The organism is Sphingopyxis terrae subsp. terrae NBRC 15098 (genome assembly GCF_001598815.1).
In the GTDB taxonomy this organism is placed as follows: domain Bacteria; phylum Pseudomonadota; class Alphaproteobacteria; order Sphingomonadales; family Sphingomonadaceae; genus Sphingopyxis; species Sphingopyxis terrae.
This window is the reverse complement of record NZ_BCZQ01000020.1, coordinates 1-114,565: the sequence shown is the minus strand read 5'-3', so window position 1 is coordinate 114,565 and position 114,565 is coordinate 1. Positions and strand designations below refer to the sequence as shown.

Annotated in this window: 102 protein-coding genes and 3 tRNA genes (1 of these 105 cut by a window edge); 49 read left to right on the top strand and 56 right to left on the bottom strand. The window is 65.2% G+C overall.

Annotated features, from left to right (window positions below):
* The 3 genes in view from STE01S_RS13635 to STE01S_RS13625 are tightly spaced (each overlapping or abutting the next) and all read right to left on the bottom strand, a layout consistent with a single transcriptional unit that may run on beyond the window.
* A protein-coding gene (locus STE01S_RS13635) for an RNA polymerase sigma factor (protein WP_062768517.1) crosses the window boundary here: on the bottom strand, window positions 1-415 show its 5' portion. 149 nt of this gene lie to the left of the window's left edge; only the first 415 of its 564 coding nucleotides appear in the window; it begins with the start codon at window positions 413-415; its stop codon lies off the left edge, out of view.
* Window positions 412-852, bottom strand: a complete 441-nt coding sequence (locus tag STE01S_RS13630; RefSeq protein ID WP_062768514.1) for a periplasmic heavy metal sensor — start codon at window positions 850-852, stop codon at window positions 412-414. Before STE01S_RS13630 ends, STE01S_RS13635 begins: the two co-directional genes overlap by 4 nt.
* On the bottom strand, window positions 852-1,118 hold the full coding sequence (locus STE01S_RS13625) for a hypothetical protein (protein WP_062768511.1): 267 nt from the start codon (window positions 1,116-1,118) through the stop codon (window positions 852-854). Before STE01S_RS13625 ends, STE01S_RS13630 begins: the two co-directional genes overlap by 1 nt.
* A gap of 148 nt (window positions 1,119-1,266) precedes the next feature.
* Here STE01S_RS13625 and copC point away from each other — a divergent pair, with 148 nt between their 5' ends.
* Window positions 1,267-1,659 carry a copper homeostasis periplasmic binding protein CopC gene (gene copC / locus STE01S_RS13620; protein WP_062768508.1) on the top strand — a complete coding sequence of 131 codons (393 nt, stop codon included), beginning with the start codon at window positions 1,267-1,269 and terminating at the stop codon, window positions 1,657-1,659.
* Between the two features lie 270 nt (window positions 1,660-1,929).
* Here copC and STE01S_RS13615 read toward each other — a convergent pair whose 3' ends face one another.
* From STE01S_RS13615 to STE01S_RS13600, 4 genes are all read right to left on the bottom strand, one after another.
* A complete protein-coding gene (locus STE01S_RS13615; RefSeq protein WP_062768505.1) occupies window positions 1,930-2,454 on the bottom strand; it encodes an ECF-type sigma factor in 525 nt (174 codons plus the stop codon).
* 72 nt (window positions 2,455-2,526) lie between these two features.
* On the bottom strand, window positions 2,527-3,501 hold the full coding sequence (locus STE01S_RS13610; RefSeq protein WP_062768502.1) for a hypothetical protein: 975 nt from the start codon (window positions 3,499-3,501) through the stop codon (window positions 2,527-2,529).
* A 3-nt stretch (window positions 3,502-3,504) separates the two neighbouring features.
* Window positions 3,505-4,074, bottom strand: coding sequence for a hypothetical protein (locus STE01S_RS13605; protein WP_162928284.1), 570 nt, complete (start codon window positions 4,072-4,074; stop codon window positions 3,505-3,507).
* A 114-nt stretch (window positions 4,075-4,188) separates the two neighbouring features.
* On the bottom strand, window positions 4,189-6,561 hold the full coding sequence (locus STE01S_RS13600; protein ID WP_062768497.1) for a serine/threonine-protein kinase: 2,373 nt from the start codon (window positions 6,559-6,561) through the stop codon (window positions 4,189-4,191).
* A gap of 196 nt (window positions 6,562-6,757) precedes the next feature.
* On the opposite strand from STE01S_RS13600, the gene STE01S_RS13595 reads away from it, so the two are divergent.
* The 8 genes from STE01S_RS13595 to STE01S_RS13560 all read left to right on the top strand — a co-directional run bounded on the left by STE01S_RS13595 (window position 6,758) and on the right by STE01S_RS13560 (window position 16,192).
* On the top strand, window positions 6,758-7,456 hold the full coding sequence (locus STE01S_RS13595; RefSeq protein WP_062768494.1) for a hypothetical protein: 699 nt from the start codon (window positions 6,758-6,760) through the stop codon (window positions 7,454-7,456).
* Between the two features lie 39 nt (window positions 7,457-7,495).
* A complete protein-coding gene (locus tag STE01S_RS13590; protein WP_062768491.1) occupies window positions 7,496-7,942 on the top strand; it encodes a hypothetical protein in 447 nt (148 codons plus the stop codon).
* A gap of 77 nt (window positions 7,943-8,019) precedes the next feature.
* A complete protein-coding gene (locus STE01S_RS20425) occupies window positions 8,020-11,382 on the top strand; it encodes a hypothetical protein (protein ID WP_162928283.1) in 3,363 nt (1,120 codons plus the stop codon).
* Window positions 11,383-11,410: 28 nt separating this feature from the next.
* The gene (locus STE01S_RS13580) at window positions 11,411-11,881 is read left to right on the top strand and encodes a hypothetical protein (protein WP_062768486.1); all 471 of its coding nucleotides are present in this window, start codon (window positions 11,411-11,413) and stop codon (window positions 11,879-11,881) included.
* A gap of 17 nt (window positions 11,882-11,898) precedes the next feature.
* Window positions 11,899-12,381 carry a hypothetical protein gene (locus STE01S_RS13575; RefSeq protein WP_162928282.1) on the top strand — a complete coding sequence of 161 codons (483 nt, stop codon included), beginning with the start codon at window positions 11,899-11,901 and terminating at the stop codon, window positions 12,379-12,381.
* Entirely contained in the window at window positions 12,362-12,880 is a 519-nt protein-coding gene (locus STE01S_RS13570; RefSeq protein WP_062768480.1) for a hypothetical protein, read from the top strand. The genes STE01S_RS13575 and STE01S_RS13570 overlap by 20 nt, the downstream gene beginning before the upstream one ends.
* Window positions 12,881-12,929: 49 nt before the next feature.
* Window positions 12,930-15,653, top strand: coding sequence for a hypothetical protein (locus STE01S_RS13565; RefSeq protein WP_162928281.1), 2,724 nt, complete (start codon window positions 12,930-12,932; stop codon window positions 15,651-15,653).
* Window positions 15,650-16,192 carry a hypothetical protein gene (locus STE01S_RS13560; RefSeq protein WP_062768474.1) on the top strand — a complete coding sequence of 181 codons (543 nt, stop codon included), beginning with the start codon at window positions 15,650-15,652 and terminating at the stop codon, window positions 16,190-16,192. Before STE01S_RS13565 ends, STE01S_RS13560 begins: the two co-directional genes overlap by 4 nt.
* A 365-nt stretch (window positions 16,193-16,557) precedes the next feature.
* Here STE01S_RS13560 and STE01S_RS13555 read toward each other — a convergent pair.
* Window positions 16,558-16,644 (bottom strand) — tRNA-Tyr (locus tag STE01S_RS13555).
* A 79-nt stretch (window positions 16,645-16,723) separates the two neighbouring features.
* On the opposite strand from STE01S_RS13555, the gene rlmB reads away from it, so the two are divergent.
* The gene (gene rlmB, locus STE01S_RS13550; protein ID WP_040589946.1) at window positions 16,724-17,491 is read left to right on the top strand and encodes a 23S rRNA (guanosine(2251)-2'-O)-methyltransferase RlmB; all 768 of its coding nucleotides are present in this window, start codon (window positions 16,724-16,726) and stop codon (window positions 17,489-17,491) included.
* 96 nt (window positions 17,492-17,587) lie between these two features.
* Here the strand turns inward: rlmB and STE01S_RS13545 are convergent, their stop codons facing one another.
* Entirely contained in the window at window positions 17,588-17,905 is a 318-nt protein-coding gene (locus tag STE01S_RS13545) for a 2Fe-2S iron-sulfur cluster-binding protein (RefSeq protein ID WP_003043571.1), read from the bottom strand.
* Window positions 17,906-18,004: 99 nt separating this feature from the next.
* Here STE01S_RS13545 and STE01S_RS13540 point away from each other — a divergent pair, with 99 nt between their 5' ends.
* The gene (locus tag STE01S_RS13540; protein ID WP_058811582.1) at window positions 18,005-18,622 is read left to right on the top strand and encodes a DNA-3-methyladenine glycosylase family protein; all 618 of its coding nucleotides are present in this window, start codon (window positions 18,005-18,007) and stop codon (window positions 18,620-18,622) included.
* Between the two features lie 159 nt (window positions 18,623-18,781).
* On the opposite strand, the gene tig is transcribed toward STE01S_RS13540, so the two are convergent.
* Window positions 18,782-20,353 (bottom strand): trigger factor, encoded by a 1,572-nt coding sequence (gene tig / locus STE01S_RS13535; RefSeq protein WP_003043576.1) that lies wholly within the window; start codon window positions 20,351-20,353, stop codon window positions 18,782-18,784.
* An 88-nt stretch (window positions 20,354-20,441) separates the two neighbouring features.
* Window positions 20,442-20,526 (bottom strand) — tRNA-Leu (locus STE01S_RS13530).
* A 169-nt stretch (window positions 20,527-20,695) separates the two neighbouring features.
* Here STE01S_RS13530 and STE01S_RS13525 point away from each other — a divergent pair.
* Together STE01S_RS13525 and STE01S_RS13520 are read left to right on the top strand one after the other, a co-directional pair.
* Window positions 20,696-20,905 carry a hypothetical protein gene (locus STE01S_RS13525; protein ID WP_058811888.1) on the top strand — a complete coding sequence of 70 codons (210 nt, stop codon included), beginning with the start codon at window positions 20,696-20,698 and terminating at the stop codon, window positions 20,903-20,905.
* Window positions 20,906-20,966: 61 nt separating this feature from the next.
* Window positions 20,967-22,661, top strand: coding sequence for an amidohydrolase (locus tag STE01S_RS13520; protein WP_062768472.1), 1,695 nt, complete (start codon window positions 20,967-20,969; stop codon window positions 22,659-22,661).
* A 37-nt stretch (window positions 22,662-22,698) separates the two neighbouring features.
* On the opposite strand, the gene gatB is transcribed toward STE01S_RS13520, so the two are convergent.
* The 4 genes from gatB to STE01S_RS13500 form a co-directional block, all read right to left on the bottom strand.
* The gene (gene gatB, locus STE01S_RS13515; protein WP_062768469.1) at window positions 22,699-24,165 is read right to left on the bottom strand and encodes an Asp-tRNA(Asn)/Glu-tRNA(Gln) amidotransferase subunit GatB; all 1,467 of its coding nucleotides are present in this window, start codon (window positions 24,163-24,165) and stop codon (window positions 22,699-22,701) included.
* Window positions 24,166-24,262: 97 nt separating this feature from the next.
* Window positions 24,263-25,744: an Asp-tRNA(Asn)/Glu-tRNA(Gln) amidotransferase subunit GatA gene (gene gatA, locus STE01S_RS13510; protein ID WP_062768466.1), complete on the bottom strand. Its 1,482-nt coding sequence runs from the start codon at window positions 25,742-25,744 to the stop codon at window positions 24,263-24,265.
* 127 nt (window positions 25,745-25,871) lie between these two features.
* Entirely contained in the window at window positions 25,872-26,174 is a 303-nt protein-coding gene (gatC, locus tag STE01S_RS13505) for an Asp-tRNA(Asn)/Glu-tRNA(Gln) amidotransferase subunit GatC (RefSeq protein WP_003043588.1), read from the bottom strand.
* A gap of 101 nt (window positions 26,175-26,275) precedes the next feature.
* Window positions 26,276-28,054: a DUF4153 domain-containing protein gene (locus STE01S_RS13500; protein WP_062768576.1), complete on the bottom strand. Its 1,779-nt coding sequence runs from the start codon at window positions 28,052-28,054 to the stop codon at window positions 26,276-26,278.
* Window positions 28,055-28,133: 79 nt separating this feature from the next.
* On the opposite strand from STE01S_RS13500, the gene STE01S_RS13495 reads away from it, so the two are divergent.
* The 6 genes from STE01S_RS13495 (at window position 28,134) to STE01S_RS13470 (ending at window position 34,104) form a co-directional block, all read left to right on the top strand.
* Entirely contained in the window at window positions 28,134-29,426 is a 1,293-nt protein-coding gene (locus STE01S_RS13495) for a DUF3089 domain-containing protein (protein WP_062768464.1), read from the top strand.
* A 118-nt stretch (window positions 29,427-29,544) separates the two neighbouring features.
* Window positions 29,545-30,003: a Holliday junction resolvase RuvX gene (gene ruvX, locus STE01S_RS13490; RefSeq protein WP_062768461.1), complete on the top strand. Its 459-nt coding sequence runs from the start codon at window positions 29,545-29,547 to the stop codon at window positions 30,001-30,003.
* A 41-nt stretch (window positions 30,004-30,044) separates the two neighbouring features.
* Entirely contained in the window at window positions 30,045-30,395 is a 351-nt protein-coding gene (locus tag STE01S_RS13485) for a DUF1294 domain-containing protein (RefSeq protein ID WP_003043601.1), read from the top strand.
* Between the two features lie 13 nt (window positions 30,396-30,408).
* Window positions 30,409-31,404: an aspartate carbamoyltransferase catalytic subunit gene (locus tag STE01S_RS13480; RefSeq protein ID WP_003043604.1), complete on the top strand. Its 996-nt coding sequence runs from the start codon at window positions 30,409-30,411 to the stop codon at window positions 31,402-31,404.
* Window positions 31,395-32,609 (top strand): dihydroorotase, encoded by a 1,215-nt coding sequence (locus STE01S_RS13475; protein WP_062768458.1) that lies wholly within the window; start codon window positions 31,395-31,397, stop codon window positions 32,607-32,609. The genes STE01S_RS13480 and STE01S_RS13475 overlap by 10 nt, the downstream gene beginning before the upstream one ends.
* A 115-nt stretch (window positions 32,610-32,724) precedes the next feature.
* Window positions 32,725-34,104, top strand: coding sequence for a peptide MFS transporter (locus STE01S_RS13470; protein ID WP_255265957.1), 1,380 nt, complete (start codon window positions 32,725-32,727; stop codon window positions 34,102-34,104).
* On the opposite strand, the gene STE01S_RS13465 is transcribed toward STE01S_RS13470, so the two are convergent.
* The 8 genes from STE01S_RS13465 to STE01S_RS13430 all read right to left on the bottom strand — a co-directional run bounded on the left by STE01S_RS13465 (window position 34,101) and on the right by STE01S_RS13430 (window position 43,593).
* Window positions 34,101-34,472, bottom strand: a complete 372-nt coding sequence (locus STE01S_RS13465; protein ID WP_062768455.1) for a tRNA-binding protein — start codon at window positions 34,470-34,472, stop codon at window positions 34,101-34,103. The two genes, STE01S_RS13470 and STE01S_RS13465, sit on opposite strands and share 4 nt — an antisense overlap.
* Before the next feature lie 91 nt (window positions 34,473-34,563).
* The gene (locus STE01S_RS13460; RefSeq protein ID WP_062768452.1) at window positions 34,564-36,585 is read right to left on the bottom strand and encodes an acetyl-CoA carboxylase biotin carboxylase subunit; all 2,022 of its coding nucleotides are present in this window, start codon (window positions 36,583-36,585) and stop codon (window positions 34,564-34,566) included.
* The gene (locus STE01S_RS13455; RefSeq protein WP_255265956.1) at window positions 36,585-36,977 is read right to left on the bottom strand and encodes a lysozyme inhibitor LprI family protein; all 393 of its coding nucleotides are present in this window, start codon (window positions 36,975-36,977) and stop codon (window positions 36,585-36,587) included. Before STE01S_RS13455 ends, STE01S_RS13460 begins: the two co-directional genes overlap by 1 nt.
* On the bottom strand, window positions 36,974-37,984 hold the full coding sequence (bioB, locus tag STE01S_RS13450; protein ID WP_174531840.1) for a biotin synthase BioB: 1,011 nt from the start codon (window positions 37,982-37,984) through the stop codon (window positions 36,974-36,976). Before bioB ends, STE01S_RS13455 begins: the two co-directional genes overlap by 4 nt.
* The gene (locus tag STE01S_RS13445) at window positions 37,981-39,261 is read right to left on the bottom strand and encodes an O-acetylhomoserine aminocarboxypropyltransferase (protein ID WP_062768447.1); all 1,281 of its coding nucleotides are present in this window, start codon (window positions 39,259-39,261) and stop codon (window positions 37,981-37,983) included. The genes bioB and STE01S_RS13445 overlap by 4 nt, the downstream gene beginning before the upstream one ends.
* Window positions 39,258-41,405 carry a methylmalonyl-CoA mutase gene (gene scpA / locus STE01S_RS13440; protein ID WP_062768445.1) on the bottom strand — a complete coding sequence of 716 codons (2,148 nt, stop codon included), beginning with the start codon at window positions 41,403-41,405 and terminating at the stop codon, window positions 39,258-39,260. Before scpA ends, STE01S_RS13445 begins: the two co-directional genes overlap by 4 nt.
* Before the next feature lie 111 nt (window positions 41,406-41,516).
* Window positions 41,517-41,957: a methylmalonyl-CoA epimerase gene (gene mce, locus STE01S_RS13435; RefSeq protein WP_062768442.1), complete on the bottom strand. Its 441-nt coding sequence runs from the start codon at window positions 41,955-41,957 to the stop codon at window positions 41,517-41,519.
* Window positions 41,958-42,060: 103 nt separating this feature from the next.
* Window positions 42,061-43,593, bottom strand: a complete 1,533-nt coding sequence (locus tag STE01S_RS13430; protein ID WP_058811566.1) for an acyl-CoA carboxylase subunit beta — start codon at window positions 43,591-43,593, stop codon at window positions 42,061-42,063.
* Window positions 43,594-43,720: 127 nt separating this feature from the next.
* Here STE01S_RS13430 and STE01S_RS13425 point away from each other — a divergent pair, with 127 nt between their 5' ends.
* Window positions 43,721-45,130, top strand: a complete 1,410-nt coding sequence (locus tag STE01S_RS13425; RefSeq protein WP_062768439.1) for a helix-turn-helix domain-containing protein — start codon at window positions 43,721-43,723, stop codon at window positions 45,128-45,130.
* A gap of 42 nt (window positions 45,131-45,172) precedes the next feature.
* Here the strand turns inward: STE01S_RS13425 and STE01S_RS13420 are convergent, their stop codons facing one another.
* The 3 genes from STE01S_RS13420 to pgi all read right to left on the bottom strand — a co-directional run bounded on the left by STE01S_RS13420 (window position 45,173) and on the right by pgi (window position 49,212).
* A complete protein-coding gene (locus STE01S_RS13420; RefSeq protein ID WP_062768436.1) occupies window positions 45,173-46,189 on the bottom strand; it encodes an NAD-dependent epimerase/dehydratase family protein in 1,017 nt (338 codons plus the stop codon).
* Between the two features lie 57 nt (window positions 46,190-46,246).
* The gene (gene gor, locus STE01S_RS13415) at window positions 46,247-47,593 is read right to left on the bottom strand and encodes a glutathione-disulfide reductase (RefSeq protein WP_062768434.1); all 1,347 of its coding nucleotides are present in this window, start codon (window positions 47,591-47,593) and stop codon (window positions 46,247-46,249) included.
* 113 nt (window positions 47,594-47,706) lie between these two features.
* Window positions 47,707-49,212 carry a glucose-6-phosphate isomerase gene (pgi, locus tag STE01S_RS13410; RefSeq protein ID WP_082813336.1) on the bottom strand — a complete coding sequence of 502 codons (1,506 nt, stop codon included), beginning with the start codon at window positions 49,210-49,212 and terminating at the stop codon, window positions 47,707-47,709.
* Window positions 49,213-49,417: 205 nt separating this feature from the next.
* Between pgi and lepB the strand changes: the two genes are divergently transcribed.
* Genes lepB through STE01S_RS13390 form a run of 4 tightly spaced genes read left to right on the top strand, consistent with a single transcriptional unit; the run spans window position 49,418 to window position 52,216 of the window.
* A complete protein-coding gene (gene lepB / locus STE01S_RS13405; protein ID WP_003043651.1) occupies window positions 49,418-50,296 on the top strand; it encodes a signal peptidase I in 879 nt (292 codons plus the stop codon).
* Entirely contained in the window at window positions 50,293-50,976 is a 684-nt protein-coding gene (gene rnc, locus STE01S_RS13400) for a ribonuclease III (protein WP_003043654.1), read from the top strand. The genes lepB and rnc overlap by 4 nt, the downstream gene beginning before the upstream one ends.
* A complete protein-coding gene (gene era, locus STE01S_RS13395) occupies window positions 50,973-51,866 on the top strand; it encodes a GTPase Era (protein ID WP_062768431.1) in 894 nt (297 codons plus the stop codon). The genes rnc and era overlap by 4 nt, the downstream gene beginning before the upstream one ends.
* Window positions 51,867-51,874: 8 nt before the next feature.
* Complete coding sequence (locus STE01S_RS13390; protein ID WP_062768428.1) at window positions 51,875-52,216, top strand: hypothetical protein; 342 nt, start codon at window positions 51,875-51,877, stop codon at window positions 52,214-52,216.
* A 33-nt stretch (window positions 52,217-52,249) separates the two neighbouring features.
* Here STE01S_RS13390 and topA read toward each other — a convergent pair whose 3' ends face one another.
* From topA to plsY, 5 genes are all read right to left on the bottom strand, one after another.
* A complete protein-coding gene (gene topA / locus STE01S_RS13385; protein ID WP_062768425.1) occupies window positions 52,250-54,805 on the bottom strand; it encodes a type I DNA topoisomerase in 2,556 nt (851 codons plus the stop codon).
* A gap of 102 nt (window positions 54,806-54,907) precedes the next feature.
* Window positions 54,908-55,903 carry a hypothetical protein gene (locus tag STE01S_RS13380; protein WP_062768422.1) on the bottom strand — a complete coding sequence of 332 codons (996 nt, stop codon included), beginning with the start codon at window positions 55,901-55,903 and terminating at the stop codon, window positions 54,908-54,910.
* Window positions 55,904-56,023: 120 nt separating this feature from the next.
* Complete coding sequence (locus tag STE01S_RS13375) at window positions 56,024-57,592, bottom strand: VWA domain-containing protein (protein WP_255265955.1); 1,569 nt, start codon at window positions 57,590-57,592, stop codon at window positions 56,024-56,026.
* A gap of 89 nt (window positions 57,593-57,681) precedes the next feature.
* Window positions 57,682-58,767: a DNA-processing protein DprA gene (gene dprA, locus STE01S_RS13370; RefSeq protein ID WP_062768419.1), complete on the bottom strand. Its 1,086-nt coding sequence runs from the start codon at window positions 58,765-58,767 to the stop codon at window positions 57,682-57,684.
* Entirely contained in the window at window positions 58,764-59,366 is a 603-nt protein-coding gene (gene plsY, locus STE01S_RS13365) for a glycerol-3-phosphate 1-O-acyltransferase PlsY (RefSeq protein WP_062768417.1), read from the bottom strand. The genes dprA and plsY overlap by 4 nt, the downstream gene beginning before the upstream one ends.
* A gap of 126 nt (window positions 59,367-59,492) precedes the next feature.
* Between plsY and murI the strand changes: the two genes are divergently transcribed.
* The 4 genes from murI (at window position 59,493) to STE01S_RS13345 (ending at window position 63,079) form a co-directional block, all read left to right on the top strand.
* Complete coding sequence (gene murI, locus STE01S_RS13360) at window positions 59,493-60,299, top strand: glutamate racemase (RefSeq protein WP_062768414.1); 807 nt, start codon at window positions 59,493-59,495, stop codon at window positions 60,297-60,299.
* Window positions 60,300-60,406: 107 nt separating this feature from the next.
* Window positions 60,407-61,627 carry a 5-aminolevulinate synthase gene (gene hemA, locus STE01S_RS13355; RefSeq protein WP_003043669.1) on the top strand — a complete coding sequence of 407 codons (1,221 nt, stop codon included), beginning with the start codon at window positions 60,407-60,409 and terminating at the stop codon, window positions 61,625-61,627.
* Window positions 61,624-62,313: a nitroreductase family protein gene (locus tag STE01S_RS13350; protein ID WP_003043671.1), complete on the top strand. Its 690-nt coding sequence runs from the start codon at window positions 61,624-61,626 to the stop codon at window positions 62,311-62,313. Before hemA ends, STE01S_RS13350 begins: the two co-directional genes overlap by 4 nt.
* Window positions 62,314-62,368: 55 nt before the next feature.
* Complete coding sequence (locus STE01S_RS13345) at window positions 62,369-63,079, top strand: NAD(P)H-dependent oxidoreductase (RefSeq protein ID WP_082813335.1); 711 nt, start codon at window positions 62,369-62,371, stop codon at window positions 63,077-63,079.
* Here STE01S_RS13345 and STE01S_RS13340 read toward each other — a convergent pair.
* The 5 genes from STE01S_RS13340 to STE01S_RS13320 form a co-directional block, all read right to left on the bottom strand.
* Window positions 63,076-63,675, bottom strand: coding sequence for a GNAT family N-acetyltransferase (locus tag STE01S_RS13340; protein ID WP_062768411.1), 600 nt, complete (start codon window positions 63,673-63,675; stop codon window positions 63,076-63,078). The genes STE01S_RS13345 and STE01S_RS13340 overlap by 4 nt on opposite strands.
* Window positions 63,676-63,717: 42 nt before the next feature.
* Window positions 63,718-64,359, bottom strand: coding sequence for a class I SAM-dependent methyltransferase (locus tag STE01S_RS13335; protein ID WP_062768408.1), 642 nt, complete (start codon window positions 64,357-64,359; stop codon window positions 63,718-63,720).
* Window positions 64,356-65,582: a BtaA family protein gene (locus tag STE01S_RS13330; RefSeq protein WP_062768406.1), complete on the bottom strand. Its 1,227-nt coding sequence runs from the start codon at window positions 65,580-65,582 to the stop codon at window positions 64,356-64,358. Before STE01S_RS13330 ends, STE01S_RS13335 begins: the two co-directional genes overlap by 4 nt.
* Window positions 65,583-65,741: 159 nt before the next feature.
* A complete protein-coding gene (locus STE01S_RS13325; protein ID WP_062768403.1) occupies window positions 65,742-66,197 on the bottom strand; it encodes a hypothetical protein in 456 nt (151 codons plus the stop codon).
* 56 nt (window positions 66,198-66,253) lie between these two features.
* Window positions 66,254-67,243 (bottom strand): threonine ammonia-lyase, encoded by a 990-nt coding sequence (locus STE01S_RS13320; RefSeq protein ID WP_062768400.1) that lies wholly within the window; start codon window positions 67,241-67,243, stop codon window positions 66,254-66,256.
* Between the two features lie 67 nt (window positions 67,244-67,310).
* Here STE01S_RS13320 and STE01S_RS13315 point away from each other — a divergent pair, with 67 nt between their 5' ends.
* The 5 genes from STE01S_RS13315 to STE01S_RS13295 all read left to right on the top strand — a co-directional run bounded on the left by STE01S_RS13315 (window position 67,311) and on the right by STE01S_RS13295 (window position 72,580).
* Window positions 67,311-68,519, top strand: a complete 1,209-nt coding sequence (locus tag STE01S_RS13315) for a saccharopine dehydrogenase family protein (protein ID WP_062768397.1) — start codon at window positions 67,311-67,313, stop codon at window positions 68,517-68,519.
* 103 nt (window positions 68,520-68,622) lie between these two features.
* On the top strand, window positions 68,623-69,711 hold the full coding sequence (locus STE01S_RS13310) for an alpha/beta fold hydrolase (protein WP_062768395.1): 1,089 nt from the start codon (window positions 68,623-68,625) through the stop codon (window positions 69,709-69,711).
* On the top strand, window positions 69,708-70,058 hold the full coding sequence (locus tag STE01S_RS13305) for a DMT family protein (protein ID WP_003043688.1): 351 nt from the start codon (window positions 69,708-69,710) through the stop codon (window positions 70,056-70,058). Before STE01S_RS13310 ends, STE01S_RS13305 begins: the two co-directional genes overlap by 4 nt.
* 13 nt (window positions 70,059-70,071) lie before the next feature.
* Window positions 70,072-71,244 carry a carboxynorspermidine decarboxylase gene (locus STE01S_RS13300; protein ID WP_062768392.1) on the top strand — a complete coding sequence of 391 codons (1,173 nt, stop codon included), beginning with the start codon at window positions 70,072-70,074 and terminating at the stop codon, window positions 71,242-71,244.
* Window positions 71,245-71,389: 145 nt separating this feature from the next.
* A complete protein-coding gene (locus STE01S_RS13295) occupies window positions 71,390-72,580 on the top strand; it encodes a type III PLP-dependent enzyme (protein ID WP_062768389.1) in 1,191 nt (396 codons plus the stop codon).
* A 76-nt stretch (window positions 72,581-72,656) separates the two neighbouring features.
* On the opposite strand, the gene STE01S_RS13290 is transcribed toward STE01S_RS13295, so the two are convergent.
* Window positions 72,657-73,088, bottom strand: a complete 432-nt coding sequence (locus STE01S_RS13290; protein WP_062768386.1) for an EF-hand domain-containing protein — start codon at window positions 73,086-73,088, stop codon at window positions 72,657-72,659.
* 91 nt (window positions 73,089-73,179) lie between these two features.
* On the bottom strand, window positions 73,180-73,689 hold the full coding sequence (locus STE01S_RS13285) for a hypothetical protein (protein WP_062768559.1): 510 nt from the start codon (window positions 73,687-73,689) through the stop codon (window positions 73,180-73,182).
* A 172-nt stretch (window positions 73,690-73,861) separates the two neighbouring features.
* On the opposite strand from STE01S_RS13285, the gene STE01S_RS13280 reads away from it, so the two are divergent.
* The 5 genes from STE01S_RS13280 to STE01S_RS13260 all read left to right on the top strand — a co-directional run bounded on the left by STE01S_RS13280 (window position 73,862) and on the right by STE01S_RS13260 (window position 78,118).
* Window positions 73,862-74,572 carry a response regulator gene (locus STE01S_RS13280; RefSeq protein ID WP_062768383.1) on the top strand — a complete coding sequence of 237 codons (711 nt, stop codon included), beginning with the start codon at window positions 73,862-73,864 and terminating at the stop codon, window positions 74,570-74,572.
* Window positions 74,565-75,851, top strand: a complete 1,287-nt coding sequence (locus STE01S_RS13275; protein WP_255265954.1) for an ATP-binding protein — start codon at window positions 74,565-74,567, stop codon at window positions 75,849-75,851. The genes STE01S_RS13280 and STE01S_RS13275 overlap by 8 nt, the downstream gene beginning before the upstream one ends.
* Before the next feature lie 138 nt (window positions 75,852-75,989).
* The gene (locus STE01S_RS13270) at window positions 75,990-77,150 is read left to right on the top strand and encodes a CaiB/BaiF CoA transferase family protein (protein ID WP_062768378.1); all 1,161 of its coding nucleotides are present in this window, start codon (window positions 75,990-75,992) and stop codon (window positions 77,148-77,150) included.
* Window positions 77,151-77,241: 91 nt separating this feature from the next.
* Complete coding sequence (locus tag STE01S_RS13265; RefSeq protein ID WP_062768375.1) at window positions 77,242-77,673, top strand: MAPEG family protein; 432 nt, start codon at window positions 77,242-77,244, stop codon at window positions 77,671-77,673.
* A 10-nt stretch (window positions 77,674-77,683) separates the two neighbouring features.
* On the top strand, window positions 77,684-78,118 hold the full coding sequence (locus STE01S_RS13260; RefSeq protein ID WP_062768372.1) for an MAPEG family protein: 435 nt from the start codon (window positions 77,684-77,686) through the stop codon (window positions 78,116-78,118).
* Between the two features lie 90 nt (window positions 78,119-78,208).
* Here the strand turns inward: STE01S_RS13260 and STE01S_RS13255 are convergent, their stop codons facing one another.
* From STE01S_RS13255 to STE01S_RS13220, 8 genes are read right to left on the bottom strand one after another with little or no spacing between them, the layout of a single operon-like run.
* Window positions 78,209-79,408 carry a class I SAM-dependent RNA methyltransferase gene (locus STE01S_RS13255; RefSeq protein ID WP_062768369.1) on the bottom strand — a complete coding sequence of 400 codons (1,200 nt, stop codon included), beginning with the start codon at window positions 79,406-79,408 and terminating at the stop codon, window positions 78,209-78,211.
* Between the two features lie 14 nt (window positions 79,409-79,422).
* On the bottom strand, window positions 79,423-80,781 hold the full coding sequence (locus STE01S_RS13250) for an NAD(P)H-hydrate epimerase (RefSeq protein WP_062768367.1): 1,359 nt from the start codon (window positions 80,779-80,781) through the stop codon (window positions 79,423-79,425).
* A gap of 34 nt (window positions 80,782-80,815) precedes the next feature.
* Window positions 80,816-81,202 (bottom strand): hypothetical protein, encoded by a 387-nt coding sequence (locus STE01S_RS13245; protein ID WP_058811537.1) that lies wholly within the window; start codon window positions 81,200-81,202, stop codon window positions 80,816-80,818.
* Complete coding sequence (ilvD, locus tag STE01S_RS13240; protein ID WP_062768364.1) at window positions 81,199-83,058, bottom strand: dihydroxy-acid dehydratase; 1,860 nt, start codon at window positions 83,056-83,058, stop codon at window positions 81,199-81,201. Before ilvD ends, STE01S_RS13245 begins: the two co-directional genes overlap by 4 nt.
* Window positions 83,059-83,118: 60 nt before the next feature.
* Window positions 83,119-83,850, bottom strand: a complete 732-nt coding sequence (locus STE01S_RS13235) for an N-formylglutamate amidohydrolase (protein ID WP_062768361.1) — start codon at window positions 83,848-83,850, stop codon at window positions 83,119-83,121.
* Window positions 83,847-84,695 (bottom strand): 4-(cytidine 5'-diphospho)-2-C-methyl-D-erythritol kinase, encoded by an 849-nt coding sequence (locus STE01S_RS13230; protein ID WP_062768359.1) that lies wholly within the window; start codon window positions 84,693-84,695, stop codon window positions 83,847-83,849. Before STE01S_RS13230 ends, STE01S_RS13235 begins: the two co-directional genes overlap by 4 nt.
* Before the next feature lie 7 nt (window positions 84,696-84,702).
* Window positions 84,703-86,334 carry a tetratricopeptide repeat protein gene (locus tag STE01S_RS13225; RefSeq protein ID WP_062768356.1) on the bottom strand — a complete coding sequence of 544 codons (1,632 nt, stop codon included), beginning with the start codon at window positions 86,332-86,334 and terminating at the stop codon, window positions 84,703-84,705.
* Between the two features lie 43 nt (window positions 86,335-86,377).
* Window positions 86,378-88,033: an electron transfer flavoprotein-ubiquinone oxidoreductase gene (locus STE01S_RS13220; protein WP_062768556.1), complete on the bottom strand. Its 1,656-nt coding sequence runs from the start codon at window positions 88,031-88,033 to the stop codon at window positions 86,378-86,380.
* 118 nt (window positions 88,034-88,151) lie between these two features.
* Between STE01S_RS13220 and STE01S_RS13215 the strand changes: the two genes are divergently transcribed.
* The 4 genes from STE01S_RS13215 (at window position 88,152) to STE01S_RS13200 (ending at window position 92,395) form a co-directional block, all read left to right on the top strand.
* On the top strand, window positions 88,152-88,937 hold the full coding sequence (locus STE01S_RS13215) for a uracil-DNA glycosylase family protein (protein WP_062768353.1): 786 nt from the start codon (window positions 88,152-88,154) through the stop codon (window positions 88,935-88,937).
* Between the two features lie 3 nt (window positions 88,938-88,940).
* A complete protein-coding gene (locus STE01S_RS13210; protein WP_062768351.1) occupies window positions 88,941-90,713 on the top strand; it encodes a lytic transglycosylase domain-containing protein in 1,773 nt (590 codons plus the stop codon).
* On the top strand, window positions 90,703-91,227 hold the full coding sequence (gene moaB, locus STE01S_RS13205; protein ID WP_062768348.1) for a molybdenum cofactor biosynthesis protein B: 525 nt from the start codon (window positions 90,703-90,705) through the stop codon (window positions 91,225-91,227). The genes STE01S_RS13210 and moaB overlap by 11 nt, the downstream gene beginning before the upstream one ends.
* A 79-nt stretch (window positions 91,228-91,306) precedes the next feature.
* Entirely contained in the window at window positions 91,307-92,395 is a 1,089-nt protein-coding gene (locus tag STE01S_RS13200; RefSeq protein ID WP_082813332.1) for a PA0069 family radical SAM protein, read from the top strand.
* A 114-nt stretch (window positions 92,396-92,509) separates the two neighbouring features.
* Here the strand turns inward: STE01S_RS13200 and STE01S_RS13195 are convergent, their stop codons facing one another.
* From STE01S_RS13195 to mutL, 6 genes are all read right to left on the bottom strand, one after another.
* On the bottom strand, window positions 92,510-94,114 hold the full coding sequence (locus STE01S_RS13195; RefSeq protein WP_062768345.1) for a long-chain fatty acid--CoA ligase: 1,605 nt from the start codon (window positions 94,112-94,114) through the stop codon (window positions 92,510-92,512).
* A gap of 68 nt (window positions 94,115-94,182) precedes the next feature.
* Window positions 94,183-97,671 carry a DNA polymerase III subunit alpha gene (gene dnaE, locus STE01S_RS13190; protein WP_062768342.1) on the bottom strand — a complete coding sequence of 1,163 codons (3,489 nt, stop codon included), beginning with the start codon at window positions 97,669-97,671 and terminating at the stop codon, window positions 94,183-94,185.
* 155 nt (window positions 97,672-97,826) lie between these two features.
* Window positions 97,827-98,303: a glutathione peroxidase gene (locus STE01S_RS13185; RefSeq protein WP_062768339.1), complete on the bottom strand. Its 477-nt coding sequence runs from the start codon at window positions 98,301-98,303 to the stop codon at window positions 97,827-97,829.
* 184 nt (window positions 98,304-98,487) lie between these two features.
* A complete protein-coding gene (locus STE01S_RS13180; RefSeq protein ID WP_062768337.1) occupies window positions 98,488-99,165 on the bottom strand; it encodes an ABC transporter ATP-binding protein in 678 nt (225 codons plus the stop codon).
* Window positions 99,158-100,408, bottom strand: coding sequence for a lipoprotein-releasing ABC transporter permease subunit (locus tag STE01S_RS13175; RefSeq protein ID WP_058811523.1), 1,251 nt, complete (start codon window positions 100,406-100,408; stop codon window positions 99,158-99,160). Before STE01S_RS13175 ends, STE01S_RS13180 begins: the two co-directional genes overlap by 8 nt.
* 389 nt (window positions 100,409-100,797) lie before the next feature.
* Window positions 100,798-102,612 (bottom strand): DNA mismatch repair endonuclease MutL, encoded by a 1,815-nt coding sequence (gene mutL, locus STE01S_RS13170; protein ID WP_062768334.1) that lies wholly within the window; start codon window positions 102,610-102,612, stop codon window positions 100,798-100,800.
* Between the two features lie 199 nt (window positions 102,613-102,811).
* On the opposite strand from mutL, the gene STE01S_RS13165 reads away from it, so the two are divergent.
* From STE01S_RS13165 to rodA, 5 genes are read left to right on the top strand one after another with little or no spacing between them, the layout of a single operon-like run.
* Window positions 102,812-103,858 carry a rod shape-determining protein gene (locus STE01S_RS13165; RefSeq protein ID WP_003043744.1) on the top strand — a complete coding sequence of 349 codons (1,047 nt, stop codon included), beginning with the start codon at window positions 102,812-102,814 and terminating at the stop codon, window positions 103,856-103,858.
* Between the two features lie 17 nt (window positions 103,859-103,875).
* On the top strand, window positions 103,876-104,775 hold the full coding sequence (gene mreC, locus STE01S_RS13160) for a rod shape-determining protein MreC (protein WP_062768331.1): 900 nt from the start codon (window positions 103,876-103,878) through the stop codon (window positions 104,773-104,775).
* The gene (locus tag STE01S_RS13155) at window positions 104,772-105,293 is read left to right on the top strand and encodes a hypothetical protein (RefSeq protein WP_003043748.1); all 522 of its coding nucleotides are present in this window, start codon (window positions 104,772-104,774) and stop codon (window positions 105,291-105,293) included. Before mreC ends, STE01S_RS13155 begins: the two co-directional genes overlap by 4 nt.
* A 54-nt stretch (window positions 105,294-105,347) precedes the next feature.
* Window positions 105,348-107,255, top strand: a complete 1,908-nt coding sequence (gene mrdA / locus STE01S_RS13150) for a penicillin-binding protein 2 (RefSeq protein ID WP_062768329.1) — start codon at window positions 105,348-105,350, stop codon at window positions 107,253-107,255.
* Window positions 107,252-108,358: a rod shape-determining protein RodA gene (gene rodA / locus STE01S_RS13145; RefSeq protein ID WP_003043754.1), complete on the top strand. Its 1,107-nt coding sequence runs from the start codon at window positions 107,252-107,254 to the stop codon at window positions 108,356-108,358. Before mrdA ends, rodA begins: the two co-directional genes overlap by 4 nt.
* 33 nt (window positions 108,359-108,391) lie before the next feature.
* Here the strand turns inward: rodA and STE01S_RS13140 are convergent, their stop codons facing one another.
* The 4 genes from STE01S_RS13140 to STE01S_RS13125 are packed head-to-tail and all read right to left on the bottom strand — an operon-like array spanning window position 108,392 to window position 113,035.
* Window positions 108,392-109,591, bottom strand: coding sequence for an ABC transporter permease (locus STE01S_RS13140; protein ID WP_062768326.1), 1,200 nt, complete (start codon window positions 109,589-109,591; stop codon window positions 108,392-108,394).
* Window positions 109,591-110,313, bottom strand: a complete 723-nt coding sequence (locus tag STE01S_RS13135) for an ABC transporter ATP-binding protein (protein WP_062768323.1) — start codon at window positions 110,311-110,313, stop codon at window positions 109,591-109,593. Before STE01S_RS13135 ends, STE01S_RS13140 begins: the two co-directional genes overlap by 1 nt.
* The gene (locus tag STE01S_RS13130; RefSeq protein WP_062768320.1) at window positions 110,310-111,614 is read right to left on the bottom strand and encodes an efflux RND transporter periplasmic adaptor subunit; all 1,305 of its coding nucleotides are present in this window, start codon (window positions 111,612-111,614) and stop codon (window positions 110,310-110,312) included. Before STE01S_RS13130 ends, STE01S_RS13135 begins: the two co-directional genes overlap by 4 nt.
* A complete protein-coding gene (locus STE01S_RS13125) occupies window positions 111,611-113,035 on the bottom strand; it encodes an efflux transporter outer membrane subunit (protein ID WP_062768317.1) in 1,425 nt (474 codons plus the stop codon). Before STE01S_RS13125 ends, STE01S_RS13130 begins: the two co-directional genes overlap by 4 nt.
* A gap of 342 nt (window positions 113,036-113,377) precedes the next feature.
* Between STE01S_RS13125 and STE01S_RS13120 the strand changes: the two genes are divergently transcribed.
* Window positions 113,378-113,453: transfer RNA gene (locus tag STE01S_RS13120), tRNA-Lys, on the top strand.
* Window positions 113,454-113,929: 476 nt separating this feature from the next.
* Window positions 113,930-114,271, top strand: coding sequence for a trimeric intracellular cation channel family protein (locus STE01S_RS13115; protein ID WP_246385899.1), 342 nt, complete (start codon window positions 113,930-113,932; stop codon window positions 114,269-114,271).
* The last annotated feature ends 294 nt before the right edge of the window (window positions 114,272-114,565 follow it).

Sequence of the window (114,565 nt, the reverse complement as noted above, 5' to 3'; positions counted from 1 at the left end):
GCAGATCGGCGATCGCCTTCCGGACCCGAGCCAATTCGGCGCGATCGGCGGCCTCGGTTTCGACGGCCGGGCTGTCGCCGGCAACATCGTAAGCCGCCTCAAGCGGCAGCGCGCGCGTAAAGAAGGACCGGACCGCACGGCGGCGCGCCCAGTCGCGGCATTTGTTGAGCGCGATGCGCGATATCCAGAGGCGGAACGGCCGCTCGCCATCATAACGGGCGAGCGCCGCGAAACCCGCAACAAAACTTTCCTGAGTCAGGTCCATCGCCTCATTATCGTCACCCACATTACTGCGGATCAGGCGGAAAACGGCAATTTTATAGCGCGCCAGAAACTCGCGATACGCATCCTGCCGACCGGAAAGCGCGAGCGCCGCGAGATCGCGGTCGCTACATTGCGAAAGATCACCCGTCACCTTGCATCGGCGGTCAGCGCCTTGACCACAACCTTGTCGAACATCGCGGCCTGATCGCGATCGAGAACGCTGCGCATCGCGAAGAGGTGACGGAGCGTCTCCTTCTGCAATTCGCCCATCACCTCATGCGTTTCGTCGATCGCTTTGGTCACGCGCGGACCATAGCCATGCTCAGCCTCGATCGCCTGCGCCAGACGAATGTTCGACGCCCGCATCTCGAGCTCCAGCGCTTCGCGCCGTCCGGAATACTTCGCTTCGATCGCCTGCAGTCGCTTTTCCTGGTCAGCGGAAAGCGTCAGCTCGCGGTGCAACAGCGTGTGCAGTTCGGCCTCGCTCGGCTTCGGCGTATCGACAAGCAATCGGCCAACGAAAACACCGGCGACCGCCGCGAGAAACGCAATGAACCCGATGATTACGGCCCGGCGCGCAGCGGTCATCAGCGCGCATCCAATATCGTAGAAGGCGCCAACGGGCTCGCGGGGATCAGCGGCGTCAGCGGGCTCGCCGCAACCGCGCTCGGTACGAACACGCTGCCTGCGACCATTCCGCCGCCAAGCGAAAAGAGCGCCGCAACCGCCATCAGGCGGCGCGTCGCCGCGGCTTCGGCCTTGCGGACGGAGAGCGCAAGGAGCACGCGATCGTCGAGCGCATCGATCGCCGACGGCAACGCGCCCACATTCAGTTCCCGAATATCTACGTCCATCACCTTTTCACCGGTCCTTTCAATAAGGCGATACGCACGCGAACGCCGCACCCCTCACCCTCTCCCAAAGCCGCCCCGATCCTTTTTCTTCGAGGGCTGCGGTATCACCATGCGTATTAGCAACATGACCATGTGATTGGAGCCTTTTATGATCAAGATTTCGCTCTCCCCCCTCGCCGGTCTCGCCGCCGCCGCGGCACTGGCACTTTCGCCGACGACCGCCATGGCCCATGCAAAGCTCGTGGCATCGACCCCCGCAGCAAATGCCAAGGTCGCCAAGGTGACCTCGATCCTGCTCCAATTCAGCGAAAAGCTGATCGCCTCGACCGTCAAAGCCGAACTGGTGATGACCGGCATGCCGGGCATGGCCGACCATCCGCCGATGAAAATCGCCATCGCTTCCGCGATGGGCAAGGATGGCAAATCGCTGACGCTCACCCCGAAGCGCGCGCTCGTCCCCGGCACCTACACGGTCAAATGGTCGGCCGCAGGCGCCGATACGCACCGCATGGGCAGCGAATTCAGCTTCACCGTGAAATAGGAGGATGGCCGACGCACTCATGATGGCGTCGGTTTGGCGTGGTCTCCCTCTTTGAGGCCGTTCGCAGTCGGCCACGATTGCTCTTCAATGGCCCGCACTATCGAAATAATAGTGCGGCCTTGGCCGTTTGCGAATACGCGGCTTTCAACCAGGGAACAGGAGAGGCGGTCATCGGCTTCCGATCTGCCAAGAGCATTCAGCACCGATCGTTGATGCGCCGGGCACGACAATCGCAGGCCCGTCCCAATTGTCCGACGGTGCTCAGGCCCATCAGCCCATACCATCGCCTTGTTGCATCTCGATCTGCATCAACGCCTTGGCCTTTGCCCAGTCGCGGCGCACCGTGCGTTCGGTAATGTCGAGCAGGTTGCCGATTTCCTGTTCTGAATAGCCGCCGAAGAAGCGATATTCGACAATCTCGGCAAGGCGCGGGGCCGTTTGTGACAGACGGTCGAGCGCATCGTTCAGCGCCAGCAGCCGTTCGTCGCTTTCCCAATAGATATCCGGCAGATCATCTTCGAACGTAGCAACATGCGTTCCGCCCCCGCGTTTTGCGGCAAGACGGGCATGGGCATGATTGATCAGAATCTGGCGCATGGCGCGCGCCGCCGTGCGCAGGAAATGCTTCTCGTCGGCAAAGCCGCCAGCGCTTCTCAGCTTGAGAAAGCTTTCATTGACCAGCGCGGTCGAGCGCAGCGTTTCGCCGGCGCTGTAACGCCAATGCATGTCGCGCGCGAGCCGCTTTAGCTGCGGATAGAGCGTTGCCACGAGCGAATCGGATGAATCGGTAAGCATGGCGCCATTATGCGGATTATTCTTTTCATATCTATGCGTTGGGTCACACCGGCGCCGAGGAACGCATCGGGCTCAGGCGGCGAGCAATGGCTCGCTAGCAGCGCCGATCATCGCCGCGAGCCAGCGCCGGTCGGCGCTGGCTTCGATGGTGGCGACAGCACTCGCCGGTGAGGAACCGCTGGCCAAGGCGGCACGCATAAGCTCGATCTGCTCGGCGATCTGGGCGAACCCCTGTCCGAAGCGCGGAGCGGTCTGGATCAGGCCATCGCCAATACGCAGCAGCGGCGGGCCGCCCGCCGACCGCGTGACCTCTACGCGCCGGGCGAAGGGTGCCCGGTGGCGCACCGGATTGGGGTCGAAGCCGATCTTGCCCATGCGGCGGCTCCAGTCGTGGCCGGCCGCCAGCATCACGCTGTCGAGGAGGCGGAAAGGCGAGACGGGACTTTCGCCGCAATCCGCACATCGGAGGGTCATCATGCAGCGCCCGTCCACGGCGCGCGTCAGCCAGAGACCTGCCGCACCCGCCACATCGCGCGCGGCGATCGTCCAGCGATCGTCGCCGCTGCCAGCCGTCCCGCGCCACGTCCAGCACTCGTCGATCGCGTCGCTTTCGTCGATGGCGACGTCGAGCCCCGCGGTACGACCGGCGAGAACGGCGCTGCCGCTCGCGTCGACCAGCAGGTCGAAGGCTTTGTCTTCCACGGGGATCGCCATGCGCGGTTCGACCAATTTTGCACCGAGCTCGATCGCCCGCCGCGACAGCGCGTGGACCAGCGCCGCGGGATCGACGATCGGGGCTTGCGTCATAACCGGGGGCGCGGCGCCATCGATCCGGAGCAAATCGGCGGCGGACCATCCGGCCAACCCCTGCCCGGCAACCGCCTCGATCTTCGCCATCGTCGCGAAGTCGATCTGATGGACGTGACCGTGATGAGCGCGGGCGCCCCGGCGGCTGGGCGCGATTTCGGTCATCCAACGGGCGCGCCGCAGGCTGATGGCTGCCAGCAACCCCGCCGGGCCGTCGCCCATCACCAGCGCGGTGCGCATCGCTCAGCCGCGCCGGGTCGGTACACCGAGCCCTCGGCTCGACACGGCGCGAGTCTCGGCGAGCACGAAGAAGACGATGCCATTCCCGGCGCCGCCGCGCAGCAACGTGTCCTTCGCGACGCGGCCAAGCAGCCCACGTGCCGCGCGCGGTTCGCCCGGCGGCACCAACATGTCGCCAGGGAAAAGCATGTCACCTGGAAACAGCATATCGCCGGGAAAAAACATATCGCCCGGGAACAGCATATCGCCCGGGAACAGCATATCCCCCGGAAAGGCTTGCGCGCCGGAAGCGAGCTCGAAGCCGTCCGACGCGAACAGGTCGGCGATCTCGCCATCGACGAGGCGCGCGGCGAGAAACTGCATTTTAACGGGCTGCTCGAGCCGCGATTGCAATCGCACAGATTTCACGAGCGCCGCGCGCAATTTTTCACCCGACATGCCGGCAAGGCGGCGCGCGCCGACCACTTCGAGCTCGATCGTCCCGCCGCCCTTGGCAAAGGCCACGGTGGCTTTCGTTGCGCCGGCGACGAGCACGGCGGTCCCGGCGATGAAATTCCTGCGTGTCACTGCCATGATCTGTCCTTCCCTTGGCATCGGCCGCATGGGCGCGGGCCTCAGGAGGAAAAACAGCAATGGAGAGCGAAAGCGGACATCACGGCGCGACTATTCGGTCGCGTTCGCCCGCGGCTACAGGCGGTAGAGCCCCTTGATGTCGGCGATCCCCTGTTTCAGGCGGGCCGCCGGGGCGCCCATCGCTTCGACGATCGGCTCGGCGATGCCAAGTGCGGCCCGGGCGCCCGGCTTGTCTCCGCTGGCAGCCAACGCCCGGCCAAGCGCAATATGGGCGATGGCGCGCGGCGGCGTAGGCGCGCTGCCAGCCGCCGCCACCGATTTCCGGGCGACGGCCAAGGCTTCGTCCTTGCCCGCCAGCGCGATATGGGCTTCGGATACCCCCGCCAGTGCCGACACATGCAGGATCGATCCCGCGCCGGCGAAGCGTTCGGCCATCGGCTCGGCGCGCTCCAGCAGCGAAAGCGCCTTCGGGGCGTCGCCAAGTTGCAAGAGCACCTTGCCATAATTGCTGAGCAAGGCAGCGGTCCCGCCCGACGCGCCGAACAGCTTTTCGCGCAGGCGAACAGCTTCTGCAAAAATGGGCGCGGCCTTGTCGGGATGCCCCAACAAAACCTCGATGGCCGCAAGATTGTTCGCGGTGTTCAAGGCATCGGGCGTATCTGTCAGACCCGTCTGCGCCCAGATGAGCCGCGCTTGTTGCAGCGCCTTCCGTGCGCCCGGCAGGTCACCGCTCGCCTGCAAGGCGACGCCCAGATTGTTCTGGAACACGCCCGCCAGACGATTGCCGGTTCCCAGCATCGCGACATGATCATCCGTAGCTTTCTGGAGAAGCGCCGCCGCCGCCGAGGGATCGGCGCCGCGCATGATTTGCGCCTCGAGCAGCCGGCTGTCGATGAGCCGGTGGCGCCATTTGTCGGGAGCGCTGGACCAATATTGCTGCGCTTGCGCCAACAGGGGCCGCGCCTCTTCGATTTCGCCGGTGCGGACAAGCGACTGCGCCAGATCGTATCGCGAAAGCGCAAGCGTCTCGGGATCGATTCCGTTCGTACCGCCGGCGGTCACCACCGGCCGCAACGCCGTGATCGCCCCGCGGTAATCGCCGAGGTAGAAATAAAGCTCGCCCAGCGCGTGCAGCACCGGCGCCTGATCGGCGGGCGAGCGGGCGAAGCGCTCGACGATCCGGCGGGTCGACTGTTCGAGTATATCGCGGCGGTCTGCATCGTCGCCAGCGACGTCGGCGCTTTCGGACAACATGACATAGAGCGATTCGCGAACCGCCTGCGATCGCTCTTCCTCGGCCAGCGCCGCGTCGCGGGCGGCATAGGCTTCGCGCGCTTGCCACAGGGTCGCCGCCAATCCGCCGACCAGGCTCAGCGCGATGGCGACGCCCGCGGCGATCGGCCAGCGCCACTGCCACAGGCGGCGGCGCACGGCATAGCCGCGCTCGCCGCGCCGCGCGGTCACGGGCGCGCGGTCTATCACGCGCTGAAGATCGGCCGCGAAGGCTTCGAGCGTCGGGTAACGATCCGCCGGTTCCTTGCGCAGCGCTTTCGCCAGCACGGCGTTCAGATCGGCAACCAAAGTGTCCGGGGCAGCCGCAAGGATGTCGACGTCGCGGTGCGCCGTCAGCGCCTTGGGTGCGGTATCGAGGATGCGCCCGACGCCGAGCACGAAGGGCAAGCCATCAAGTTCGATGGGCGGCTTGCGCGTCACCAGTTCATAGAGCAACGCCGCCGCGCCATAGACGTCGCACGGCGGGCCAACCGGGGCGCCGGTCAACAGTTCGGGCGGCGCGTAGGGCGCCGAAACCGGCAGCGGATTTTGTGTCTGAGTTGGCAACGCCATCTGCTTGGCGACCCCGAAATCGATCACGCGGGCGCGCCCGCCGCTGTCGACCAGTACGTTCGAGGGCTTGAGGTCGCGGTGCAGGATCAACGCCTGGTGCGCGCGCGCCACCGCGCCGATCGCATCGATTACGAGCGCGATCCGGCGCGCGAGGTCCGCCTGATTGGTATCGCACCAGATGTTGCAGGGCGGACCATCGATGCGCTCCATCACCATCCAGGGATTGCCCGCATCGTCCAAGCCGCCGTCAAGAATGCGCGCAATATGCGGATGGTCGAGCGACGCAAGCACTTGCCGCTCGGCGGCCAGTCGTTCGGCATCAACCCCGGGGCCGCGCCGGATCAACTTCAACGCCCCGGCCTGCTCGAACCCCCCGTCGGCGCGGCCGACCGCGTAGACCGAGCCCATACCGCCGCTGCCGATCAGCCCCTCGATCCGCCACGCGCCGTAACGGTCGCCGACCTGCGGACCCGGATCGATCGATCCGTTCGCCGCGCAGGATGCGTGCGCTGGCTCCAGAAAATCCGCAGCGGCCTCCATGCGGGCCAGGAATTTCCGGGCTTCGGCCGCGAGTATCGGGTCGGCAGCGGCCAGTTCGGCTTCGCGCTCCTCTTCGTACAAGTCCTGCGTGCGGTCGATCAATGCCGACAGCCTGCTCCATTCAATTGTCACACGATGCCCCCGCCGCCCGATCCTGCATTAGCATCCCAGACTAACCGAGCGACGCAAGCGCATTTTTTCGCATTGCGATGTCCGGTTCGCGGCACCGATCCTGTTTTCACCTCCGAAAGGCACCGGCTCGCAAGGCTTGGCCGGCGCAGGATGAGGAGATTTACGGATGCGACTGGTTACGAAAATCGCGGCGACGGCTTCGATGCTGGTGGTGGGAGCCGGACTCGGCGCTGCCTCCGGCTCTGCCCAGGCGGCCGCGCGCGAGGCGCATGTCTATGCGACCGTCGGCTTCGACAAGATAAAGCCCGAACTGGTGCTGGACACTTTGGAGGGCACCGTCACCGGCACCTACACCGCGACGCAGAGCGAAGAAGAACTCGACGCCATTTACCGCACGGGCACCTACGGGATTACCAGCGGCACTCTGGAGGGGGAATTTTCGGGGAACACGCTGACCGGCTATTGGTATGAAACCGCCTATAACGCGGGGCTTCAGGTTTATTGCGATACCGAACGCAACGGCACCCGCGTCTATGGCCGCTTCGTCCTGACGTTCAGCGCCGATCGCAAATCCTTTACCGGGTTGCGGACCGGGTGCGAGATCGTCCCCGACGCCTATGAGCATAGCTACGACACCTGGACGGGCACGTTCCTTCGCCGCCAGGCGATAGCCGCCGCCCCCAACGCGGCGTCCGCACAGGCGAAGGCCGATGCTGCCCGGCCCGGCTCACCCGCGAAGCCGGGCGCCAACCCGGTCGGCCGCATCATCGACGGTGCCGCCCGCGCAGCAGAAGACGAAGCCGATGCCAAGGCCAAAGAGGCGGCCCGCAAGGCCGCGCGCGGCATTCTCGACCGGCTTTTCTGATCTCGACGCAATCAAGACAATATTCTCGCGGAGACGATCATGAAATTTGCACCGAAACATATTGCGAGCCTGGCGAGCGCTTTGCTGCTCCTGTCCGCCTGTGGCCAAAAGGATGGAGAAACGCCGGGCGACGGCGGTGCCAAAGCGCTGGCGGGTAACGGCAGCGAACTCGACACCGCGCTGCGCTGCTGGGCTTTGACCAGCAGCGCCTATTTCCAGCACATGGCGATGGCTGGCGAGACCGGCAACCTGCCCAAACCCGACGAGGCGATCTACACCGGTTGGGCCAAGAAGCTGGCGATCCTGTCGTTCAACAAGGGCATGGGGTTCAAGGCCTTCAATGAAATGAAGGACAAGGCAAAAGGCGATGTCCGCATCTATTCGCTGACCGTCGATCCCGAGCGCGCAGCCGCCGTGCAGACCTGCATCGACACGGTCCCGCCCCCGACGAGCGAGCCCGACCCTTCGTGGCCGTCGGACAGCTGACAAATCGCGTTTTTTCCCGCCGATTGATCGCCGCAACGCGCCGCCACGTGCGGGAGGCCGTGCGCCAGGAGAATGTTATGACCAAGAGCCTTGCAGTGTTTCCCTGCCCCGCCGGCACGCTTTCCCGCGGGATGGGCGGCAGCAGCCTCCGCGCGGTTGCCGCCGCGCTGCTTTGCGGCTCGCTGTTCGCGGCGCCGCAGATAGCCCATGCGGAAACATGCCTGCTCGACCGGAATGAAAATGGGACCGTCGAGCCAGCGGTCGATAATGACGGCGGCGCCACCGCCGACGACGGCAACGGCGACGACAGGCTGGCCTGCGGCGTTGGCGCCACGGCAACGGCCGGAAACACGACGGCATTGGGAACCCGCTCCAGCGCAACCGGCGTTCAATCGTCGGCAATCGGGCATGTCGCTGCGGCGTCGGGCTTCAATTCGCTCGCGGTCGGTTTTGGCGCGGATGCAGCGAGCGACTATGCCGTCGCAGTCGGTGCGACATCGCGCGCCGCCGGCGTCTCCTCCACCGCCGTGGGTTCGGGCAGCATCGCCGTCCAAGATAAGGCGATCGCCGTCGGCACCTATGCCTATGCAAACGGGGCCCGCAGCATTGCGATGGGGAGCAGCGTCACCGACAATCTGGGCGAGCGCGGCGCAACGACCGCCGGCGACGACGCCATCGCGATCGGTACCGACGCGGACGCCAACGGAAATCGCGCAACCGCGGTCGGCGCCTTCAGTTCGGCGGCGGGCACCTCGGCACTCGCGGTGGGATCGGACAGCTTGGCAGGAGAAGATGCGGTTGCGCTGGGATCCGATGCCGCGGCAACCGGAACTGGCAGCACGGCGGTAGGCAATGCGTCCGAAGCATCGCAGTTCGGCAGTTTCGCAGCGGGTTCGCAGGCTCGCGCCACCGGCACGCGATCGGTCGCAAACGGCTTCTACAGCGATGCCTCCGGCAACCGGTCGATCGCGGTTGGCGACGCGGCTTTCGCATCCGGCGTGGGCAGCATTGCCATTGGCGGCGACGGCCCCGATGCGAATGGCTTTGGACCGCAGCGCGACCTCGACTTCGACGGGCTGATCGATGGCTATGGCGCCTATGTTGCTGGCGAATATGGGGTTGCGATCGGGGCGGATGCGCAGGCGGGCGATTTTGCCACGGCGAATGGCACCGGCGCACTGGCCAGCGGCGACAACAGCAGCGCCATCGGTTCTTATGCGACCGGCTCCGGCATGAACGCGACCAGCATCGGCGTACTCTCCAAGGCGACGAACACGAATGCGACCGCGACCGGCGCCTTCGCGAACGCGAGCGGCGAGCGCGCGGTCGCCAATGGCGCCCAGACACGCGCCGAAGGCGAAAGCAGCGTGGCGATCGGCTTCCAGGCAGGCGCCACCGACTTCGGGGCGATTGCGATCGGCGCCGAGGCGATCGCCGATGGGGAGCTTGCTATCACCCTCGGCGGCACGGCCCGCGGCGACGGAGCGATTGCATTGGGAGGCTATGCCGCGGCAGAGCAGGATGGCGCCACCGCGACCGGTGCCGGCGCCCGCGCCGCCGGCCTTAAAAGCAGTGCTTTCGGCAATATGGCACTGGCCGAAGGCGATTTCGCGACCGCGCTGGGTCAAGCCAGCCGGGCGGTCGCGACGGCAACCGCCGTCGGGAGCGGGGCGCAGGCCGATGGCGAAAGCTCAAGCGCGCTGGGAATCAGCGCGAGCGCGAGCGGCGCCACCAGCGTTGCCGTCGGCGCAAATGCGTCTGCCCAAGGCAGCAATGCCACCGCGACCGGCGGCTATGCACAAGCCTTCGGCGACGATTCCACCGCGACCGGCGCCGGCAGCTATGCGGGCGGCAATTTCTCGACGGCGGCCGGCTCCCAAAGCCTGGCGCTTGGCGATTTCTCGGTAGCATTCGGTGGGCGCAGCAATGCGGCGGGGCTCAATTCCACCGCGCTGGGCGGCAATGCCGTGGCGAGCGGTGCCAATAGCGTCGCCCTCGGCAATGGATCGATCGCGGACCGCGACAATACGGTATCGGTTGGCACTGCAGGCAATATGCGCCAGATCGCTCAAGTCGCCGCCGGCACCGCCGCGACCGACGCCGTCAATCTCGGGCAGCTCGACGCCGTAGGCGCGGTGGCCGATTCGGCGCTGACGGCGGCGAGCGAGGCGGCAAGCGATGCCAGCGCGGCGCTTGCCGCCGCTTCGGGCGCGCAGGGCGATGCCAGTGCCGCACTGACAGCGGCAGCGGCAGCCGATGGCAAGGCCGACGCCGCGCTCGCCGCTTCGGCAACTGCGGTAGCGTCCGTTGCCGCTCAGGGTGAGCGGATCGATGCCGTCGAGGAGGCCAATCTCGTTCAGGACGGCCGCATACAGGCGCTCGAAACGCAAACCGCCTCCGCTGCCGGCGACGCGGCCAGCGCCCTTAATCGCGCCGATCAGGCGATCGCACGCAATGAGGAGCAGGACGGCCGCCTGACCGGCGTGGAGGCCCTCGCGGCGTCGAATGCGACCCGCCTCGACGGGGTCGAGGCCAGCGTAACCCAATTGTTCGGCGCCATTCCATCGCAGGCCCAAGGCGACAATGCCCTCGCGCTCGGGAGCGGCGCCATGGCAACGAGCGATGACGCCGTGGCGATCGGCACCGGTGCGACGGCAAGCGATGGCGCCGCGGTCGCTATCGGCCTTGGCAATCAGGCGAGCGGCGACGGGGCGGTCGCGATCGGCGATCCGAATATCGCGACCGGGCAAGGCGCAATAGCGATCGGCAAGGACAATGTTGCGACGGGCAATGCCGCGATCGCGTTCGGCGACACCAGCACAGCCAATGGCGTGTCGGCAATCGCCGCGGGGCTGCGTGCCAACGCTGCCGCGGACAATGCGATTGCGCTGGGCAATAGCGCGAGTGCGCTGGGCGCCAACGGGGTCGCGATCGGCAACGGTGCGCAATCGGTCCGTGACGATCAGGTGGCGATCGGCTCCGCTGCCAGCAGCTATACGCTCGCCGGGATCAATTCGGACGCCAGCCGCGCGGCGCAGCAGGGCGCGCTGCGCCTCGTGACCGCCGACGGCGCAGGCAATCTGGGCACGACGAGTTTCGACCTTGACCGGCTCAATGCGCTGCCCGGACAGGTCAGCGCTCTCTCCAGCCAGGTCAGCGCTTTCGACGCGCGGCTGGCGCAATTCGGTGCCGGCCTGGAACGGATTGAACGCAGCGCCAACGGCGGGATTGCTGCGGCGATGGCGATGGGCGGCACCGTCATCCCGTCCGACATGACGGTCGCCCTGTCGTTCAACCTGTCCACCTTCCGCGGCGAGCAGGGCTTTTCGGGCGTCGCGGTTGGCCGGATCAGCGAGCGGGTGTGGGTCTCGGGCGGGGTCGCCGGGTCCACCGTCAAGGGATCGACCGGGGGCCGTATCGGCATGACGTTCGGATGGTAGGCCCCAGCGGACTGGCAGGAGACCCGAAATGAGAAAAGACCTTGTGATCCTGATCGCAGCGATCGCCCTCGCGGGGTGCAGCGAAGCGCAAAAGGGGAGCGAGAACGGCTCCGCGGCACCCGCCGATGCGGCGGCCAACAATTCGGTACCGGTCGCCAACGGTCCGGGCGCCCTCGGCATCGCTACCGACGATCTGCCCGATTTCGTCGAGCTGCCAAAGAGCGCGCGAGTGACCACGAATATGCGGATGAACGATGGCGACAAGGCCGGCGGGACGCTGACCCTGGAAACCGCGGAGACGCCGGCTGCCCTGATCGCCTTCTACCGCGCCTCGATGGCCCGGCACGGCCTGAAGATCGGTCTGGAAAACACAGCGGACAAGATGGTGCAGCTGATGGGCGAAAGCGAAGACAAGGCGCGGACGCTTATGGTCACGGTTCTGACCGATGACGCGGGCGCCGCGACGCTGAACCTCGTCCATTCACGCGTGATATCCTGATAGATCGAGAGGACAGAATGATGAAACCTCATCTTGCTATTGCCGCTCTGCCCTTGTTGCTCGGCGGATGCGGCGGCGAAGCGCCGGCAGCGAAGACCGGCGGCGGCCCGACGGAGGTGGCAGCATCGGGCATCACCGAAATCGTCAAATCCGCCGCCAAGGGCAACCCGATCCCGCGAGACAATCTGCCCGATTTCGTCGAAACCTATGAAGGCGGGCGATACGGCACCTCCTTCTTCGGCAGCAACGAGAAGCGCAAGTCGGGAACGCTGCTTTATACAGTGGCGGCTGCGCCCGCAGACGTCGTCGGCTTTCATATGGCGTCGATGAAGAGACTTGGCTTCGAAGTCGCCGGGCCAAAGAAGCGCGTCGTGCGTGACCGTAACGAGACGGTGATTGAAGGGACGGCCGCCGACGGCCGGTCGCTTACGGTCGTGGTGATCGAACAATCCCCTGCGGAAGCAACCGTGCAGATGAATTATGTCGTTCCGCTCACCTGAGGCGGCGATCGTTCCGGGGCGCCGCGCGAAAGGCGCTGTGTCGCTTGCGGCAGGGCTCGCGCTCCTTTTCACGCCGCTGGCCGCCGTCGCGCAGGAAGAGGTCGGCCGCGAAGCGGTCGGCGCGTGGCATGGCACGTTCCAACTCGATCGCAACGACCCGCGCATTCGCACGCGCGGCGGGGCGGACATGCTGCGAATCCAGGTCATTCACTCGCTGGGCGCACCTGTCGCAACGATCAGCTGGGTTGCGGGGCGCGGCATTTGCGAGGATCCGGCGGCCGAGCCGTGCGAATGGATCGGGGCTGGCGGTACGGTATCGGGCCGTGTGCTGCAAAAGGATCTCGTCTTTGCGATTCCGCTGTCGGCTGACGCCGAAGGTCCGCTGATCGTCATCCTCCGTCATGGCTCCGGCCCGCGAGCGCGGCACGGCCAGGCGATGAACAGCAAGGCCGACTTCGGGTTCGATTTTTCCTATTCCGACGCGCCCAATACCCGGTGATTGCGGACTTCGAAATTGCGCTCGGCCTCCCCTTTCCGGTGCGGTCTCCTTGCCGACCAGCCACCCAATCGCGGTTGCCTTGCAGCACAGCAGGAAACGCCTGATGGTTTCGAGCCGATCAACCATACACGCCTTTTGGATCGCCATGGCGGGTTCGACCGCGTTGAGCGGCCTTGCCGCCGCGCAAGGCAGCCAAGCTCCGCCTGCCGAGCTTGAAATCTTCGGCGTCGATCTTACGACCGACAAGGAGATCGCTGTTCCCCCCGAGGTCAAGGCCAAGGCACGCGGAATTTTCGGCCTCCATCGCGATAAGTTCGGAAGCTCCCCGCACATCGACACCCGCCAGAACGGCAAGATCAACGCATTCTATGTCAAGCGCGCCAAGTCCACACCCGCAGCCGCCAGCGCAGGCGACAACCTGCCCTACAAGGGGCCTTTCCAGATTCCCCTGACCGCAAAATATGACCTGTGCGACGGCGGAGCAGCCAAGGGAGCGGAGAATTGGTGCAAGAGCGGGCAGTTCAGCTTCAGAATGTTCGCCGACGCCATATCAGCCTGGAATGCCGAACTGCTGATCTCGCACGAACTTATACATTTGCGGCAATATGAAAAGATACCTGGCACAAAGGCGGACGGGGCGCCGTTCTGGCTGGTCGAAGGGCAGGCCAACGGCATTGGCTACGGCTTGCTGGAACGCGAACCGGGCTTCAGCCGCAAGGCCATCGCGCTGAAGACCAAGGGGCTGAAAAACGCCAATTTCTCCTTTTTTCTTGGACTTCGCCGTTATGATGTCCCGCTGGATATCAATCGCGATACAAGCCTGTATCCGATCGATCATCCCGAATATTTCAGAGAGCTCCTCCGCGATGAGGACGGAAATCTCCATTCGGACGGATATCTCGATTATGCCGGCTATCAGACGGGTTCATTTTGGCGCCATGTCATGCGCGGCCGACCTGCGGGACTTCTTGCTTACAAAAAGATGCTCGATCGGCCTGGACCGTCCGATCCGACAAATTCGCACGCCTGGCTGAAATGGACCGATTCCGGGCTCAAGGCGGCAACTTACTCCAGGCGCGGGACGACGGTTCCCATCTGGCGCGGCGGCTTGCGGCAGGTCTTTTCGGAGATGGTCACAGAATTGGCCGACCTACCCGACATCGTCGTCAAAAACCGCACCGACAAGCTTGCTGCACCCTATTTTGACGCATTGCTCTGGACGCGCTCTTGCAAGAAGATCGACCTCACCCAGGCGACGGCCGCGTCGCTGAGAGTGACGGTCCACCCTTATGCAGCGCAGTGCATGCGCGTCAAAATGCCGATCGAGAGCGCCACCGGCACCGACGCCGCGGCTCCCCCCACACCGTTCAGCGTAGCGGCATCCGGCCAGAGCGTTTGCGATGATCTCGAGCTTGGAACACGCGGACAATTGCTCACCCAGCCGAAATCCTTCAAGGCGAAAGCCGGGGCGAGCGGCACGAATTGCGCGCTGGTTTGGAATGCCGGTTTTGCACCGCTGCGACCCGACGATCCGAATGGTCTGCGCGGTTGGCAAACGGTGCTCCTGATCAATGCGCCGTCGGACCCGGATCGGCAAAAGACCCACGACCTGCTGCTCAATTTTGTCCGGCCCGTCGCCGCCAGCACATTAGCCGGAACCCGTAGCGTCGATGGCGCTGGAGAAAAGAAACGCAAGAAGCCCTTGCCGAAACTCAAGGGGACGCCGGAGATTCAGCAGGCCGATCCGCTCCTTGTCGACCCGACGCCCGATGCGACCTGCGATGCCGATCAAGCGGCGATCTTCGCCTGCGGAGATATCTTGACGCTGCCGATCGTCTCGGGTGACGCAAGCGAGATTGCCCGCGCCGGCGAAATATTGTCAGCCGGCATCGTCATGCAATATCCACAGGGCGGCCTGGGCCCTTACGGCATCAAAACGCTCGGCGAGTTATATCAGGATGGTCAGCAGATCGAGGCAAAGGCCGGTGCGCTTCAGGCGAGGGCTATCGGCGGCAATTTGAACGGCGCGACTATCTCAATTGCCATGAAACGACCTGATGAAGGGGTCGTCGGCCGCTTTCCAGCGCGGGTCGAAGTCGAACCCCTCGATCGGCGTCCCGGTGAGAATTCGGATCCGTTGACATCGCTGACTACCGGTCGGACGCGCCAGATCGGCAATGGCTGCGTCGACGTGCTCACCTATCAGTCCAACGCAACGGTCGAGATAAGCGTGAATCAGCCTGGCTTGTTGATGGGTTCGGTTTCGGCAACGCTCTACGAACCGAATGCCGACGATGAAGCCGCCTGTCGCGAGCCGATCGTCGCCGCCGGGACGGTTCAGGTGTCTTTCTCCACACCTGGCGTCTTCCCCGTCGGCCCGGGAGGACGATATCAGGTTGATCCCGCACGGTCCGAATTTCAACAGCTGATCATCCAGGACATGGCCGCCATGATGGCTATGCCGCTGGAGGAGCGATCAGACACACCTGCCGACGACGAAATCGATCCGGCAGCAGGCAACAGGTTCGTCGGCAGCCGGGCCGGGGGCGGAGCCGGAACCGTAGCCCAGTGTCAAGGAACGACGGTCAGCGAAGCCGATCTTGATGCCTTCATCCGCGCTACCGCTGCCGGAGCGGGTGAAGGAGATCCACAATTATCCGCGCAGATCGCCCAGAGCATGAGGGCACTCGAACCTGCCATGCTCGCCATGGCTGTCTGTCGATGGATTGGAGCCGGTCGCCCTTCCACTTTCGCATTGGAAAATCTGGAATGAAGCGCAAAATCGCCGCAGTATTGTCGCTAGCTGCCGCCAGTATATCGCTGACGGTGGCGGGCGGCTTGGCCGGACAACAGCCGGATTACGACGGCAATGTAACACTGCATCGCTTGCCCGCGCCGCCGCCGTTGCGCGAACTCCCCACCGCCACCGATGACAGCAACGGGATCTCACCTCGTCCGGGCGCGCCTGGACCTCTCCCCGTCCTTGGCCCTCCACCCGCTCGCGCTTGCATCAGCGAAGCCGAATTCGAAGCAGCCTCGGCAGGCACGGGATGCGCCTGTACCTGTGAAGAATATGCCCGCAAGCCGGTAAGCCGGACGTGCGACGTCGCTTGCCAGGGCCATTATGCTTGCTGGGGACCGCCGGTCAGCGACGCCGACCTGGATCGCAAGCTTGGCGAATTGTTCGGCGATGCCGTCGCGGCCGGGGTAACCATCCCTCTGCTCTCCGGGGAAGAGCGCGAGACAATGCGCGGCGTCGTCCGCGCCAACCGGGGTTTGGAATGGAGCAAGGGCCGGATGTGCAATAAGTAGCGGCGACCCGCACGATCCGTCCGCGTCTGCACGGTCCGGAAGAGATAATCGGCCAGCGAGTTGTGCCGACGCAAGACATTGCGACGACGGACGCGGAAGGCAACACTCGTAAGGAAAGCATCCATCCACTGGCTGCCCGTCACGATCACTCGGTGGAGGATGGCCAGGCATCGTAAACTTTTTCATAGGCTTACCGCACCCGCGCCAAACCCGGAAGCTCGATTCCGGGAGGTCGAAAAACTTGCCCTACACTTCTTACTGGGCCGCCGTGATATGGAATGGGACGCAGGGACCCGAGCCAAGCAATGGCACGCCAAGCCTTCTGCCATGTCCAGGACCTTGTTGGATGCCCTCGGACCAGAGGGTGGTGGACAGGGCTGGATTCGAACCAGCGTACGGGAAACCCGGGCAGATTTACAGTCTGCTGCCTTTAACCACTCGGCCACCTGTCCATGGGGTCCGCGTTGGGAAGCGGTCCAATGGCGAAAGGAGTCTTGCCTGTCAATGGCAGTCATGGGAAAGGCCGCCGCTATGAGACAATTTTCCCGTCATCGCCGCCCGCAGGGGCAGACTCCGCGCGGTCAGGGCGTCCGTTTCTGGGGACGCCATGCCGTTCTGGCCGCGCTCGCCAACCCCGAACGTCGCGTCAAGCGAATCTGGGGGACGCGCGAAGCACTCGGCCAGCTCGATTTGCCGCCGGTTGTTCCCATCAGTTTTGCCGACGTTGCCGACTTGGCGCGGCTCGTTGCGCGCGATGCTCCGCATCAGGGCTTGGTGATCGAGGTCGATCCGCTCGACGAAATCTATCTCGGCGATCTTTTGCAGGACGAAGTCGATGCGGAGAGCAAGCGGCCGATCGTCGTCCTCGACCAGGTCACCGATCCGCATAATATCGGCGCCGTGCTGCGCTCCGCTGCGGCCTTCGACGCCGCCGCTATCGTCACGCAGGACCGCCACAGCCCGCCCGAAAGCGGCGTGATCGCCCGCTCGGCATCGGGCGCGCTCGAAACTGTGCCGTGGGTGCGCGTCGTCAATCTGTCGCGGGCGCTCGAGGAAATCGCCGAAGCGCAATATTGGCGAATCGGACTGACCGGCGACACCGAAACGACGCTGGGCGACACGCTTGACGGCAGCAAGGTCGCGCTGGTGCTCGGGTCCGAAGGCGACGGTATGCGGCACAATGTCATGGAACATTGCGACGTGCTGGCAAAGCTCCCCATCTCGCCGCGGATGGAGAGCCTCAACATCTCGAATGCTGCGGCGATCGCGCTCTACGCGGTCGCGACGGCTGGAGCCTGAGCCCATGAGCAGCCACCCCGGCGGAGGCCGGGGTCTCAACTTCGCGTTATAGCTGAACCGTCGAGATCCCGGCCTTCACCGGGATGACGAATGGGATCAATCCTCGGCGGCGATCCGCACCTTCAGCCCGTCGAGCGCGTCGCTGAACGGAATCTGGCACGACAGGCGCGAGGTGTCGTCGCGGTCGCTGGTCGAATCGAGCAGATCATTCTCGTCCTCGCTCATCGCCGGAAGCGCCGCGGCGTCGCCCGCCTCGACATGGACGTGGCAGGTCGCGCACGAGCAGCAGCCGCCGCACAGCGCGAGCAGTTCGTCGAAACCGGCGTCGCGGATATTTTCCATCACGGTCAGGCTGGTATCGCCCTCGATTTCATGTTCGGTTCCGTCGCGCGTCACGACAATCAGCTTGGCCATGCTCGTCCCCATAGTTTCGATTCGGCTGGGCTATGTCGTGCGTTGCGCGGCAAATCAAGCGTTGCTAATGACGGCCTTCAGAACAAAAGGAGAATATCGATGGGGCTGTCGCAGGAGCAATTGAACGCCGGGATCGATGCGCTTGCGGCGCGCGAGCCGAATTTCGCGCGCGCGCTGGGCAATGCCGGCTATCCCGAACCGCGCATCCGTGAGCCCGGCTATACGACGTTGCTCCGTACCATCGTCGGCCAGCAGGTCAGCGTTGCAGCGGCAACCTCGATCTGGAACAAGCTGGAGGCGGGGTTCGGGGCGGGTTGCCCCGCCGAGGTAATGGCGGCCGCGGAGTTCGATGCCCTTCGTGCCTGCGGACTGTCGGCGCAAAAACAGGGCTATGCCAAAAGTCTGGCGCAGCTCGTACTCGATGGCGAACTCGACTTCGCCGCCCTCCCCGCCGACGATGAAGAGGCGATCGCGCTGCTGACCAAGGTCAAGGGCATCGGACGCTGGTCGGCCGAAATCTATCTGCTTTTCGCCGAAGGGCGCGCCGACATCTGGCCCGCCGGCGACCTGGCGGTGCAGGAGGCCGTGGGTCGCATCCTCCGCCTCGATGCACGCCCGAGCGAGAAGCGCGTCCGCGAAATCGGCGAGGCGTGGCGTCCCCACCGCGGCGCCGCCGCCATCTTCAGCTGGCATTGCTACAATATGGATGTGATCTGACCCTGGCGAGCCGGGTGGACCGATGAGCTCGTTCAGGAACGCCGCCACAGAATGATCGCCGCGCACGGCGTCGCCGCCGATATCATTGTGGTCCGCCAGAGACAAAAAAGGCCGGGCAGAGAAACGCCGCCCGGCCTTTTTGTTCACCTGATATAGGGCTTATTTCTTGGCGGCGGCCTTTTTGGCGGGCGCCTTCTTGGCGGCTGCCGGCTTTTCCTCGGCGTCGGCCTTGGCCGCTGCCTTCTTCGCCGGCGCCTTCTTGGCCGGAGCTTCGGCCTTCTCGGCCTTGGCTTCTTCCTTCACCGCGTCCTTCTTGGCAGCGGGCTTTTTCGCGGCCGCCTTCTTGGCGGGCTTGGCGTCATGATCATGGTCGTGGCCACAGCCCGGACCATGGACATGATCGTCGTCAGCCTCGATCGCGGCTTCCAGCTCTTCGCGGGTCACTTCGCGATCGCTGATTTCCGCCTTTTCGAACAGGAAGTCGACGACCTTGTCTTCGTACAGCGGAGCGCGAAGCTGCGCCGCGGCGAGCGCGTCCTGCTGGACATATTCGACGAAGCGCTGACGGTCTTCGGGGCGATACTGCTGCGCCGCCTGCATGACCAGACGCTGCATTTCCTGCGGGCTGACCTGTACGCCATGCGCCTGACCGATTTCCGAGAGGAGCAGGCCAAGGCGGACGCGGCGTACCGCGATGCTGCGATATTCGTCGCGATCCTTTTCGAGTTCAGCCTTCGCCGCCTCGGGATCGGCTTCGTGGCTCGCTTCATGTTCGAGCTGCTGCCAGATCTGGCCGAATTCGGCTTCGACCATCGTCGGCGGCACGTCGAAATCGTGGCTCGCGGCGAGCTGGTCGAGCAGCTTGCGCTTCATATAGGTGCGCGTCAGGCCGTTGAGTTCCTGTTCGACCTGGCCCTGCATCAGCTCCTTGAGCTTCTCAAGGCTCTCGAGGCCGAGCGACTTGGCAAACTCGTCGTCGATCGCGGTTTTGGCCGGAACCTTCACTTCCTTCACCGTCACGGCGAATTCGGCGGGCTTGCCCTTCAGATTTTCGACCGGATACTCGTCGGGGAAGCTGACCTTCACGGTCTTTTCGTCACCGACCTTCACACCGACGAGCTGATCCTCGAAACCGGGGATGAGCTGGCCCGAACCGATTTCGACCGCCATGTCTTCGCCGGTGCCGCCGTCGAAGGCGACGCCATCGACGCTGCCGGCGAAGTCGATGATGACCTGATCGCCGGTCGCGGCCTTCTTCGTCTTGGGCGCATCTTCAAAGCGCTTCATCTGCGCCGCGAATTCCTCGATCTTGGCCATTACGGCGGCATCGTCGGCCGCGACGGTCAAGCGTTCGAGCTTCAGCCCGTCGATCGACGGCGCTTCGATTTCGGGCAGCACTTCGAGCGCAACCGTCAGTTCGGCATCCTTGCCGCGCTCATAGCCGTCTTCCAGGCTCACAGCGGGCTGGAGCGCCGGACGAAGCTTTTCCTTCGTCATCAGATCGCGCACGCCGGCGTCGATCGCCTTGTTCAGCGCGTCGGCCGACAGCGCTTCGCCGTGCATCTTGCGGATCAGGTTCGGCGGCACCTTGCCGGGGCGGAAGCCGGGCATGCGCACGGTCGGCGCGATCGCCTTGACTTCGTCATCGACGCGCGCGTCGATGTCCTTCGCGGTGATGGTCAGGCGATATTCGCGCTTCAGGCCTTCGTTCAGCGTTTCGACGGTCTTCATTGCCTTGGTCTTATCCTTGCTCAAAATCTCTTATCGCAAACCCGGCCCGAAAGCTGGGTTCTTCTATCCGACCTCGCTCTTGCGGACATGGTGCGGGCGAAGGGACTCGAACCCCCACATCTTGCGATACTGGTACCTAAAACCAGCGCGTCTACCAATTCCGCCACGCCCGCATGAGCTGTCGGCCGGGTGCACGAATCCATGCGCTGTGCCGCGCACGCCCGTGCGGGCCGGGCGGGGCTATAGCAGACGCGTGGCCGAGGGCAAGGGCGGAAGGCCGCGATATTCCGTGAGCGGAACGATGAAGACGGCTATAGGTTGATCGAGTCTGAGGAGACGATCATGACCAGCGGCACCAATAGCCTGCCCGACCCCCTTCCCAAGCCCAAGCCCGATGTCATCGAGCCGCAGTCGCCGCCCGAACGACCGGTGCAGCCGACGCCGCACGAGGACCCCGCGGGGCAGCCGCAGGAAATACCCGGAAGCCCCGGCGGCGGCGATATCGATGAGCCTGGCCGCGGCCCCGACGAAGCACCGCCGCAGCACATTTAGCTTGCTAAGCGCTTGACCGTTCCCCTTCCCCGCCGCCAAGAAGGCGGCGGGAGAGAGGGATATGAAAAAGATCATCGGGGCGTTAGCCCTTTTTACCGCGCTGGCCACACAGTCGGCCGGCGCACAGGATCGCCCGACCATCTATCGCGGCGGACCGATCGTCACGATGGACGGCGACACGCCACATCTGGCCAAGGCCGTCGTCGCCAAGGACGGAAAGATCCTTTTCGTTGGCGACGAAAAGGGCGCGCGTCGGGCCGCGGGCAAGGATGCCCTGATCCACGATCTTGTCGGCTCGACAATGCTGCCGGGCTTCGTCGATGCCCATTCGCATTTCGCCGTCGCGCTCCAGATGGCGGGCGGGCTCGACCTGTGGGACAAGTCGCTACCGCTCGTCACCGACATCGCCAGCCTGCAAGGCGTGGTCCGCGATTTCATCGCGCGGCGCGCCATTCCGAAGGGCGGCTGGGTCGTCGTCTGGCAATATAATGACGAAGCGCTGAAAGAGCGGCGTCATATCACCCGCGCCGAGCTCGACGCGGTATCGCCCGATCACAAGATCGTCCTGCTGCACATCTCGCTCCACGGGCTCGTCGCGAACAGCGCGGCACTCGCCGCGGCGGGGCTGTCGGATGCAAGCCAGCCGCCGCCGGGCGGACTGATGCTGCGCGACGACGCCGGACGGCTGAACGGCGTGCTGCTCGAAAAGGCGATGTACCAGATGCTGCCCGCGATGCCGCAGCCGACGGCGGAGCAAAAGCTCGCGATGCTCGATGCGGCGCAAGCGCGCTATTTCGCCGAAGGCTATACCCATGCGCAGGACGGCGCGACCTCGCCCGCCGACTTGGGCTTTTTCACCAGCGATGCGGCCCGCGCGCGGCTCAAGATCGATCTTGCGCTGCTGCCGATCTACACCAGTCTCGACGCGCTGCTGGCGAAACCCGACATTCAATTTCGCACCTATCAGGACCATGTGAAGATCGAAGGGGTGAAATTCATCCTCGACGGCAGCCCGCAGGCGCGGACCGCCTATTTCACGCGCGATTACGAACGCGGCAGCCCGAGCGGCGACCACCCATGGCACGGGCAGTCGATCGTCAGCCAGGAAGAGTTCGACACGCTGGCTCGCAAGGTCAACGACCGCGGCTGGCAGATATTCGTCCACGCCAATGGCGACGCCGCGATCGATATGGCGATCAAGGGCTTCGATGCGCTGGGGATCAAGGCGGCCGACGATCGCCGCCCGATCGTCATCCACTCGCAGTTCCAGCGCCCCGACCAATTGCCCGCCTACGCCCGCATCGGAGTCGGCCCCGCCTATTTTTCAAATCACACATGGTATTGGGGCGACGTCCACCGTAGCAATTTCCCGAAGGAAGTGGTCGATTTCATCAGCCCCTTCCGCGCCGCGCGCGAGGCGGGCCTCATCGCGTCGAACCACAGCGATTTCAGCGTAACCCCGCTCGACACGCGCTTCATGCTCTGGACGTCGATGGCGCGCGTCTCGCCCACCGGCGTCGTCAGCGGCGCCGACCAGCGACTTGACGCCTATGCAGGATTGCAGGCGCTTACAACCGGCCCCGCTTGGCAGGTGTTCGAGGAGAATCGCAAGGGCCGTATAAAGGCCGGGCTGCTCGCCGACTTCGTGATCCTCGACAAGAACCCACTGACTACGCCGGTCGATGCCATCAAGGACATCAGGGTGCTGGAAACGGTGAAGGAAGGCCGGACGGTGTGGAAGGCGTCCGCCGACTAAGGGTGGCCGCCCTCCCCTAACAACATCGCCAGCGCCTTCAGGAAAGCGCCTTTTTCAGCAGCTCGTTCACGACCTGCGGGTTCGCCTTGCCCTGCATCGCCTTCATCGTCTGACCGACGAAGAAGCCGAACAGCGCTTCCTTGCCACCCTTATACTGCTCGACCTTGTCGGCATTGGCGGCAAGAACCTTGGCGATTTCCGCCTCGATCGCGCCCGTGTCGCTCGTCTGCTTGAGGCCCTCGCGATCGACAATCGCGGCGGCGCCGTCGCCGGTTTCGAGCATCTTTTCGAAGACCTGTTTCGCAATCGTGCCCGAGATCGTGCCGTCGGCAACCAGGCCGAGCAGTTCGCCCGCCTGCGCCGGGGTCACGGGGCAATCGCCGATGTCCTTGCCGAGCCGGTTGAGCGCTCCGAACAGCTCGCTGGTCACCCAGTTCGCCGCCGCCTTGGGCTCGGCGCCGGTTTCGAGCAGCGCGTCGAACCAACGGGCATTTTCGACCTCGGCAGTCAGCACGTCGGCGTTATAGGCCGAAATGCCCAGCCCCAGGTAGCGCGCGCGCTTGGCGTCAGGCAGTTCGGGCAGGCTGTCGCGGCACTCGGCGAGGAACGCATCGTCGAGTTCGAGCGGCAACAGGTCGGGGTCGGGGAAATAGCGATAGTCGTGCGCGTCTTCCTTCGACCGCATCGTCCGCGTGGTGCCGGTGTCGGGGTTGAAGAGGCGCGTTTCCTGATCGACCGTGCCGCCGGCCTCCAGCACCTCGACCTGGCGCTTTGCTTCATATTCGATCGTCTGCATGACGAAGCGCACCGAGTTCACATTCTTTGTCTCGGTGCGCGTGCCGAATTCGTCGCCGGGCTTGCGGACGCTGACGTTCACGTCCGCGCGCATCGAGCCTTCTTCCATATTGCCGTCGCACGATCCGACATAGCGCAGGATCGCGCGCAGCTTGCGGACATAGGCCCCGGCCTCGGCGGGCGAGCGCATGTCGGGCTTCGACACGATTTCCATCAGCGCGACGCCCGAACGGTTCAAATCGACGAACGACATCGTCGGATGCTGGTCGTGCATCAGCTTGCCGGCGTCCTGTTCGACATGGATACGCTCGATTCCGATCACCTTGTCGGCGGCGATTCCGGCCTTCTCATCGGCCTCGATCGTCAGCGAACCTTCGCCGACAAGCGGATGATAGAGCTGCGAAATCTGATAGCCCTGCGGCAGGTCGGCGTAGAAATAATTCTTGCGGTCGAAGCGCGACCATTTGTTGATCTGCGCGTCGATCGCCATGCCCGTGCGCACCGCCTGGCGGATGCACTCGCGGTTCGGCACCGGCAGCATGCCGGGCATCGCGGCGTCGACAAGGCTGACCTGCGTATTCGGCTCGGCCCCGAACGCCGTCGCGGCGCCCGAGAACAGCTTGGCGTTGGAGGTGACCTGCGCATGGACCTCGAGGCCGATCACGACCTCCCACTCGCCGGTTTCGCCCTTGATGCGATAATCAGACATCTTCGTTCCTTCTTGTATCCCCGCGAAGGCGGGGATCCAGTGCGGGGCAGCGCTAGGCCGCTCTGGGCTCCCGCCTTCGCGGGAGCACACCGCTAAATCACCACCACTTCTCCGCCCGCGCGGTGAAGCCCGCCCGCTCCTCGATCGCCAGCCCGGCGTTGAGTACGCCCTGCTCGTCGAACGCCTTGCCGATGATCTGCAAGCCGAGCGGCAGCCCTTCGCGGTTCAGCGCCGCGGGGACCGACATCGCGGGCAGCCCCGCGAGGCTCGCGGGCACCGCGAACACGTCGTTCAAATACATCGACAGTGGATCGGCGGTCTTTTCGCCCAAACCGAACGCCGCCGACGGCGCGGTCGGCGCGAGGATCACGTCGCACGTCTCGAACGCCGCGGTAAAGTCACGCGAGATCAGCGCCCGCACCTTTTGCGCCTGCGTGTAATAGGCGTCGTAGAAGCCCGCCGACAGCACATAGGTGCCGATCATGATGCGACGCTTGACCTCGGGACCGAAGCCGTCGGCACGCGTCGCGGCATACATGTCCTGCAAGCCCGCTCCCTGCGGCAGATCGCGCAAACCATAGCGCACGCCGTCATAGCGCGCGAGGTTCGACGAGGCTTCGGCCGGCGCGATGATATAATAGGTCGGCAGCGCATATTTGGTGTGCGGCAGGCTGATCTCGACGACCTCGGCCCCCGCATCCTTCAGCATCGCAATCCCGGCGTCCCACATCGCATCGATCTCGGGATCGATACCCTCGAGGCGATATTCCTTGGGAATGCCAACCTTCTTGCCTTTGAGATCACTCGATAAGGCCGCTTCCCAATTGGGTACGGGCAGGTCGAGGCTGGTCGCATCCTTCGGATCGAAGCCCGCCATATTTTCGAGCATGATCGCGCAGTCGCGAACGTCGCGCGCCATCGGTCCCGCCTGGTCGAGCGAGCTGGCGAAGGCGACGATGCCCCAGCGCGAGCAGCGGCCATAGGTCGGCTTGATCCCCGAGATACCGGTGAAGGCCGCGGGCTGGCGGATCGAGCCGCCGGTGTCGGTGCCGGTGGCCGCGGGGCAAAGCCGCGCCGCGATCGCCGACGAACTGCCACCCGAAGAACCGCCGGGCGCGAGCGCAGCGTTACCGCCGTCGTTGCGCTTCCACGGCGAGATGACGTTGCCGAAATAGCTCGTCTCGTTCGACGAGCCCATCGCGAACTGGTCGAGGTTGAGCTTGCCGAGCATGCCGCAACCTGCGTCCCACAATTTTTGGCTGACGGTCGATTCGTACCGCGGCACAAAACCTTCGAGCATATGGCTCGCGGCGGTCGTCTGGACACCGTTCGTCGCGAACAGATCCTTCATGCCGATAGGAACGCCCGACAGCGGCTTCAGCGTCCCGGCGGCGCGGTCAGCATCCGCCACTTTGGCGGCCTCGATCGCGCGGTCGGGCGTCTCGACGATGAAGGCGTTGAGCGCCTTGGCGCCCGCGACATTAGCGTTGAACGCCTCGGCCACTTCGACGGCGCTAAAATCGCCCGCGCGGTGGCCGTCGCGAATTTCTGCAACGGTGAGATTCGTAAGATCAGTCATTTCCCAAACCCGCTCGTGCTGAGCTTGTCGAAGCACCGTTCTTCATTTTTCGAACGGTGAAGAGAAGAACGGCCCTTCCCCCGGACTTGATCCGGGGTCAGGGCAAACGGAAAAAGAGCAAGGCGTATCATTCGATCACCTTCGGCACGCCAAAGAAGCCGTGCTGTGGTTCGGGCGCATTGGCAAGAATATCGTCGCGGCGGTTGCCGCCGGTCAGCGGGTCGGCGTCAACCACATCGTCGCGCAGGCGCAGCGTGTTCGGGATGACGGCGGTCATCGGCTCGACGCCGGTCACATCGACCTCGCCCAATTGCTCGACCCAGCCGAGGATACCGTTGAGTTCGCCTTCCATCGCTGCGGCTTCGTCATCGGTGATGGCGATGCGCGCGAGCGACGCAATTTTCCGGACTGTTGCTTGATCGATTGCCATGTCTGTCGCCTTATCGGGAGAAGCAGCGCCGCTAGCACCCTCGCCGCACCGCATCAACTATGATCCTGACCGCCGCGGCGCGGCTATATCCGTTGATGCCCTTATTCGAAATTGCCGCCCACGGCCTTGCCGCCAACGAAAAGCTGTCGGCGCTGGACCGTGCGCAGTTCGACCGGCGCCTTGACCAGATCGTCGATCGTCAGCCCCGTGTCGCCGCGCGACGGGCTGTCGCCCAGCGCATAGTTCGGGCTCCAGCGGCCCTTGGCGTCGCGTTCGAGCATCATCACCCGCGCCTGCCCCCGTCCGATCACCGCGACGCGCTGATCCGACAGCCAGTATAGAATACAGGGTGCATCGCGGCACCATTGCTGATCCTCGATCGCCTTCTCGACCTCCGGAATCAGGGTCCGCGCGGCCGGCAGGACGCGAACCTTGTCGGCGAGCGGCGTCACGCGATAGGCGACTTTCGCCGCATCGCCGTCATCGCCGGGGCCCAAGTCCCAGCGGTTCTTCGCGCTCATGGCGATTTTCGCGCGGTTCGCGCGCGCCTTGTCGGGCGACTTGGCGAGACGCGCCAACGCCTGCCGCCCGCTCGGCCCGAAATCGAACGCCAGCGCCGCCCAGTCGAACTTGTCCGCACCGACCTTGCCGTTTTCCAGCCGCGCAAGCTGATCCCGCGTTGCGATCGCGCCGAAATCGACGATGGGCAGCGCCAGGAAACCTGCAAGCAGGACCAGCCCGATCGCCAATTTCTGTTGCAGGGGCCGCAACAGATCGTCGAAATCATGCCGTCCGCGGATGACCGACCACAGCCCCGACAGGCCATAAGCGACGGCGATTACCGCCGCGATCACGCCCCACAGCCGCTCGGGCGTCCAGCCATATTGGAGCACGCGCAGGTGCATCGAATAAAAGGCAATCACCGCGAGCGGCAGAACCACCGCGACCAGCGCCGCCGCGGCAATATGCAGCAGCCGGTTGCCCGCGCGCTCGTCCCGGCCGTTGCCGATCGCGGCATTGGCGAGCAACACGGCAAAGGCGGCCGCCGCCATCATCAGCGCCGCGGTCGAAAAGCCCGAGCGCCACAAGGGTTGCAGGCCCGTCCCGACAAGCGACAGCAAAAATATCAGCAACGCTGCGGCGAGTACCGGGGCCAGCACCGAAAGCACGATCATCACCAGCCGCTGCAACGTCGCAACGAGCTTGTCGCGCTCCCGCAGCAGGCCGACCGCGCCGCCGAACGCTGCCCCCGCGAGCATCCAGCCGAACCATTCGCCGCGCAGCAGTTCGCGGATCAGGTCGATGCCGATCAGGTGGAACATTTCGCCAATCAGCACGGTGAGCAGGAAGGACAGGCCGACGAACGCCAGCGATGCCGCCCCGATCACCGCGTCGGTCCAGGCGTGGCTGTGCAGCCGGTCGTAGGGCATCTGCCACAGCTTCCAGAACCGTCCGTCGGGCGCGACGTCGCGGCGCGTCTGAAAGAGCGGCGTGGCGACCAGGACCGCCAGCAACCCCGACCAGAAGGGCCATTCGAAGGGCGAGGCATCGAAATTATAGCCTGCCCCGTTCCACACGATCAGCGCCATGATCGCGCCCCACAGAAGCGCGAAGCCTGCGGCCCAATGCACGCGGCGGATTTCCATGCCGAGCGTGAACACCAGCGTTGCGACCGCGACGAAGGTCGCGAGCGCCATCCGCCAACGGTCAAGTGGATCGCCATAGCCATGGTCGACGCAGGCGTGGAAAAGCAGGCCCGCGGTCGCGCAAAGCGCCGCCATGACCCAGGGGCGCTGCGGCCACGGCGGATCGCTATCGTCGAGGCGAGTGGAAAGCACGGGCGAATCGGGCGCGGCGCCGCTTGCGATGCTGTCGGTCATGCCCCACATCTGGGCTTGTTTGATGGCGCGGCGCAAGCCAGATAGCGCACCCATATCTCCCGCCGCATGGAGCCCCGACTTGGCCCGCAAATTCCTTTATTTCATCGCCGCGATCATCCTGATGATACTCGGCGTCGGCATTGCCTATCAGCTCAATCCCGGCTGGTTCGGGCGGGTCGCCTTCGTTCCGAGCAGCGATTTCGTGCCGCAAGCGGCGGTGGCGGCCAACGCCTATGACAATCCCAAAATGTGGATCGCCCGCCCCGGCCTGCCCGACGACCCGTCGGCCTGGCGGCCGCCCGCCGCCGAAGCGGAAGACGGCGAAGCAAGCGCCCCTGAACCGGGCGCACGGCCGCTGATTGCGCCCGCAAAGGCGGCCGAAGCATCGGGAGCGGCACCGATCGCTCCGCTCGGCGATGCGGCGGTCTTTTTCGTCCACCCGACAAGCTATTACAGCAAGGCGAGCTGGAACGCGCCGCTCGGCGATGCCGACGCCGATTACCGCGCCACGCTGTTCGTGCGCGGCATGGCAAGCGCATTCGGCGATGCGGGCGCCATATGGGCGCCGCGCTATCGCCAGGCGACGCTTGGCGCGTTTCTGGCCGAAGACCGCGTCACGGCGGGCAAGGCGATCGACGCCGCCTACCGCGACGTCGAACAGGCGTTCGACGCCTTTCTGGCCGCCATTCCCAAGGACAAGCCGATCATTCTTGCGGGCCATAGCCAGGGCGCGCTGCATCTGACGACGCTGCTCAAGAACCGCATCGCGGGCACGCCGCTCGCGAAGCGCATCGTGGCCGCTTATGTCATCGGCTGGCCGATCAGCCGCGACACCGATATGGCCGCGCTCGGCCTGCCCGCCTGCGATACGCCCGATCAAAAGGGCTGCATCCTGTCTTGGGCAAGCTTTGCCGAGCCCGCCGACACCTCGATGGTCACCGGCGCCTATGACGGCACAATCGGCTTCGATGGACGCCCGCGCGCGGGCACGCGCATGCTCTGCACCAACCCGCTCACCGGCACGCCCGATGCCGCCGCCGGACCGGAGGCGAACATCGGCACGCTCAAACCGTCCGATGGCTTCCGCAAAGGCGAGCTCATCACCGGCAAGGTCGGCGCCAAATGCGACGACGATCGCGGCTTCCTGCTGATCGGCGACGCCGATGCGGCGCAGCATTTTGTCGTCGCGGGCTATGTGCTGCCCGGCAACAATTATCATGTCTATGACATCACCCTCTTCTGGGCGAATGTCCGCGCCGATGCGCTGCGGCGTCTCGCCGCGTTCGAGGGGAAGGCATCGCCGGTTCCGCCACCGGCTGGGGCGCTGCCCCTTCCGACGAAGCCTGCGGCAGCCCCGCCCGCCAGGACCTGATCACGTTATTGCGAGCAAAGCGAAGCAATCTCCAGCAAGCAGTGAAGTCGAAAGTCGATGGCTGGCGATTGCTTCGCTTCGCTCGCAATGACAGGGCTTTGGGATTAGGGGTCGATCGATGATTACCACCGCCGCTTCCGAATTCGCCGCCGCCCTGCCCGGTGGCGGCCGCCTTGTCGGGCTCGATGTCGGGACCAAGACGATCGGTGTTGCGCTGTGCGACGCGGGATGGAGCTTCGCGACGCCTGACAAGACGATCGTCCGCAAGAAATTCACGGTCGATTTCGAGGCTCTCAAGGCGTTGATCGCCGCGCAATCGGTGGTCGGCATCGTCGTCGGCCTGCCGCTCAACATGGACGGCAGCGACAGCCCGCGCACCCAAAGCACCCGCGCCTTCGCCCGCAACCTCACGCCGCTCGCGCTACCCTTGCTGTTGTGGGACGAGCGCTGGTCGACCGCCGCGGTGGAGCGTGCGATGATCGCCGCCGACGTCAGCCGCGCCAAGCGCGCCGAGCGCGTCGACAGCGCGGCCGCCGCCTTCATCCTGCAGGGCGCGATCGACGCGCTGGTGCGCTGACTTTAACATTTCGCGGGTATTTCGCGGTTATACGGCCGAAAATGACCGCCTATATTCTCTATTGGCTTATTGCCGCCAACCTGATCGCTTTTGCGCTGATGGTAATCGACAAGCGGCGCGCCGACAAAGGGCTTTGGCGCATCCGCGAAGCGACGCTACTCGACTGGGCGAGGATCGGCGGCGCAATCGGGACCGTCGCGGCCTCGCGCCTCGTTCGCCACAAAACGCGCAAACAGCCCTTCGCGGACGATATGCATTTTCTGTTCGCGATGGAGGTCGTACTCCTGACCTTGTGGGCGTTCGGCCTCTTCGATCCCGTCCTGTCCGAAGCGGAGAGCAAACTCGGTCCGTTCGTATCCACGGCGCTTGCCTATTTGCGCGCTGCGACCTAAAGGCTCGGCTTTAATGACAAGCGCAACTCCTCGACCCGCCAGCGACTATCCGCCCGGCGGCGATGCCTTTCGCCATCGCCACCTGACCGGTATCGCCCAGCTCACCCCGTGGGAGATTTCCTACATCCTCGACGCCGCCGAAGAGTGGGTCGAACTCAATCGCAGCGGCGCGGCGAAGCATGACGACCGGCTCAAGGGGCTGACGATCATCAACGCCTTTTTCGAAAATTCGACGCGCACGCTCCTGTCGTTCGAGATCGCGGGCAAGCGCCTCGGCGCCGACGTCGTGAACATGCACGCCGCGCAGTCAAGCGTGAAGAAAGGCGAAACGCTGATCGACACGGCGATGACGCTGAATGCCATGCGCGCCGACGCGATGGTGATCCGCCATGCGTCGTCGGGCGCGGTGCAACTGATTGCCGACAAGGTCGATTGCCCGGTGCTCAACGCGGGCGACGGGCGCCACGAACATCCGACGCAGGCGTTGCTCGATGCGCTGACGATCCGCCGCCGGCTCGGACGGGTCGAAGGGCTGACGATCGCGATCTGCGGCGACGTATTGCACAGCCGCGTCGCGCGTTCGAACATCCTGGCGCTCACCCTGCTCGGCAACGAGGTGCGGGTCGTTGCGCCGCCGACGCTGACGCCGCCCGCGATGGAACGGATGCATGTCGCGACCTTCACCGACATGGACGAAGGGCTGAAAGGCGCCGACGTCGTGATGATGCTGCGCCTGCAGAACGAGCGTATGGACGGCGCCTATCTGCCGAGTGCGCGGGAATATCACGCGCTCTACGGCCTGACCCCGCAGCGGCTGGACAAGGCGAAGCCCGATGCGATCGTCATGCACCCCGGCCCGATGAACCGCGGGGTCGAGATCGACAGTAATGTCGCCGACGATCCGGCGCGCTCGACGATTACCGAACAGGTCGAAATGGGGGTCGCCGTCCGTATGGCCTGCCTCGACATATTGACGCGCCGCAAGCGGGGGGTGCCCGGATGGAACTGAAGCCCCTCCTGATCGCCAATGCGCGCCTGCTCGGCGGCGAAGCGGGCAGTCTGCTGGTGGCAGGCGGTCGCATCGCGGCGCTGAACCCATCGGGCACGCCGGAGGGCACCGACACAGTCGATGCCAAGGGCCAATGGCTCGCCCCCGGCATCATCGATTTCGGCGTCTTCGCGACCGACAAGCCGGCCTTTCACTTCGGCGGCATAACGCGCGCGGCGCTTATGCCCGACAGTGGCCCGCTAGACGGCGCGGGTCTGGTCGAACGCGCCGCGAAGGGCGGCAAGCCCGATCTCTGGGTTCACCCGATCGCCGCCGCGACCAAGGGCCTCGCCGGCGCAGAGCTTGCCGAGATCGGCCTGATGCAGCAGGCGGGCGCGCACGCGGTCGCCACCGGACGCGCGCGCATCGCCGATGCCGGCGTCATGCGCCGCGTGCTGTCCTACGCCGCCTCGCTCGGCCTTACCGTTATCGCCCATTCCGAGGACGAAGGGCTGACCGCCGGCGCGGTTGCGACCGATGGCGAGATGGCGACGCGGCTCGGCCTTGCCTCTGCGCCCGCGATCGCAGAGGCGATGGCGATCGCACGCGACATCATGCTTGTCGAGGAAACCGGCGCGCCGATCCACTTCCGCCAGGTCACCACCGCGCGCGGGCTCGACCTTGTCCGCGCCGCCAAGGCGAAGGGCCTGCCCGTCACCTGCGGCATAACCCCCGCCCACTTGTTCCTGTCGGACACGGCGATCGGCGATTTCCGTACCTTTGCCCGCCTGTCGCCGCCGCTGCGCAGCGAAGACGACCGGCACGCCTGCCTCTCCGCCATCGCCGACGGGACGATCGACGTGCTGGCATCCGGGCACGATCCCCGCGGCCCCGAGGACAAGCGCCTGCCCTTCGCCGAAGCGCTGCCCGGCATGGCGGGCGCCGAAACGCTGCTCGCGATGGGACTGCAGCTCGTACGCGATGGTCATGTCACCCCGGCGCGCCTGTTCGACCTGCTCGCCGCGACGCCGGCGAAGCTGCTCGGGCTCGACGCAGGCGCACTGACGGTGGGTGCCGAGGCCGACCTGATCCTGATCAACGAGGGTGCGCCGTGGCAGGTCGATGCGAAGCGGATGGCTGCCTGGGCGGGCAACACCCCGTTCGACGGCATGCCGGTGCAAGGCCGCGTTACCGCGCTGTGGAAGGGCGGCCAGCGGATTCGCTGACGGCCCGAACGTGACAAGCCGCATCGACGCCCGCCGCCGTTCGTCGATTGTGTCTGGAAAGTTTCATTTGCAACATTAGGGTCGCCCGAAATTTCGGGGAGTGACCATATGACGATTGCCGAGGCGACGCCGGATTTCGAAGAGGGCATGGGACCGCGCCGACCGCGCCTTTCTGGGCCATCCCAAGGGCCTGGGCTATCTGGCCTTCGTCGAAGGGTGCGAGCGTTTTTCCTATTATTCGATGCAGACGCTGCTCGTGCTCTACATGGTCAAATATCTGCTGCTGCCCGAACATGCGAGCGGGGTCTTCGGACTGGAGTGGCTGCGCGGCTGGTACGGCGGAATCGACGGCCAGCCCTTCGCGTCGAAGATTTTCGGCGATTATACCTCGCTCGTCTATCTGACCCCGATCGCCGGCGGCTTCATCGCCGACCGTTGGCTCGGGCGGCGCGCGACGTTGATCGCCGGCGGCCTGATCATGGCGATCGGTCATTTCCTGATGGCGTTCGAGGGCGCCTTCCTCTTCGCCCTGCTCGCGCTGATCGTCGGCGTGGGACTGTTCAAGGGCAATATCGCGAGCCAGGTCGGCGAACTTTACAAACCCGGCGATCTGCGCCGCGCGATGGCGTTCCAGATCTTCTATATCGCGATCAACGTCAGCGTCATCGCCGCGCCGCTGATTTCGGGTACGCTGGGCGAAAAGGTCGGCTGGCACTGGGGTTTCGGCACCGCGGGCGTGGTGATGGTCATCGGCCTGATCCTCTATATCATGGCGGGGCCATGGCTGCCCGCCGACAATCGGCCCGCGAAAGGCGCGGCTGCGAAAGCGAGCGAACCGATGTCTCGGCAGGACTGGCTGCGCGTCGTGGCGGTGCTGACGCTGGTGCCGGTGATGGCGGTCGCGCTGCTCACCAATCAGGAAATCTTCAACGCCTATCTGGTCTGGGCCGATCAGCATTTCCAGCTCACCTTCTTTGGGGAGACGCTGCCGACAAGCTGGATGATCACCATCGACGCGACGGCGAGCTTTTCGATGCTCGCAGCGGTCGCCGCCTTCTACGTCTGGTACGGCAAGCGCCACCGCGAACCCGACGAACTGGGCAAGATGATCATCGGCAGCGTCTTCACCATCGCCGGCGGGCTCTGCCTCGTCATGGCGGCGGCGACGCAGGGCGACGGCAAGATCGGGCTGTTCTGGCCCGTGATGTTCCATCTGCTCAACAGCGTCGGCTTTGCGCATATCCTGCCCGTCAGCCTCGCGCTGTTCACCAAGCTGGCACCGAAGGCGCTCAACGCGACGATCGTCGGCATTTATTACCTCGCCTTCTTCGGCGCGAACAAGATCGTCGGTGAGGTCGGCACTTGGTATTCGTCGATACCGACGACCAGTTTCTGGCTGTTCCATGTCGCGACCGCCGCGGTCGGGCTGGTCGCTTTCATCCTGTTCAAGCTGTTCCTCGCGAAACGGCTGATGGGGGAAACGGCAGCGGCCTAGAACAAGCGCGACCCGTTCGGCACCGCGCGGTCAGGGGCAAAGAGGATCACCTCACCCGCCGCGTCGGCAAAGCCCAGCGTCAGCACTTCGGACATGAACTTGCCGATTTGGCGCGGGGGAAAGTTGACGACCGCCGCAACCTGCCGCCCCGGCAAATCCTCAAGGCCATAGCGCGCGACGATCTGCGCGCTGCTCTTCTTGACACCGATCGCGGGGCCGAAATCGATCTTCAGCTTGAACGCCGGCTTGCGCGCTTCGGGAAAAGGCTCTGCCGCGACGATCGTGCCGATGCGGATATCGACGCGCAGGAAATCGTCGAAGGCGATGGGCTCCGCGGCGGGGGCTGCGGCGTCGTGATTCAGATGCATTCCAACTCTCCGTCATTCCCGCGCAGGCGGGAATCCAGCTTCCTCACTGCCTTAGCTGGATTCCCGCCTGCGCGGGAATGACGAAAGTGGATTATTCCATCTCCAAAATCACCGCATCGACCGCCAGGCTATCGCCTTGCGCTGCGTTAACCGTCTTCACGACACCCGATTTTTCGGCGCGCAAGATATTCTCCATCTTCATCGCCTCGACGGTCGCCAGCGGCTGACCCGCCTCGACCTTGTCCCCTTCGCCGACATGCAGCGCGACGAGCAGGCCGGGCATCGGGCAGATGAGGAATTTCGACAGATCAGGCGGGATCTTTTCGATCATGTGGCTCGCGAGCGGCGCGACGTGCCAGGGCAGCACGCGCACATTATGGATCGCGCCGCGCGTCGTCATGCGCCAGCCGGTGCGCGTTTTCGCGACCTTCACCGCCAGTTCGCTGTCGTCGATCTCGGCCACCACCAGCCGGTCGCCCGGCGTATATTCGAGCGCGATGTCGATCTTTTCGCCATCGACCTTGATATGCTTGTGGCCGAGTTTGACCTTGTGGCTCGTGCCGTCGATCGTCACCTGCCACTTCGCGGGCGGGTCGAGCCGGTCGCCGAGCTGACCGTCGGTGCGCCGCGCGCGATCGGCCTCGGCGCTCGCCATGAAGCCCGCGATCGCCGCGAGCGCGCGCGTCACCGCTTCGTCGGTCGGCGCGCCGTGGAAGCCCTCGGGATATTCCTCGGCAATAAAGCCCGTGGTCAGCTCGCCTGAGCGGAAGCGCGGATGCTGCATGATCGCCGAGACGAAATCGATATTGTGCCCCAGCCCTTCGAGTTCGAAGCGGTCGAGCGCCGCCACCTGCAGATCGGCCGCCTCGTCGCGCGTCTGCCCCCAGGTGATCAGCTTGGCGATCATCAGATCGTAGAAGATCGACACCTCGCCGCCATCATAAACGCCGTCATCAACGCGCACGCCATCGACCCCGCGGCGGCCATTTTCCTCGCCATCGTCGGTCCAGCCGGCGACCGGGGGTTTGTAGCGCGTCAGGCGCCCGGTCGAGGGCAGGAAACCGCGATAGGGATCTTCGGCATAGACGCGGTTCTCGATCGCCCAGCCGTCGATCTTGATGTCGTCCTGCGTCATTTCGAGCTTCTCGCCCGCCGCGACGCGGATCATCTGTTCGACCAGATCGATGCCGGTAATCGCTTCGGTCACGGGATGCTCGACCTGAAGCCGGGTGTTCATTTCGAGGAAGTAGAAGCTCTCGCCGGTCGGATCGGCGCCCGACACGATCAGTTCGACCGTGCCCGCGCTGTAATAGCCGACCGCCTTCGACAGCGCGACGCACTGCTCGCCCATCGCCTTGCGCATCTTTTCGGTGACGAAGGGCGACGGCGCTTCCTCGACGACCTTCTGGTGGCGGCGCTGGATGCTGCATTCGCGCTCGTTGAGGTAGAGGATGTTGCCGTGCTGATCGCCGAGAATCTGGATCTCGATATGGCGCGGGTTCAGGATGAATTTCTCGATAAACACGCGGTCGTCGCCGAAGCTGTTCAGCCCCTCACGCTTGACGCTCTCGAAGCCTTCGCGGACGTCCTTCTCGTCATAGGCGAGGCGCATGCCCTTGCCGCCGCCACCGGCGCTGGCCTTCATCATCACCGGATAGCCGATCTCGTTCGAAATCTCGACCGCATGCTCGGTATCGCGAATTTCGCCGACGAAGCCGGGGACGACGTTGACGCCCGCTTCCTTCGCCAGCTTCTTCGACTCGATCTTGTCGCCCATCGCGGCGATCGCGTTCACCGGCGGGCCGATGAAGGCGATATTTTCCTTCGCCAGCGCCTCGGCAAAGGTGGTGCGTTCCGACAGGAAGCCATAGCCCGGATGCACAGCCTCGGCGCCCGTCGCCTTGCACGCGGCGATGATCTTGTCGGCGATCAGATAGGATTCGGACGCCGGCGACGGCCCGATATGCACCGCCTCGTCGGCCATCTGCACGAAAGGCGCGCGCGCGTCGGCGTCCGAATAGACGGCGACCGTCGCGATGCCCATGCGGCGCGCGGTCTTGATGACGCGGCAGGCAATTTCGCCGCGATTGGCGATCAGGATTTTCTTGAACATCAATATTCCTCGACAAGTGCCTTTAGTTCTGCGGTCCGCGCCTTGGTCAATCGTTCCATGCATCCGCTGTGGAGCATCGGTGCCATGCTACCGCCGCGCGCCGCAAAACTCTCGACCAGGCACTGCTGATCGCGATAGGTCAGCCACGCACGCTGCGCGGCGAGCAGCGTGTCATAGTGCGTCGGTTGGCTGTCATAGCGGCGATCGATCACCTTATCGCGTGACCGCATCTCGGCCACGGTCAGCTTCCACTGCGCATTGAGCGCAGCATCCGCGACCTCATAGGCCTTTCCGGCGCAATAGTTCATCTCGACCTGATATCGTTGATTGTCGCAATCAACGGGAGAATCCTCCGCGACTGCTACCGCCAAATAGAAAAGGGCGAGGATCACTCCGCCGCCTCCGTCAGCATCCCTTGGCGCATCGGCTCTTCGCTCTCCATCGGGCGCAGCCCTAGCTTTGCGAACAGCGCCGCGTCGGCATTGTCGCCCGCGTTCGCGGTCGTCAGCAGCTTGTCGCCGGTGAAGATGCTGTTCGCGCCCGCCATGAAGCAGAGCGCCTGCGTCGCCTCCGACATGCTCTCGCGCCCCGCCGACAGGCGGACCATCGATTTGGGCATCGTGATGCGCGCGACCGCGATCGTGCGGACGAATTCGATATCGTCGATCTTCGCGAGCGGGGTGCCCTCGAGCATGTCGCCGAGCACAGTCCCCTTTACCGGCACCAGCGCGTTGACCGGCACGCTTTCGGGATGGCGTTCGAGCGTCGCAAGCGCGTGGATGAAGCCGACGCGGTCGGCGCGCGTCTCGCCCATGCCGACGATCCCGCCCGAACAGACGTTGATCCCCGCATTGCGGACTTCTTCCAGCGTATCGAGCCGGTCCTGAAACGTCCGCGTCGAGATGATGTTCTCGTAATTCTCGGGACTCGTGTCGATATTGTGGTTGTAATAGTCGAGCCCCGCAACCGCGAGCGTCTGCGCCTGTTCCTTGGTCAGCATGCCCAGGGTCATGCAGGTTTCCAAGCCCATCGCCCGCACGCCCTCGACCATCTCGACGATGCTCGCCATGTCGCGGTCCTTGGGGTTGCGCCAGGCGGCGCCCATGCAGAAACGCTTCGACCCGGCATCCTTCGCCTGCGCCGCGGCCTGCAGCACCGCGCGCACGTCCATCAGCTTGGTGGCCTTGAGCCCACTGTCGGCATGTTTCGACTGCGAGCAATAGCCGCAATCCTCGACGCAGCCGCCGGTCTTGATGCTCAGCAGCGTGCAAAGCTGAACCTCGCCGCGCGCGTGATGGCGGCGATGGACGCCCTGCGCCTCCCACATCAGCTCGTCGAACGGCAGGTCGAACAGCGCGGCGATTTCTTCGCGGGTCCAGTCGGTACGGGTTTCGGTCACGCTTCGGTCTCCAATGCCTGCGCCAGGTCGGCGATGATGTCGTCGATATGTTCGATCCCCACCGACACGCGGACGACGTCGGGGCCGGCGCCGGCTTCGACCAGTTCGGCCTCCGAAAGCTGGCTGTGCGTCGTCGATGCCGGGTGGATGATCAGCGAGCGGGTATCGCCAAGATTGGCGAGATGGCTGAACAGCTTGACCGAGGAGACGAGCTTGACGCCGGCGTCGTAGCCGCCCTTGAGGCCGAAGGTGAACACGGCGCCGCCGCGCCCGCCGAGATATTTGTGCGCGAGGTCGTGATAGGGGCTGTCGCGCAGCCCGGCATAGGAGACCCAGCTCACCGCCGGATGATCCTGCAACCATTTCGCGAGCGCGATCGCGTTGCTGCAATGCCGGTCCATGCGCAGCGCAAGCGTCTCCATGCCGGTGAGCGCAAGAAAGGCGTTCATCGGCGCGAGCGCGGGGCCAAGGTCGCGCAGGCCGAGCGTCCGCGCGGCGAGGATGAAGGCGAGCGGTCCGAACGCATCGGTGAAGGTCAGCCCGTGATAGGAGACATTGGGTTCGCTCAGCGCGGGATATTTGCCGCCTTTTGACCAGTCGAACGTCCCGGCATCGACGATCAGGCCGCCGATCGCATTGCCATGACCGTTCAGGAATTTGGTCGCCGAATGAACGACGATGTCGGCGCCATGTTCGATCGGGCGGCAGAGCATCGGGGTCGCCATCGTGTTGTCGACGATCAGCGGCACGCCGGCATCGTGCGCGACCTTCGCGATCGCTGCGATATCCTGCACGACCCCGCCCGGATTGGCGAGGCTTTCGATGAAGACCGCGCGCGTCCTGTCGTTGATCGCGGCTGCGACATTCCCCGGATCGTCGGCATCGACGAAATGCGTCGTCCACGCCATCTTGCGAAAGCTCTGCCCCAGCTGGTTGAGCGAGCCGCCATAGAGCTTTTTCGCCGCGACGATCTCGCACCCGGGTTCCATGATCGTATGGAAGGCCAGAAACTGCGCGGCATGGCCCGAGGCAACCGCTAGCGCCGCCTGCCCGCCCTCCAGCGCCGCGATCTTGCCTTCGAGCGCGCCGTTCGTCGGGTTCATGATCCGGGTGTAGATATTCCCGAATTCCTGCAGGTTGAACAAGCGCGACGCATGGTCGACATCGTCGAACACATAGGATGCAGTCTGGTAGATCGGCGTGATCCGCGCCTTGGTCGTCGGATCGGGCGCGGTGCCGGCGTGAACGCTCAGCGTTTCGGGTTTATGGTCGCTCATGCAGCATCCTCCAGCGGGGGCATATTGTGGCCGAGCAGGCGCAGGACGTCGGCGGCGCATTCCACCACATTGCTGCCCGGGCCATAGATGCCCTGCACGCCCGCGTCGCGCAGATAGTCGTAATCCTGCGGCGGAATGACGCCGCCCGCGATCACCTTGATATCGCCGCGCCCCGCCTCGCGCAGCCCCTTGATGAGTTCGGGGATCAGCGTCTTGTGCCCGGCGGCAAGGCTCGACGCGCCGACCGCATCGACCCCGCTTTCGAGCGCGAGCACGACCGTTTCCTCGGGCGTCTGGAACAAGGGCCCGGACACCACATCGAAGCCCATGTCGCTGAACGCCGAGGCGATGACATTGGCGCCGCGGTCGTGTCCATCCTGCCCCATCTTGGCGACGAGAAGCTTGGGCGCGCGGCCCAGACGGCGTTCGACCGCCTTCACCCCGTCGACGACCTGCGCCCAGCGGCTGTCGCCCTGATAGGGCGCGGCATAAACGCCCTTCACCGGCTTCGGCACCGTGCCGTAGCGACCGAAGCTGACCTCCATCGCGTCCGAAATTTCGCCCAGCGTCGCGCGCGCGCGCGCCGCATCGACCGCGTGCGCGAGCAGATTGGTCTCGATCGACTGCGGAGCCGCCGCCGCGCGGCGCAGCGCGGTGAGCGCGGCCTGGCAGGCGACCTCGTCGCGGCTCGCCTTGACGCGGTTGATCCGCGCGACCTGCGCCTCGCGAACCTTGGTGTTGTCGACCTCCAGCGTTTCGAGCAGATCCTCGTCCTTCAGGCGATATTTGTTCACGCCGACGATGACATCATCGCCGCGGTCCACCCGCGCCTGTCGGGCGGCGGCGGCCTCCTCGATCATCGCCTTGGGCCAACCGGCGGCGACCGCCTTGGCCATGCCGCCTTCGCTTTCGACCCGGTCGATGATCTCCTGCGCCTTGTCGATGAGTTGCTGCGTCAGCGCCTCGATATAATAGCTGCCGCCGAGCGGATCGACGACGTTGCACATGCCCGTTTCTTCCTGGATCACGATCTGCGTATTGCGCGCGATGCGGGCCGAAAAGTCGGTGGGCAGCGCGATCGCCTCGTCGAGCGCGTTGGTGTGCAGCGATTGGGTGCCGCCCAGCATCGCCGCCATCGCCTCGATCGTCGTGCGCATGACATTGTTGTAGGGGTCTTGCTCGGTCAGGCTGACCCCCGACGTCTGGCAATGGGTGCGCAGCATCTTGCTGCGCTCGTCCTTCGCGCCCAGCTTCGTCATCGCGCGGTGCCATAGCACGCGCGCGGCGCGCAGCTTGGCGATCTCCATGAAGAAGTTCATGCCGATCGCGAAGAAGAAGGACAGGCGACCGGCGAACTTGTCGATGTCGAGGCCGCTCGCCACGCCATATTTCACATATTCGATGCCGTCGGCGATGGTGAAGGCAAGCTCCTGCACCTGCGTCGCCCCCGCCTCCTGCATATGATAGCCGGAGATCGAGATGCTGTTGAACTTGGGCATCTCGCGCGACGTGTAGCCGAAGATGTCGCTGATGATCCGCATCGAGGGTTCGGGCGGATAGATATAGGTATTGCGGACCATGAACTCCTTCAAAATGTCGTTCTGGATGGTCCCGTCAAGCAGCTTGCGCTCGACCCCCTGCTCCTCGCCCGCGACGATGAAAAAGGCGAGGATCGGGATCACCGCGCCGTTCATCGTCATGCTGACCGACATCTGGTCGAGCGGGATGCCGTCGAACAGGATCTTCATATCCTCGACGCTGTCGATCGCGACACCCGCCTTGCCGACGTCGCCGACGACGCGCGGATGATCGCTGTCATAGCCGCGGTGGGTGGCAAGGTCGAAAGCGACTGACAGGCCCTTCTGTCCCGCCGCGAGGTTGCGGCGATAGAAGGCATTCGATTCCTCGGCGGTCGAGAAGCCCGCATATTGCCGGATCGTCCACGGCCGCCCCGCATACATCGACGCCCGCACGCCGCGCGTGAAGGGCGCGAAACCGGGCAGACCCGGATCGGTGGTTACGTCCTCCGCCGTATAGAGCGGTTTGACATCGATCCCCTCGGGCGTGTGCCAGGTGAGGTCTTTACCCTTCACTTCCTTGTCGGCGGCGGCCGCCCATTGGTCGAGGGTGGGTTTGTCGGTCATATGCGTATCTCTACTCTCTTTTCGTCATGCCGGACTTGATCCGGCATCCATTCCTCGCAGCGACGGAAAAATGGACCCCGGATCAAGTCCGGGGTGACGAGGAAAAATGGGTCAATGATCGCCCTTCGGCGTCTCCATGATCTCGGTCAGCACGCCGCCCATGTCCTTGGGGTGCAGGAAGAAGATCAACGTCCCGTGTGCGCCGATCCGCGGCTCGCCCAGCACGCGCTTGCCCATCGCCTCGAATTCGGCCTTGGCGGCGTGAATATCCGGCACTTCGTAGCACATGTGATGCTGCCCGCCCGCCGGGTTCTTTTCGAGGAACCCCGCGATCGACGTGTTGCCCGGCAGCGGCTCGATCAGTTCGATCTGGGTGCCATCGAGCGCCCCGCCCGCTCCGGGCGTGTCGACGAAGCACACTTTGACGCCCTGATCGGGCAAGTCGAAAGGCTCATGAATCTTCGTCGCGCCCATCACGTCGCGGTAAAAGACGATGCTGTCGGCGATGGAAGGCGTCGCGATGCCGATATGGTTGAGGCGGCCCAGTTTCATGTCAAATTCTCTCTCACTTCGTCATGCCGGACTTGATCCGGCATCCATTCGATCAGCGCCGGAAGAATGGACCCCGGATCAAGTCCGGGGTGACGACCGGAATTTACAGCGGGATATTGTCATGCTTCTTCCACGGATTCTCCAACTGCTTGTTCCGCAGCTTGCGTAGCCCCAGCGCGATCCGCTTGCGCGTATTATGCGGATGGATGACCTCGTCGATATAACCGCGTGACGCCGCCACGAACGGATTGGCGAAGCGGTCCTCATATTCCTTCGTGCGCTGCGCGATCTTTTCGGGGTCGCCCATGTCGGCGCGGAAGATGATCTCGACCGCGCCCTTCGCGCCCATCACCGCAATCTCGGCGGTCGGCCACGCATAGTTCAAATCGCCGCGCAGATGCTTCGACGCCATCACGTCATAGGCGCCGCCATAGGCCTTGCGCGTGATCACGGTGATCTTGGGCACCGTCGCTTCGGCATAGGCGAAGAGCAGCTTCGCACCATGCTTGATGATGCCATTATATTCCTGCGCGGTGCCGGGGAGGAAGCCGGGAACGTCGACGAAGGTCACGATCGGAATTTCGAACGCGTCGCAGAAACGGACGAAACGCGCCGCCTTCTTCGACGAATTGATGTCGAGCACGCCCGCGAGCACCAGCGGCTGGTTCGCGACGATGCCCACGGTGCGCCCTTCGATGCGCCCGAAGCCGCAGATGATGTTCGCGGCGTGCGCCGGCTGCACTTCAAAGAAATCGCCCTCGTCGACCGTCTTGCGGATCAGCTCGTGCATGTCATAGGGCTGGTTCGCGTTGGGCGGGATCAGCGTGTCGAGGCTCATCTCGGCGCGGTCGTAGGGATCGCTCGTCGGGCGCACCGGCACGCCGCTGCGGTTGTTTTCGGGCAGATAATCGAAGAAGTCGCGCGCCGCGAGCAGCGCCTCGATGTCATTCTCGAACGCCAGATCGGCGACCGAGCTCTTGGTCGTATGGGTGATCGCGCCGCCGAGTTCTTCTTGCGTCACCACCTCGTTGGTCACCGTCTTCACCACATCGGGGCCGGTGACGAACATGTAGCTACTATCCTTCACCATGAAGATGAAGTCTGTCATCGCCGGGCTGTAAACCGCTCCGCCCGCGCACGGCCCCATGATCAGCGAAATCTGCGGCACGACGCCCGATGCCAGCACATTCTTCTGGAACACGTCGGCATAGCCGCCCAGGCTCGCCACACCCTCCTGAATGCGCGCGCCGCCGCTGTCATTGAGGCCGATGACCGGCGCGCCGACCAGCATCGCCTTGTCCATCACCTTGCAGATCTTTTCGGCATGTCGTTTCGACAGCGAGCCACCGAAGACGGTGAAATCCTGGCTGAACACATAGACGAGGCGGCCGTTGATCGTTCCCGACCCGGTGACGACGCCATCGCCCGGAATCTTCTGATCCTGCATGCCGAAATCGACGCAGTCATGCTCGACATAGGTGTCGAGCTCCTCGAACGAGTCTTCATCGAGCAGCACCAGCAATCGCTCACGCGCGGTCAGCTTGCCCTTGGCATGCTGCGCATCGATGCGCTTCTGCCCGCCTCCCAATGCGGCAGCGGCGCGGCGGCGTTCCATTTCGGCAATATTGGCGGACACTCGGCTTCTCCGGTTTTCTGGAGCCTGCCATCTGCGCCCGCGGCGCCCGCTATGCAAATGCGAATTTGCAAAGTTGCAAAGTCGCATTTTGCAAAGTAGTTATTCTTCGCAGAAAAGGAGAAGGCTCGTGAGCCGCCAACGCATCTTTGCCGGCGCCCGTTTGCGCCAGCTTCGCACCGAACGGGGCATTCGGCAGGCCGATTTCGCCGAAAGGATCGGCATTTCGACATCCTATCTCAGCCAGATCGAGCATGACGACCGGCCGTTGACCCCTGCCCTGCTCGACCGGCTGCAAAGGCTGTTCCCGCTTGAATGGGAGGAGGTCGCCGCCGATGCCGGTGACCGCCGCGCCGGGGCGCTGCGCGAGGCGGCGGCCGATCCGCTGTTCGCCGCCGCACCGCTGGCGCCCGAACAGCTTGAGCGCGCCGCGCTCCAGCAACCGCAGCTCGCCGACCAGTTCGTCGCGCTCCACGCCGCCTATCGCCGCGCGGGCCAGCGGCTCCAGATCATCGACGAAGCCATGACCGGCGGCACCGCCGAGGGCAGCCGCCTGCCGTGGGAGGAGGTGCGCGACTGGTTCCACGACGCGGGCAATTATGTCGATCGGCTGGACCGCGCCGCCGAGACGCTGGCGGGCCAGCTGCGCGGCCGCGACCCGTCGCCCGCGATCGAGACGATCGAGCGGCGGCTGCGCGAGGCGCTAGGCATTTCGATCGTCTACCGCCAGCATCAGGTGCTGCGCGATTTCGACGCGACGATGCGCCACCTGATCATCGATCCGTCGCAGCCCGCCGAGACGCGCCGCTTCCAGCTGGCGCACCAGCTGGCCGCGCTGGCGCTCGCGCGCGAGATTGCGGCGGTGATCGAGGCGTCGCCGCTGCGCACCGCGGCGGCGCGCCAACTGCTCCACGTCGGGCTGGCCAATTATGCCGCGGGTGCGGTGCTGATGCCCTATGCCGCCTTTCGCGCCAGCGCCCGCGCGGTGCGGCACGACATCGACCGGCTGCGGCTCGACTATGGCGTCAGCTTCGAACAGGCGTGCCATCGCCTGTCGACGCTCCAGCGCCCCGGCGCGCGCGGCATCCCGATGTTCTTCTGCCGCGTCGACATGGCGGGCAACATTACCAAGCGGCACAGCGCCACCCGCCTGCAATTCGCGCGCTTCGGCGGTGCGTGTCCGTTATGGATTGTCCACGAGGCGGCGGCGATCCCCGACCGCATATTGTTCCAGCTCGCCGAGACACCCGATGGGCTGCGCTATGTGTCGATGGCAAAGGGGCTCGTAAAACCGTCGGGCAGCTATGCGCGCTCGCCGCGCCGCTATGCCGTGGCGCTGGGGTGCGAGGCGCAATATGCCGCCGATTTCGTCTATGCCGACGGGGTCGATGTGACCGCGCCGCACGCCGCGACGCGTATCGGATCGTCGTGCCGCATCTGTCCGCGCGACAACTGCGACCAACGCGCCTTTCCGCCGAGCGACCGGCCGATCCTGGTCGACCCCGACCGGCGCGACGTGGTGCCCTACCGCATCGGCTAGCGCAATGTCATTGCAAGCAGAGCGAAGCAATGACGAAGACGCTCACACCTTCACGATTCCCCGCTCGAGCAGGCTGTGCGCCGTCGCCAGCACCGCCTCCTCGGGCGTCCGCATCGTCCAGCCGAGCGTTTCCATCGCGTGGCGGCTGTCGCCGCCGCGGACATTGCCCAGCTCGGCGACGAGCTGCTTGAGTTCGGGGCGAAAGATCGCGAAGCCTTTGAGCAGCCAGTCGGGCATCCGACGCGTCGGCACCTTGCGCGCCTGCTCGCCCAGGTTCGCGGTCAGGATGTTGGCGACATCGATCATCTTCAGGAACGGCCCCGAACAGACATAGCGCTCGTCCCGGATGCCCGGCGCGCTGAGCGCGCGATAATGAAGGTCGGCAACGTCGCGCACGTCGATGATGCCGAAGCCGACGTCGGGACACATCGGCACCTTGCCCTCGAGCAATTGTTTCACGACCTCGATCGACGTCGAGAGATCGTCGGACAGCAGCGGGCCGAATACCGCCGCAGGGTTAACTGAGGCGAATTCCATGTCGCCGCCCTCCGCCGCCACCCAATCGCGCGCCGCGCGCTCGGCGACGGTTTTCGAGCGCGGATAGGGCATGACCGCCGGATTATCGAGGTTCGTCCAATCGGCTTCGCTGTAGATGCCGCCGCCGTCGCCATGCCCATAGGCGATCGCTGCCATCGACGAGGTCAGAACGAAGCGCCGCACCCCCGCTGCCCTGGCGAAACGCAGCGCGCGCAACGCGCCTTCGCGCGCCGGAACAACCAGTTCATCGGCGTGCTGGGGAACCCCCAACGGAAAGGGCGAAGCGACATGCGCGACATGGCTGCATCCGGCAATCGCCTCCGCCCAGCCGAGATCATGCTCCAGATCGGCCGCGAAGAACCGAAGCCGGTCGTTGTCGACCGCCAGCCAGCCGCGCACCTCGGCCTCGCGCTTCAGGCTGCGCACCGTCGTGTGAACCGTCCAGCCATTGTCGATCAACTGCCGGATCAGGAAGCCGGCGATATAGCCGCTGCCGCCTGTTACCAATATCGTGCCCGTCATCTGCACCTCTCCTCGCCGCATTTGCGAAGAATAGCAGATAGGCCGCGTGGCCGCCGCTTATTTCAGCAGCACCAGTTCCTCGGCCATGCTGGGGTGCAGGGCGATCGTCGCGTCGAAGTCGGCCTTGGTCAGCCCCGCCTTCACGGCGACCGCGGCGGCCTGCAAAATTTCGGGCGCGTCGGGGCCGATCATATGAAGGCCGACGACCTGATCGGTCGCCGCATTGACGACCATCTTGTACAGCGCCCGTTCGTTGCGGCCGGCGAGGACATTCTTCATCGCCCGGAAATCGCTGGTATAGATGCGCACAGCGCCCAGCTTGTTGCGCGCCTCTGCCTCGGTCATCCCGACCGCGCCGATCGGGGGATGGCTGAACACCGCGCTCGGGACATTGGCATAATCGACCGTCGTCGGCTTGCCGCCGAAGACGCTGTCGGCGAACGCCTGTCCCTCGCGGATCGCCACCGGCGTCAGCTGGATACGATTGGTCACGTCGCCGACGGCATAGATGCTCGGCACCGACGACTGATTATTGTCATCGACCTTGACCGCACCATCCTTGTCGAGTTCGACACCCGCCGCTTCCAGACCCAGCCCCTTGGTGTTCGGTACCCGACCGGTCGCGACGAGCAACGCATCGGCGGCGATCGGATCGCAATTTTCGAGATGGACCATCAGCGATCCGTCATCCTGTTTCTCGATCGACTTGAAAGGCGCGTTGAAGCGGAATTCGATCCCCTTGGTCATCGAAATCTGGAGCAGACGGTCGCGGATCTGCTCGTCATAGCCGCGCAGGATCGCGTCGCCGCGGTTGACGATCGTCACCTTGCTGCCGAATTCGTTGAAGATGCCCGCAAATTCATTGGCGATATAGCCGCCGCCGGCAATCACCACGCGCTTCGGCAGACTGTCGAGGTGAAACACCTCGTTCGACGTGATCGCATGTTCGCTGCCCGGAAATTCGGGGACGAAGGGCCAGCCTCCGGTTGCCACCAAGATGCGTTCGGCGGTGAGTTCGGTCCCGTCGGCGAGCCGTACCTTTTGCGGACCGACGACGGTCGCGCGCGTCTTGAGGACCGTAACCTTGTGATTATCGAGCGTCTGACCGTAGAGACCTTCGAGACGCGTCACTTCGCTCAGCACATTGTCGCGCAGCCGCTGCCAGTCGAAATGGCAATCGGGAACGTCCCAGCCGAAATGCCGCGCGTCCTTCAGATCTTCTGCAAAGTGCGCCCCATAGACGAGCAGCTTCTTGGGCACGCAGCCGCGAATGACGCAGGTGCCGCCGACCCGATGCTCCTCGGCGACCGCAACGCGCGCGCCGTGTGACGCCGCGACCCGGCTCGCGCGAACGCCGCCCGACCCGGCGCCGATGACAAACAGGTCATAGTCGAAATCGCTCATGGAATTACCTCTGACACTTGTCGCTGACATTCGCGGCGGACGTCTATGTGGTTACGCCGCGCCGTCTTGCCAATCGAATATTTGGATCGGCGTGATCGCTTCGGGTTCTGACCCTAGTCCCCCAGCGCGGCCTGCATCAGCGCTTCGGTCGCCGGATCGAAATGCACCGTACCTTCGGCCAGCCCCTTCGCCATTTCCTTGCCCAGCTCGACCCCGAACTGATCGAAGGGATTGATGCCGAGCAGCACGGCGTTGGCGAAAACGCGATGCTCGTAGAAGGCGATTAGCGCGCCCAGACTGTGCGGCGTCACCTGTTCGAGCAGGATCGTCGTCGACGGGCGGTTGCCGGGATAGGCGCGCGCGCCGTCCTCGCTCGCACGGCCGGTCATCAGCGCCGCGCCTTGTGCGATGCAGTTGGCAACCAGCGTTTCGTGGTGCGCATCGTCGAGGATATGATCGGGTTCGCGCGCGACGACGAATTCGACCGGGGTCAGATGTGTGCCCTGATGCAGAAGCTGGAACACCGCATGCTGCGCGTCGGTGCCAACGCCGCCCCAAGTAATCGGCGCGCTCTGCTGCGCGAGCGGCGCGCCGTCGAGCGTCACCCGCTTGCCGTTCGATTCCATTTCGAGCTGTTGCAGATAGGCGGGCAGCAGCCGCAGGCGTTCGTCATAGGCAAAGACAGCGCGCGTCTGGCAGCCTAGCCGGTTGGCGTAAATCTGGTCGGCGAAGGCGGCGAGCAGGCAGATATTGTCGGCGCCGTCGGCAAGCCGGAAATGGCGGTCCATCTCCGCCGCGCCTTCGAGCATGTCCTGGAAGGCGTCCCAGCCGAGCGCCAGCGCCGCTGGAAAACCGATCGATGACCAGAGCGAATAGCGCCCGCCGACGGTCTCGCTGAACGGCAGGATGCGCGTTTCGTCGATACCCCATTCGACCGCGCGTTCGGGGTTGGCGGTAAGCGCGATGAAACGCCCGACCGGATCATCGACGCCCGCCTCCTCGAGCCATTGCAGCGCCGAGGCCGCGTTGAGCAGCGTCTCGGTCGTCGTGAAGGTTTTCGACGCAACCGCCACGAGCGTATAGGCCGGGTCGAATTTGGCGAAGACCTCGGCGAGCGCGGCCCCATCGACGTTCGAGACGACGGCCACGTCGTAGCGCGAGCCATGCCGCCCCAGCGCATCGATCAAGAGGTCGGGGCCGAGCGCCGACCCGCCAATGCCGATGTGGAGCAAATGGCGGATTTCGCCGAACGCATCGGCCTCGATCGCGTCGATCAGCATGCGCATCCGCTGGTGCAGCATCTGCGCGCGGTGGACCGATTCCGGCGCGCCGTCGCCGCGCTCGGCGCTATGCTCGGCGGCACGGTCCTCGCTCGGATTGGCGATCCCGCCCGAAAACAGCGTGCGGCGGCGCCCCGCGAAATCCTGCGCCTCGGCCATCCGGTTCAAAATCGCAATCGCCGGAGCATCGAGGTGCGTCTTGGCAAAATCGAACCGGATATCGGCAACGCTGCGCACCAGCGCCTGCAAACGCGCCGCGGGATCGGCAAGCACAAGGTCGGAAAGTGTTTGGGGCTGCCAGTCGGCGAGCGCCTGCCATGCGTTTGCGGCCGTGGTCATCGAATATTCCTTGCTGCCCCTTCGTATCGGACACGGTCGAGCCGTCCATCGGCAAGGTGCCTTACGGATGGGCATCCCGACGACGCTCGACGCGAACGGGGTTGATAGGGTTCGCCAACCTCATAAGCGTGCAGGAGCGCCCATACCAGCGTCATCCGCCGATATTTGCTTGACGCGCAGACCTATTCACCGTCAATGCGCCCCCATGACCGATGCCAGCATACCCGCCGAAAAGCCCGCCCCCGCGACACCCGAACCCGCGCCCGTTTCCGCCAAGGAAGAAGCGGTCGACACGATCCGCTTTCTCGCGCTGCTCGCGATCGCGGTGCTGATCTTTCGCAGCTTCTTTCTGTCGCCCTTCAACATTCCGTCGGAATCGATGCAGCCGCGCCTGCTGATCGGCGACTATCTGCTCGTGAACAAGATGGCTTACGGCTATTCGAAATACAGCCTGCCGTTCAGCGTGCCGCTGATCCCCGGCCGCATTTTCGCGCGTACGCCCGATCGCGGCGACGTTGTCGTGTTCAAGGCGCCGCCGGTCAACGACAACGACTATATCAAGCGCGTGATCGGCCTGCCCGGCGACACGATCCAGGTGAAGGATGGCATCGTCTGGCTGAATGGCAAGCCGCTGAAGCGTGAACCGATGGCCGATTTCGTCATTCCGGTGACGCAGAACATGATCGACGCCTCGCGCGCCAACGGCACCCTCCCCTGCTATTCGCCCGAGTTCGAAGAGATCGGCGCGAACGGCCAGCGTCAGTGCCGCTACAAGCGCTTCAAGGAAACGCTGCCCAGCGGCAAGAGCTACGCGATCCTCGATATCACCTCGATCCCCGAGGATAATACCGCGCCCGTGACCGTGCCCGCCGGCCATCTGTTCCTGATGGGCGATAATCGCGACCGCAGCGCCGACAGCCGCTTCCCCGCCGTCGAGGGTCAAGGCATCGGGCTGGTGCCCGAGGAAAATCTTGTTGGCCATGCGCTGGTGACGATGTTCTCGACCGACGGGTCGGCAAGCTGGATCAACCCGATCAGCTGGTTCACCGCCGCCCGCTGGAACCGCGCCGGGGAAGGCTTTTGAACGAAGGCGTATCCGCGGAAACACTTGCCGCCATCACCGGCGCAACGCCCCGCGACCTTGGCCTCTACCGCGAGGCGCTGACCCACGGCAGCAGCGGTGCGGGCGATTATCAGCGACTGGAATTTCTGGGCGACCGCGTGCTCGGACTCGTCATTGCGTCCGAATTGTTCGCCCGCTTTCCGAAAGCGGCGGAGGGCGAATTGTCGTCGCGGCTGCACGCGCTTGCGTCGGGCGAAACGTGCGCACGGATCGCGCAAGCGCTCGACCTTACCGCGCATGTCCGGTTCGGCGCGCAGGCGATCGGCGACGGCGGGCGGCATAGCGACAATATCGCCGCCGATGTGCTCGAAGCGCTGATCGGCGCGCTGTGGCTCGACCTTGGCCAGGACGCCGCGCGGGCATTCATCGTCCGCAATTGGGGGAGCATGATCGAAGGCCAGGTCGCCGCGCCCAAACATCCCAAGGCGGCGCTCCAGGAATGGGCGCTCGCGCGCAAGCGCAAGCCCCCCGAATATCGCCTCGTCCGCCGCGACGGCCCCGACCACGCGCCGCGCTTCCGCGTCGCCGTCGCGATCGGCAAGCTCGCCGAGGCCGAAGGCGACGGCCCCTCGAAGCAGGCCGCCGAAAAGGCGGCCGCCACCGCCCTGCTCGAAATCTTGACCCAGGAAGACGTAAAATGACCCAGCGCTGCGGTTTCGTGGCGGTCGTCGGCGCACCGAACGCCGGCAAATCGACCCTCGTCAACGCCCTTGTCGGCCAGAAGGTCGCCATCGTCAGCCCCAAGGCGCAGACGACGCGCACCCGCCTGATGGGCGTTGCGATGGACGGCGACACGCAGATCATCCTGATCGACACGCCGGGCATCTTCGCGCCCACCCGCCGGCTCGACCGCGCGATGGTCGCCGCGGCGTGGGGCAGCCTGGAGGAAGCCGAAGCCATCCTTGTCATGGTTGACGCCGCGGCCAAGCTGACGGGCCGTGTCGAACGCGTGCTGGAAGGAGTCGCGAACCGGCCCGAGAAGAAATATCTGGTGCTGAACAAGGTCGATCTGACCAAGAAGGACAAGCTGCTCACCATCGCGACCGAGCTGAATGCCCGGCTCGCCTTCGACGAAACCTTCTTCATCGCGGCGAGCAGCGGCGACGGCGTGCTCGAGCTCAAGGCGCACCTTGCCGCGCTGATGCCCGAAGGACCGTGGCATTTCCCCGAGGATGAAGTCAGCGACGCACCCGAGCGGATGCTCGCGGCCGAAATCACGCGCGAGCAGCTCTATCGCCAGCTCCATGAGGAATTGCCCTATCAGTCGACGGTCGAAACCGAGTTGTTCAAGACCCGTCCCGACGGCAGTGCCGAAATCCACCAGCAGATTTTTGTCGCGCGCGACAACCAGCGCGCGATCGTCCTCGGCAAGGGCGGCGCCCGCATCAAAGAAATTGGCGCAAAAGCCCGCGCCGAGCTCGCCGAACTGATGGGCCGCAAGGTCCACCTTTTCCTGCACGTGAAGGTCAAGGAAAATTGGGACGAGGACCGCGGCGTCTATCGCGACATGGGCCTCGACTGGGTCGATTGAGCGGCGATATGGCGCACGACCCCTTCAACACCCCTGGCGACCGGTTCCGAGCGGTCTTCCGCTATTGGCAGGCCTATCTGCTCATCGCCGTGCTGATCGCGCTCGTCATCGAGCGCGACCGTTTCGCGAGCAGCGGCAAGGACCATCTCGTCGCCGGCGAAGTCATGCGGATCGAAACGCGGCCCGGCAAGCCGGAGCAGGCCGTCGTGCGCGTCAACAGCCTGCAGCAGGCGACGGTCGCGCTGCCCGCCAACGCGCATTGCCATAGCGGATCGAAAATCCGCCTTGTTCGTCACGACGACGTCGCCCAGCACGCCTTCCGCGCCGCCGATCCGCCCTGCGCGGGATAAGCGATGGAGCTTGGGCCGGTCGCCCAAGCAACATCACGCGTCCTTCGCGGCCTTCTTCTTTGCCGGCGCCTTCTTGGCGGCGGGCTTTTTAGCGGCAGCTTTCTTCGCGGGCGCCTTCTTCTTGCCCTTCGCCGGCCCCTTTGCGGCACGCGCGTCGATCAGGGCGACGGCTTCCTCGACGGTCAGCGCCTCGGGCTCGACCGTCTTGGGCAGCGTCGCGTTGGTCGTGCCGTCGGTCACATAAGGCCCGAAGCGTCCGGCCATCAGCTTCATCTCGCCGCCGCTCGTCGGGTGCGGGCCGAAGGTCTTCAATGGCTCGGCCTTGGCGCGCCCGCGACCGCCGCCGTTGGCCGCATCGGCGATACGCGCCACCGCCGCGTTCATGCCGATGTCGAAGATTTCGGCGGTGCCGGTCAGCTTCGCATATTTGCCGTCATGGAGCAGATAGGGACCATAGCGCCCCAGCCCCGCGACGATCGGCTTGCCGCTTTCGGGATGCGTCCCGACGTCGCGCGGCAGGCTCAGGAGCCGCAGCGCATAGTCCAGATCGAAATCCTCTGCCGGAATATCCTTCGGGATCGACGAGCGCTTCGCCTCCTTGCCGTCGCCAAGCTGAATGTACGGTCCGAACCGGCCGCTGCGCTTCGTCACCTCGAGCCCGCTTTCGGGATCGGTGCCGAGCGTTTCGGGGCCGGCGTCGGCGCCGTCGCTGCCGCCCGGCTGCGCAAATTTGCGCGTGAACTTGCACTCGGGATAATTGCTGCACGCAATGAACGGACCGAACTTTCCGCCGCGCAGCGCGAGCCGCCCGGTGCCGCAATTCGGGCAGACGCGCGGATCGCTGCCGTCGCCCTTGTCGGGGAAGAGATAGGGGCCGAGAAATTCGTCGAGCGCCGCGGTGATTTCCGACGGCTTCTGCTCCATCACCTCGCCGGTGCGCGGCTTGAAGTCGCGCCAGAAGCGTTCGAGCACCGCCTGCCACTGGGCGCGGCCGCCCGAGACATCGTCGAGCTCTTCTTCGAGCCCCGCGGTGAAATCATATTCGACATAGCGGCCGAAGAAGCGCTCGAGGAAGGCGGTGAGCAGCCGCCCGCTCTCTTCGGGCAGGAAGCGGTTCTTTTCGACGCGCACATAGGCGCGGTCCTTGAGCACCTGGAGGATCGAGGCATAGGTCGACGGGCGCCCGATGCCGAGTTCCTCCATCTTCTTGACCAGGCTCGCTTCCGAATAGCGCGGCGGCGGCTGCGTCTCGTGGGCTTCGACCTCGACGCCGGTCTTGGCCGGTGCGTCGCCCTTTGCCATCGCGGGAAGCAGGCGCGCGTCCTCATCGTCGGCGCTGTCGTCGCGGCTTTCGTCATAGAGCGCGAGGAAGCCGGGGAATTTCACCACCTGACCGGTCGCGCGGAGCATTGTCTTGCCTGTTCCGTCGCTCAGGTCGACGCTGGTGCGTTCGAGCCGCGCCGAGGCCATCTGGCTCGCCAGCGCACGCTTCCAGATCAGATCGTAGAGGCGCGCATGATCGCCGCCGCCGACCTTGTCCTTGCCGAAATCGGTCGGACGGATCGCCTCGTGCGCTTCCTGCGCGTTCTTCGCCTTGGTCTGATACTGGCGCGGCTGATCGGGAACATAGCCGCCGTCGTAGCGGTCGGCGATCGCCCGCCGCGCGGCGCTGATCGCGCTGCCGTCCATCTGAACGCCATCGGTACGCATGTAGGTGATCGCGCCGTCCTCATAGAGATCCTGCGCAACCCGCATCGTGTGGCTGGCCGAGAACCCCAGCTTGCGCGCGGCTTCCTGTTGCAGGGTCGATGTCGTGAAGGGCGGCGGCGGATTGCGCGTCAGCGGCTTGGTTTCGACGCTGTCGACGGTGAAATGCCCCGCCTTCACGTCGGCTTCGGCGGCGCGCGCATCGGCCTCGTTGGTGATCGTCAAACGCTCGATCTTGTCGCCGCGCCAGCGCGCGAGCCGCGCCTTGAACGGCGTGCCGCCCATTTCGAACTGGCCCGTGATCGACCAATATTGCTGCGCAACAAAGGCTTCGATTTCGCGTTCGCGTTCGACGACGAGGCGCAGCGCCACCGACTGGACGCGGCCCGCCGATTTGGCGCCGGGCAGCTTGCGCCACAGCACTGGCGACAAGGTGAAACCGACCAGATAGTCGAGCGCGCGCCGCGCTCGATACGCGTCGATCAGATCGTCGTCGAGGCCGCGCGGATGCGCCATCGCATCGGTCACCGCCTGCTTGGTGATCGCGTTGAAGGTCACGCGGTCGACCTTTTGCGGCAGCGCCTTTTTCTGGCGTAGCAATTCCTGCACGTGCCAACTGATCGCTTCGCCCTCGCGATCGGGGTCGGTCGCGAGAATCAGACGGTCGGCCTGCTTCGCGGCATCCTGAATATCCTTCAGTCGCTTTGCCTTGTCGGGATAGAGCTGCCACTCCATCGAAAAACCGTCATCCGGATCGACCGAGCCGTCCTTGGGCGGCAGGTCGCGGACGTGGCCATAGCTTGCCAACACCTTGAAATCGCGGCCGAGATATTTCTCGATCGTCTTCGCCTTGGCGGGCGATTCCACAATCACCAATTGCATCGAAAATTCGTTTCCCCGAAAACTCTTACGTACGTACGCGCGAGGGTGGCGGGCGCCGCTCCCCTCCGTCAAGAGGGGAAATAGAGCGCCCGCCGTCGGGGATCAACGCAATGCGCCAAGTCTTCCCAGCAACAATTCGCTTGCCAGGCTCGCTGCTTTCGCCGCGCCCTCCTCGTAATTTCCCGGCTTTGCGGTGAACTGGAACTTGCGCGTTTTGCCGAACATCGGCAGGCCGATGTTCGCTGCCGCTGCAAGGCCGCCTGCCACATTGGCAGCCGATTGCACGGCTTTTTCGGTGCCGGTCGATGCATCGCTCTTGTCGATGAACTCGCCTTCGACGCCGATGGGGGCCTTGACCGTAATGACCGCCTGCTTGCCCGACGGGGCAATAAGCGTCATGCGCGAATAGTCCGCGCTGACAGACAGGCCGCTGTTAACGTTGACCCCGCCGCCGAAGCTGAAAAAGCCCGGGCGCTTCTGATCCGAAAAGTCGATAAGATAGACGACATCGATCACGCCGACGCCCGTTTGCTTGGCGTAATTGGACAGGGCCATATTCGCCTGCCCCGCCGACATATTGATCCCCATGCTGCTCATACCGGATCCCGTAAAGTCGCCCGGGATCATCAACAGCGACGGGAGCGCACTCGGCTTGTAATAGGTCGCCTTGCCTTTGCTGCCCTTCTCGAGCGCAATATTGACGTCGAGCGGCGCTTCCAGCGACTTGGTCTTTGCGAGGGCCGCATGGCCGAACAGGTCGGCGGCAGATTGAACGACATAGCCGCGCGCACCCAACTGCGACACGAAATCGGCATAGGCGGCATCGGTGATGGCCTGCATCATCTCCGGCGTGACACCGACCAGTTCGCTCTTGGCCTTGGTTGTGCCGCCAAAGGCACCCATCAGACCTCCCGTCTTCTTGATCTGGTCGGTCGATTCAAAGATAAAGCCGACGTTGAAGGCGCCGATCGTGACCGTTGTCACGCCCTTTGCATTGGCTGGCCCTGAAATCTTGACGGGTTCCTGATCCTTCGCAGCGACGACGACAGGCTGAAACAGCATCGCCGCAAGGGCGATGGCCGACAGCAATTTTTTCATGAAAATAAACCTCCGACCTCCCGCGGCCGGAATCAGGCCAGCGACGGGAGATTTCCCGACGCAACCCACACCCCTGCATCGGTCAGATGCAGGGGTGTGTCAATGGCTGACGTCAGAGCGTCAGTTGCTGTCCCATTTGAAGTCGGCGGGAAGCACGCATTTGCCGCCGTCATATTGACCCACGCTGCGGATCACCTCGTCCTTGTCGGGTTCGATGCGGCGGCCGCTTATCTGGCTGTCGATCACCCGGCGTACCAGCGCGTCGAGCCGGGTCACGAGATAGCAGTCGATCGCCGGCGGTGCGTGCGGATTGCCCACGCCGCTGTCGTCGGTCAGGAACAGGTAGCGCGACTGCGTTGCTGCGGCCATCGCGCGCATCGCATATTCGGCCTCGTCCGCAACGCCCGAAGCGGCGACCGGGGTGATATGGATACGCTTGGCGCGCGCCGCTTCGGCGGCGGCCCAGGTACGCCCGACCTTGTCGTCGTGCGGCGGCGCATCGGCTACAAGCAGCAGCGATTTGACCGCATCGGGGCGCCAGGATTGTCCGACCGCGCGGATCATCGCCTGATCCATCGCTTCGGGATAGTCCCCGCCTCCGTTCGCCTCCTGCTGTGCCAGCACGCCCTGCGCGCGGCCGATATCGCGGTCGAAGCCGATAGTGCGCGTCACATAATCATCGCCGAGGTCGCGATAGAAGACAAAGCCCACCCGAATGTCGAGGTCGCGGTGCCGCGTCGTGATCGCGTTGATGATCGAACGCAGTTCGGACTGAAGATAGCGGATCTCGTCGCCCATGCTGCCGGTCGTGTCGATCACCAGCATCAGGTCGAGCTTGGTTGCTTTCGTCGCCATCTGGCTCGCGGTCAGACCGACAAGCTGACCCCCCGGCGCATCGGCGACGAGCACCGGACGCGCGTCGGCGATCGTCCGCCCGCCCTGGCGCGCCGACACCGTGATGCGTTCGCTCAACCGGTCCAGCCCCGGAAAGAAGACCGCGCTGCCGTCGGCCTGCGTCGCCATGGTGATGCTGTTGCCGTCGCTGCACGTCACCACGACATCGGCGAAGGGAATGGGCTGCCCGTTACGATCGTTCACCTTTACGGTCACCACGCGCATCGTATCGACGCGCGGCAGGTCGCGGATTTGCTGGCCCAGATTGCTGCGCCCGACATAGGCTGCGTAAAGTTCCGGATTGAGCAGATCGTCATGCTCGCCGGCGGTCAAGATGCCCGACTGCGGCTGCGGCTGCGGATAGGGACGCGGCGGCATCACGGCGCCCGGTGCGCGATCGAAATCGGCCGACGATCCCTTTTCCATGGCGGCGGATTCGGCCGCACCGGCGCTCGCGTCGCTGCGCGAACCGGTAACGACGACGTCGCCCGCCGGCGGCGGCGCCATTTCGGCGACCGGCGCCATAATCGGCGGCGGCGGCGGCGCAGGGGGTGGCGGGGGCGGCGGCGCAGCCATCACCGGCGCCACACTGTCATAGCGACCGCCCTTGCCGCCGGTGGCCGGAACGGGCCGCGGCCGCGTTTCGGGATTGAGCTGCGGCAGCGGCTCGGCATTGCGGCAAAAGCCGCCATTCCAGCCCGGCGCCGCCGCTTGCGCCGCAACAATCGGCAAGGGCGCCGGACCGGAAGCCAGCAGCGCCGTCAATGTCACACCTGTCAGAAACCTGTTCCGCATCACCCAACTCCCCGGCATGTTATACAATATCATCAGCCTGTCGCCGCGCCGCTGAACCGTGGCTGAACCGCGCCGAGCCGTTGAGGACACTAAAGCAGCGACACCCGCGCCCCCGCATGGCGCGCCAGCCGCCCGGCCAGTTCGAGTTCGAGCAGGACCATTTGCACCGACGCGGCAGGATGTCCCGACTGGCGAACGATCTCGTCGATCGCCACCGGCGTCGGGCCGAGCAGGCCGGTCACGACATCGCGGTCCTGCGTGCCCGACGGCTCCGGCACCGGCACGGGGGCATATTGCTGCACAGGTTCGCGCACCATGCGCGTGTCGATCGGGCCAAGAGCTTCCAGCACGTCGTCGACCGACTGGATCAGCGTCGCGCCCTCGCGGATCAGCATATTGCATCCCTGCGCGCGCGGATCGAGCGGCGAGCCGGGCACGGCCATCACCTCGCGCCCATAGTCGCCAGCGCGCCGGGCGGTGATCAGCGATCCCGACTTCGGCGCCGCCTCGATCACCAGCGTTCCGTGCGCCAGTCCCGCGATGATGCGGTTGCGCGCCGGGAAATGCCGCGCGAGCGGCTCGGTACCGGGCGGCTGTTCGGAAATGAGGAGCTGGTCGGCGCCGATCTTGTCCTGCAAGGCGGCATTCTCGGGCGGGAAGGCTATGTCGATGCCGCTGGCAATGACCGCCGCGGTCGAACCGCCGAGCGCGCCGACATGCGCCGCGGTATCGACTCCGCGCGCAAGGCCGCTGACCACGGTCACGTCGCGCGCGGCAAGATCGCTCGCCATCTGCCGCGCAAAGCGGCAGGCGACCGCCGAGGCATTACGCGCGCCGACGATTGCGACGCACGGCCGGCAGAGCATGGCGGCGTCACCGCGCACGATCAGGATCGGCGGCGCCCCTTCCGCCTCGCGCAGCAGCGAAGGATAGTCGGGCTCGTCATGGAACAGATGCCGCGCCCCGAGGTCGGCGACGCGCGCCATCTCGCGCTCGGCAAGCTCCGCAGGCGCGATGCGCGGTCTGCCGCCGCCGCCGCGCAGCGCAAGCTCGGGCAACGCCGCAAGCGCCGCTTCGCCCGATCCGAAGCGCTGGATCAACTGGTGCCAGCTGACCGGACCGACGTGCGGCGTGCGGATCAGCCGGATCCGCGCCAGCCGCTCGGCGTGCGTCACGCAGCGCCCTTCTTTGCGCCGACCCGCGGCTCGGTTCCGGCGCGCAGCCGCGCGATATTCTCACGGTGGCGCCACAGCACGATCACCGCCAGACCGGCGAGGCCGACCGCATAGACCGGATAGCCCAAGGCAAGCGCCGCCACCGGCGCCGCGACCGCTCCCGCCATTCCGCCGAGCGACGAAATGCGCAGCAGCAACACGGTCCCCAGCCACACCGCCGCGAACACCAGCCCGATCGGCCAGGCGAGCGCCAGCGCGAGGCCGAGCAATGTCGCAACCCCCTTGCCGCCGCGAAACTTCAGCCAGACCGGGTAGCAATGGCCGATCATCGCCGCCGCACCCGCGATCATCGCGGCATGATCGCCGAGCTGCGGAACGAAATGGCGCGCGAGAAGCACCGCGACCGCCCCCTTTGCGCCGTCGAGGACCAGCGTCGCCGCGGCGAGCCCCTTGCGCCCGGTGCGCAGCACGTTGGTCGCGCCGATATTGCCCGATCCGATCTGCCGCAGATCACCGGCGCCGAACGCGCGCGTCAGCAGGACGCCGAACGGAATCGAGCCGAGCAGATAGCCTGCGGCGGTCAACAGAAAGATGGTCATGGCGCTCCCGGGCGTTGGTTCGGGAATATTGTGGCGATGTTGCAGTGGGCAATCAATGGATTCGATGAATGTGGGTGCCGGAACGGACCGGATTGACGCCGGGCGGGCGCATGCTAACCGGCTCGCATGCAGACTCCCGCGCCCGACGCGCCCATTCTTTTTTTCGACAGCGGCCTTGGCGGACTGACCGTCCTCGGGCCGACGCGCGCGCTGCTGCCGACGGCGCCGATCGTCTATGCCGCCGACTATGCCGGCCTGCCCTATGGCAAGAAAAGCGATGCCGAACTCGCGGCGCGTGTGCCGGCGCTGCTCGGCCGGCTGGTCGAACGCTACCATCCCCGGCTCGCCGTCATCGCCTGCAACACGGCATCGACCATCGCGCTAGCGCATGTTCGCGCGGCGCTCGACCTGCCGATCGTGGGAACCGTGCCCGCGATCAAGCCCGCATCTGAACTGACGCGCAGCGGCGTGATCGGCGTGCTGGGGACCGAGGCGACGGTGCGGCAGCCCTATGTCGACGACCTCAGCGCCAAATTCGCGCGCGACAAGACCGTGCTTCGCCACGGCAGCCCCGAACTCGTCACCGCCGCCGAGGGCAAGCTACGCGGCGATCCGGTCGATCCCGCCACGATTGCACGCGCGCTCGCCGGGCTGACCGATCAGGCGGGCGGCGATGCCATCGACGTCATCGTCCTGGCCTGTACCCACTTCCCGCTGCTGCAGGACGAATTGCAGGCAGCGGCCGGAGCCGGCGTCACGCTGATCGACGGCGCTACGGGAATTGCGCGGCGGATCGCGCACCTCACCCAAGGGCAGGCGTGGCCCAAGACGGCAGCGCCCGGCATTGCGGTCTTCACGCGCAGCGACGATCGCCCGCCCCCGCCGCTGGCCGCGCTGGCGCCGTATGGCATCGGGCGAATTGAGACAATTTGACCCAATTCTGCGAATCGTTCGCACTGGATTTCACGGAAAATCGCGCGTATTGCCGCCCGGTTATCGCGCCGGCGGGGGCCGCGCACCCGAAACTGCGGGGCATGCAAGTGAACTACGACGATATTTTCGCCCGGGCCATCGACCGCCTTCACGAAGAAGGCCGTTACCGCGTCTTTATCGACATTCTGCGCAACAAGGGGGCCTTCCCCAACGCGCGATGCTTTGCCGGGCACAACGGGCCGAAGCCGATCACCGTCTGGTGTTCGAACGACTATCTCGCCATGGGCCAGCACCCCAAGGTTATCGCCGCGATGGAAGAAGCGCTGCACGACGTCGGCGCCGGATCGGGCGGCACGCGCAACATCGGCGGCAACACGCACTATCACATCGATCTCGAGGCCGAACTCGCCGATTTGCACGGCAAGGAAGGCGCGCTGCTCTTCACCTCGGGCTATATCTCGAACGAAGCGACGCTCGGCACGCTCGGCAAGCTGCTCCCGAACTGCATCATCTATTCGGACGAACTCAATCACGCCTCGATGATAGCGGGTATCCGCAACTCGGGCTGCGAAAAGCGCGTTTGGCGCCATAATGACCTCGCGCATCTCGAGGAGCTTCTGGCCGCCGACGATCCCGACGCGGCGAAGCTGATCGCGTTCGAGGGCGTCTATTCGATGGACGGCGACGTCGCGCCGATCCACGCGATCTGCGACCTCGCCGACAAATATAACGCCCTCACCTATTGCGACGAAGTCCATGCGGTCGGCATGTACGGCCCGCGCGGCGGCGGTATCACCGAACGCGACGAAGCCGCGCACCGCGTGACCATCATCGAAGGCACGCTGGGCAAGGCGTTCGGCGTGATGGGCGGCTATATCGCTGCCGACAAGAATATCGTCGACGTGATCCGCAGCTATGCGCCGGGCTTCATCTTCACGACCAGCCTGTCGCCGGTGCTCGTTGCTGGCGTGCTCGCCAGCGTCCGCCACCTCAAGGGGTCGAGCGAGGAACGCGATGCGCAGCAGGCCGCCGCCGCTTACCTCAAGCAATGTTTCCGCGATGCCGGCCTGCCGGTCATGGATTCGGTGACCCACATCGTCCCGCTGATGGTCGGCGATCCGGTGCGCGCCAAGAAGATCAGCGACATATTGCTCGCCGAATATGGCGTCTATGTGCAGCCGATCAATTTCCCGACCGTGCCGCGCGGCACCGAACGGCTGCGCTTCACGCCCGGCCCGGCGCATGACGAAGCGATGATGCGCGAGCTGACGCAGGCGCTGGTCGAAATCTGGGGCCGGCTCGAACTCGAATTCAAAATCGCCGCGTGACTGAAGCCGAAGCGTATGACGCGGTCGTTCGCGGCCGCCGCTCGATCCGCGGCTTCCTCGACAAGCCCGTTCCGCGCGAACTGATCGCCGAAATCATCGGCGTCGCGATGCGCGCGCCTTCGTCATTCAACAACCAGTGCTGGAATTTCTCGGTCGTCACCGGCGATGCGCTCGCCGCCATCCGCCAGGGCAACACCGACGGCATTCTCGCCGGCAAGCCCGACAGCCGCGAGTTTCGCCGTTTCGACGGCATCGCCGAGGAGCATCGCTTCCGGCAGATCGAAATCGCGAAGCAGCTCTTCGGGGCGATGGGCATTGCGCGCGACGACAAGGATGCGCGGCAGGATTGGGTGCTGCGCGGCTTTCGCCAGTTCGACGCGCCGGTCAGCATCGTCGTAACCTATGACCGGGTGCTGCTCGGCAGCGATATCGCGCCTTTCGATTGCGGGGCGGTGACCAATGCGCTGGTCAACGCCGCCTGGTCGCGCGGGCTGGGGTGCGTCATCAACAGCCAAGGCATCATGCAGAGCCCGGTCGTGCGCGAACATGCGCAAATCCCCGACGATCAGGTCATCATGATCTGCGTCGCCATGGGCTGGCCCGACGAGGCGTTTCCCGCCAACGCCGTGGTATCGAACCGCAAAACCGTTGACGAGGCGGTGCGTTTCGTCGGCTTCGACGACTGATCGCAAGCGTCCCGCCTTTCGAGGGCCCCTGTAACGTCGGAGCCGCAGGCGCCGAATGACGGCCATGCGCATCCTGATCGTCCACGCCCACCCTGAACCCCGCAGCTTCAACGGCGCGCTAACCGATAGCGCCCGCGCATTATTGCCGACGATCGGTCACGAACTGATCGTGTCCGACCTCTATGCCATGGAGTGGGATCCGGTATCGGATCGACGCAATTTCACGATACGCGCCGATCCGGAGCGATACGATCAGCAGGCCGAAGAGCGTTTCGCCGCGTCCGCCGGCAGTTTTTCAAGCGACCTGCGCGCAGAGATGGACAAATTGCTGTGGGCGGACACGGTGATCTTTCAATTCCCCATCTGGTGGCTGGGAATGCCCGCAATCATGAAAGGGTGGATCGACCGCGTGTTCGCCGTGGGCGTCGCCTATGGCGGTGGCAAATGGCTTGACCAAGGGCGCCTGGCGCCGCGGCGAGCGATGCTGTCGGTTACGACCGGCGGCGGGGCGGCACCCTATGCGGATGTCGGGCTCTACGGTCCGATCGATCCCATACTCTATCCGATCCATCACGGAATTTTGCGGTTCACCGGTTTTCAGGTGATCGAACCATTTATCGTTTACGGTCCATCGCGAATGACCGAGCTTCAGCGCGCGGCAACGCTTGCCCAGTATCGGTTGCGACTGATGAACCTCGCGTCGGCGCCGACACTCCCTGTCATACACGCCGCCGACTATGAAAATTTCGTCCGACGCCAAGCCTAGGTCATGACCGGTTGTCGCATCATGCCCCAGAAATGGGGACCGCCGCCCGCAACGTCCCATTCGGCCTCGATCACGAAGCCAAGCCGCTCGTATAGCGGCACATTCTCGGGCGTCGCCGTTTCCAGCCAGCAAGGAAGGCCATCGGCATCGGCCACCGCCGTCTGCGCCCGGATGATCCGTCCGCCGTGCCCCTTTCCCTGATGATCGGGGCGCACGCCGACATAATGGAGATACCAGAAGCGCACTTTGGGCCGGTGCGCGTCGATGCTGCCCTGTACTTTCAGCCCGCGCGGGAGCGCCGTGCCGAAGGTTGCGATGAGTGGCAGCACGGTGCGCAGAAACTCAAGCCCGCCGCTGTGCGCCCGCCCCGGCCCACGCCACAGGGCAGCGGCTTCGCCGGCATGCGATCGCAGCGCTACGCCCGCGCGCATATCTGCGGGGACGAGCGTGCGGAACAGTCCGCGCAAGGCCCGCGCGCGATGGACGGGGTCGGGCAATATCCACGACAAGGCGGGATCGGTCTGGAACGCCTGTGCCAGCGTTTCGCCCACAACCGCTGCATCGCCGGGCCGCGCCGTCACGATCGCCTGTTCCATCACCCACTCTCCCCCTGTTGCGCGCATGGGGATAGCAGCTTTTCAGCGCCGCGCGAGGCCCGCGCGGATCGCATAGCCACGATAGAGCCGATCGCAAGTCACCCGCGCGGCGTCGGCCTCCCCCGCCAGGCTCGCGATCGCGATCGGCAGATCGGCGCGCGGCGCGACATGGAAATGCGACAGCCAGCCGAACAGCAATCGGCGCCACAGGCCGGGCAATTCGTCCTGCTGGCCAAAATCGACAATCTCCAGCCGTCCACCCGGTGCGACGCAGCGCGCCGCTTGCGCTAGCGCCCTCCGCCAATCAGGGATCATCGAAAGCGCATAGCTGATGAAAACGCGGTCGAATGTGGGGCGGCCGAAGAGCACTACCGGGTCGAAATCGCACGCGTCGCCGCGAACGAGCGATGCCGCAATCCCGGCTTTTGCAAGCGATGCCTCGGCCTTTTCCAACATGGCCGCCGATATATCGATCCCGAACAGCTCCGCCCCGGGCCATGCCCGCCCGACGGCGATCAGATTGCGGCCCGTCCCGCAACCGATCTCGAGCACGGTGCCGCCCGCCGGCGGCGCGAGATCGGCGATCAGCGCATCACGGCCGAGCAGATAATATTTGCGCGTAGCATCATAGATGTGGCGCTGACCGCGGTAGACGCGGTCCATCAACGCCCCATGGCTGCTCATATGCCAGCGCCCCGAAGCCCATAGAGATGCACACCGCCATATATCGCCGAGCGGTCGCGGCGCGCGAAGCCGGCCGATTCCTCGGCCCGATAGTCCCAGCGGCGTAGCAGATCGTCGGGCAGGCGGCCCGGCAATAGGTTGGGTTCGGCCGCGGTGCGAAACAGCACGCGCGCGCCCCGCCGCGCGGTGCGTGTAACCTCGGTCCACAACGCCGCAAGCTGCGCGTCGCTCATCCAGTCCTGCGCGTCGAGGAAGATATAGCGGTCGAAGCTCGCGGCGTCCGACGCCGCCAGCATGTCGGTCATATTCGCGTGGAGCATTTGCACGCGGCCGGCGCGCGCCTTGACCGCGTCATAATGATGGCGCTGAAGATAGGGCGGCAGCGGCGCCCTATCATCCTTGGCGTAGCCGCGCCCGAACGCCTGCCAAGCGAAATAATTTTCGGCGAGCGGGAAATCGCAGGCGAGCTTTTCGAGCCGCGCGCGCAGGACATCGGCCATCGGCTTGCCGCCCGCCAATGCGTCATATTGCGCGGGGGGAATGCCGAGTCCGAAAAGTGAAGACCGCTGCGCCGTAACCCAGCGAATGAAGCCGCGGTCGAAAAAGGGCGCGAATTTCGCGTCGAAGATCGCCCGCTGTTCTGCGACACTCTTCGCGGTCAGCAGCACACGCGGATCGACGCCGTTCAGGCGCGCCGCCAGATGCGCAAGGCCGATGAAGCTGCCGAGCAGGCCGCGCCGATAGACCCCGCGTGCGAAGCCCCCGATCCGGCGCCGTCCCGCAAGATCGCGCCCCTCCCAATAAGCCCGGCTGACCGCGTCGAGATGCGGCGCGATATAATGTTGGTAGTCGGCGATATTCGCCTTGCTGTCGGCATCGCCGAAAAAGCGGCGAAGGCTGGCGTGATCGGGCAAGCGCTCGATCGCGGTGCGCTTCAGATGATTGAGCGCGACATGCGCGGTGTTGAGATCGACCGCGACGATCTCGCCGGGGTCGGCGGTGAGATAGGAGAAGACGTTACAGCCGCCGCTTGCGATCGTCGCGATCCGGTTGCCCGGTTCGATCGCAAGCGCCTCCATGTCGACCACCGGGTCTTCCCATATCTGGGCATAGACAAGGCCCTTGAAGGCAAGCGCAAAGGCGCGGTCGAGCAATCGCTGTTTCTGGTCCGCATCCTCGCGGACGACGGCGGTGGCGATCTTGCGATTTGCTTGGCTGGCCATGGGTCATGGTCTCCCGGAAAAGCGATGTATCCGGGGCCGCGCATGACAGCCTATGTTGCGATTCCCGCGTCGTTTCGATGACAAATCGGCGACACGGACGAAAATTATGATCCTATCCCGACATCCCGGCAGGGGCCGGGCTGCCGGGATGGAGGCCAACTAGTCGCGGCAATAACCCTCTCCGCTCTTGACGATCAGGCATTCCTTCTTGCCCGCCAGATATTTGAGGCCGGTATCGTCGCCATTGCCGCGATGCAGGCTCAGTTCCTCGCCGCCGCGCTTGAACTTGATGCCATGCTCGCTGTCCCAGCCGTCATATGTGCCCTTGGTGTCGAGATCGGATTGCATCTCCAGCTTGTAATGCTCGGGTTCGGTCGGGGTGATGGTGACATACATGCCCTCGACCCCGGTCCATTTGCCGGCCCAGCTGGCAAAGCGGTGCGGCGCGGTCGCGGGATCGCTCTCGGCCGCAGTGTCGGCAGTATCCGCCGGCATGGCGGTTTCGACCGGAACCTCGGTCGTTTCGGTCTGTGTCGGGGCGGGCGCTTCGGCCTTCTGACAACCCGCGAGCAGGGCCATCGCCGCGGCGCTGGCCAAAACCATGGTCTTCGTCATCTTGCGTCTCCTTCGCCTTCGTAAACGCGCCAGCGCCGACAAATATCCTTGATGGCTCAGCCGGCAATGATCTCGGCATATTTTTGCGGATCGACATTGCCGCCCGACAGGGTCACCAGCGTCGCCTCGCCCGGCTCGACCTTCCCCGCAAGGACCGCCGCCAGCGCCGCCGCGCCGCCGGGTTCGACGACGAGGTGAAGCTTTTCGAACGCGACGCGCATCGCGTGACGCACTTCATCGCGCGTCACAAACACGCCGCGCACACCGCGCGCCTGCAGCACCGCAAAATTGATCGGCCAGGTCTGCGGCGTCTGCAAAGCGTCACATTCGGTCGGCGCTGCCAGATCCTCTACCGACAAGATTTCGCCCGCGGCCAGACTGCGGGTTACATCGTCCCATCCTTCGGGTTCGACCGCGACGATCTCGGCATCGGGACAGGCAAGCGCCAGTCCCGCCGACAAGCCGCCGCCGCCGCAGCAGGCGACGACCTTGTCGGGCCCCACAATGCCGCGCGCGGCCAGCTGAGCGCGCGCCTCGATCCCCATGCTCCCCTGGCCTTCGATGATCCACGGGTCGCCATAGGCATGGACGAGCGTGCCGCCGCGCTCGTCGAGCAAATTGGCGGCGACCGCATCGCGCGATTCGGTAACGCGGTCATAAAGCACGACGTCCGCGCCGAGCGCGCGCGTTGCCGCGAGCTTCATCTGCGGCGCGTTGCTTGGCATCACAATCGTCGCCTTGATCCCCAGCCGCTTCGCCGCCCAGGCGACACCCTGGGCATGGTTGCCGCTCGATACGCCAACCACGCCCGCCGCCGCCTGATCGGGGGTCAGGTCGGTCAGCCGGTGCCACGCGCCGCGAATCTTGAACGCGCCGACCGGTTGCAGGCATTCGGCCTTGCACCATATCGTGCGCCCGCCAACATCGAGCGGCAGGAGCGGCGTTTGCGGCAGGAGTGCAGCGACTTTCGCCGCCGCGCGTTCCACTCCGGCGAGGGTCGGCGTACGGTCGGGGCTGAGCAAGGGATCGGGGCTTTGCTGTGTCATGGCTTCGTCCTATAGGGCGCGGCATACAAGACAAGCGGCGATGATCGCCGCGACAGGAGATTTTCGAATGACCAAGGTTCTGGTGATCGGCGCCGGTGGCGTCGGATCGGTTGCGGTTCACAAGATGGCGATGAACCCCGACATCTTTCCCGACATCACCCTCGCCAGCCGCCGCAAGTTCAAATGCGATGCGATCGCCGAATCGGTCAAGGAACGCACCGGCGTGACGATCAAGACCGCCGAGGTCGATGCCGACCATATCGACGCGACCGCAGCGCTCATCCGCTCGGTGGGTGCGACGCACGTCGTCAACCTTGCCCTTCCCTATCAGGATCTGACGATCATGGAGGCGTGCCTGTCGACCGGCGCGCATTATCTCGACACCGCCAACTATGAACCGCGCGACGAGGCGAAGTTCGAATATCATTGGCAATGGGCCTATCAGGACCGGTTCAAGGACGCCGGCCTGATGGCGCTGCTTGGCTCGGGCTTCGACCCCGGCGTCACGAGCGTCTTCACGACCTGGCTCCGAAAGCATCATTTCGACCGTATCGACACGCTCGACATCCTCGACTGCAACGGCGGCGACCATGGTCAGCATTTCGCGACCAACTTCAATCCGGAGATCAACATCCGCGAAGTGACCGCGGTCGCGCGCCACTGGGAAAATGGCGACTGGGTCGAAACCCCGCCGATGTCGGTGAAGCAGCAATTCGACTTCGAGGCGGTCGGCCCGAAGAATATGTACCTCATGTATCACGAGGAAATCGAAAGCCTCAAAACGCATCTGCCCGAGATCAAGCGCATCCGTTTCTGGATGACCTTCGGCGATGCCTATATCCAGCACCTGACCGTGCTGCAGAATGTCGGCATGACGCGGATCGACCCGGTGATCTATGAAGGCAAGGAAATCATCCCGCTGCAATTTCTGAAGGCCGTTCTCCCCGAACCGTCGAGCCTCGGCGAGACGACGAAGGGCAAGACCAACATCGGCGTCATCGCAACCGGTCTTGGCAAGGACGGCAAGGAAAAAACGCTCTATCTCTACAATATCTGCGATCATGAAGACGCCTATGCCGAGACGGGCAATCAGGCGGTCAGCTATACGACCGGTGTCCCCGCGATGATCGGCGCGGCGATGATGGTCACCGGCACCTGGTCCGGCAAGGGGGTGTTCAACATGGAACAGATGGACCCCGACCCCTTCATGGACATGCTGATGAAGCACGGCCTGCCCTGGCAGGTGAAGGAACTCGACGCGCCGCTGGATTTCTGACGCCACGTCTTTCAATTTCGTCATTCCCGCGACAGCGGGAACCCGGTAGCAACGGCTGAACTGGGTTCCCGCTTTCGCGGGAACGACGAGGGTTGGATAATCGATGAGACTTCGAATAGCCGCACTTGCTCTGCTCGCGGCCTGCGTCGCCCCCGCTGCCGCCCAAACCGACGACGCCTACGCTCCCGCGCGCGCCATTGTCGCCGACATCGGCAGGATCGTCACCCCGAACGGTGTGCAGGAGACGTTCGAAGCCACGCTGGGCGGCGCGCGGCAGGTTGTGAACGTACGCGGCGCAGACCGCGACAATCCGATTCTCGTCTTCGTTCACGGCGGCCCCGGCGCCGTCGAAATGCCCTTTGCATGGGCGTTCCAGCGGCCGTGGGAGGACGTTTTCACGGTCGTCCAGTACGATCAGCGCGGCGCCGGGCGCAGCTATCCGCTGAACGATCCGGTGGCGCTTGCGCCGACGATGACGCCCGAGCGTTACCGCGACGACGCCATCGAATTGATCGAACTGCTGAAGAAACGCTATGGGAAGCGCAAGGTCGTCCTGATGGGCCACAGTTGGGGCTCAATCGTCGGCCTGTCGGTCGCGGTCAAACGCCCCGATCTGCTCTACGCCTATGTCGGCGTCGGCCAAGGCATCGACTTTCGCGAGGGCGAGAAAGCCGGCATGGCCTGGACACGTGCAAAGGCGCTGGCCGCCGGGAACAAGGAGGCCGTTGCAGCGATCGACGCGCTCGCGCCCTATCCGCAGGGCGACTTCACGATCGCGAAAGCCGATGGCTGGCGCAAATATGCGATCCCCTACGGCTCGCTGATCTACGACAAGCCCGATCTCAAATATTATTTCCAGACCCCGCGGCTCTCACCCGAATATACCGCAGCCGACGTTCAGGCGTGGGGCAAGGGCAGCGAATTTTCGGTGACGACACTGTGGCCGCGCCTTGCCGATGTCAGCTTCCGGGGCGTGCACAAGATGAACGTCCCGATCGTCTTCCTCCTCGGCCGCCACGACTATACTGTTCCCTCGCCCGTTGCCGCCGACTGGTTCGCGCAGGTCAAGGCGCCGTCGAAGACGCTCGTATGGCTCGAACATTCGGCGCATATGCCGATGGTCGAGGAGCCGGGACATTTCTTCGCCGCATTGCTGAACAACGTGCTGCCGCTGACGAAAGAGAAGAAATGATCGCCTATCTTTTACCGATCGGCCTGCTGTTCGTTTCGAACATCTTCATGACCTTCGCTTGGTACGGCCACCTCGGCGACATGTCGCGGCCAATCTGGCTCGCGGTGCTGCTCGCCTGGGGGCTGGCCTTCTTCGAATATTGCCTGGCCGTTCCGGCGAACCGGATCGGCTATAGCGTCTACACCGCCGCCGAACTCAAGACCTTGCAGGAAGTGATCACGCTCATCATCTTTGCGGGCTTCGCGGTCTTCTGGCTCGGCGAAAAGCTGACGGTGAATCATCTCGTCGGCTTTTCGCTGATCGCGGCGGGCGCCTTTTTCATCTTCAAGGGGCCGATCGCGGCCTGACAGGAACGATATCATGGAAACCCGTGCCGGCGACCCCGGAGCCTTTGCCCATTTCGACCTCGATCGCGTCCCCTCGCCGGCCTTCGTCGTCGATGCGGCGAAGATTCGAGCGAACCTGTCCGTCCTTCGCCACATCGGCGACGCATCGGGCGCGCGGGTGCTTGCCGCGCTCAAGGCCTTTTCGATGTGGCCGCTCGGCGCCACGGTCGCGCACTATCTCGACGGGGTGTGCGCCTCGGGGCTTTACGAAGCCAAACTCGGCCGCGAGGAATATGGCGGCGAGGTTGCAACCTATTGCGCAGGCTACAAGGAAGCCGATCTACCCGAAATAGCGGCGCTGTCCGATCATCTGATCTTCAACTCGCCGGGACAGATCGCGCGCTTTCGGCCGCTGCTCGACGTATTGCGCGCCAAGGGCGCGACGTTCGATGTCGGGCTGCGCATCAATCCGCAGCATAGCGAAGGCGATGTCCCCAAATATGACCCCGCGGCACCGTGCAGCCGGCTCGGCTTTCCGATCAGCCAGCTTTTGCCCGAACATATGAACGGCGTCGACGGCGTGCATATGCACACGCTGTGCGAACAGGATTTCCCTCCGCTCGCGCGCACCTGGGCGGCGGTCGAACCGATGCTGCGCCCCTTTTTCCGCCAGCTCAAATGGATCAATTTCGGCGGCGGCCACCATGTGACGCGCGCCGACTATCAAACGGACGACCTTATCGCCTTCCTGAAGCAGGTGCGCGCATCGACCGACTGCGACGTGATGATCGAACCCGGCGAAGCCGTCGCGCTCGACGCAGGTATCCTGGTGGGCGAAATCCTCGACCTGTTCGACAATGGCATGGCGATCGGCATCACCGATATTTCGGCGACGTGCCACATGCCCGATGTCATCGAGGCGCCGTATCGCCCGGCGATGCTGGGTGAGGAAAGCACCGGCAAGCCGGTTCGGATCGGCGGCCCGTCCTGCCTCGCGGGTGATGTGATCGGCGACTACCGCCTGCCGGGCGGCGCGCGCATCGGCCAGCGCTTCGCCTTCCTCGATCAGGCGCATTATTCGATGGTGAAGACCAATAGCTTCAACGGCGTCCCGCTGCCGTCGATCTGGCTGTGGGACAGCGAGAGCGACGAACTGACGGAGATACGGCGCTTTTCCTATGAGGATTTCAAAACGCGGCTCGGTTGAACGCCAGAAGTTAACGCGCGGTCCGATAAGGGTCTTTACAGGGGGGCCCCCCCGCCATATATGCGCACCCCGCTGCCCCAGGGGGACTTCCAATAACCGCAAGGCAGCCTTTGATGTTTAACGTTAATTTTGGGGGTCCCTTGAGTTGCACCAGCATCATAGCGCCCACGGGCTGATTCAGGCACTTTCGCCGGTCGAACCTGTTACGCTTGTCCGCCCGCACGCCGCGCGGCGCGCAGCGCGTTTCTTCATCGAGCGATTTCCCGGCACGACCATGTATGCGGTCAAGGCGAATCCGTCGCCCGATCTGCTGCGCGTGCTGTGGGATTCGGGCGTCATCCATTATGACGTCGCCTCGATCGCGGAAGTGCGTCTGGTCGCCCGCACGCTGCCCGGCGCCACCCTGTGCTTCATGCACCCGGTCAAGGCCGAAGAAGCCGTGCACGAAGCCTATTTCAAACATGGCGTGCGCACCTTCTCGCTCGACACGATGGACGAACTTCAGAAAATCGTCCGCGCGACAGAGGGCGCGCAGGATCTCAACCTGCTCGTCCGCCTGCGCGTCTCGTCCGATCATTCGAAGCTGAGCCTCGCCGCCAAATTCGGTGCCGAGCCCGAAGATGTCGCCGAACTGCTGATGGCGACCCGTCAGGCGGCCGATGCTCTGGGCATCTGCTTCCACGTCGGCAGCCAGGCGATGACGCCGCACGCCTATGCGCAGGCGATGGAGCGTGTGCGCGCGGCAATCGTGGCGGCCGCGGTGACGGTCGATATCATAGATGTCGGCGGCGGCTTTCCGTCGTCCTATCCGGGCATGGAGCCTCCGCCGCTCGACGCCTATTTCGACACGATCCACCGCAGCTTCGAAAGCCTGCCGATCAGCTATTCGGCCGAATTGTGGTGCGAACCGGGCCGCGCGCTGTCGGCCGAATATAGCTCGCTGATCGTGCGCGTCGAAAAGCGCCGCGGCGAAGAGCTTTATATCAACGACGGTGCCTATGGCGCGCTGTTCGATGCCGCGCATGTCGGTTGGCGCTTCCCCGTTTCGCTGATCCGCGAGACGGCGAGCGACGAGATGACGGCGTTCAGCTTCTATGGTCCGACGTGCGACGACCTCGACCATATGGCCGGCCCCTTCTATCTCCCGGCCGATGTGAAGGCCGGCGATTTCATCGAGATCGGCATGCTCGGCGCCTATGGCTGTGCGATGCGGACACGCTTCAACGGCTTCGGTGCCGAGGAAACCCACGTCGTCAGCGACGAACCGATGGTGAGCCTCTACACCGGCGAAGTCGAGCAGGAACGCCGCAGCGCGACGGTGACGAAGCTCTTCTGAACCGGCCGAAAAAGCCAAACAAAAAGGGCTGGCGCAGCGATGCGTCGGCCCTTTTCCGTTGCGTCTGCAGGTCGGGCTACCGCGCTTTCGCCTTTTGCCCCAATGCCTGCAATTCGGCCTTGCTGACCTGATTGTCGCGGTTGCTGTCGGCTGCTTCGAACATCGGCATCGGCCCGCCGACGAATTCGGCGCGCGAGATGCGACCGTCGCGATTCTTATCGAAATCGCGGCGGAGCTGCGTCAGGTGATCACTATCCCAGCGCGACCGCGCCAGCGCGGGCAAGTCGTCCTTGCTGAAATAGCCATCGCCGTTGCGATCCATCTTCGCCCAGCGGCCGACGCGATATTGCTGAAACTCGGCGCGGCTGACGACGCCATCGCCATTGCGGTCGGCGTCGCGCAATTCCTGTGCCGCGCGTTCGAAATCGCCGCCGGGCGCGGCCAGCGCACCTGTGGCCGGGAGAAACGCCGCAAAGGCGGCAAGCGGGAAGACAATCCTGATTCGCATAAATATCCTGATAGCGCTTCGATGCCGTTACGGGAGGGGCGATGGGGACGCCCCTCCCAACCGGGGTGGGTCTGGAGGGGGGAGGCCCCGGTTAACGGCAGGGGATGACGGCGCCCGACGCGTCGGTGCAGGTTCCGCTGTGAACAGGCTTGCCCGTCGCAGGGTCGATCGTCGTCGATCCCGAATAGCTGGTGCCGGTGGTCGAATTGGTGGCGCTCGTCGAACGGCCACCCGACCAGCTCCCGTCGGACGCGCGCGCGACCGCGCCGCTGCTGTCGAAGGTGCCGCGCGCGCCGGTGGCCGAAGCGCTGCCGCTGTGGGTCAGCGAACCGTCGGGGTTGACCGTCGTCGTCGACTGTCGCCTGCCTTTGCTTCCATTGGCGCCGCGGAACGCGCCGCCCGAGCGCGTGGTCACCGATCCATCGCCGTTCTGCACAGCGCCGCGGCCGCGGACCACGCCGCCCTTGGGCCCGGCGCTGCCGGCGACGACGCCGTTCGAACCGCGGGCGCGGAACGAACCCTGTCGGGCCTCGGCGGCGGTAACGGCCGCCAGCGCGGCGGTGGCGACGAAGGCGGTCAAAATGCGGGAGGGGGTGTTCATCGATTTCATCCTTCCTGATGGTGAAGACCAGCGTCCAATGCCGCTGCCCTGTATCGCGGCGATGTCGGCCAAACGCGACTGTGCGGCAAAATGCGACAGGGGTGCCGCTTCGACATGCTTTGTCACATCTTTGGCTCTGGCGACGGTGCCACGGGGCTGGCATGTCGGGTCCATGGACGCCAAGGCACCCCGCATCCTGATTGTCGACGACGATCCCGAACTGCGCGCATTGCTCCAGCGCTTTCTGGGCGAGCATGGCTTCGCCGTGCGCGCGGCCGACGGCGGCAAGGCGATGGATATCAGCCTGACGCGCGATCCGGCCGACCTGATCGTGCTCGATCTGATGATGCCGGGCGAAGACGGGCTGGCGATCGTGCGCCGGCTGCGCGAGCGCGGCGAGACGATCCCGATCATCATGCTGACGGCGCGCGGCGATCCGGTCGACCGTGTGCTCGGCCTGGAAATGGGCGCCGACGACTATCTCGGCAAACCTTTTCTCCCGCGCGAGCTCGTTGCGCGCATCAATGCCTTGCTGCGCCGCCTTTCGACCGACCGGGCGACGCTGCGCGACGAGGTGGTGACCGTCGGTCCCTTCGTCATCAATTTTTCTGCGATGTCGGTGCGCCGCGAAGATCAGGCGCTGGCGCTCTCTTCGCGCGAATTCGCGCTGCTCGCCGCGCTCGCGCGGAGCGCCGGGCGGCCGCTCAGCCGCGCGCAGCTGATCGACCGCGCGCTGGGGCGCGATGCCGAGGTGACCGACCGGGCGATCGACGTGCAGATCGGCCGTCTCCGCAAGGCGATCGGCGACGATGCCGCCAATCCCCGCTTCATTCGGACGATATGGGGCGTCGGCTATGTGCTGGCGCCGGGTACCGATGCTTAGGCGGCTGCTCAGCCGCAACGTCGCGATGCTGATCGGCGTCGTGCTGGCAGGGCAATTGCTCGCCGGGCTGCTGGTACAGATATGGGTAATCGGCCCGCAAACGACCCGCGTCGCCGACGTGACCGCCGACATGATCCATGCGCTGTCGACGACAGTGGGAAATCTCCCTGCCGAGCGCCGAGCAGCAGTCATCGCCGATCTCAGCGACGGATCGCGTTTGTTGATCCGCCCGGTTTCCGATCCCCCGACCGACGGGCAGCGTTTTCCCACCTTCATCGAATACAGGTTCATGCGCGCACTCGCCGCGCGCCTGACGACGCAGCACAAGCTCGACTGGATTACCGACACGCGCGGGCGGCTGTGGATCAGGCTTGCGCTCGGCCCCGACGATTATTGGGTCAGCGTGACGCCGCCGCGTCGGCGCAGCGCGATGACCAGCCTGCTCGCCGCACTCGCGGCGGCCTTCCTCGTCGCGACAATCGCCGGCCTGTTCCTGCAGCGCCGGCTCGATCGCCCGCTGCGCCGGCTCGCCGCTTCGGTCGATGCCTATGACCCCGAACGCCTGTCGCCGCCCGTTGCAACCGACGGCCCCGCCGAGGTCGCGGCGGTCGCGACCGCCTTCAACCGGCTGACCCAGCGCCTGGCCCGCAACGATGCCGACCGCGCGTTGATGCTCGGCGGCGTCAGTCACGACCTGCGCACCCCGCTTACCCGCCTTCGCCTGTCGCTCGAGATGATCCGCGGCGACGACGAGCTAAGGAATGTCGCGGTGCGGCAGGTCGACCGCATCGAAGCGATGCTCGGCCAGTTTCTCGATTTCGCGCGGGGGTTTGAATCCGAAACGATCGCGCGCACCGATCTCGCGCCGCTGCTGCGTCAGGTCGTCGCCGATTGCGGAGCAACCGACAGCGCGACCGTCTCGCTCGGCGACAATATCGTCATCCGTACGCGCCCGCACGCGCTGGCCCGCGCCGTCGCCAACCTGCTCGGCAACGCGCTGCGCCACGGCGCGGCGCCGATATCGCTTACCGCCCGGATCGAGGGCGACCGGCTGGGCATCATGGTCCGCGATGCCGGGCCGGGGCTGTCAACCGAGCAGGCAGACGCAATGCTGCGCCCCTTCGCCCGCGGCGATAGCGCGCGTGGCGGCGACGGTGCGGGCTTGGGGCTGGCGATCGCCGACCGCGCGGTCCGGGCGACTGGCGGACGTTTGCACTTTGCCCGCGACAGCGAGGGCTTCGCCGTGATGATCGATCTTCCGCTCGCGATAGACAATTGATCCGCTGGCGGATTTGCCCTTCCGTTTTGTTCCGCAACCATTCTATCGTGGCGGCGAAAAGCAAATGGGAGGACAAGCTATGCGGACGTCATCGGTACGATCGGGGCGGGGGCGTGCGCAGACAGGGACCGTGCGGGCATGACCATGCTGTCTGGCATCCGCATTATCGACCTGACGACGGTCATCTTCGGCCCCTATGCTACGCAGATGCTCGCCGATCTGGGGGCCGAGGTCATCAAGGTCGAGGCACCGGGGCTCGGTGACGTATCGCGCTATCTGGGGTCCGCGCGCAGCGACCCGACGATGGGATCGATCCATCTGACCGTCAATCGCGGCAAGCGCTCGATCGCGCTCGATCTCAAGCAGCCCGCCGATGCCGCCGTGCTGCGCGATCTGATTGCCGGGGCTGACGTCTTCTTCCACAACGTCCGCGGCAAGGCGATCGAGCGGCTCGGTTTCGACTATGCGAGCTGCAAGGCGCTGAAGGAAGATATCATCTATGTCCATGGCACCGGCTTCGGCCAGAATGGCCCCTATGCCGACCTTCAGGCCTATGACGACGTCATTCAGGCGGCGACAGGGACGACCAGCCTCTTGCCGCGCGTCGATGGCGACCCGCGCCCGCGCTATTTCCCCTCGCTCATCGCCGACAAGATCGCAGGCCAGTTCGGCGCGCAGGCGATTCTCGCTGCGCTGGTTCACAAATTGCGCACCGGTGAAGGCCAGGCCGTCGAAGTTCCGATGTTTGAATGTTTCGCGGCCTTCATGCTCACCGAGCATCTGCGCGATGCCGCGCTCGATCCGCCGATCGGACCTGCCGGCTATCCGTGCCAGCTCGATCCGACGCGTCAGCCCTTCCCCACCGCCGACGGCTATCTAGCGATCGTACCCTATACGCCCGAATCGACCGCGCGGCTGATGACGTTGCTGGGCAGCGAGGCGCTGCTCGCAAGTCCGGCGTTCGAAGCGGCGCGCGCCGCCGGAACCCATATGTCGCTCGTCTACGCCGAAATCGCGCGCAAGACGCCGGCGAAGACCAATGCCGAATGGCTGGAAATCTTTGCTGCCAACGATATTCCGGCGATGGTGGCGCGCGATCTCGACGATGTGATCGACGATCCGCATTTGCGCGCCTCGGGCTTCTTCCACCGGCGTGAACACCCCGATGTCGGGGCCTTTTTCGAGATGCGCTCGCCCGTGCGCTATGGCGCCGCGCCGCATGTCGAACCGCGCTTCGCGCCGCGGATCGACGGCGACGGGGCCGCTATCCGCGACGAATTGGCGCGCGGCGCACCCTGACATCAGTTTCCGTTGCATATTGCGACGCACGCCCTAGCATCGCGCGCAGGCGGCCAGGTCGTGAACGAGCCGCGAGGACAAGGGGGACTTTATGCCAGGAAATCTGCTGGCGGCCGGCGCGGTGCTCGTGCTCTGGACGCTCATCATGCTCGTCTGGGTTGCGGCAACGCGCTTCCCGGCGATGGCGAAGGCCGGAATCGACGTCAAAACGGCGCAGCCCGGCGGGCGCGGCGCCGATCTGGAGCCGGTGTTGCCGCCCGGCGTGAACTGGAAATCACACAATTACACGCATCTGCTCGAACAGCCGACGCTCTTCTACGCGGTGATCGTGTTTCTGCACCTGTCGGGTGGTGACACGGCACTGACGCAGGGTTTTGCCTGGGCCTATGTCGTGCTGCGCATCGTGCACAGCCTGTGGCAGGCGACGGTCAACCGGGTTCCGGTGCGCTTCGCGCTGTTTTCGCTGTCGACATTGTGCCTGCTCGCGCTGTCGGTGCTGGCCGTTATCGCAACCTTGGGCTGAGGGGGAAATCATGGACACGAATGCAATATTGGGGCCGGTCGCGACGCTCGCGCTCTGGTCGATGGTCATGTGGGTGTGGATGTATGCGACGCGCATCCCGGCGATGAACCGCGCCAAGATCGACGCCAAGAATCTGGTCGGCACGACCGGGCGCGGGCTCGACGAGGTGCTTCCGCCCGAGGTGCAGTGGAAGGCGCACAATTATAACCATCTGATGGAACAGCCGACGGTCTTCTATGCCGTCGCGCTGGCGCTCGCGGTCGGCGGCATGGGCGGCGGGCTGAATGCCCAGATCGCCTGGGCCTATGTCGGCCTGCGTATCGTCCACAGCATCGTGCAGGCGACGATCAACCGCGTGATGTGGCGCTTTGCCATCTTCGCGCTCGCCAGCCTCGCGCTGATCGCGCTATGTCTGCACGCCTTCATGGGCTTTGTGCTGCATTGATTTGAAGGACACGTCGCCCCCGCGCAAGCGGGGGTCGCTGTCGAGGTAGCACTGGATAGCAAGCGGCCCCCGCCTGCGCGGGGGCGACGCTTATCTGGAGAACCGCGCGGCCAGTTCCACATGGGTCGACCAGCGGAACTGGCCGACGGGTTGTACCCAGTCGAGCCGATAGCCGCCCACGACGAGCAGCTTCGCGTCGCGGGCGAAGCTCGCCGGATTACAGCTGACATAGGCGATCACGGGCGTCGCCGCGGCGGCAAGCTGCTTCACCTGCTCCTCGGCGCCGGCGCGCGGCGGGTCGAGGATCACGGCGCCGAAGCGGTCGAGTTCCGCAGGCACCAGCGGCCGCCGGAACAGGTCGCGATGCTCGGTCGCGACGAGCGCCCGCGCGCGGTTTGCAGCGCCGGTCAGCGCCGCGACCGCATCGCGCGCGCCCTCGGCGGCATAGACTTTCCGTCCCGCCTGCACTGATAGCGCGAAGGTGCCCACGCCCGCGAACAGATCGGCCACCGCAGGCGCATCGCCGATTGCCTCGCGCACCGCGCCGAGCAGAGCCGCTTCGCCCGCAGTCGTCGCTTGCAGAAAGGCAAAGGGCGGTACTTCCACGGCAATGTCGCCGAAGCACACCGTCGGCGGTTCGGGTTGCCACAGGATTTCGAGCCCATCGCCCTGATCGATGGCGAAGCGCGCGAGCGCATGGGCGCCGGCAAAATCCTGCAGCGCCATCGCGGCATCGAGCCCCTCGGCCTTCACGCCTTCGAGGATGAGTTCGACGCCCTGATCGAGCCGTTGCAGCTTGACCTTCACCGGGCGCCGCTGCGGCGCGATAAGCCCGAGCAGATTGCGGATCGGGGCGATCAGCGCGAACAGTTCGGGCGCGAGCAACGGACATTCGCGCATGTCGACGATCTGATTGCTTTGCGCCGCGTTGAAGCCGATCGCGACCTGCTTGCCCGCCTTGATCGCAGTCAGGACCGCCCGGCGGCGGCTATGCGGCGGCGACAGATGCGCAGGACGGACATCGCCCGCCGTCACCTGCTGACCGGCGAGCGCCCCGGCCACGCGCTCGCGCACGAAATCCGCAAGCGCCGCCTCGCTGACATGCTGGAGCTGGCAGCCGCCGCATTTGCCGAAGTGCCGGCAGACAGGAACCGCGCGGTTCGGCCCGGCGACGAGCGTTCCGTCGGCCGCCACATGATCGCCGGGAACCCCGCCCGCGACATGGCGACCGTCGGCGGTTACGCCATCACCGCGCGCGGCGATGCGGACAATCAGGTCGGTTTCGGTCACGGGTAAAACTTTCGTCAGAACGGCGCGGCGACGAGATCGTCGGCGACAAGGCCGGCGCCTATACGCCGCGCCTGCACAATATGCCAGCCGACGGCCGCGACCGCGGCATCGAAGGGGTCGCCGCCGCGCGCCAGCATCGCCCCGCACGCCCCCGCCAGGACATCGCCGGTCCCCGCGGTCGCGAGCCAGGGGCTGCCGGGCCAGGCCGTGCATATCCGCCCATCGGGCGCAGCGACCACCGTGTCGGCGCCCTTGTAGATCACCACGGAACGCGCCTGCGCCGCCGCGGCGCGCGCTCGGTCGATCTTGCTGCCGGTCGCCTCCGGAAAGGCGCGCGCGAACTCGCCCGCGTGCGGTGTCAGGATCGCGTGCGCGCCTCCGCCTGCGAGATGGGGCAGCGCGGCCGGGATCGCCGCCGCATCGAGCACCAGCGGCGTCCGGCTCGCCAGCGCGGCGGCCAATCGCGCATCGAGCGCATCGCCGGCAGGAAAGCCGGGGCCGATGACGAGCGCGCCGACACGCGGGTCGCCGAGCCGTTTGGCAAAGGCGTCGCCCTCCTCGACGATGATCGCCGACAGCGGCGCCGGGCGATCGCCTTCGAGCACGACATAGCCCGCCCCGGCGCGCAGCGCCGCCGCCGCACTCAGCGCCGCCGCGCCCTGCATCGGCCCGGACGCGATGAGGACCATACCGCGACTATATTTGTGCGCGTCCGCAGAGGGCACCGCGCCCGGCGGCGCAGGCAGGGTCTGCATATGGCGATCCGCCGCTATCCCGATCGGCGCCAGCAGACAGCGCCCACAGGCGGGCGCTGTCGGCAACAGCACATGCGCGGGTTTGAGCGCGCCGAGCGCGAGCGTCACGTCAGCAGCGAACGGCGGCAACCAGTCGGCATCGCCGTCGCTCGCCACCCCGCTCGGCACATCGACCGCCAATATCCGCCGCCCGGAAAAGCGCCGCAGCATCGCCGACAGATCATCGGCCAGCGGCCGCGTCAGCCCGACGCCGAACAGCGCATCGACGATCAATGGCGCCGAAGCGATATTGTCGGTCAGGCTTTCGACGGGCCCGTCCCAGGCATCGCGCGCCGCCTTGGCAAGATCGGTGGCCGGAGGCGCGAGCGCAGCCACGCGCACCGCGACACCGCGGGCCTTAAGCCGGCGCGCCGCGACATAGCCATCGCCGCCATTGTTGCCCGGACCGCACAGGATCAGGATCGGCGCGCCTGCCGCCATGCGCCAAGCGAAATCGGCGACCGCCGCCCCCGCGCGCTCCATCAAATCCCCAAGCGACACGCCCGCGCGCGCCGTCGCGGCCTCGGCCTCGCGCATGGCGGCGGCGGTCAGGATCGGTGCATCGGCGGGAACGGACATGCCCTTTCCTACCATGCGAGCAGGAAAAGTCGCGCTACTTCGCGCCGCCGGTGTTGGCAGGCAGCCGGTAGCGGTCGGGGCCGACCGCAACCTCGATCACCCCGTCGCCGATCACCGTCACCTTCGCCGGGTCGACGCCGTCGGCCGAAACGACCCCGCGGCCATCGGTTGTTACCTGCAGGCGGCGGTAGCCGCTGTCGCTGCGCCCGACGATCAGGATCGTGCCGTCGGCGCTGCTCATTTCGGCAATGGTGCAGGTGCGGTCGAACAGCTTGGCGCCGCCAAGCGCGCAATCGATCCGTCCGCTGATCGCGGCGTCCTTCGATCCCTGCGCTTCGGCCTCTGCCAGCGCGCCATTGTCGGGACCGGCATTGCAGCCCGCCAGAACGAGCAGCAGCCCTGCCCCCGCGATCGATTTCATCCCTTGCCCTTCAACTGCGACAGGTCGCGCACAGCGCCGCGCGCCGCACTCGTCGTCATTGCAGCATAGGCCTGAAGTGCTACCGAAACCTTGCGCGGGCGCGGCTTTTCGGGTTGCCAGGCAGCCTCGCCCTTCGCCTCCATCGCGGCACGGCGCGCCGCCAGTTCGGCATTGGGGACCGCCAGCGTGATCGTGCGGCTCGGGATGTCGATCTCGATCCTGTCGCCATTTTCGACCAGCCCGATCGTGCCGCCTTCGGCCGCCTCGGGCGACACGTGGCCGATCGACAGCCCCGACGTTCCGCCGGAAAAGCGCCCGTCGGTGATCAGTGCGCAGGCGGCGCCCAGCCCCTTCGATTTGAGGTAGCTCGTGGGATAGAGCATTTCCTGCATCCCCGGCCCGCCCTTGGGCCCTTCGTAGCGGATGACGACGACATCGCCCGCCTCGACCTGTCCGGTCAAAATGCCCGCCACCGCCGCATCCTGGCTTTCATAGACCTTCGCCGGGCCGGAAAACTTCAGTATCTTGTCGTCGACCCCGGCGGTCTTCACGATGCAGCCGTCGAGCGCGAGATTGCCCGACAGCACGGCGAGGCCGCCATCCTTGCTGAACGCGTGCGTTGCCGAGCGGATCACGCCATTTTCGCGGTCGAGGTCGAGCGAATCCCAGCGCCGGTCTTGACTGAACGCCGTCTGCGTCGGCACGCCGCCGGGCGCCGCGAGGTAGAAGGTCTGCACCGCCGGATCGTTGGTGCGCGCAATGTCCCATTTGTTGAGCGCGTCTCCCAGCGTCGCGCTGTGCACCGTCGGCAGATGCGCGTGGAGCAGCCCCGCGCGTTCAAGTTCGCCAAGGATCGCCATGATCCCGCCCGCGCGGTGAACATCCTCCATATGGACGTCGCTCTTCGCCGGCGCGACTTTCGACAGGCACGGCACGCGGCGCGACAGCCGGTCAATATCGTTCATCGTGAAATCGACCCCCGCCTCATGCGCGGCGGCAAGCAGGTGGAGCACGGTGTTCGTCGATCCGCCCATCGCGATGTCGAGGCTCATCGCATTTTCGAACGCCTCGAAACTCGCGATGCTGCGCGGCAATACCCGCTCGTCCCCTTCCTCATAATAGCGGCGGCACATGTCGACGATCATCGCGCCGGCGCGCAGGAACAGCGCCTTGCGGTCGGCATGCGTCGCGAGCTGCGATCCATTGCCGGGCAGCGACAGGCCCAGCGCTTCGGTGAGGCAGTTCATCGAATTGGCGGTAAACATGCCCGAACAGCTGCCGCAGGTCGGACAGGCGGACCGTTCTACCGCCGCAACCTCTTCGTCGCTATAGGCTTCGTCGGCTGCGACGACCATCGCATCGACGAGGTCGAGCGCGACCTCCTTGCCCTTCAGCACCACCTTGCCGGCTTCCATCGGCCCGCCCGACACGAACACCACGGGAATATTGATCCGCAGCGCCGCCATCAGCATCCCCGGCGTGATCTTGTCGCAGTTGGAGATGCAGATCATCGCGTCGGCGCAGTGCGCGTTGACCATATATTCGACGCTGTCGGCGATCAGGTCGCGGCTCGGCAGCGAATAGAGCATGCCATCATGCCCCATCGCGATGCCGTCATCGACCGCGATGGTGTTAAATTCCTTGGCAACACCGCCCGCCGCTTCGATCTCGCGCGCGACCATCTGCCCCAGATCCTTGAGGTGGACGTGGCCCGGCACGAACTGGGTGAAGCTGTTGACCACTGCGATGATCGGCTTGCCGAAGTCGCTGTCCTTCATTCCCGTGGCGCGCCACAGGCCGCGCGCGCCCGCCATGTTGCGGCCGTGGGTAGTGGTTCGCGAACGATAAGAAGGCATTTTAGCGTCTTTCTGATAATTTTATTTCATAAAATAGCGACAGAAGGCGCCTCTACACGCCTAGCGCGGTAGAATCAAACCCAGTTTCCGGCACATATTGGACAGCCGCTGCGCCCAGAGCGCATGCCCCGCCGGATCGCCGACCAGGTCCTGCCGCATCTCGATCCCGACATAGGGGATGCCATTCGCCTCGGCGTGGCGGTTCATCGTCGCGTTGAGCAGCTTACCCGAATAGGGAAGCTGGTCGCCGACAATCAGCCCCTCGTCGCCGAGCGCCGCAATCGCCCCCGGCGCCAACCGCGCGTCCTCGTTATAGAGAACGCCGACATGCCACGGCCGCGCCTGCGCCGGATCGCTGGCGAGCGTGGGGGTGAAGCTGTGCAGCGACAGGATCATCGCAGGCCGGTGCGCGGCAATCACCGCCGCGATATGATCGTGATAGGGGCGGAAAAAGCGCGCAATCCGTGCCTCGCGTCCGGCGTGATCGAGCGCGTTGCCGGGGATCGCATGGCCGTCGCTGGCGATCGGCACCGCGCCCGGCGCATCCTCGTCGCGATTGCAGTCGACGACCAGCCGCGACACGCCGCCCAGGATCGCCGCGTCGACCGCGCCGTTCCGGACGAGCAACGCCGCGACCTCCGCAACGCCGATGTCGATCGCGATATGCTGCGACAGCAGCGCGGGGTCGATGCCGAGGTCGATGTCGGGCGGCACGGCCGCCGACGCATGATCGCCGATCAACAGCACCCCGCCGGCGCGCGGCGTGCCCAATTGTTGCCACGCCTCGCTCATCGCAGCGCCCCCGCCATCTGCCACCAGCCGGGATGGCGTACAGCCAGCGCCGTCGCCGCGGCATCACGTTCGGCGGGCGCGTCGAACAGCGCGAAACAGGTCGCCCCCGATCCCGACATGCGCGCGAGCCACGGGCCCAGCCCGCCAAGCTCGGTCAATATGTCGGCTATCGCCGGGCATTGCGCGATCGCCGGGCGCTGCAAATCATTGCGCGCCGCAAACAATTGCGCGCGCAGGTCGGCGCCAGTGAACAGCGGGCCGCGATCGGTGCCGTCCCACGCCGCGAACACCGGCCCGGTCGCGACGGGTGCGCGCGGATTGACCAGCAGCACCGGAGTCCCGCCCAGCGCCAGTTCGGGCACCGGGCTCAATTGGGCGCCGGTCCCGACGCCGAGGCAGGTCGTACTGGCGACGCAGGCGGCGATATCGGCGCCGAGCGTACCGACGAGCCGCGCCAGCGCGGCTTCGCCGACATCGGGCAGGAAATGCGCCCGCACCAACCGCGCCATCGCCGCCGCATCGGCCGATCCGCCACCGATCCCCGCCGCGACCGGCAACGTCTTGGTCAGGCGGATGGCAAGCGGCGGCACGCGAGCCGCACCATAGCGATCGCGCAGCAAGGCGAGCACGCGCAGCACCAGATTGTCGGCGCCGGCGCTCAGCCCGTCGCCGAACGGTCCGTCGATAGTCAGTTCATCGGCGTCCGACACCGCCGCCGCAATTGCATCGCCGCCGTCGATGAACGCGAACAATGTCTCGATCTCGTGATAGCCGTCGGCGCGCCGCGCCCGGACGTGCAGCGCGAGGTTGATCTTTGCCCAGCCGGTTTCGTGGAACAGGGTCATGGCGCGATCAGGGCGCGGTCGTTTGCGGCGTCAGCCCGCCTTCGAGCTTCGCAGCAACGCGCGCCGCCATATCCTCTTCGGCGAGCAGCGCCGCGGCGCGCCACGTATAGCGCGCGCGGAAGCGTTGCCCCGCCTTCCAATAGGCGTCGCCCAGATGCTCGACGATCACGGCATTTTCGGGCTCGCCCTGCTGGGCCTGTTCGAGCAGTTCGACGGCCTTGTCGGTGCGTCCGGTCAGGAAATAAGCCCAGCCGAGCGAATCTGTGATGCTCGCATTCTGCGGCTCGGCCTTCCATGCCGCCTCGATCTGACCCAGCGCGCGATCGACATCGATCCGCCGTTCAAGCGCGGAATAGCCGACGAAATTCAGGATTGTCGGGTCGTTCGGGCGCAGCGCGAGCGCGCGTTGCATCAGCGGCGCCGCACCGTCCCAATCCTTCGCCTGCAGCCGCAGTTCGGCGCGCGCCACAAGCAGCGTTGCGCGTAGCGGTGCGCTGTCGTCGCCATCGCCGAGCGCGGCTTCGAGCCGCGTGTAGGCGCGCTCTGCCGCCGCGGCATCGTCGCTCTGCCGTGCCAGATCGGCGAAACGGACGAGCAGGCTGCGCGGCGCATCGCCCGTGACGGCTTCCTCGGCCATCTTCACCGCCGCGGCACGATCGCCCTCCTCTGCCGTCAGCTCGGCAAGCCGCATCCGCAACACCGGCGGCAACGGTCCGCGCAGTTCGCCAAGAAAGGCCGCGCCGTCGGCGGCGCGGTCGCTGCGCGCCAAGGCGTCGGCAAGCGCGCTGCGCGCGGTCCAGTCCTGATCGTTGAGCCAGGTCGCGGCGCGCGCGAAGGTCAGCGGCAGGCGCGCATTGCTCTTGGGCAACCGCGCAAGCGTATCGGCGACGAGCGCCAGCCAGTGGGCGGCGCCGGCCCGCGGGTTGGTCACCGCCTGTTCGGGCAGCAAGAGCAAAGGATCCTCGCGCTCACCCGCCGCCAAGGCGATACGCGACCGCAGCGTCTGGGCCGCATCCCTCTGCCGGGCGGCATCGAGACTGGCGACAAGGCGCAGCGCGACGAGCTGGCTCAGCCGGTCCGTCGGCGTTGTTTCCAAGGCAGCGGCCACGGCGGCATCGCTTTGTCCGGCCGCAAGCTGAACCAGCGCGGCTTCGAGCGCATAGGCGGGTTCGGGGCGCCCGCGCATCGCGGCGGCCACCAGCGCGCGTTCGGGCTGGCGCGCGCGCTGCCCGACATCGACCCACGCGCCCAGCGCCGGATCGATCAACCGCGATATCGCATCGCCACCCGACTTGTCGTCCTGCGCCGTCCCCAGATAGGCACGCGCGCCCTTCCAGTCGCTGCGCCGCATCGCGTCGACGACGAGCACGAGCCGCGCGTCGAACCGCTGATCGCCGCTCGCCCACAGCGCTGCAGCCGCACTGCGCGCAGCGATGAGGTCGCCGGCGTCGATGGCCCGCTCGAGCATTTCGGCACGCAAGCCCGGCAGATCGGGCGCTTGGCTTGCGAGCGATTGCAGCGCAGCCAGCGCCTCGGCGGGATTGCCCGCTTCCTCGGCAAGCCGTGCCCGGACAAGCGCGTCGAGCGCTGCCTGATCGGGATCGACCGCCGCCATCGCAGCGGGCGCCGCAGCCACCATCAGGGTGGCCGCCAGCGGCGCGAGAATCGATCGGCGAGCGAACTTACATATTGGGATAATTGGGGCCTCCGCCGCCTTCGGGGGTGACCCAGTTGATATTCTGGGTCGGATCCTTGATGTCGCACGTCTTGCAATGCACGCAATTCTGCGCGTTGATGACGAAGCGCGGTTCGCCCTCATCCTGCCCGACAACCTCATAGACGCCGGCCGGACAATAACGCTGCGCCGGTTCGTCATACATCGGCAGATTATATTCGATCGGGATCGTCGGATCCTTGAGCTGCAGGTGGATCGGCTGATCTTCCTCATGGTTGGTGTTCGACAGGAACACCGAGGACAACCGGTCAAAAGTCAGCACCCCGTCGGGCTTCGGATATTCGGGCTTGGGCATCATATCGGCGCGATAGAGCGTCGTATTGTCGGGGTGATGCTTCATCGTGAAGGGCATGCGGATGCCGAAGCTTTCCAGCCACATGGTCATCCCCGACAGGATCGTCCCCGCCAGATCGCCGAACTTTTCGACCAGCGGCAGCACGTTGCGGACGAAACCCAGTTCCTTCTTCACCCAGCTGTCGTCATAGGCGTCCTGATAGGCGGTCAGCGTATCGCCCGACCGACCGGCATTGACCGCAGCGAAAGCCGCTTCGGCCGCCATCATCCCCGACTTCATCGAGGTGTGCGTGCCCTTGATGCGCGGCACGTTGAGGAAGCCGGCGCTGTCGCCGATCAGCGCGCCGCCCGGAAAGGCGAGCTTCGGCACCGACTGGTAGCCGCCGTCGCTGATCGCGCGCGCGCCGTAAGAGATGCGCTTGCCGCCCTTCAAAATCTTCGCGATTTCGGGGTGCGTCTTCCACTTCTGCATCTCCTGAAAGGGGGAGATGTGCGGGTTGCGATAGTTCAGCCAGGTCACGAACCCCAGCGCCACCTGCCCGTTCGCCTGATGATAGAGGAAACCGCCACCATTGGCGTTGGCGTCGAGCGGCCAGCCCTGCGTGTGGATGACGCGGCCGGGGGCATGACTTGCGGGATCGATGTCCCACAATTCCTTGATGCCGATGCCATAGACCTGCGGCTCGCAATCTGCGTCGAGTGCGAATTGCGGCTTCAGCATCTTGGTCAGGTGGCCGCGCACGCCTTCGGCAAAGAAGGTATATTTCGCATGGAGCTCAAGCCCCGGCGCATAGTCGGGCTTGTGGCTGCCGTCGCGCGCGATGCCCATGTCGCCGGTGGCGACGCCCTTCACCGACCCATCGTCGTTATACAAGATTTCCGCGGCGGCAAAGCCGGGGAAGATTTCGACGCCCAGCCCTTCGGCCTGTTCGGCGAGCCAGCGGCAGAGATTGCCGAGGCTGCCCGTATAGGTGCCCTTGTTGTGCATGAAGCCGGGCGCAATCAGATGCGGGACGGAGATTTTCTTCTTCTTCGTCAGCACCCAATGCTGATTGTCGTTCACCGGCACCTCGGCGAGCGGACAGCCCTGGTCGCGCCAGTCGGGAAGCAGCTCGTCGAGCGATTTGGGATCGATCACCGCTCCCGACAGGATATGCGCACCGACTTCGGATCCCTTTTCGAGCACGCAGACCGAGAGCTCGCTGCCCGCTTCGTTCGCGAGTTGCTTCAGGCGGATCGCCGCCGAAAGGCCCGCCGGCCCTGCCCCGACGATCACCACGTCATAAGGCATCGATTCCCGTTCGCTCACCTCAAAGCCCTTTCTGCCGTCCCCGCCGCGATCATTCATCGTAAGCGGCGCTCATTCTGTCACGATTTGCGATGCCTTCCAATTGACGCGCGCGTCAACCTCCTGTTTCAACATTTTCATGGGTGGGCGGAATTCAGCCTTGCTGGCGGAAAGCTATTGCGACTGGTGGTCGCTGGCCGGCGTCGATGCACTGGTCGGCGAGGTGCCGGCCGGCTGGCTCGACGTGCCTGTCGCCAATGACGCTGCGGCACCGCGGCGAAGTCCCCTCCTTGCCGAACCCGAGGTCGCACCGCTGCCCGCCGCGCTCCAGCGCGTCGAAGCCCCCGCAACGGACGAACCCAAAGGGCCGGTCGCCTTGCCGGGCGAATGGGACGAATTCCAGCTTTGGCTCGCCGAGCACCCCGACGTGCCGGGCAGCCAGTGGGACGCGCGCCGCGTGCTGCCGCAGGGAACGCAGGATTCGGCGCTTATGGTCCTCGCCGCCTGGCCCGAGGTCGACGATCAGCGTGACGGGACGCTCTTTACGGGACCGGCGGGTCCGTTACTGGACGCGATGCTGCGCGCGATCGGGCTGACGCGCGGCGACTGTTATATCGCCAGCCTCGCGGTGACGCGCCCGGCGGGCGGCCGCTGCGACGAAAGCGACGCGGCGGAGCTCGGCCGACTGCTGCGGCACCATGTCGCGCTGGCGCGGCCGCAGCGGCTGCTGCTCGTCGGCAGCGACATGCTGCGTCTTGCGACGGGACGCCCGCTTGCCGATGTGCGCGGAAAGTTACTCGATATTAACCATGATGGCGGCAAAGTGGAGGCGGTGGCAATCGCGCATCCCGCGATGCTCCTCGCCCGGCCAGCGCACAAGGCGGCGGCCTGGGATAGCCTGAAACTGCTCAACCGGGGACGTTGACAGATGACGAAAGCGAAATGGGCGCTCGGCGCCTCGATCCTGATTTTCCTAGCGGCCGGAACCGTCCCGGCGATGGCCGCCGACGCGCCCGATCGCGATTTTTCGGCCCCGTCGCAAACGGTGCCCGAAATCCTGTCAGCGAAGCAGAAGCAATTTTACACACAGGTGCTGACTGCTATTCGTGGTCAGCGCTGGGCCGATGCCAAATCGATGCTCGACGGCGCCGAAAACGGCCCGCTCAACGACTTCCTGCGCGCCGAATTGCTGCTCGCGGCGAACAGCCCGCGCGCCGAAGTATCGGACCTGATGCCGGTTCTCGCACGATCGCCCGAACTGCCGCAGGCCGACCGCCTCGCAAGCCTTGCCGCGAAACGCGGCGCCACCGACGTCCCGGTCCTGCCCAACCAGAACCGCCTGAGCTGGTCGGGCAGCGCCCCGCGCCGGCTCGGCGCCGACAGCGTGGGCGGCGATCCCGTCGCCGCCGGCCTTGCGCGTACCATCCCCGATCGTATCAAGAACGACGATCCCGCCGGCGCCGAGGCGCTCTATGCTGCGGTCGCCGACAAGCTGACGCCCGAGGCGCGCGACGAATGGCGGCAGAAAATCGCATGGTCCTATTATATCGAAAATGACGACGCCAATGCGCTGCGCCTCGCGATGGAATGCAGCGCGAGCCAGGGCGCCTGGCCGGTGCAGGGCGCGTGGGTGCAGGGCCTCGCTTCATGGCGCCTGCGCGACTATCGCACCGCGCTCGTCGCTTTCGACCGCGTCGCCAAGGAAGCCCCCGACAGCGAGCAGCGCGCCGCCGCTTATTATTGGGCGTCACGCGCGGCCATCGCATCGGGCGAGCCGCAGCTTGTAGAACCGCGCCTGCGCGCCGCGGCGAGCAATGAGGAAACCTTCTACGGCCTTCTCGCCGCCGAAACGCTGGGTCTGGAAACCAATATCCAGCGCGAGAATGTCCGCGCCGACCGCAGCGCCTTCCGCGCGCTCGAAGAACTGCCCAATGTCCGCGCCGCCGTCGCGATGGCCGAGATCGGCGAGGACGGCTACGCCGACACGCTGCTGCGCCAGCAGGCGCGCATCGGCGATCCGCGCCAGCACGAACAGCTTATTGCCATGGCGCAGGCGCTCAGCCTGCCCGAAACCCAGCTTTATCTGGCCCACAACACGCCGCAGGGCCGCAAGCTCGCCGCCGCGACGCGCTATCCGCAGCCGCGGTGGGAGCCCAATGGCGGTTGGAAGGTCGATCCGGCGCTGGTCTTTGCCCACACGCTGCAGGAATCGCGATTCCAGCGCACGGTGGTCAGCCCCGCCGGCGCCTATGGCTTGATGCAGGTGCGTCCCGGCACCGCCAAGGATCTGGCGCGGTGGCGCGGCGAAAGCGTCAATCCCGCCGACCTGCGCATCCCCGCGGTGAACATGGATTTCGGCCAGAGCTATTTGCAATATCTCAGCAAGGATTCCTCGACCGGCGGCCTGCTGCCCAAGGTGATCGCGGCTTATAATGCCGGCCCCGCGCCGGTCGCACGCTGGTCGACCGAAGTGCGCGACAATGGCGATCCGCTGCTGTTCATGGAATCGATCCCCTATTGGGAAACGCGCGCCTATGTCGGCATCGTGCTGCGCAATTACTGGATGTACGAAGCCGAACAGGGCAAGCCGTCGGTCAGCCGCGCCGCGCTTGCGCAGGGCAAATGGCCGCGCTTTCCGGACAGCAAGGACCGGGTGCGGCTGACCTACGCCGGTCCCGCCGGCCTCGCCAATGCCGATTGAACCCGCGCGCCCGTTCAAGCCCGTTCGCATCGCCATCCTGACGATTTCCGACAGCCGCAGCACCGACGACGATACATCGGGCGACAAGCTCGTCGAACTGCTGACCGGCGCGGGGCACGAGCTTGCGGCGCGCGCGATCATTCGCGACGAAACCGATCTTATCGTATCGCGGCTGCACAACTGGATCGATGACCCCGCGGTCGATGTCGTCATCACCACCGGCGGCACGGGCCTGACCGGCCGCGACGTGACGCCCGAGGCGCTGCACCGGCTCGACGGCAAGGATATTCCCGGCTTCGGCGAACTGTTCCGCTGGATCAGCTTTCAAAAGATCGGCACCTCGACGATCCAGTCGCGCGCCTGCGCCGTCGTCGCGCGCGGCACCTATATCTTTGCGCTGCCGGGGTCGACCGGCGCCGTCACCGACGCTTGGGAGGGCATTTTGGAAAGCCAGCTCGACAGCCGGCACCGCCCCTGCAACTTCATCGACCTGATCCCGCGATTGATGGAATAGCGGAAATGTCGCCGCCGGCTTCCCGCGGGCGACGATATTTGTTCTTTATATGTTCTCAACATTCCACTAGATTACGGCAGTGGAATCGATCCGTCCTCTTGCCCCGATTTCGGGCCGCGGCGCCCCGACCAATCTCCGCCCGACGCGGACCGGATCGCTCGACCGCGCAGCCGACGGCGACTGGCTCGACACGGCCGAAGACATCGACGGCGCCGCGCCGGCGCTGCGCACCACCGTCACCGTCGAACATCCCAGGACGATCATCGCGCGCAACAACTCGCCAGACATCGGTTTCGACCGTTCGATCAATCCGTATCGCGGCTGCGAACATGGCTGCATCTATTGCTTCGCGCGCCCCACCCACGCCTTCCACGACCTGTCGCCGGGGCTCGATTTTGAAAGCCGGCTCTTTGCCAAGCCCGATGCCGCCGCCTTGCTCCGCAAGGAACTGGCCAGGCGCAGCTATGTGCCCGCCCCGCTCGCCATCGGCACCAACACCGACGGCTATCAGCCGATCGAGCGCGAATGGGGCGTGACGCGTGCGGTTATCGAGGTGCTGGCCGAAACGCGGCATCCGCTGATCGTCACGACCAAGTCCGATCGCATCCTTCGCGACATCGATCTGCTCGCCGACATGGCGCGCGACAATCTGGTCGGGGTCGCGATTTCGGTCACGACGCTCGACCCAACAGTCGCCCGAACGTTGGAGCCGCGCGCGCCGCATCCACAGCGGCGGCTCGCGGCGATCCGCAAGCTGATCGACGCGGGCGTCCCGACGCAGGTCAATATCTCTCCGATCATTCCCGCTGTTACCGATCACGAGATAGAGGCGATCATGGATGCAGCGGCAGCGGCCGGCGCGATCCGCGCCTCCTATATCCTGCTCCGCCTGCCGCACGAGGTCGCGCCGCTGTTCCGTGCCTGGCTCGACGCCCATTATCCCGATCGCGCCGCCAAGGTGATGCACATGGTGCAGGACATTCGCGGCGGCCGCGACAATGACCCCGAGTATTTTTCGCGGATGAAGGGACGCGGCGTTTGGGCGCAGCTCATCCGCACCCGCGTCAAGCGTGCCGCGCGCGAACATGGCCTCGACAAAAGCTTTCCGCCAATCCGCAGCGACCTGTTCAGGCCGCCGGAACGGGACGGACAGATGGAGTTATTCTAGGGTGAGTATCGTCATTGCGAGGAGCCGAAGGCGACGCGGCAATCCAGTGTGGTGGAACCAACCTGGATTGCTTCGCTCCGCTCGCAATGACGACGCGTGTTTCTTTGGCGCCCCTTACGCCCCCACCAGCGACTTCAGCTTGTAATCCTTGTAATCGTCGCGGATCTGGCGCTTCAGGATCTTGCCCGTCGCGGTGTGCGGCAGTTCGTCGACGAAGACGATCTCGTCGGGCAGCCACCATTTGGCGACCTTGTCCTTCAGATAATCGAGGATACCCGCTTCGGTCGCCTCTGAACCGGGCTTCCGGACGATCAGCAGGATTGGTCGCTCGTCCCATTTGGGATGAAACACGCCGACCGCAGCCGCCTCCTGAACCCCGGGCGCGCCCACCGCGGCATTTTCGAGTTCGATCGACGAAATCCACTCGCCGCCCGACTTGATGACATCCTTCGCCCGGTCGGTGATTTGCATGACCCCGTCGGGATGGATCACCGACACGTCGCCGGTGTCGAACCAGCCGTCGCCGTCGGCGGCATCGGCGTCGGCCTTGAAATAGCGCTGGATGATCCATGGTCCGCGGCATTGCAGCCGCCCGCTCGTCACCCCGTCGCGCGGCAGGACATTATCCTCCTCGTCGACGATGCGCAGTTCGACGCCAAAGGGCGGGCAGCCCTGACGGCAGACGATATCGACACGCTCGTCGAAGCTCATTTCGTCCCAGTTCCACGGCCGCTTGCCCATCGTTCCGATCGGCGAGGTTTCGGTCATGCCCCATGCGTGGCCCACGTCGATACCGGCCTTCATGAAGCGCTCGATCATCGCACGAGGCGCCGCCGACCCGCCGATGATGACGCGGTAAAGCTTGCCATAGTCGATCCCGGTCGCATCCATATGCGCGAACATCGCGAGCCACACCGTCGGCACGCCGGCGCTGTGCGTCACCCCTTCGGCGTGCATCAGTTCGCAGAGCACCTGCGCATCGTTGGTCGCCGAAAAGACGAGCTTCGCCCCAACCGTCGCGGCGGCGAAGGGGATGCCCCAGCTGTTGGCGTGAAACATCGGCACGATCGGCAGGATGACGCTGCGGTTCGACATGTCGAACACGTCGGGTTGAATCTCGGTGATCGCATGGATGACGTTCGAGCGATGTTCGTAGAGTACGCCCTTCGGATTGCCCGTCGTCCCGCTGGTATAGCAGAGGCCCACCGGATCGCGCTCGTCGAGATCGACCCATTCGAAGCTGCCATCCTCGGCCTCGATCAGATCCTTGTAGGACAGATAGCCGTCGCGTGCAGGCGCATCGAACAGCACGAAATGCTCGACGGTGGGAAGCTGATCGCGCAGCCGTTCGACGATCGGCAGAAAGGCCGCGTCGAAGAAGAGAATGCGGTCCTCGGCGTGGTTGACGATATAGACAAGCTGTTCGTCGAACAGCCGTGGATTCACCGTGTGCAGCACCCCGCCCATGCCGGCGGTCCCGTACCAGCTCACCAGATGATGGCCATGGTTCATCGCGAGCGTCGCGATGCGGTCGCCCTTCGTCATCCCCAGCCGCGTCATGGCGGCAGCGAAGCGGCGGGCATCCTTGCCGACCTCGCCCCAGCTCGACCGCGTCATGCTGCCGTCGGCCCAGCGCGAGACGATTTCGCGTGCGCCATGTTCGCGCGCCGCATGATCGATCAGGCTTGTAACGAGCAGCGGCTGGCCCTGCATTCCCATATGCTTCTCTCCCGTGTCTTTCGTCAGGGATAGGGCCGGAAATGCGCGGCGCGCAAGAGGGGGCGGGCCTAACGGACGCGAAAATCGCGCGGCGGAACCAGCGAAAGCGCCACTTCGGTTACGCCTGCAACCATTTGGAGCCGCGAGACGGTGTCTGGGCCGAGCGCGAAGCCGCGTCCCAGCTCGATCCGGATGTCCTCGCCCGTCAGCGGATCGGTCGTCGCTACGATCACCCGCCCGCGCGCATCCTCGCGCCGTTCGAGATAGCGGAGCATCTCGCCCGGCGCCTCGGTCAGTTCGACGCGGCAGTCGAGTTGCAGCGCCGCACTCGCCGCAATGTCGGCGAGCGACTGCGCCCCGCGCACCGTCACGCGCGGCGTTTCCTCACCCTCCAGCAGATCGAGCTCGACGTTGAGCAGGGCGCAGCCGCCGTCGGCCGCCAAGGCCTCCAATATCTTGCCGGCCTGCTCGTCGAAGCAGCTCGACTGAAATTGTCCGCTGCGATCCGACAGCGTTAGGTTGAGAAAACGGTTGCCACGCTGCGACACGCGCGGGCGCGCGCTTTCGACCATCGCCGCCATCACCATCGGGATGCGCGTTCCGGGCGTCATGTCGACCGTTTCGCAGATATCGCCATAGGTCCGCGCACCGCGCGCCGCGATCACCGCTTCATATTGTTCGACCGGATGCGCCGAGAAATAGAAGCCGAACGCATCCTTCTCCTTCGCCATCCGCTCGGCAAGCGTCCAGGGTTCGGCGGCGGACAGCTGGAGCACCGGCGCGATCGCGACATCGCCGCCGAACAGCCCGCCCTGCCCCGTCGAGCGTTCGTGCGCCGAACTATTGGCGCAGGCCAGAAGCGCCTCGGCCCCGGCGAAGGCGCGCGGGCGGTCGGGCTCAACGCAGTCGAACGCGCCGCCCCCCGCCAGCGCCTCAATCTGGCGGCGGTTGAGCAGCTTGGGGTCGATGCGCGCCGCAAAATCGTCGAGGCTCGCAAAATCACCCTTGGCTTGCCGCTCGGCAACCAGAGCCTCCATCGCTTTTTCGCCCACACCTTTGAGCGCGCCGAGTGCATAGCGAACCGCCAGCCCCTCTTCACTGCGCCCGACCGAAAAATCGGCCTCGCTGTCGTTGATCGAGGGCGGCGCGATCGCGATGTCGAGGCGGCGCATATCGTCGATGAAGATCGACAATTTGTCGGTCTGATGGCTGTCGAACGACATCGACGCGGCGAAGAATTCGTGCGGATAATGCGCCTTCAGCCACGCCGTCTGATAGGAGAGCAGCGCATAGGCCGCAGCATGGCTCTTGTTGAAGCCATAGCCTGCGAATTTGTCGATCAAGTCGAACAGCTCATTCGCGGCCTTGGCGTCGATGCCATTATGCTCGCCGCAGCCTTTAACGAAGGTATCGCGCTGCGCGTCCATCTCCGCCTGCACCTTCTTGCCCATCGCGCGGCGCAACAGGTCCGCGCCGCCGAGGCTGTAGCCGGCGAGGATCTGCGCCGCCTGCATTACCTGTTCCTGATAGACGAAGATGCCGTAGGTTTCGGCGAGGATGCCTTCGAGCAGCGGGTGCGGATAGGCGATCGGCTCGCGCCCGTTCTTGCGCGCGCCGAACAGCGGAATATTGTCCATTGGCCCCGGCCGATACAGCGCGACGAGCGCGATAATATCCCCGAAATTGGTCGGCTTCACCGCCGACAGGGTGCGCCGCATCCCTTCGGATTCCAGCTGGAACACCCCGACGGTGTCGCCGCGCTGGAGCAGCTCATAGACCGCGGGATCGTCCCAGCCGAGCGTGTCGAGATCGACATCGATCCCGCGCAGCGCGAGCAGGCGCCGCGCTTCCTTGAGCACCGACAGCGTCTTGAGGCCAAGAAAGTCGAACTTCACCAGCCCCGCCGTCTCGACATATTTCATGTCGAACTGCGTGACCGGCATATCCGAGCGCGGATCGCGATAGAGCGGGACAAGCTGGTCGAGCGGCCGGTCGCCGATCACGACCCCAGCCGCGTGGGTCGAACTGTGTCGCGGCAGGCCTTCGAGCTGGCGCGCCATATCGAACAGGCGGCGCACCCCATCATCCTGCTTATATTCGGTCATCAGTTCGCTGACGCCATTCAAGGCGCGTTCGAGCGTCCAGGGATCGGTCGGATGGTTCGGTACCAGCTTCGCCAGCCGGTCGACCTGACCATAGCTCATCTGGAGGACGCGGCCGGTGTCCTTCAGCACCGCGCGCGCCTTCAGCTTACCGAAGGTGATGATCTGCGCGACGGTGTCGCGGCCATATTTCTCCTGCACATAGCGGATCACCTCGCCGCGGCGGGTTTCGCAGAAGTCGATGTCGAAGTCGGGCATCGACACGCGCTCGGGGTTGAGGAAGCGTTCGAACAGCAGCCCGAGTTTCAAGGGATCGAGGTCGGTGATCGTCAGCGACCAGGCGACGAGGCTGCCCGCACCCGATCCACGCCCCGGCCCCACCGGAATATCGTGCGCCTTCGCCCATTTGATGAAGTCGGCAACGATCAGGAAGTAGCCGGGAAAGCCCATCTGCGTGATGACGTCGACCTCGAAGTCGAGCCGCTCGACATAAGCCTGCCGCTCTTCCTCGCTAAGGTCCGGATAGAGCGCCAGCCGTTCGGCCAAGCCCGCGTGGGCGTCGGCCTTGAGCTGCGCCGCCTCGCCCTCGCGGTCGCCCGCAAGACTCGGCAGGATCGGTTTGCGCTTGGGCGCCATGAAGGCGCAGCGCTGCGCGATCACCAGCGTGTTGCGGATCGCTTCGGGCAGGTCGGAGAAACTGTCCTCCATCGCCTCGGCCGATTTCAACCAGGCTTCGGGGTTGGAAGCGCGGCGATCCTCGCTTTCGACATAGGCCGACTGCGCAATGCACAGCATGGCATCATGCGCGGGGTGGAACTGCGGATCGACGAAATTGGCGGGATTGGTCGCGACCAGCGGCAGCGCGCGGGCATAGGCCAATTCGATGAGCGCTGCCTCGGCGGCCTTTTCGGTTGCATCGCCCCGCCGCGACAGCTCAACATACAGCCGCCCGGCAAACAGCGCCTCCAACTGCTCGACATACTCGTCGGCGGCCGTCTTCTGCTCGCCGGCCAGCAAGCGCGCGAGAGCGCCCTCGCCGCCCCCGGTCAGGCAGATCAGCCCGTCGGTCTTGCCGGCGAGGTCGGACAGCAGCACATGCGGCTCCTGCTCGACCGGTCGGCCGAGATGCGCCGCCGACACCAGCGCGCACAGATTGTTGTAGCCCGCATCGTCCTGCGCATAGAGCGCGATCCAGTCGATCAGCGGCGCGCCGCTCGCCAGCCGCTGCCCCGGCCGCGCCACGCTCAGCAGCGCACCGACGATCGGCTGGATGCCCGCCGCCTTGCACGCATCGCCAAAGGCCATGACGCCGTACAGCCCGTTGCGATCCGCGACCGCAATCGCCGGAAAGCCCCGCTCCCGCGCCGCCTTCGCGATCGCCTTGGGCTCGATCGCCCCCTCCAGCATGGTGAAACTGGAAAAGACGCGCAGGGGAACAAAGGGGCTATAGGCCATTTGATTACGCTAACGTGACGATGGCGATTCGACCATGACCTCGTTTCACAAAATCGTCATTGCGAGCGCAGCGAAGCAATCCAGACTAGGCGTAAACCGCTCTGGATTGCTTCGCTGCGCTCGCAATGACGGTCGATTGACCGCCAATATTGCTGCTAACCCAGCAATTCCTCGATCTCTTTCCGCAACTGCTCGGGCTTCGTCATCGGCGCGTGGCGCGAGACGACCTTGCCGTCGCGGTCGACCAGGAATTTGGTAAAGTTCCACTTGATGCCGCTGCCGAGCAGCCCGGTCTTTTCCTTCTTCAGATGCTTGAAGATCGGATCGGCGTCGTCGCCGTTGACATCGATCTTCGCCATCAGCGGGAAGCTGACATCATAGGTCAGCGAGCAGAAATTCTTGATTTCTTCCGCATCGCCGGGCTCCTGTGCGCCGAACTGGTTGCAGGGGAAGGCCAGAACCTCGAACCCTCGATCCTTGTAATCGCGGTAGAGCTCCTCCAGCCCTTCATATTGCGGGGTAAAGCCGCATTTGGAGGCGGTGTTGACGATCAGCAGCACCTTGCCCTTGTAATCGGCCATCGCCTGCGATCCGCCGCCCGGCAGTTTCGCTGAGAAATCGTAGAGCCCCATTCGCTTTCTCCTCACTTCGTCCCCACCCGCTTGCGGGAGGGGCAGTGAGAGTTGCGAGCTTGCTCGCTACTCGCAACGGGGTGGGTTGAACCAAATCGTCACCAGCCCACCCCGCTGCGACTAGGTTCGGCTATACCGAACCAAGTCTCGCTGCCCCTCCCGCAAGCGGGCGGGGTAAAAAAACCTACGCCTCGATCTGTCCTTCGTGCAAGCGCCACACGCGATCCATGCGCGCCGCCAGTCGTTCGTTGTGCGTCGCGACCAATGCGGCCGAACCATGATCGCGGACCAGCTTGACGAACTGGTCGAACACGCGGTCCGCCGTCGCTTCGTCGAGATTGCCGGTGGGTTCGTCGGCGAGCACGAGCAGCGGCCGGTTCGCCAGCGCGCGCGCCACCGCGACGCGCTGTTGCTCGCCGCCCGACAGCTTGCTCGGCTTGTGGTGCAGACGCTCGGCGAGCCCGAGGCGGCCGAGCAGGTCGGCGGCGCGCTCTTCGGCTTCTGCCTGGCGCGCGCCGCGAATGAGCTGCGGCAGCACGACATTCTCAACCGCGCTGAAATCGGGGAGCAGATGGTGGAATTGATAGACGAAGCCGATCTTCTCGCGCCGCGTGGTTGTCCGCGCGCCCTGATCGAAGCGCGTCACATCCTCGCCATCGATGCGGATCGTGCCTTCGAAACCGCCTTCAAGCAGGCCGACCGCCTGCAGCATCGTCGACTTGCCCGATCCCGACGGGCCGAGCAGCGCGACGATTTCGCCGCGCTTCAGCGCCGCATCGATGCCGCGCAGCACATGGATGGTAACGTCGCCCTGCGTAAAGCTGCGCTTCAGGTCGACAAGTTCCAGGACGACATCATTCATAGCGCAGCACCTGCACGGGATCGGTATTCGCGGCCTTGAGCGCCGGATAGAGCGTCGCGAGGAAGCTGAAGACGATCGCCATCACCGCAATGCCGACGATTTCGAACGGATCGGGCTTCGACGGCAATTCGGTCAGAAAGCGGATCGACGGATCCCACAGTGGCTGCCCGGTGAGGAACTCCGCCCCGCGCAGCACGCCGGCGCGGAAGTAGAGCAGGCTGAAGCCGATAATCATGCCGACAATGGTTCCCGCGACGCCGATCGACAGGCCGATCGCCATGAAGATGCGCATCACTGCATCGCGCGGCGCGCCCATGGTGCGCAGGATCGCCATGTCGCGCGTCTTGGCGCGGACGAGCATGATGAGCGAAGAGATGATGTTGAAAGCGGCAACGAGCACGATCAGCGACAGGATCACGAACATTGCGACGCGCTCGACCGACAGCGCCTCGAACAGGCTGCTGTTCATCGATCGCCAGTCCGAAATCACCGCTTGCGCGGCGACCTTTTCGGCCAGCGGCTGCAATATCTCGCCGACCTTGTCGGGATCGGTCGTCTTGATCTCGATCATCCCGACCTGATCGCCGGTGAGCAGCAGCAGTTGGGCATTCTCCATCGGCATCACGACATAGGCCTTGTCGAAATCATAGACGCCGATCTCGAAGATCGCCGACACGCGATAGGCAATTTCGCGCGGCACGGTTCCGAACGGCGTCGACCGGCCTGCGGGGTTGATGATCGTGATCATCGACCCGACTGTCGCGCCCAGATTGCGCGCCAATTCGCTGCCGATGGCGACATTGTCCGTCCCCGGCGTCAGCGAATCGAGATTGCCCTGCAACACCTTGCCGTTGAGCACGCCGTTGCCGCGAATGTCGGCGACGGTCATCCCGCGCACCAGCACCCCCTCGACGCGCCCGTTGAAGGTGGTGAGCAAGGGTTGCTCGATCAGCGGGGTCGCCGACACGACGCCCGGCGTCGCCTTCACCTCCTTGAGCAGATCGCGCCAGTCGTCGAGACGGCCGCCAAAGCCCTGCACCACCGCATGCCCGTTCAACCCGACGATCTTGTCGAACAGGTCGGAGCGGACGCCATTCATCACGCTCATCACGATAACCAGCGCCGCGACCCCCAGCATCACCGCGGTAAAGCTGAACGCCGCCGCGACGAAGATGAAGCCTTCGCCGCGTTGCGGAAGCAGATAGCGTTTGAAGATGGCGCGTTCGTAAGGACGCAGGATCATCGGGCGGACGCCCCTTCAGGCGCGGTGCGCGTTGCGGTCATGCCGCCGCTTTAGGGGGCGTCCGGGCCGCTGGCAATGGCCACCGTGGGGCGCAATTCGCTGCGAACGATTCGCAGAATATGTTGCCGAACGGCCACAGGACGGTGCAAAAGCGCCGCAGCCTGTCGACGAATGGGTGACAAAGCCCGGCGCGGCGCATAGCCCAATGGCTTCTGGTTCAACGCGGCGCAAGGCCCGGTTCCAGGGAGTGCAGGCCGGTCGCCTGGCCTGTGCACAAGGGGGATGGCGACGTTCGTCACAGGCGCCCGGGTCTCGGATGAGGCCCGGGCGTTGTGATTCCCGGCCATCGTGACACCGGGCCATCGTGATTCCGGACCCTCGCGCCGCCCTCACTTCCGCCCGAACAGCTTCTCCACATCGTCCATTGCCAGCTTCACCCAGGTCGGACGGCCGTGATTGCACTGGCCCGAATGGGGCGTCACTTCCATCTGGCGGAGCAAGGCGTTCATTTCGGCGACGTTAAGCGGACGCCCGGCGCGCACCGACCCATGGCAGGCCATCGTCGCCGCCACGAGTTCGAGTCGTTCGGACAGACCCAGCGCGGCGTCATAGCCCGCGAGATCGTCGGCGATATCGGTGACGAGCTTGTGGCAGTCGATCGCACCCAGCATCGCGGGTGTCGCGCGCACCATCACCGCCGCGGGACCGAAGCGCTCGATCTCGACTCCCAGCGCGGAAAGCTGCGCCGCCGCCGCTTCGAGGCGGTCGCACGCCGGCTCGTCGATCTCGACGACCTCGGGCAGCAGCAAGCCCTGCGACGGCACCGCCTGCCCCGCCATGCCGCGGCGTAATTGTTCGAGCACCAGACGCTCATGCGCCGCATGCTGGTCGACGATGACCAGACCGTCCTCGGCCTCGGCGACGATATAGGTGTTGGCAATCTGTCCGCGTGCGATTCCGAGCGGATGGTCGGCGGCCACCGGCGGCGGCGCCTCGGCCACTTCGGCGCGGCCCGCGATCGGCGCGGACGCGCCCGCAAAGGGCATCATCCGGTCATAGACGCGCGCCGCATCGGCGGGGGGCGGCGCGACGTCCGCGCCGAACAGATGCACCGCGGGTTCGCTGCGCTGGCCGAACAGAAAGCCGCTCGTCGGCGCTGGCGCTGCCGGCTCCTGCTGCCACGCCGCGAGCGCGGCTTCGGCAGGGCGCTGGACGCTGCGAAACCCCTGTTCGTCGAGCGCGCGGCGCAACCCGCCGACGATCATCCCGCGCACAAGCTGCGGATCGCGGAACCGCACTTCAGTCTTCGCCGGATGGACGTTCACATCGACCTCGCTCGTCGGCAGATCGAGGAAGAGCGCGACGACCGGATGGCGATCACGCGCGAGCAGATCGGCATAGGCGCCGCGCAATGCCCCGACGAGCAGCCGGTCCTTCACCGGACGGCCGTTGACAAACAGATATTGATGGTCGGCGATGCCGCGGTTGTAGGTGGGCAGGCTGATCACGCCGCCGAGCCGGACCTCGCCGCGCTCGACATCGACCCCGATGCTGTTTGCCGCCAGGTCGCGCTGGGTCAGTGCCGCGACACGGCTGAGACGATCCTGGCCGCCCTGCACGTCGAGCACGCGGCGCCCGTCATGCTCGACCGTAAAGCCCACGTCGGCACGCGCCATCGCCAGACGCTTCACGACATCGAGACAGGCGGCATATTCGCTGCGTGCGCTGCGCAGAAACTTGCGCCGGGCAGGCACGCGCGCGAACAGATCCTCGACCATCACCCGCGTGCCCTTGGCGAGCGCCGCCGGCCCTTCGGCGACGAGGCTGCCATTGTCGATCACGCGCCGCCACCCGTCCCCGCCCGCGACGCGGCTTTCAAGCGTCAACCGCGCAACGCTGGCAATCGACGGCAAGGCTTCGCCGCGAAAGCCCATCGTCGTTACATCCTCGATCGCATCGGTCGGCAATTTCGATGTCGCATGGCGCTCGAGCGCGAGCGCCATGTCGGACGCGGTCATCCCGCACCCATCGTCGTCGACTTCCAGCCGCAGGATTCCGCCCTCGGCGATTCGCACCGCAACGCGAGTCGCCCCCGCATCGAGGGCGTTTTCGACCAGTTCCTTGAGCGCTGCGGCGGGTCTTTCGACCACTTCACCGGCTGCGATCCGATTTACTAGCTTTTCCGGCAGGCGGCGTATTGACATGGGGGCTGTCCTAGCGCAGTCGGACGCAAATCGCGACCCATCCGCTCAGCCCTGATCATTTTGTCCAGCCACCCCGTCCGGGAAGAGCCGGAATCTCCCCCTGATTGGTCCTGTGCCGGTAGGCGCGCGGGTTCACATTCGATGGCGGCAGGCCCAGACCGACCCGGCTGGCAGGTGCCGATGACAGGAAGCAGTATCGATGTCCTTCTTTTCCCGTTTTCTGAAGTTCAATTCCCAAGACATGGCAATCGACCTCGGCACCGCGAACACGGTCGTTTACGTTCGCGGCAAGGGCATCGTGCTCAATGAGCCGTCGGTCGTCGCGGTCGAAACGCTGAACGGGATCAAGCGGGTCAAGGCGGTCGGCGACGATGCCAAGCTGATGATGGGCAAGACGCCCGACAGCATCGAGGCGATCCGCCCGCTGCGTGACGGGGTCATCGCCGACATCGATGTCGCCGAACAGATGATCAAGCACTTCATCACCAAGGTGCACGGCGGCAAGGCCAACGCGTTTCGCAGCCCCGAAATCGTGATTTGCGTACCGTCGGGTTCGACCAGCGTTGAACGCCGCGCGATCCGCGACGCCGCATCGAACGCCGGGGCAAGCCAGGTGTGGCTGATCGAAGAACCGATGGCGGCCGCAATCGGCGCCGACATGCCGGTTACCGAACCGATCGGGTCGATGGTCGTCGACATCGGCGGCGGCACGACCGAAGTCGCGGTGCTCTCGCTGCGCGGCCTCGCCTACACTACCTCGGTCCGTGCCGGTGGCGACAAGATGGACGAAGCGATCGTTTCCTATGTTCGCCGACACCATAACCTGCTGATCGGCGAATCGACCGCCGAGCGGATCAAGAAGGATTTCGGCATCGCGCGCGTGCCCGCTGATGGGGTCGGCATGACGATCCACATCAAGGGCCGCGACCTCGTCAACGGCGTGCCGAAGGAAATCTCGATCAATCAGGCGCAGATCGCCGAAGCCCTGTCCGAACCGATCGGCACGATCGTCGAAGGCGTGCGCATCGCGCTCGAAAACACCGCCCCGGAACTCGCGGCCGACATCGTCGACCAGGGCATCGTGCTGACCGGCGGCGGCGCTTTGATCCGCGAACTCGACGAACTGCTGCGCGACGCAACCGGCCTGCCGGTGACGGTCGCGGAAGATCCGCTGACCTGCGTCGCGATCGGCACCGGCCGCGCGATGGAGGATCCCGCCTTCCGCGGCGTGCTGCAGCAAGCCTGATCGCGGACAGACGGTCCATGGTTCGCCCGGCACATCGGCGTCCGGGGCAATCCCGGAAGGCCCAGTACAGCCTGTTCGCCGCCTATGTTATTGCGATAACGGGCGCGCTTGCGGGGCTATTGCTGGCGATCCTTTCGGTCGCCGACCCCGTCGGCTTTGCCGCCCTGCGCGTCGCCAGTCAGGAAATAACCGCGCCGATCGCGCGCGGCACGCGGTCGGTGATCGGGTCGATCTCCGGCGTCGACGACACTGTGTCGGCCTATGTCGGCGCGGGATCGCAGAACCGCCGCTTGCGCAAGGAACTGGCCGAGGCGCGCCGCCGTCTCGTCGCGACCAGCGCGCTCGAAGAGGAAAATCGTCAGCTCAAGTCGCTGCTCGGATTGCAACAGACCGATCGCTCGGCGCTCGCCCATGGCTATCTGCTCACCTCGACCTCGACGAGCAGCCGCCGCATCGCGCTGCTCAGCCTGGGGCGCAACCGGGGTGTTTCGGCGGGCCAGCCGGTACGCGGTGCCGACGGCCTGATCGGCCGCGTGCTGACCGCCGGACCGTCGGTGTCGCAGGTGCTGCTCCTTACCGACGTCGAAAATGTCGTGCCGGTGCGCCGCGCGCGCGACGGCCTGCCGGCGCTCGCAACGGGACGCGGCAACGGCGATCTCGACGTCCGCACGCTCAACATCGCGAACAATCCCTTCAAGCCCGGCGACATCCTCGTGACGTCGGGAACCGGCGGCCTTTATCCGCCGAACATTCCGGTCGCCATCGTCGTGCGGCGCCAGGACGATGGTGCGCTCGCGCGTCCGCTTGCCGACCCGGCAAAGGTCGATGCGGTGGCGGTGCTGCGCCCCTATACGCCCGATAATATCGAGGCGCAGGCCGTGCCCGCCCAATCCTCCACGGCGGCCGGCGAGCCATGAACCGGCACGGGCAGCGGATCGGCGAACCAGCCTCGCGCTGGCGGATGCAGATCGTGCCGATCGCGACGGTGATGATCGCGTCGGCGCTGCCGTTGATGCTGCCGCTCGTCGCCAGTTCGCCCGTGCTGCCCCCGCTCGGCCTCCTCTTCTTCCTGAGCTGGCAACTTCTGCGCACCGAAATGTGGCCGGTGTGGATCGGCCTGCCGCTCGGCCTGTGGGACGATCTGTTCAGCGGCGCGCCGATCGGCACCGCCATCGCGCTGTGGACCGCCGCGAGCATCGCGATCGCCTATCTGTCGCAGCGCATCTATTGGCGCGGCTTCCTGCACGACTGGGCGATCGGCGCCCTGCTCGTCGCCGCTGTTCAGGCGCTTGCGGTGCTTATCACCTTTCCACACGCTCCCGCCGGGCATATGCTCGGCCTTGTCCTGCCGCAGATCATCATTTCGGTGCTGCTGATGCCGCTGTTCCTCCGCCTGACCGGCAAGTTTGACAATTTCCGTCTCAAGCGCCGATAATCGCCCGCCTCCGCCTTAGCCTTCGCCCCAGATTGCCAACGAATTTCCGCTTTCATGTCCCGCAAGAAAAGTCCGCCCATTACCGAAACCTGGAGGGGCCTCACCTTCACGCGCCGCACCCTTGTCGTCGGCGGCGGACAAATCGCCGTGGGCGCCGCGCTCGCGACGCGGATGGGCTATATCTCGATCATCGACAATGATCGCTACGTCCTCGAATCCGAAAGCAACCGCGTCAATCTGACGCTCATCCCCCCGCGCCGCGGCTGGATCGTCGACCGCCACGGCAAGGCGCTTGCCAACAACCGCGTGTCGCTCCGCATCGACATCATTCCCGATCGCATGCACAGCAAGGAACTGGTTCTGGGCCAGCTCCGCACGCTGTTGCAGTTCGACGGCGACGCAATGGCGCGCATCGAACGCGACCTCAAGGCGGCATCGGGATTCCAGCCGGTTGCGGTTGCGGAGGACGTGACCGAGCAGCAATATGCATCGATCCTCGTCCGCCTCCCCGACCTGCCGGGCATTGCCCCGACGCGCGGTTTTGCCCGCAACTATCCCACCGGCGCCGCGGTCGGCCACCTGATCGGCTATGTCGGCGCCCCGACCGCCGAGGAATATGAAAAGGTCAAGAATCCGCTCTTCATCACCCCCGGCTTCAAGACCGGCAAGGACGGGCTCGAGAAATATTTCGAGGAACTGTTGCGCGGCAAGGCCGGCGCCAAGCGCGTCGAAGTCACCGCGCGGGGCAAGGTCGTGCGCGATCTCAGCACCCAGCCCGATACGCAAGGCAAGACCGTCCACCTGACCATCGACGCCGATCTGCAGGAATATGCCGCGCGCCGCATGGGCCCCGAATCAGGGGCGGCGGTCGTCATCGACTGCCTCAATGGCGACATCCTCGCCTTCGTCTCGATGCCGTCGTTCGATCCGAACAGCTTTTCGGACGGGATCAGCAATGCCGAATATGGCTGGCTGCGCGCCGACGACCACCAGCCGCTGATCAACAAGGCGACCCGCGGCCTCTACCCACCGGGATCGACGCTGAAGCCGATGGCCGCGATCGCCGCGATCGAACATGGCATGGACCCGAGCGAGCGCCACACCTGCATCGGCGGCTATCGCCTCGGCAACCGTTTCTTCCGCTGTCTCGGCACCCACGGCAGCGTCGACATGCCGACCGCGATCATGAAAAGCTGCAACAGCTATTTCTATTGGGTCGCCGACCGGCTGGGCTATGACGCCATCGCGCCGACCGCGAAGATGATGGGGCTGGGCGAGGAATTCCAGCTTGCCGGAAGCAACCAGCGTTACGGCACCATCCCCGACAGCGCGTGGAAGATGAAGAAATACGGCCAACCCTGGTCGGCGTCCGATTCGCTGAATGCGGTGATCGGCCAAGGCTATGTCAGCGTGAATCCGCTCCAGCTCGCCGTCATGGCGTCACGTATCGCCTCGGGCCGCAAACTCTACCCGCGCCTCGTCAGCCGGCAATTCTCGAACGAGCCTTTGCCCTTCTCGGCCGAGGCCTTCGCGACCGCGCGCGAGGGGATGAACCGCGTCGTCAACGCCCCCGGCGGAACCGCGGGGCGCAGCCGCCTGCCGCTCGACGGTATCCAGATGGCGGGCAAGACCGGCACGGCACAGGTTCGCGGCCTCAACACCGGCAACGGCAAGGGCGGAACGTGGAAATTTCGCGATCACGGCCTGTTCATCTGCTTCGCGCCGGTTGAAAATCCGCGCTATGCCGCGTCGGTCATCATCGAACATGGCATGGGCGGCAGCCGCGCGGCTGCGCCCGTTGCCAAGGACATCTTCACCTTCCTCTACGACCGTGAAAAGGCGATGGAGGCACTGACCGCCTTCGAGGCGGGCTGGGGCGGCACGATCAAGGAGCGGATGGACCGCGACTATGCCGCATGGAAGGCGGGTATCGCGCGCCCCGATCCGGGGCTCGCGCAATGATCCCGGTTCCGCCCGCCGTCCAGCGCATCCCCTGGAAGCTGATCGCGCTCCTGTCGGCGATCACCGGCTTCGGCCTGCTCGTTCTCTATTCGGCCGCTGGCGGCAGCGTGACGCCCTGGGCGCTGCAACAGGGGGTGCGCTTCATCGTCTTCCTGCTCGTCGCGCTCGCAATCGGGCGCATGCCGATCCGCATTTTCGAGGATTTCTCGTACCTCGGCTATCTGGGCGTCGCGCTTCTGCTCCTCGCGGTCGAGGCGCTCGGCTTTGTCGGCGGCGGCAGCCAGCGATGGCTCAATCTGGGTTTCATGAACCTCCAGCCGTCGGAACTGATGAAGGTCGCGATCGTCCTCGCCCTCGCGCGCTTCTACGCGCAATTGCCGCCGGGCAGCACGCGGACCTTTAACGCCTTGTGGCCCGCGCTGGTGATGATCGGTATCCCCGCGGCGCTCGTGATGCTCCAGCCCGACCTCGGCACGGCGCTGGCGATCTGCGCCAGCGCGGCGATCGTGATGTTCGTGTCGGGCCTTCCGCTGTGGTGGTTCGGCAGCGCCGCGCTCGCGGGACTGGCCGCGCTGCCGATCCTCTTTTCGATGCTGCACGACTATCAGCAGAAGCGCGTCCTGATTTTCCTCGACCCCGAAAGCGACCCGCTCGGTGCCGGCTATCATATCAGCCAGTCGAAGATTGCGATCGGATCGGGCGGCATTTTCGGCAAGGGCTTCCTCAACGGGTCGCAAAGCCACCTCGACTATTTGCCCGAAGGCCATACCGACTTCATCTTCGCGACGATGTCGGAAGAATGGGGGCTGGTCGGCGGGCTGTTGCTGCTCCTCGGCTTCTTCTTCCTGCTGCGCTGGTCGACGCGCGTCGCACTCAATGCACGGACGCGCTTCGGCCAATTGACCGCGACGGGCCTCACCATGACGATCTTTTTCTATATCGCCATCAATCTGGGGATGGTGATGGGGCTGGCGCCGGTCGTCGGCATCCCGCTGCCGCTCTTCTCCTATGGCGGATCGTCGATGCTGACGATCATGACTTGCATCGGCATCATCCTCGCGATCGAGAATGACAGCAAGAAGCGGCACAGCCGGCTGAGTTGACGACGGCAGCGACGCAGCGACCGCGCGTGCCGCCTATTCGTGCCGCAGCGCGTCGATCGGATCGAGCTTCGACGCCCGGCGCGCCGGATAATAGCCGAATGTAATCCCCATCAAAGCGGAGAACAGAAAACTCATCACATTGACGACCGGATTGAAGATGAAGGGCACGTCGATCGCGCTCGCCATCCCCCAGGACAGGATAAAAGCGAGCGCGATGCCGACCGCACCGCCGAAACAGCACAGCACGACGGCCTCGGTCAGAAACTGGAGCTGCACCTCGCGCGCCAGCGCCCCGATTGCGAGGCGTATGCCGATCTCGCGCGTCCGTTCGGTGACCGAGACAAGCATGATATTCATGATCCCGATCCCGCCGACAAGCAGGCTGATCCCGGCGATCACCGCAACCATCGCGGTCAACGCGCCCGTCGCCGCACCGAGCGCCTGATTGACCTGCGCGGTATCGACGATGTTGAAGTCGTTGGTGGCCGCGCCTTGCAACAGGCGCCGCTCACGCAGCAGGCCGACGAGCGAATCCTGAATGGCGGTGCTGGCGTAGGCGCTGTCATACTTGATCACGAAATATTGGATGTCGTCGCTACCGGTGAACCGGCGCTGCGCCATTTTCAGCGGGACCATCACGACATTGTCGCTGTCCTGATCGGGACCGCCGCCCTCGCCGCGTTCCTTGAGGACAGCGATCACGGTGCAGGACACATTGTTCAACCGAATATTTTCGCCGAGCGGGCTGCTCCCGGCGACGAATATCGCCTTTTGGACCTTGGGCCCGATCAGGCACATATTCTTGCCCGCGCTTTCCTCCTCGTTCGTGAACGCGCGGCCGCTTTCGACCTCGACCGACCGGGCGCGCAGGAAGTCATTGCCGACGCCCTGCACGGTCGTCCGCCAGCTCTGCCCGTTATGAAAGGCCGTGACGCTGGACGACACGCTGCCCGACACATCGACGACGCCGGCGATCTGCCTGCTCACCGCGTCGACATCGGCTTGCTTGAATGGCCGCGGCCTGCCGCGATCGCCCTGCACGGGAAAGACGATCAGCACGTTAGACCCCAGCGAGGATATCTGGTCCTTGATTGATGCGGTGACGCCATTGCCGAGCGTCACCATCGTGATCACCGCCGCGACCCCGATGATGATGCCGAGCGTCGTCAGGAACGAACGCAGCAGATGGCGCCGTATCTCCCGAAAGGCGAGCAGGAGCGTCGCGCCGAACATCAGGCGGGTTCCTCCCTGCGGGTGCGCCGGCCGCGCTCGACCCGTTCGACCAGCCCGTCGCGAAAGCGCACGATGGTGTTGGCAAAGGCCGCCATTTCCTCCTCATGCGTGACCATGAGGATCGTGATGCCCTCGCCGTTCAGGCGCGTGAGCAACTGCATGATCTCGATCGAGCGTTCGGTATCGAGATTGCCCGTGGGCTCGTCGGCGAGCAGCACGTCGGGTTGGGTGACGAGCGCGCGCGCGATCGCCACCCGCTGCTGCTGCCCGCCCGACAATTCGGCCGGCGTGTGATCCGCCCAGGGCGCAAGACCCACCTGATCGAGCGCGCGCATGGCTGCGGCGTGACGCTCGCTCTTCTTTTCGCCGCGATAGAGCAGCGGCAATTCGACATTTTCGACGGCACTGGTGCGGGCAAGGAGATTGAAGCCCTGAAAGACGAAGCCGAGATATCGCCGCCGCAGCAGGCTGCGCTGATCGCGATCGAGCGCCTGCACCTCGACCCCGCGAAAGCGGAAAATCCCGCTCGTCGGGACATCCAGGCAGCCGAGGATGTTCATCGTCGTCGACTTGCCCGACCCGGAAGGCCCCATCACCGCAACGAAATCGCCGCGCTCGATCCGCATGTCGACGCCCTTGAGCGCCTGAAAGGCCGCCTCGCCCCGGCCGAAGGTCTTCGTTATCCCTTCGAGTTCGATCAGCGGGATCTCGGGGGGCGTCACTGGCCCGTCGCCCCCTTGCCCGTCACCACCTTCATGCCGGGCCGCAGCCCCTTGGCCGTCACCGCGGTCAGGCGGCCGTCGCTCTGCCCCGTCACCACATCGACGGGCTTCAGCATCCCGTCGGCCTGAAGCACCCAGACGCGCTGCTGGCTGCCCACGCCGATCGTCGCGCGCTGTTCATTCTTTTCCAGCCCGATTTCGGGATTGAGTACGCCGGCCTTTTCCTTTTCCTTCGCATCGGGCTGAAAGCGCAAGGCCCCGTTCGGAACCAGCAATTGTTTGGCCGTGCTGCCCGTTGCGATGGTCGCCGTAGCGGTCATCCCCGGACGCAGCAGCCCGTCGCCATTGGCCACCGCCAGCCTCGCCTCATAGCTGACGACCGCATTGGCGGTTGCGGTGGCCGTCTGCTGGCTCGCCTGCGAAGCGGTGTTGCTCGACGCCTGATCGACGCGCTCGACGACCGCGGGAAAGCGGCGACCGGGATAGGCATCGACCGTAAAATCGGCCTTCTGTCCGGTCTGAACCTGTCCGACGTCGGCTTCATCGATCTCGACGCGAAGCTGCATCGCGGACAGATCTTCGGCGATGATGAAGAGGGTCGGGGTGTTGAAGCTTGCCGCGACAGTCTGCCCGGGCTCGACCTGGCGCGCGAGCACGACACCAGAAACGGGCGAACGGATCACCGCGCGGTTGCGGTTGGTCACCGCCGACGACAATTGCGCCTCAACCGCGCGGACATTCGCCTGCGCCGCGGCAACGGCGGCGGTATCGCGCTTCACCGCCGCGCGGCCCTGATCGAGTTCGACCCCGGAGGGAACCTTGCCGCCCGAGATCTTGAACACATTTTCCAGCCGCGCGAGCTGCGCCTTGTCGACGTCCAGCGTCGCCTGCGCCTGCGCCACCTGCGCGCGCGCCGCGTTGAGATTGGCCTCGGCCTGGGTGATCTGGTCCTCGATCACGTCGGTGTTGATCTGGGCGAGGATCTGCCCCTTGGAGACGCGATCATTCACATCGACATAGATGTGATCGATCTTGCCTGACACTTCGGACCCGACCTCGACCTGATTGGTCGGCCGCAGATTCCCGGTCGCCGTGACGCTGAGCGTCAGCGACTTCTCGGTCACCGGCTCGGTGATATATTTGGCCTCGCCCTTCCCGCGCGAACAAGTCGCCATCGCCAGCAATATGACGAGTATCAGCGCCGCGGGCAGCCAATATTTCATCCAGCGCCGCCACTTGGGACGCGGCTTCGCGCCAAGAAAATCCTCGAGTTCCTGCGGCGCAGTGCCGGTATCGGTCATTCGCTAGTCCCCTGTGTCCGAACGCCGGCATCCGGATCGAAATTGGTCCCGTCCCAACCGCCGCCAAGAGCCTGGTTGAGGCTGATAAAGGCATTGGCGCGCTCGGCCTCGCTCGCCGCCAGCGCGTTGCGTGCCGACAGCAGCTGGTTCTCCGCGGTCAGCAAAGTCTGAAAGTCGATCAGCCCCGCCTGATACTGGCTCCGCGCCAGCAGCGCGGCGTTGCTTGCCGCATCGCGCGCCGCTGCGAATAAGCCCACGCGTTCGCCCGCCGCGCGCTGGGCCGCGGCAGCGCTCTCGACATCTTCCAGCGCGGCGAGGATCGCCTTTTGCCATGCCGCAAGCGAAGCCTGCGCGGCTGCATTGGCGGCGTCGACACCCGCGCGCGCGCGGCCGCCGTCAAAGATCAGCTGGCTGATCCCCGCAAAGAGCCGCCCGGTTATCACATCGAACAGATTGCCGATCCCGAACGAGGCGGTGCCGAGGTTTCCGGTGAGGTTGACCAGCGGCAGCATCTGCGCGCGTGCAACGCCGATGCGCGCCGTGTCGGCGAGCAGCGTCGCTTCGGCCTGGCGGACGTCGGGGCGATGGCGCAGCACCGCAGCCGGCGCATCGAACCCCACCGCATCCGGAGGGACCGGAATTGCCCTTGCATCACCCTCGATCGCCGTCCGTACCGGGCCGGGGGCTTCGCCGATCAGGGTCGAGATGCTGTTCGCCGCCTGCGCGAGATCGCGCTCGAGCGCCGGAATGCTCGCCGCGGTCTGCGCCCGCTGCGCGGCGGCCTGCTCGACATCGAGGCTCGATACCAGGCCGGCTTCGCGTCGCCAGCGCGCGATCTGGAGATTATCGTCCTGAATGGTCAGCGTCTCGCGCGCGATCGCGAGTTGTACCGCGAGCGTTCGCGCCGACACGGTCGTCTGCGCCACCTGTCCCACGATCAGGCGCTGCAGGTCGGCAAGGCCATAGCCGGCGGCGGCAAGATCGGCCCGCGATGCGGCAACATTGCCGCCGATCCGTCCGAAAAGATCGATCTCCCACTGCGCGTCGGCGCCGAGCGAATATTGCAGCCGCTCGTCGGCCAGATCGCCAACATCGCGCTGGACGCCTCCGGATGCCGTGACCTGCGGGAAATAGCCTGCCCGCGCCGCGCGCACGCCTGCGCGCGCCTGCGCCAGGCGGGCCGCCGACTGGGCAATGTCACGATTGTTCGCCAGCGCCTGCGCGACATAGGAATCGACCAGCGGATCGTTCAACTGCGTCCAATAGGATGCCGTCGCGGCGGGATTGCCTCCCGATTCGACCGACCATTGCTCGGGAACGGGAATGCCCGGCCCGGATGGATATTCGGTCGGCGCCGAAACGCAGCCCCCAAGCCCGCCCGCCAACAGGGCTATTGTCAGCCAGCGCCTTCCCGTCTGCATGCGCCCCTCAAAGTCCCACCGCGGATGCAAAATCGCCGCGCTTGCTGGACGGCAGACCATAAATTGCTGGAATGCGCAAGCTTTCGGGCGCCGCGCGAGCGGTCCGATGCCTCCATTTTACTCACTGACGCTCCCCCATGCCCGACATTTCGAGCCGCCGCCGTCCGACGCCCTCAACGCAAATGCCCGATCCCCCGCCCCGCTCAAGCAAGGTAAAATGCCTTTTGCGAAAAAATATTGCCGAAGCCCATTGCCATGCCCGAACGAGCATGATAGCGGGCCGCTCTCTTCGCAGCACAAAGCCTTTGTGGCCGCCGCGAAGTCCGCCGAAAACCGGCACGTGGACGCATAGCTCAGTTGGTAGAGCAGCTGACTCTTAATCAGCGGGTCCTTGGTTCGAGCCCAAGTGCGTCCACCAATTTATCCATATATTTCAACGTATTAAATGGCCGTTGGGCCAACTGGATTTCCGCTCGCAGATCGCTAGGTAGCTCTCTAGGTAGCAGCGGATCCGGCGACGGTTGATCAAGGTATTGCGACGAAAAGCTGGCTCCAGCGTGTGCTCGAGCCTGTCTTGCTCTATCAACACTTGGGGTTCAGTAACCCGGATTGAGAATCGCGGCGTTTTCCGCAGTGCTTCGACAACTGTATCGGTCACTGCCCGCACTCTCGGCATGTGGCGCATGTCCACATGCACACCTATCCAGATGTCTCGAACAAGGTCAGGTCTGTCGGGGTACAGGCGAATTAGCCCGAGCTCCCCATCGGCACGATAGCGGGCGAGCGCCGCAACCCCGGCCCCTGCAAGAGTCGCGTGAACCTGCACTTCGCGGCTGTTGGAGCGAAAACCGATAAGCGCATCGGGAAAGGCATCCCGCAGCAGTCGGGTTAGCCCTGTTTGCCGCGAGAGGCGCCGAACGGGCGATCGGTGCCGGCGCAGGTCCGGTCGCTTCTGTCATCATGGGCATGATAACGGCATGCTTTGGCGGCATCGTCCGTGACACGCTGAGCCAGGAGCGGTCCATCATCTTTTCCTACGAGATCTACGTGACCGCCGCATTGGCCGCTGCAATCACTTTCGTTTGCACCAACGCGCTGGGCATTGACCGGGAAGTCGGCGTGTCCGCGGCATTCATGGTAGGCTTCGCACTGCGCGGAGGCGCAATCAGGTACGGCTGGTCATTGCCACGCTATCGGCCACGCCAAGGCCGCCTCCGCGCGAATGACGGTGCCTGACTGCGGTGTTCGACTGGTCTGGCGATCCAGCCCGGCCGAACAACAACTGAGATTTTCATGATTAATGGACGGAGGAGAGATCCACGGACAGCATATATCGTGTGGTTATAATGTGATAAGTTTTCCGAAACCCCCACCACTATCCCCAATATGGGTCTTGCGACCAGTCGATTGTAGCTCGCGACAAGCCCATTCTGGTAGCCGGTCTGGGCCTTCATCGGCACCCGTTTGTTAGCGTCCGCGCTCGTGGTGTAATTTCCGGTGTAGGCGATGGTGTATTCCGGGGTGGGGCAT

Excerpts from the sequence above, each read along its gene's own strand:
- scpA (WP_062768445.1), bottom strand. The coding sequence starts at position 41,405 with ATGACCGACAAACCCACCCTCGACCAATGGGCGGCCGCCGCCGACAAG.
- STE01S_RS13630 (WP_062768514.1), bottom strand. The coding sequence starts at position 852 with ATGACCGCTGCGCGCCGGGCCGTAATCATCGGGTTCATTGCGTTTCTC.
- STE01S_RS13140 (WP_062768326.1), bottom strand. The coding sequence starts at position 109,591 with ATGTTCGGCGCGACGCTCCTGCTCGCCTTTCGGGAGATACGGCGCCAT.
- STE01S_RS13575 (WP_162928282.1), top strand. The coding sequence starts at position 11,899 with ATGATGAAACCTCATCTTGCTATTGCCGCTCTGCCCTTGTTGCTCGGC.
- STE01S_RS13545 (WP_003043571.1), bottom strand. The coding sequence starts at position 17,905 with ATGGCCAAGCTGATTGTCGTGACGCGCGACGGAACCGAACATGAAATC.
- STE01S_RS13280 (WP_062768383.1), top strand. The coding sequence starts at position 73,862 with ATGGACGCCAAGGCACCCCGCATCCTGATTGTCGACGACGATCCCGAA.
- STE01S_RS13375 (WP_255265955.1), bottom strand. The coding sequence starts at position 57,592 with ATGCGGAACAGGTTTCTGACAGGTGTGACATTGACGGCGCTGCTGGCT.
- STE01S_RS20425 (WP_162928283.1), top strand. The coding sequence starts at position 8,020 with ATGACCAAGAGCCTTGCAGTGTTTCCCTGCCCCGCCGGCACGCTTTCC.
- gatB (WP_062768469.1), bottom strand. The coding sequence starts at position 24,165 with ATGTCTGATTATCGCATCAAGGGCGAAACCGGCGAGTGGGAGGTCGTG.
- moaB (WP_062768348.1), top strand. The coding sequence starts at position 90,703 with ATGCCGATTGAACCCGCGCGCCCGTTCAAGCCCGTTCGCATCGCCATC.
- STE01S_RS13300 (WP_062768392.1), top strand. The coding sequence starts at position 70,072 with ATGGAAACCCGTGCCGGCGACCCCGGAGCCTTTGCCCATTTCGACCTC.
- gor (WP_062768434.1), bottom strand. The coding sequence starts at position 47,593 with ATGAGCGATTTCGACTATGACCTGTTTGTCATCGGCGCCGGGTCGGGC.
- STE01S_RS13235 (WP_062768361.1), bottom strand. The coding sequence starts at position 83,850 with ATGAGCGAGGCGTGGCAACAATTGGGCACGCCGCGCGCCGGCGGGGTG.
- STE01S_RS13330 (WP_062768406.1), bottom strand. The coding sequence starts at position 65,582 with ATGGCCAGCCAAGCAAATCGCAAGATCGCCACCGCCGTCGTCCGCGAG.
- STE01S_RS13345 (WP_082813335.1), top strand. The coding sequence starts at position 62,369 with ATGACGGCCATGCGCATCCTGATCGTCCACGCCCACCCTGAACCCCGC.
- mutL (WP_062768334.1), bottom strand. The coding sequence starts at position 102,612 with ATGTCAATACGCCGCCTGCCGGAAAAGCTAGTAAATCGGATCGCAGCC.
- era (WP_062768431.1), top strand. The coding sequence starts at position 50,973 with ATGACCCAGCGCTGCGGTTTCGTGGCGGTCGTCGGCGCACCGAACGCC.
- STE01S_RS13310 (WP_062768395.1), top strand. The coding sequence starts at position 68,623 with ATGAGACTTCGAATAGCCGCACTTGCTCTGCTCGCGGCCTGCGTCGCC.
- STE01S_RS13595 (WP_062768494.1), top strand. The coding sequence starts at position 6,758 with ATGCGACTGGTTACGAAAATCGCGGCGACGGCTTCGATGCTGGTGGTG.
- STE01S_RS13420 (WP_062768436.1), bottom strand. The coding sequence starts at position 46,189 with ATGACGGGCACGATATTGGTAACAGGCGGCAGCGGCTATATCGCCGGC.
- STE01S_RS13340 (WP_062768411.1), bottom strand. The coding sequence starts at position 63,675 with ATGGAACAGGCGATCGTGACGGCGCGGCCCGGCGATGCAGCGGTTGTG.
- STE01S_RS13165 (WP_003043744.1), top strand. The coding sequence starts at position 102,812 with ATGTCCTTCTTTTCCCGTTTTCTGAAGTTCAATTCCCAAGACATGGCA.
- STE01S_RS13130 (WP_062768320.1), bottom strand. The coding sequence starts at position 111,614 with ATGACCGATACCGGCACTGCGCCGCAGGAACTCGAGGATTTTCTTGGC.
- STE01S_RS13260 (WP_062768372.1), top strand. The coding sequence starts at position 77,684 with ATGGACACGAATGCAATATTGGGGCCGGTCGCGACGCTCGCGCTCTGG.
- STE01S_RS13245 (WP_058811537.1), bottom strand. The coding sequence starts at position 81,202 with ATGAAATCGATCGCGGGGGCAGGGCTGCTGCTCGTTCTGGCGGGCTGC.
- STE01S_RS13445 (WP_062768447.1), bottom strand. The coding sequence starts at position 39,261 with ATGAGCGACCATAAACCCGAAACGCTGAGCGTTCACGCCGGCACCGCG.
- STE01S_RS13590 (WP_062768491.1), top strand. The coding sequence starts at position 7,496 with ATGAAATTTGCACCGAAACATATTGCGAGCCTGGCGAGCGCTTTGCTG.
- STE01S_RS13195 (WP_062768345.1), bottom strand. The coding sequence starts at position 94,114 with ATGGGAATGCAGGGCCAGCCGCTGCTCGTTACAAGCCTGATCGATCAT.
- STE01S_RS13485 (WP_003043601.1), top strand. The coding sequence starts at position 30,045 with ATGACCGCCTATATTCTCTATTGGCTTATTGCCGCCAACCTGATCGCT.
- STE01S_RS13175 (WP_058811523.1), bottom strand. The coding sequence starts at position 100,408 with ATGATCCTGCGTCCTTACGAACGCGCCATCTTCAAACGCTATCTGCTT.
- STE01S_RS13605 (WP_162928284.1), bottom strand. The coding sequence starts at position 4,074 with ATGGCAGTGACACGCAGGAATTTCATCGCCGGGACCGCCGTGCTCGTC.
- STE01S_RS13625 (WP_062768511.1), bottom strand. The coding sequence starts at position 1,118 with ATGGACGTAGATATTCGGGAACTGAATGTGGGCGCGTTGCCGTCGGCG.
- STE01S_RS13480 (WP_003043604.1), top strand. The coding sequence starts at position 30,409 with ATGACAAGCGCAACTCCTCGACCCGCCAGCGACTATCCGCCCGGCGGC.
- STE01S_RS13580 (WP_062768486.1), top strand. The coding sequence starts at position 11,411 with ATGAGAAAAGACCTTGTGATCCTGATCGCAGCGATCGCCCTCGCGGGG.
- pgi (WP_082813336.1), bottom strand. The coding sequence starts at position 49,212 with ATGACCACGGCCGCAAACGCATGGCAGGCGCTCGCCGACTGGCAGCCC.
- STE01S_RS13315 (WP_062768397.1), top strand. The coding sequence starts at position 67,311 with ATGACCAAGGTTCTGGTGATCGGCGCCGGTGGCGTCGGATCGGTTGCG.
- gatC (WP_003043588.1), bottom strand. The coding sequence starts at position 26,174 with ATGGCAATCGATCAAGCAACAGTCCGGAAAATTGCGTCGCTCGCGCGC.
- lepB (WP_003043651.1), top strand. The coding sequence starts at position 49,418 with ATGACCGATGCCAGCATACCCGCCGAAAAGCCCGCCCCCGCGACACCC.
- plsY (WP_062768417.1), bottom strand. The coding sequence starts at position 59,366 with ATGACCATCTTTCTGTTGACCGCCGCAGGCTATCTGCTCGGCTCGATT.
- STE01S_RS13320 (WP_062768400.1), bottom strand. The coding sequence starts at position 67,243 with ATGACACAGCAAAGCCCCGATCCCTTGCTCAGCCCCGACCGTACGCCG.
- murI (WP_062768414.1), top strand. The coding sequence starts at position 59,493 with ATGCAGACTCCCGCGCCCGACGCGCCCATTCTTTTTTTCGACAGCGGC.
- STE01S_RS13475 (WP_062768458.1), top strand. The coding sequence starts at position 31,395 with ATGGAACTGAAGCCCCTCCTGATCGCCAATGCGCGCCTGCTCGGCGGC.
- STE01S_RS13250 (WP_062768367.1), bottom strand. The coding sequence starts at position 80,781 with ATGTCCGTTCCCGCCGATGCACCGATCCTGACCGCCGCCGCCATGCGC.
- STE01S_RS13265 (WP_062768375.1), top strand. The coding sequence starts at position 77,242 with ATGCCAGGAAATCTGCTGGCGGCCGGCGCGGTGCTCGTGCTCTGGACG.
- STE01S_RS13230 (WP_062768359.1), bottom strand. The coding sequence starts at position 84,695 with ATGACCCTGTTCCACGAAACCGGCTGGGCAAAGATCAACCTCGCGCTG.
- STE01S_RS13275 (WP_255265954.1), top strand. The coding sequence starts at position 74,565 with ATGCTTAGGCGGCTGCTCAGCCGCAACGTCGCGATGCTGATCGGCGTC.
- STE01S_RS13290 (WP_062768386.1), bottom strand. The coding sequence starts at position 73,088 with ATGCGAATCAGGATTGTCTTCCCGCTTGCCGCCTTTGCGGCGTTTCTC.
- gatA (WP_062768466.1), bottom strand. The coding sequence starts at position 25,744 with ATGACTGATCTTACGAATCTCACCGTTGCAGAAATTCGCGACGGCCAC.
- dnaE (WP_062768342.1), bottom strand. The coding sequence starts at position 97,671 with ATGGCCTATAGCCCCTTTGTTCCCCTGCGCGTCTTTTCCAGTTTCACC.
- STE01S_RS13270 (WP_062768378.1), top strand. The coding sequence starts at position 75,990 with ATGACCATGCTGTCTGGCATCCGCATTATCGACCTGACGACGGTCATC.
- mrdA (WP_062768329.1), top strand. The coding sequence starts at position 105,348 with ATGTCCCGCAAGAAAAGTCCGCCCATTACCGAAACCTGGAGGGGCCTC.
- ilvD (WP_062768364.1), bottom strand. The coding sequence starts at position 83,058 with ATGCCTTCTTATCGTTCGCGAACCACTACCCACGGCCGCAACATGGCG.
- mce (WP_062768442.1), bottom strand. The coding sequence starts at position 41,957 with ATGAAACTGGGCCGCCTCAACCATATCGGCATCGCGACGCCTTCCATC.
- STE01S_RS13335 (WP_062768408.1), bottom strand. The coding sequence starts at position 64,359 with ATGAGCAGCCATGGGGCGTTGATGGACCGCGTCTACCGCGGTCAGCGC.
- STE01S_RS13185 (WP_062768339.1), bottom strand. The coding sequence starts at position 98,303 with ATGGGGCTCTACGATTTCTCAGCGAAACTGCCGGGCGGCGGATCGCAG.
- STE01S_RS13390 (WP_062768428.1), top strand. The coding sequence starts at position 51,875 with ATGGCGCACGACCCCTTCAACACCCCTGGCGACCGGTTCCGAGCGGTC.
- STE01S_RS13225 (WP_062768356.1), bottom strand. The coding sequence starts at position 86,334 with ATGGTGGCTGCGGCGCCCGCTGCGATGGCGGCGGTCGATCCCGATCAG.
- rlmB (WP_040589946.1), top strand. The coding sequence starts at position 16,724 with ATGAGACAATTTTCCCGTCATCGCCGCCCGCAGGGGCAGACTCCGCGC.
- STE01S_RS13525 (WP_058811888.1), top strand. The coding sequence starts at position 20,696 with ATGACCAGCGGCACCAATAGCCTGCCCGACCCCCTTCCCAAGCCCAAG.
- STE01S_RS13465 (WP_062768455.1), bottom strand. The coding sequence starts at position 34,472 with ATGCATCTGAATCACGACGCCGCAGCCCCCGCCGCGGAGCCCATCGCC.
- STE01S_RS13380 (WP_062768422.1), bottom strand. The coding sequence starts at position 55,903 with ATGAAAAAATTGCTGTCGGCCATCGCCCTTGCGGCGATGCTGTTTCAG.
- STE01S_RS13615 (WP_062768505.1), bottom strand. The coding sequence starts at position 2,454 with ATGCTTACCGATTCATCCGATTCGCTCGTGGCAACGCTCTATCCGCAG.
- STE01S_RS13460 (WP_062768452.1), bottom strand. The coding sequence starts at position 36,585 with ATGTTCAAGAAAATCCTGATCGCCAATCGCGGCGAAATTGCCTGCCGC.
- STE01S_RS13610 (WP_062768502.1), bottom strand. The coding sequence starts at position 3,501 with ATGCGCACCGCGCTGGTGATGGGCGACGGCCCGGCGGGGTTGCTGGCA.
- STE01S_RS13520 (WP_062768472.1), top strand. The coding sequence starts at position 20,967 with ATGAAAAAGATCATCGGGGCGTTAGCCCTTTTTACCGCGCTGGCCACA.
- STE01S_RS13570 (WP_062768480.1), top strand. The coding sequence starts at position 12,362 with ATGTCGTTCCGCTCACCTGAGGCGGCGATCGTTCCGGGGCGCCGCGCG.
- STE01S_RS13125 (WP_062768317.1), bottom strand. The coding sequence starts at position 113,035 with ATGCAGACGGGAAGGCGCTGGCTGACAATAGCCCTGTTGGCGGGCGGG.
- STE01S_RS13285 (WP_062768559.1), bottom strand. The coding sequence starts at position 73,689 with ATGAACACCCCCTCCCGCATTTTGACCGCCTTCGTCGCCACCGCCGCG.
- copC (WP_062768508.1), top strand. The coding sequence starts at position 1,267 with ATGATCAAGATTTCGCTCTCCCCCCTCGCCGGTCTCGCCGCCGCCGCG.
- STE01S_RS13540 (WP_058811582.1), top strand. The coding sequence starts at position 18,005 with ATGGGGCTGTCGCAGGAGCAATTGAACGCCGGGATCGATGCGCTTGCG.
- STE01S_RS13215 (WP_062768353.1), top strand. The coding sequence starts at position 88,152 with ATGGGTGGGCGGAATTCAGCCTTGCTGGCGGAAAGCTATTGCGACTGG.
- topA (WP_062768425.1), bottom strand. The coding sequence starts at position 54,805 with ATGCAATTGGTGATTGTGGAATCGCCCGCCAAGGCGAAGACGATCGAG.
- tig (WP_003043576.1), bottom strand. The coding sequence starts at position 20,353 with ATGAAGACCGTCGAAACGCTGAACGAAGGCCTGAAGCGCGAATATCGC.
- STE01S_RS13325 (WP_062768403.1), bottom strand. The coding sequence starts at position 66,197 with ATGACGAAGACCATGGTTTTGGCCAGCGCCGCGGCGATGGCCCTGCTC.
- rodA (WP_003043754.1), top strand. The coding sequence starts at position 107,252 with ATGATCCCGGTTCCGCCCGCCGTCCAGCGCATCCCCTGGAAGCTGATC.
- STE01S_RS13305 (WP_003043688.1), top strand. The coding sequence starts at position 69,708 with ATGATCGCCTATCTTTTACCGATCGGCCTGCTGTTCGTTTCGAACATC.
- STE01S_RS13155 (WP_003043748.1), top strand. The coding sequence starts at position 104,772 with ATGAACCGGCACGGGCAGCGGATCGGCGAACCAGCCTCGCGCTGGCGG.
- STE01S_RS13180 (WP_062768337.1), bottom strand. The coding sequence starts at position 99,165 with ATGAATGATGTCGTCCTGGAACTTGTCGACCTGAAGCGCAGCTTTACG.
- STE01S_RS13560 (WP_062768474.1), top strand. The coding sequence starts at position 15,650 with ATGAAGCGCAAAATCGCCGCAGTATTGTCGCTAGCTGCCGCCAGTATA.
- mreC (WP_062768331.1), top strand. The coding sequence starts at position 103,876 with ATGGTTCGCCCGGCACATCGGCGTCCGGGGCAATCCCGGAAGGCCCAG.
- STE01S_RS13210 (WP_062768351.1), top strand. The coding sequence starts at position 88,941 with ATGACGAAAGCGAAATGGGCGCTCGGCGCCTCGATCCTGATTTTCCTA.
- STE01S_RS13500 (WP_062768576.1), bottom strand. The coding sequence starts at position 28,054 with ATGACCGACAGCATCGCAAGCGGCGCCGCGCCCGATTCGCCCGTGCTT.
- ruvX (WP_062768461.1), top strand. The coding sequence starts at position 29,545 with ATGATTACCACCGCCGCTTCCGAATTCGCCGCCGCCCTGCCCGGTGGC.